The 114666-nt window shown below is 74.0% G+C and carries 103 protein-coding genes, 1 pseudogene and 1 riboswitch (2 of these 105 cut by a window edge); of the genes and pseudogenes, 72 read left to right on the plus strand and 32 right to left on the minus strand.

Features of this window, described 5'->3' with window-relative positions; all coding sequences use genetic code 11:
* From FHR36_RS10300 to FHR36_RS10365, 14 genes are all read left to right on the plus strand, one after another.
* Positions 1–235, plus strand: the end of a protein-coding gene (locus tag FHR36_RS10300) for a dihydroorotase (RefSeq protein ID WP_253795853.1). Its footprint begins 1058 nt before the window's first position; 235 of the gene's 1293 nt are visible here — the last part of the coding sequence; its start codon lies off the left edge, out of view; it ends in the stop codon at positions 233–235.
* The gene (locus tag FHR36_RS10305) at positions 235–795 is read left to right on the plus strand and encodes a PH-like domain-containing protein (RefSeq protein WP_253795854.1); all 561 of its coding nucleotides are present in this window, start codon (positions 235–237) and stop codon (positions 793–795) included. Before FHR36_RS10300 ends, FHR36_RS10305 begins: the two co-directional genes overlap by 1 nt.
* Positions 792–1949: a glutamine-hydrolyzing carbamoyl-phosphate synthase small subunit gene (gene carA / locus FHR36_RS10310; RefSeq protein ID WP_253795855.1), complete on the plus strand. Its 1158-nt coding sequence runs from the start codon at positions 792–794 to the stop codon at positions 1947–1949. The genes FHR36_RS10305 and carA overlap by 4 nt, the downstream gene beginning before the upstream one ends.
* Positions 1942–5250, plus strand: a complete 3309-nt coding sequence (carB, locus tag FHR36_RS10315) for a carbamoyl-phosphate synthase large subunit (RefSeq protein ID WP_253795857.1) — start codon at positions 1942–1944, stop codon at positions 5248–5250. The genes carA and carB overlap by 8 nt, the downstream gene beginning before the upstream one ends.
* 74 nt (positions 5251–5324) lie before the next feature.
* The gene (locus FHR36_RS10320; protein WP_253795858.1) at positions 5325–6425 is read left to right on the plus strand and encodes a quinone-dependent dihydroorotate dehydrogenase; all 1101 of its coding nucleotides are present in this window, start codon (positions 5325–5327) and stop codon (positions 6423–6425) included.
* A gap of 28 nt (positions 6426–6453) precedes the next feature.
* Positions 6454–7305: a dihydroorotate dehydrogenase electron transfer subunit gene (locus tag FHR36_RS10325; RefSeq protein ID WP_253795860.1), complete on the plus strand. Its 852-nt coding sequence runs from the start codon at positions 6454–6456 to the stop codon at positions 7303–7305.
* Positions 7305–8282 carry a dihydroorotate dehydrogenase gene (locus FHR36_RS10330; protein ID WP_253795862.1) on the plus strand — a complete coding sequence of 326 codons (978 nt, stop codon included), beginning with the start codon at positions 7305–7307 and terminating at the stop codon, positions 8280–8282. Before FHR36_RS10325 ends, FHR36_RS10330 begins: the two co-directional genes overlap by 1 nt.
* Entirely contained in the window at positions 8279–9118 is an 840-nt protein-coding gene (pyrF, locus tag FHR36_RS10335; RefSeq protein ID WP_253795863.1) for an orotidine-5'-phosphate decarboxylase, read from the plus strand. Before FHR36_RS10330 ends, pyrF begins: the two co-directional genes overlap by 4 nt.
* Before the next feature lie 228 nt (positions 9119–9346).
* Entirely contained in the window at positions 9347–9673 is a 327-nt protein-coding gene (gene mihF / locus FHR36_RS10340) for an integration host factor, actinobacterial type (protein ID WP_253795864.1), read from the plus strand.
* Between the two features lie 49 nt (positions 9674–9722).
* Entirely contained in the window at positions 9723–10280 is a 558-nt protein-coding gene (gene gmk, locus FHR36_RS10345) for a guanylate kinase (protein WP_253795865.1), read from the plus strand.
* Positions 10281–10337: 57 nt separating this feature from the next.
* Complete coding sequence (rpoZ, locus tag FHR36_RS10350; protein WP_253795866.1) at positions 10338–10604, plus strand: DNA-directed RNA polymerase subunit omega; 267 nt, start codon at positions 10338–10340, stop codon at positions 10602–10604.
* A 151-nt stretch (positions 10605–10755) separates the two neighbouring features.
* Positions 10756–11958 carry a bifunctional phosphopantothenoylcysteine decarboxylase/phosphopantothenate--cysteine ligase CoaBC gene (gene coaBC / locus FHR36_RS10355; protein WP_253795867.1) on the plus strand — a complete coding sequence of 401 codons (1203 nt, stop codon included), beginning with the start codon at positions 10756–10758 and terminating at the stop codon, positions 11956–11958.
* A gap of 189 nt (positions 11959–12147) precedes the next feature.
* Positions 12148–13359 carry a methionine adenosyltransferase gene (metK, locus tag FHR36_RS10360; RefSeq protein ID WP_253795868.1) on the plus strand — a complete coding sequence of 404 codons (1212 nt, stop codon included), beginning with the start codon at positions 12148–12150 and terminating at the stop codon, positions 13357–13359.
* Between the two features lie 134 nt (positions 13360–13493).
* Positions 13494–15569, plus strand: a complete 2076-nt coding sequence (locus tag FHR36_RS10365) for a primosomal protein N' (protein WP_253795870.1) — start codon at positions 13494–13496, stop codon at positions 15567–15569.
* Positions 15570–15917: 348 nt separating this feature from the next.
* On the opposite strand, the gene FHR36_RS10370 is transcribed toward FHR36_RS10365, so the two are convergent.
* Entirely contained in the window at positions 15918–16445 is a 528-nt protein-coding gene (locus tag FHR36_RS10370; RefSeq protein WP_253795871.1) for a hypothetical protein, read from the minus strand.
* Between the two features lie 200 nt (positions 16446–16645).
* Between FHR36_RS10370 and def the strand changes: the two genes are divergently transcribed.
* From def to FHR36_RS10405, 7 genes are all read left to right on the plus strand, one after another.
* On the plus strand, positions 16646–17191 hold the full coding sequence (def, locus tag FHR36_RS10375) for a peptide deformylase (RefSeq protein WP_253795873.1): 546 nt from the start codon (positions 16646–16648) through the stop codon (positions 17189–17191).
* A 26-nt stretch (positions 17192–17217) separates the two neighbouring features.
* The gene (fmt, locus tag FHR36_RS10380) at positions 17218–18153 is read left to right on the plus strand and encodes a methionyl-tRNA formyltransferase (RefSeq protein ID WP_253795875.1); all 936 of its coding nucleotides are present in this window, start codon (positions 17218–17220) and stop codon (positions 18151–18153) included.
* A 62-nt stretch (positions 18154–18215) separates the two neighbouring features.
* Positions 18216–19649: an RsmB/NOP family class I SAM-dependent RNA methyltransferase gene (locus tag FHR36_RS10385; RefSeq protein WP_253795877.1), complete on the plus strand. Its 1434-nt coding sequence runs from the start codon at positions 18216–18218 to the stop codon at positions 19647–19649.
* A 367-nt stretch (positions 19650–20016) separates the two neighbouring features.
* A complete protein-coding gene (locus FHR36_RS10390) occupies positions 20017–20988 on the plus strand; it encodes an aldo/keto reductase (protein ID WP_253796733.1) in 972 nt (323 codons plus the stop codon).
* Between the two features lie 53 nt (positions 20989–21041).
* Entirely contained in the window at positions 21042–21572 is a 531-nt protein-coding gene (locus FHR36_RS10395; RefSeq protein ID WP_253795879.1) for a hypothetical protein, read from the plus strand.
* 4 nt (positions 21573–21576) lie between these two features.
* The gene (locus FHR36_RS10400; RefSeq protein WP_253795880.1) at positions 21577–22218 is read left to right on the plus strand and encodes a C39 family peptidase; all 642 of its coding nucleotides are present in this window, start codon (positions 21577–21579) and stop codon (positions 22216–22218) included.
* A 105-nt stretch (positions 22219–22323) separates the two neighbouring features.
* Positions 22324–22914: an AMIN-like domain-containing (lipo)protein gene (locus FHR36_RS10405; RefSeq protein ID WP_253795881.1), complete on the plus strand. Its 591-nt coding sequence runs from the start codon at positions 22324–22326 to the stop codon at positions 22912–22914.
* Positions 22915–22947: 33 nt separating this feature from the next.
* On the opposite strand, the gene FHR36_RS10410 is transcribed toward FHR36_RS10405, so the two are convergent.
* The gene (locus FHR36_RS10410; RefSeq protein WP_253795882.1) at positions 22948–23802 is read right to left on the minus strand and encodes an SCO6745 family protein; all 855 of its coding nucleotides are present in this window, start codon (positions 23800–23802) and stop codon (positions 22948–22950) included.
* 187 nt (positions 23803–23989) lie between these two features.
* Here FHR36_RS10410 and rpe point away from each other — a divergent pair, with 187 nt between their 5' ends.
* From rpe to FHR36_RS10425, 3 genes are all read left to right on the plus strand, one after another.
* Entirely contained in the window at positions 23990–24673 is a 684-nt protein-coding gene (gene rpe / locus FHR36_RS10415; RefSeq protein ID WP_253795883.1) for a ribulose-phosphate 3-epimerase, read from the plus strand.
* Between the two features lie 101 nt (positions 24674–24774).
* Entirely contained in the window at positions 24775–25719 is a 945-nt protein-coding gene (locus FHR36_RS10420; protein WP_253795884.1) for an alpha/beta hydrolase, read from the plus strand.
* 115 nt (positions 25720–25834) lie between these two features.
* Positions 25835–26794, plus strand: a complete 960-nt coding sequence (locus FHR36_RS10425; protein ID WP_253795886.1) for a pirin family protein — start codon at positions 25835–25837, stop codon at positions 26792–26794.
* 8 nt (positions 26795–26802) lie between these two features.
* On the opposite strand, the gene FHR36_RS10430 is transcribed toward FHR36_RS10425, so the two are convergent.
* The 5 genes from FHR36_RS10430 to FHR36_RS10450 all read right to left on the minus strand — a co-directional run bounded on the left by FHR36_RS10430 (position 26803) and on the right by FHR36_RS10450 (position 33435).
* On the minus strand, positions 26803–27237 hold the full coding sequence (locus tag FHR36_RS10430) for a DUF7144 family membrane protein (RefSeq protein WP_253795888.1): 435 nt from the start codon (positions 27235–27237) through the stop codon (positions 26803–26805).
* 68 nt (positions 27238–27305) lie between these two features.
* Positions 27306–29081: a cation:proton antiporter gene (locus FHR36_RS10435; RefSeq protein ID WP_253795890.1), complete on the minus strand. Its 1776-nt coding sequence runs from the start codon at positions 29079–29081 to the stop codon at positions 27306–27308.
* A gap of 204 nt (positions 29082–29285) precedes the next feature.
* Complete coding sequence (locus FHR36_RS10440; RefSeq protein WP_253795892.1) at positions 29286–31475, minus strand: TerD family protein; 2190 nt, start codon at positions 31473–31475, stop codon at positions 29286–29288.
* 70 nt (positions 31476–31545) lie between these two features.
* Positions 31546–32037, minus strand: coding sequence for a TrmO family methyltransferase domain-containing protein (locus FHR36_RS10445; protein WP_253795894.1), 492 nt, complete (start codon positions 32035–32037; stop codon positions 31546–31548).
* 15 nt (positions 32038–32052) lie between these two features.
* Complete coding sequence (locus FHR36_RS10450; protein WP_253795896.1) at positions 32053–33435, minus strand: helix-turn-helix domain-containing protein; 1383 nt, start codon at positions 33433–33435, stop codon at positions 32053–32055.
* Positions 33436–33577: 142 nt separating this feature from the next.
* Between FHR36_RS10450 and FHR36_RS10455 the strand changes: the two genes are divergently transcribed.
* Positions 33578–34186, plus strand: a complete 609-nt coding sequence (locus FHR36_RS10455) for an ATP-binding protein (protein WP_253795897.1) — start codon at positions 33578–33580, stop codon at positions 34184–34186.
* A gap of 123 nt (positions 34187–34309) precedes the next feature.
* Positions 34310–34774, plus strand: coding sequence for a DUF8821 family protein (locus FHR36_RS10460; protein ID WP_253795898.1), 465 nt, complete (start codon positions 34310–34312; stop codon positions 34772–34774).
* 21 nt (positions 34775–34795) lie between these two features.
* Here the strand turns inward: FHR36_RS10460 and FHR36_RS10465 are convergent, their stop codons facing one another.
* Both FHR36_RS10465 and FHR36_RS10470 read right to left on the minus strand, forming a co-directional pair.
* On the minus strand, positions 34796–36058 hold the full coding sequence (locus FHR36_RS10465) for a YhgE/Pip domain-containing protein (protein WP_308199265.1): 1263 nt from the start codon (positions 36056–36058) through the stop codon (positions 34796–34798).
* Between the two features lie 260 nt (positions 36059–36318).
* On the minus strand, positions 36319–36693 hold the full coding sequence (locus FHR36_RS10470) for a VOC family protein (RefSeq protein ID WP_253795900.1): 375 nt from the start codon (positions 36691–36693) through the stop codon (positions 36319–36321).
* A 175-nt stretch (positions 36694–36868) separates the two neighbouring features.
* Here FHR36_RS10470 and FHR36_RS10475 point away from each other — a divergent pair, with 175 nt between their 5' ends.
* The gene (locus FHR36_RS10475; RefSeq protein ID WP_253795901.1) at positions 36869–37513 is read left to right on the plus strand and encodes a DedA family protein; all 645 of its coding nucleotides are present in this window, start codon (positions 36869–36871) and stop codon (positions 37511–37513) included.
* Between the two features lie 178 nt (positions 37514–37691).
* Entirely contained in the window at positions 37692–38576 is an 885-nt protein-coding gene (locus FHR36_RS10480) for a peptidoglycan-binding protein (RefSeq protein WP_253795903.1), read from the plus strand.
* 24 nt (positions 38577–38600) lie between these two features.
* Here FHR36_RS10480 and FHR36_RS10485 read toward each other — a convergent pair whose 3' ends face one another.
* Positions 38601–39545, minus strand: a complete 945-nt coding sequence (locus FHR36_RS10485) for a YhjD/YihY/BrkB family envelope integrity protein (protein WP_253795904.1) — start codon at positions 39543–39545, stop codon at positions 38601–38603.
* A 141-nt stretch (positions 39546–39686) separates the two neighbouring features.
* On the minus strand, positions 39687–40280 hold the full coding sequence (locus FHR36_RS10490; RefSeq protein WP_253795905.1) for an MBL fold metallo-hydrolase: 594 nt from the start codon (positions 40278–40280) through the stop codon (positions 39687–39689).
* 102 nt (positions 40281–40382) lie between these two features.
* Here FHR36_RS10490 and FHR36_RS10495 point away from each other — a divergent pair, with 102 nt between their 5' ends.
* Positions 40383–41339, plus strand: coding sequence for a GlxA family transcriptional regulator (locus FHR36_RS10495; protein WP_253795906.1), 957 nt, complete (start codon positions 40383–40385; stop codon positions 41337–41339).
* Between the two features lie 12 nt (positions 41340–41351).
* On the opposite strand, the gene FHR36_RS40270 is transcribed toward FHR36_RS10495, so the two are convergent.
* On the minus strand, positions 41352–42104 hold the full coding sequence (locus tag FHR36_RS40270; protein WP_407660812.1) for a helix-turn-helix domain-containing protein: 753 nt from the start codon (positions 42102–42104) through the stop codon (positions 41352–41354).
* Positions 42105–42333: 229 nt separating this feature from the next.
* Between FHR36_RS40270 and FHR36_RS10510 the strand changes: the two genes are divergently transcribed.
* From FHR36_RS10510 to FHR36_RS10525, 4 genes are all read left to right on the plus strand, one after another.
* Complete coding sequence (locus FHR36_RS10510; protein ID WP_253795907.1) at positions 42334–42999, plus strand: DUF4097 family beta strand repeat-containing protein; 666 nt, start codon at positions 42334–42336, stop codon at positions 42997–42999.
* A gap of 88 nt (positions 43000–43087) precedes the next feature.
* Positions 43088–43900: an alpha/beta fold hydrolase gene (locus tag FHR36_RS10515; protein WP_253795909.1), complete on the plus strand. Its 813-nt coding sequence runs from the start codon at positions 43088–43090 to the stop codon at positions 43898–43900.
* Positions 43901–44022: 122 nt separating this feature from the next.
* Complete coding sequence (locus FHR36_RS10520) at positions 44023–45246, plus strand: PP2C family protein-serine/threonine phosphatase (RefSeq protein WP_253796736.1); 1224 nt, start codon at positions 44023–44025, stop codon at positions 45244–45246.
* A gap of 161 nt (positions 45247–45407) precedes the next feature.
* Positions 45408–46121, plus strand: a complete 714-nt coding sequence (locus FHR36_RS10525) for a hypothetical protein (protein WP_253795911.1) — start codon at positions 45408–45410, stop codon at positions 46119–46121.
* 43 nt (positions 46122–46164) lie between these two features.
* Here the strand turns inward: FHR36_RS10525 and FHR36_RS10530 are convergent, their stop codons facing one another.
* Positions 46165–48864, minus strand: coding sequence for a SpoIIE family protein phosphatase (locus FHR36_RS10530; RefSeq protein ID WP_253795913.1), 2700 nt, complete (start codon positions 48862–48864; stop codon positions 46165–46167).
* A gap of 159 nt (positions 48865–49023) precedes the next feature.
* Here FHR36_RS10530 and FHR36_RS10535 point away from each other — a divergent pair, with 159 nt between their 5' ends.
* From FHR36_RS10535 to FHR36_RS10545, 3 genes are all read left to right on the plus strand, one after another.
* On the plus strand, positions 49024–51360 hold the full coding sequence (locus FHR36_RS10535) for an ATP-binding protein (RefSeq protein ID WP_253795915.1): 2337 nt from the start codon (positions 49024–49026) through the stop codon (positions 51358–51360).
* Positions 51361–51440: 80 nt separating this feature from the next.
* Positions 51441–51860 (plus strand): GntR family transcriptional regulator, encoded by a 420-nt coding sequence (locus FHR36_RS10540; protein ID WP_253795917.1) that lies wholly within the window; start codon positions 51441–51443, stop codon positions 51858–51860.
* 2 nt (positions 51861–51862) lie between these two features.
* Positions 51863–52996 (plus strand): DUF1648 domain-containing protein, encoded by a 1134-nt coding sequence (locus tag FHR36_RS10545; RefSeq protein WP_253795920.1) that lies wholly within the window; start codon positions 51863–51865, stop codon positions 52994–52996.
* A 13-nt stretch (positions 52997–53009) separates the two neighbouring features.
* On the opposite strand, the gene pstS is transcribed toward FHR36_RS10545, so the two are convergent.
* Positions 53010–54137 (minus strand): phosphate ABC transporter substrate-binding protein PstS, encoded by a 1128-nt coding sequence (gene pstS / locus FHR36_RS10550; protein WP_253795922.1) that lies wholly within the window; start codon positions 54135–54137, stop codon positions 53010–53012.
* 219 nt (positions 54138–54356) lie between these two features.
* Here pstS and FHR36_RS10555 point away from each other — a divergent pair, with 219 nt between their 5' ends.
* Entirely contained in the window at positions 54357–55613 is a 1257-nt protein-coding gene (locus FHR36_RS10555; protein ID WP_253796737.1) for an SLC13 family permease, read from the plus strand.
* 119 nt (positions 55614–55732) lie between these two features.
* Positions 55733–55957, plus strand: a complete 225-nt coding sequence (locus tag FHR36_RS10560; RefSeq protein ID WP_253795924.1) for a hypothetical protein — start codon at positions 55733–55735, stop codon at positions 55955–55957.
* Positions 55958–55959: 2 nt separating this feature from the next.
* On the opposite strand, the gene FHR36_RS10565 is transcribed toward FHR36_RS10560, so the two are convergent.
* Positions 55960–57141, minus strand: a complete 1182-nt coding sequence (locus tag FHR36_RS10565; RefSeq protein ID WP_253795926.1) for a permease — start codon at positions 57139–57141, stop codon at positions 55960–55962.
* Between the two features lie 114 nt (positions 57142–57255).
* On the opposite strand from FHR36_RS10565, the gene FHR36_RS10570 reads away from it, so the two are divergent.
* A complete protein-coding gene (locus FHR36_RS10570; protein WP_253795928.1) occupies positions 57256–57804 on the plus strand; it encodes a nucleotidyltransferase domain-containing protein in 549 nt (182 codons plus the stop codon).
* An 18-nt stretch (positions 57805–57822) separates the two neighbouring features.
* Here the strand turns inward: FHR36_RS10570 and FHR36_RS10575 are convergent, their stop codons facing one another.
* The 3 genes from FHR36_RS10575 to ligA all read right to left on the minus strand — a co-directional run bounded on the left by FHR36_RS10575 (position 57823) and on the right by ligA (position 62901).
* Positions 57823–58959 carry a PP2C family protein-serine/threonine phosphatase gene (locus FHR36_RS10575; protein ID WP_253795930.1) on the minus strand — a complete coding sequence of 379 codons (1137 nt, stop codon included), beginning with the start codon at positions 58957–58959 and terminating at the stop codon, positions 57823–57825.
* Positions 58960–59007: 48 nt separating this feature from the next.
* On the minus strand, positions 59008–60642 hold the full coding sequence (locus FHR36_RS10580; protein ID WP_253795931.1) for a serine/threonine-protein kinase: 1635 nt from the start codon (positions 60640–60642) through the stop codon (positions 59008–59010).
* A gap of 171 nt (positions 60643–60813) precedes the next feature.
* On the minus strand, positions 60814–62901 hold the full coding sequence (ligA, locus tag FHR36_RS10585; protein WP_253795932.1) for an NAD-dependent DNA ligase LigA: 2088 nt from the start codon (positions 62899–62901) through the stop codon (positions 60814–60816).
* A gap of 201 nt (positions 62902–63102) precedes the next feature.
* Between ligA and FHR36_RS10590 the strand changes: the two genes are divergently transcribed.
* Positions 63103–64770: an FAD-dependent monooxygenase gene (locus FHR36_RS10590; RefSeq protein ID WP_253795934.1), complete on the plus strand. Its 1668-nt coding sequence runs from the start codon at positions 63103–63105 to the stop codon at positions 64768–64770.
* A gap of 254 nt (positions 64771–65024) precedes the next feature.
* Positions 65025–65711: a Tat pathway signal sequence domain protein gene (locus FHR36_RS10595; protein ID WP_253795936.1), complete on the plus strand. Its 687-nt coding sequence runs from the start codon at positions 65025–65027 to the stop codon at positions 65709–65711.
* A 118-nt stretch (positions 65712–65829) separates the two neighbouring features.
* Here the strand turns inward: FHR36_RS10595 and FHR36_RS10600 are convergent, their stop codons facing one another.
* Positions 65830–66654 (minus strand): class I SAM-dependent methyltransferase, encoded by an 825-nt coding sequence (locus FHR36_RS10600; protein WP_253795937.1) that lies wholly within the window; start codon positions 66652–66654, stop codon positions 65830–65832.
* 72 nt (positions 66655–66726) lie between these two features.
* Between FHR36_RS10600 and FHR36_RS10605 the strand changes: the two genes are divergently transcribed.
* Positions 66727–67320: a TetR/AcrR family transcriptional regulator gene (locus FHR36_RS10605; protein ID WP_253795938.1), complete on the plus strand. Its 594-nt coding sequence runs from the start codon at positions 66727–66729 to the stop codon at positions 67318–67320.
* A 140-nt stretch (positions 67321–67460) separates the two neighbouring features.
* Positions 67461–68129, plus strand: coding sequence for a hypothetical protein (locus FHR36_RS10610; RefSeq protein WP_253795940.1), 669 nt, complete (start codon positions 67461–67463; stop codon positions 68127–68129).
* A gap of 100 nt (positions 68130–68229) precedes the next feature.
* Here the strand turns inward: FHR36_RS10610 and FHR36_RS10615 are convergent, their stop codons facing one another.
* A complete protein-coding gene (locus FHR36_RS10615) occupies positions 68230–69807 on the minus strand; it encodes a WXG100-like domain-containing protein (protein WP_253795942.1) in 1578 nt (525 codons plus the stop codon).
* 186 nt (positions 69808–69993) lie between these two features.
* Here FHR36_RS10615 and FHR36_RS10620 point away from each other — a divergent pair, with 186 nt between their 5' ends.
* Positions 69994–70767, plus strand: a complete 774-nt coding sequence (locus FHR36_RS10620; RefSeq protein ID WP_253795944.1) for a DUF6348 family protein — start codon at positions 69994–69996, stop codon at positions 70765–70767.
* Positions 70768–70796: 29 nt separating this feature from the next.
* Here FHR36_RS10620 and FHR36_RS10625 read toward each other — a convergent pair whose 3' ends face one another.
* A complete protein-coding gene (locus tag FHR36_RS10625; RefSeq protein WP_253795946.1) occupies positions 70797–71267 on the minus strand; it encodes an NUDIX domain-containing protein in 471 nt (156 codons plus the stop codon).
* Positions 71264–72730: an SDR family NAD(P)-dependent oxidoreductase gene (locus FHR36_RS10630; protein ID WP_253795948.1), complete on the minus strand. Its 1467-nt coding sequence runs from the start codon at positions 72728–72730 to the stop codon at positions 71264–71266. The genes FHR36_RS10625 and FHR36_RS10630 overlap by 4 nt, the downstream gene beginning before the upstream one ends.
* 165 nt (positions 72731–72895) lie before the next feature.
* Here FHR36_RS10630 and FHR36_RS10635 point away from each other — a divergent pair, with 165 nt between their 5' ends.
* Positions 72896–73639, plus strand: coding sequence for a class I SAM-dependent methyltransferase (locus FHR36_RS10635; protein ID WP_253796738.1), 744 nt, complete (start codon positions 72896–72898; stop codon positions 73637–73639).
* 24 nt (positions 73640–73663) lie between these two features.
* Here the strand turns inward: FHR36_RS10635 and FHR36_RS10640 are convergent, their stop codons facing one another.
* Positions 73664–74617 (minus strand): AEC family transporter, encoded by a 954-nt coding sequence (locus FHR36_RS10640; protein WP_253795949.1) that lies wholly within the window; start codon positions 74615–74617, stop codon positions 73664–73666.
* Positions 74618–74674: 57 nt separating this feature from the next.
* On the opposite strand from FHR36_RS10640, the gene FHR36_RS10645 reads away from it, so the two are divergent.
* From FHR36_RS10645 to FHR36_RS10685, 9 genes are all read left to right on the plus strand, one after another.
* Positions 74675–76132 (plus strand): MFS transporter, encoded by a 1458-nt coding sequence (locus FHR36_RS10645; RefSeq protein ID WP_253795950.1) that lies wholly within the window; start codon positions 74675–74677, stop codon positions 76130–76132.
* A 391-nt stretch (positions 76133–76523) separates the two neighbouring features.
* Positions 76524–77303 (plus strand): transglycosylase SLT domain-containing protein, encoded by a 780-nt coding sequence (locus tag FHR36_RS10650; protein ID WP_253795951.1) that lies wholly within the window; start codon positions 76524–76526, stop codon positions 77301–77303.
* A gap of 332 nt (positions 77304–77635) precedes the next feature.
* Positions 77636–79087 carry a nucleobase:cation symporter-2 family protein gene (locus FHR36_RS10655; RefSeq protein ID WP_253795952.1) on the plus strand — a complete coding sequence of 484 codons (1452 nt, stop codon included), beginning with the start codon at positions 77636–77638 and terminating at the stop codon, positions 79085–79087.
* Positions 79088–79204: 117 nt separating this feature from the next.
* Positions 79205–80350 (plus strand): AAA family ATPase, encoded by a 1146-nt coding sequence (locus FHR36_RS10660; RefSeq protein WP_253795953.1) that lies wholly within the window; start codon positions 79205–79207, stop codon positions 80348–80350.
* On the plus strand, positions 80347–80784 hold the full coding sequence (locus tag FHR36_RS10665; RefSeq protein ID WP_253795955.1) for a bpX5 domain-containing protein: 438 nt from the start codon (positions 80347–80349) through the stop codon (positions 80782–80784). The genes FHR36_RS10660 and FHR36_RS10665 overlap by 4 nt, the downstream gene beginning before the upstream one ends.
* On the plus strand, positions 80781–82472 hold the full coding sequence (locus FHR36_RS10670; protein ID WP_253795957.1) for a hypothetical protein: 1692 nt from the start codon (positions 80781–80783) through the stop codon (positions 82470–82472). Before FHR36_RS10665 ends, FHR36_RS10670 begins: the two co-directional genes overlap by 4 nt.
* The gene (locus FHR36_RS39245; RefSeq protein WP_301329977.1) at positions 82469–85297 is read left to right on the plus strand and encodes a bpX6 domain-containing protein; all 2829 of its coding nucleotides are present in this window, start codon (positions 82469–82471) and stop codon (positions 85295–85297) included. Before FHR36_RS10670 ends, FHR36_RS39245 begins: the two co-directional genes overlap by 4 nt.
* A gap of 37 nt (positions 85298–85334) precedes the next feature.
* Positions 85335–85982: a hypothetical protein gene (locus FHR36_RS10680; RefSeq protein WP_253795959.1), complete on the plus strand. Its 648-nt coding sequence runs from the start codon at positions 85335–85337 to the stop codon at positions 85980–85982.
* A gap of 172 nt (positions 85983–86154) precedes the next feature.
* On the plus strand, positions 86155–87594 hold the full coding sequence (locus FHR36_RS10685; RefSeq protein WP_253795961.1) for a GuaB1 family IMP dehydrogenase-related protein: 1440 nt from the start codon (positions 86155–86157) through the stop codon (positions 87592–87594).
* A gap of 30 nt (positions 87595–87624) precedes the next feature.
* On the opposite strand, the gene FHR36_RS10690 is transcribed toward FHR36_RS10685, so the two are convergent.
* Positions 87625–88326, minus strand: coding sequence for a DUF5995 family protein (locus tag FHR36_RS10690; protein WP_253795963.1), 702 nt, complete (start codon positions 88324–88326; stop codon positions 87625–87627).
* Positions 88327–88525: 199 nt separating this feature from the next.
* Between FHR36_RS10690 and FHR36_RS10695 the strand changes: the two genes are divergently transcribed.
* From FHR36_RS10695 to FHR36_RS10715, 5 genes and pseudogenes are all read left to right on the plus strand, one after another.
* The gene (locus FHR36_RS10695) at positions 88526–89359 is read left to right on the plus strand and encodes an SDR family NAD(P)-dependent oxidoreductase (RefSeq protein WP_301329978.1); all 834 of its coding nucleotides are present in this window, start codon (positions 88526–88528) and stop codon (positions 89357–89359) included.
* A 1-nt stretch (position 89360) separates the two neighbouring features.
* Positions 89361–90443: an S-adenosylmethionine:tRNA ribosyltransferase-isomerase gene (locus FHR36_RS10700; RefSeq protein ID WP_253795965.1), complete on the plus strand. Its 1083-nt coding sequence runs from the start codon at positions 89361–89363 to the stop codon at positions 90441–90443.
* A 123-nt stretch (positions 90444–90566) separates the two neighbouring features.
* On the plus strand, positions 90567–90833 hold the full coding sequence (locus FHR36_RS10705; protein ID WP_253795967.1) for a GlsB/YeaQ/YmgE family stress response membrane protein: 267 nt from the start codon (positions 90567–90569) through the stop codon (positions 90831–90833).
* Positions 90834–90837: 4 nt separating this feature from the next.
* Positions 90838–92225: pseudogene (locus tag FHR36_RS10710) on the plus strand (uracil-xanthine permease family protein).
* 110 nt (positions 92226–92335) lie between these two features.
* The gene (locus tag FHR36_RS10715) at positions 92336–93067 is read left to right on the plus strand and encodes a TetR family transcriptional regulator (protein WP_253795968.1); all 732 of its coding nucleotides are present in this window, start codon (positions 92336–92338) and stop codon (positions 93065–93067) included.
* A 110-nt stretch (positions 93068–93177) separates the two neighbouring features.
* Here the strand turns inward: FHR36_RS10715 and FHR36_RS10720 are convergent, their stop codons facing one another.
* The 4 genes from FHR36_RS10720 to FHR36_RS10735 form a co-directional block, all read right to left on the minus strand.
* On the minus strand, positions 93178–94131 hold the full coding sequence (locus FHR36_RS10720) for an electron transfer flavoprotein subunit alpha/FixB family protein (protein ID WP_253795969.1): 954 nt from the start codon (positions 94129–94131) through the stop codon (positions 93178–93180).
* 34 nt (positions 94132–94165) lie between these two features.
* Positions 94166–94951 carry an electron transfer flavoprotein subunit beta/FixA family protein gene (locus FHR36_RS10725; protein WP_253795970.1) on the minus strand — a complete coding sequence of 262 codons (786 nt, stop codon included), beginning with the start codon at positions 94949–94951 and terminating at the stop codon, positions 94166–94168.
* 32 nt (positions 94952–94983) lie between these two features.
* Positions 94984–96135, minus strand: coding sequence for an acyl-CoA dehydrogenase family protein (locus FHR36_RS10730; protein WP_253795971.1), 1152 nt, complete (start codon positions 96133–96135; stop codon positions 94984–94986).
* A 130-nt stretch (positions 96136–96265) separates the two neighbouring features.
* Positions 96266–97648 (minus strand): FAD-dependent oxidoreductase, encoded by a 1383-nt coding sequence (locus FHR36_RS10735; RefSeq protein ID WP_253795972.1) that lies wholly within the window; start codon positions 97646–97648, stop codon positions 96266–96268.
* 242 nt (positions 97649–97890) lie between these two features.
* Positions 97891–98018: riboswitch (FMN riboswitch) on the plus strand.
* Between the two features lie 164 nt (positions 98019–98182).
* Between FHR36_RS10735 and FHR36_RS10740 the strand changes: the two genes are divergently transcribed.
* The 9 genes from FHR36_RS10740 to FHR36_RS10780 all read left to right on the plus strand — a co-directional run bounded on the left by FHR36_RS10740 (position 98183) and on the right by FHR36_RS10780 (position 105483).
* Positions 98183–98845 carry a riboflavin synthase gene (locus FHR36_RS10740; protein WP_253795973.1) on the plus strand — a complete coding sequence of 221 codons (663 nt, stop codon included), beginning with the start codon at positions 98183–98185 and terminating at the stop codon, positions 98843–98845.
* Positions 98842–99474, plus strand: a complete 633-nt coding sequence (locus FHR36_RS10745) for a nicotinamide mononucleotide transporter family protein (protein WP_407660813.1) — start codon at positions 98842–98844, stop codon at positions 99472–99474. The genes FHR36_RS10740 and FHR36_RS10745 overlap by 4 nt, the downstream gene beginning before the upstream one ends.
* Positions 99471–100733: a bifunctional 3,4-dihydroxy-2-butanone-4-phosphate synthase/GTP cyclohydrolase II gene (locus tag FHR36_RS10750; RefSeq protein ID WP_253795974.1), complete on the plus strand. Its 1263-nt coding sequence runs from the start codon at positions 99471–99473 to the stop codon at positions 100731–100733. The genes FHR36_RS10745 and FHR36_RS10750 overlap by 4 nt, the downstream gene beginning before the upstream one ends.
* Positions 100734–100768: 35 nt before the next feature.
* Positions 100769–101242, plus strand: coding sequence for a 6,7-dimethyl-8-ribityllumazine synthase (ribH, locus tag FHR36_RS10755; RefSeq protein ID WP_253795975.1), 474 nt, complete (start codon positions 100769–100771; stop codon positions 101240–101242).
* A 102-nt stretch (positions 101243–101344) separates the two neighbouring features.
* Positions 101345–101617, plus strand: coding sequence for a phosphoribosyl-ATP diphosphatase (locus FHR36_RS10760; RefSeq protein WP_253795976.1), 273 nt, complete (start codon positions 101345–101347; stop codon positions 101615–101617).
* A 50-nt stretch (positions 101618–101667) separates the two neighbouring features.
* Entirely contained in the window at positions 101668–102516 is an 849-nt protein-coding gene (gene hisG, locus FHR36_RS10765; protein ID WP_253795977.1) for an ATP phosphoribosyltransferase, read from the plus strand.
* Between the two features lie 8 nt (positions 102517–102524).
* Positions 102525–102962, plus strand: a complete 438-nt coding sequence (locus FHR36_RS10770; RefSeq protein ID WP_253795978.1) for a PH domain-containing protein — start codon at positions 102525–102527, stop codon at positions 102960–102962.
* Positions 102963–103090: 128 nt separating this feature from the next.
* Positions 103091–104440, plus strand: coding sequence for a hemolysin family protein (locus FHR36_RS10775; RefSeq protein WP_253795979.1), 1350 nt, complete (start codon positions 103091–103093; stop codon positions 104438–104440).
* A complete protein-coding gene (locus FHR36_RS10780; protein ID WP_253795980.1) occupies positions 104437–105483 on the plus strand; it encodes a hemolysin family protein in 1047 nt (348 codons plus the stop codon). Before FHR36_RS10775 ends, FHR36_RS10780 begins: the two co-directional genes overlap by 4 nt.
* Positions 105484–105529: 46 nt before the next feature.
* On the opposite strand, the gene FHR36_RS10785 is transcribed toward FHR36_RS10780, so the two are convergent.
* The 3 genes from FHR36_RS10785 to FHR36_RS10795 form a co-directional block, all read right to left on the minus strand.
* Entirely contained in the window at positions 105530–106207 is a 678-nt protein-coding gene (locus FHR36_RS10785) for a DUF4230 domain-containing protein (RefSeq protein ID WP_253795981.1), read from the minus strand.
* Positions 106208–106339: 132 nt separating this feature from the next.
* A complete protein-coding gene (locus FHR36_RS10790; protein ID WP_425558113.1) occupies positions 106340–108220 on the minus strand; it encodes an AAA family ATPase in 1881 nt (626 codons plus the stop codon).
* Positions 108221–108476: 256 nt separating this feature from the next.
* Complete coding sequence (locus FHR36_RS10795) at positions 108477–109064, minus strand: uridine kinase family protein (protein WP_253795983.1); 588 nt, start codon at positions 109062–109064, stop codon at positions 108477–108479.
* 160 nt (positions 109065–109224) lie between these two features.
* On the opposite strand from FHR36_RS10795, the gene FHR36_RS10800 reads away from it, so the two are divergent.
* Complete coding sequence (locus FHR36_RS10800; RefSeq protein WP_253795984.1) at positions 109225–110385, plus strand: acyl-CoA dehydrogenase family protein; 1161 nt, start codon at positions 109225–109227, stop codon at positions 110383–110385.
* 30 nt (positions 110386–110415) lie between these two features.
* Here FHR36_RS10800 and FHR36_RS10805 read toward each other — a convergent pair whose 3' ends face one another.
* Entirely contained in the window at positions 110416–110823 is a 408-nt protein-coding gene (locus tag FHR36_RS10805; protein WP_253795985.1) for a hypothetical protein, read from the minus strand.
* Positions 110824–111028: 205 nt separating this feature from the next.
* Between FHR36_RS10805 and FHR36_RS10810 the strand changes: the two genes are divergently transcribed.
* The 3 genes from FHR36_RS10810 to lnt all read left to right on the plus strand — a co-directional run.
* On the plus strand, positions 111029–111469 hold the full coding sequence (locus tag FHR36_RS10810; RefSeq protein ID WP_253795987.1) for an Lrp/AsnC family transcriptional regulator: 441 nt from the start codon (positions 111029–111031) through the stop codon (positions 111467–111469).
* Positions 111470–111565: 96 nt separating this feature from the next.
* Positions 111566–113176, plus strand: coding sequence for an amidohydrolase (locus FHR36_RS10815; protein ID WP_253795989.1), 1611 nt, complete (start codon positions 111566–111568; stop codon positions 113174–113176).
* A gap of 391 nt (positions 113177–113567) precedes the next feature.
* A protein-coding gene (lnt, locus tag FHR36_RS10820) for an apolipoprotein N-acyltransferase (protein ID WP_407660825.1) crosses the window boundary here: on the plus strand, positions 113568–114666 show its 5' portion. It continues 515 nt past the right edge of the window; 1099 of the gene's 1614 nt are visible here — the first part of the coding sequence; it begins with the start codon at positions 113568–113570; its stop codon lies beyond the right edge, outside the window.

Consider the following 114666-nt stretch of genomic DNA (forward strand, 5'->3'; position numbering starts at 1 on the left):
CCGCCGCCCGGCCCGGATCGGCCGTCTCACCGGCCACGGCCGGCCGATCTCGGTGGGTGAGCCCGCCAACCTGGTGCTGTTCGATCCCGCGTACCGTGGTGCCGTGAACCCGGACGAATTCGCCACCCGCAGCCGCAACACCCCCTACAAGGGCATGGACCTGCCCGGACGGGTGCACGCCACCTTCCTGCGCGGCACGGCCACCGTGCTCGCCGGCGAGCTGGTCGAGCTCTGATGGGTCTGCTCGCACAGGAGCAGGCGAAGGTCACCGACTGGCCCGGGTACCTCGGCTGGACGATCGGTCTGGTGATCGTGATCGCGCTGGTCTACTGGCTGATGCGCCAGGGTTGGAACTGGCGCCGGACCCTGCAGTCCGACCTGCCGCTGCTGCCCGCCCTGCCCGACGACCCGGGCACCCCCCTGCTGGAGACGGCCGGCCGCTACCACGGCACCACCACCGCCGGGAACTGGCTCGACCGGGTCGTCGCGCACGGCCTGGGCACCCGGAGCCTGGCCGACCTGACCCTCACCGAGGCCGGGCTGCTGGTCCGCCGCCCGGGTGATGTCGACCTGTGGATCCCCGCCGAGTCGCTCACCGCCGCGCGCCTCGACTCGGGAATCGCCGGCAAGGTCGTACCGTCCGGACTGCTGGTCGTCACCTGGGACCACCAGGGGACCGCGCTGGACTCCGGTTTCCGGGCCGACCACGCCGCCGAGCACGCCGCCTGGGTCGCGGCCCTCGAAGCACTGGTTACACGTACGAAGACGAAGAAGACGGAAGAGGCCGCACCATGACCGCACCTGTCCCCACCACCCAGCGCTCACGGCGGGAGCGCGTGCCCGCCGTGCTCGTCCTGGAGGACGGCCGGACCTTCCGCGGCCAGGCGTACGGCGCGACCGGCGAGACCTTCGGCGAGGCGGTCTTCAACACCGGCATGTCCGGCTACCAGGAGACCCTCACCGACCCGTCGTACCACCGCCAGGTGGTCGTGATGACCGCCCCGCAGATCGGCAACACCGGCTGGAACGACGAGGACGACGAGTCGAAGCAGATCTGGGTCGCCGGGTACGTCGTCCGCGACCCCTCCCGGGTGTCCTCCAACTGGCGGGCCCGGCGCTCGCTGGACGAGGAGCTGGAGCGCCAGGGCGTCGTCGGCATCAGCGGCATCGACACCCGCGCGCTCACCCGCCACCTGCGCGAGCGCGGCGCGATGCGGGTCGGCATCTTCTCCGGTGCGGCGATCGCCGACCAGGCCGCCCTGCTGGCCAGGGTGCAGTCCGCGCCCGAGATGAAGGGCGCCGACCTGTGCGCCGAGGTGGCCACCACCGAGGCGTACGTCGTCCCGGCGATCGGTGAGAAGAAGTTCACCGTCGCCGCCCTGGACCTCGGCATCAAGGCGATGACCCCGCAGCGGATGGCCGAGCGCGGCATCGAGGTGCACGTGCTCCCCGCCAACTCCAGCATCGAGGACGTCTACGCGGTCGAGCCCGACGGCGTGTTCTTCTCCAACGGCCCGGGCGACCCGGCCACCGCCGACCACCAGGTCGAGGTGGCGAAGGGCGTGCTGGCGCGGAAGACCCCGTTCTTCGGCATCTGCTTCGGCAACCAGATCCTCGGCCGGGCGCTGGGCTTCGGCACCTACAAGCTCAAGTACGGCCACCGCGGCATCAACCAGCCGGTGCAGGACCGCACCACCGGCAAGGTCGAGGTCACCGCGCACAACCACGGCTTCGCCGTGAACGCACCGCTGGACAAGGTGAGTGACACCCCGTTCGGGCGCGTCGAGGTCTCCCACGTCTGTCTCAACGACGACGTGGTCGAGGGCCTGCAGGCGCTCGACGTCCCCGCCTTCAGCGTGCAGTACCACCCCGAAGCGGCAGCCGGCCCGCACGACGCCGCCTACCTCTTCGACCGCTTCGTGAGCCTTATGGAGGGCCAGCGTGCCTAAGCGCACCGACATCAAGTCCGTCCTGGTCATCGGCTCCGGCCCGATCGTCATCGGCCAGGCGGCGGAGTTCGACTACTCCGGCACCCAGGCCTGCCGCGTCCTCAAGGCCGAGGGCCTGCGGGTGATCCTGGTCAACTCCAACCCGGCGACCATCATGACCGACCCGGAGATCGCCGACGCCACCTACGTCGAGCCGATCACCCCGGAGTTCGTCGAGAAGATCATCGCCAAGGAGCGCCCCGACGCGCTGCTGCCGACCCTGGGCGGCCAGACCGCGCTCAACACCGCGATCTCGCTGCACCAGGCCGGGACGCTGGAGAAGTACAACGTCGAGCTGATCGGCGCCGACGTCGAGGCGATCAACAAGGGCGAGGACCGCGAGCTGTTCAAGGGCGTGGTCGAGGCGGTCAACGCCAAGATCGGCCACGGCGAGTCCGCCCGCTCGGTGATCTGCCACTCGATGGAGGACGTGCTGGCGGGCGTCGACACGCTCGGCGGCTACCCCGTCGTCGTCCGGCCGTCCTTCACCATGGGCGGCGCCGGCTCCGGCTTCGCCCACGACGAGGAGGACCTGCGCCGGATCGCCGGCCAGGGCCTGACCCTCTCGCCGACCACCGAGGTGCTCCTGGAGGAGTCCATCCTCGGCTGGAAGGAGTACGAGCTGGAGCTGATGCGCGACAAGCACGACAACGTCGTGGTCGTCTGCTCCATCGAGAACTTCGACCCGATGGGCGTGCACACCGGCGACTCGATCACCGTCGCCCCGGCGATGACCCTGACCGACCGCGAGTACCAGATCCTGCGCGACATCGGCATCGCGGTCATCCGCGAGGTCGGCGTGGACACCGGCGGCTGCAACATCCAGTTCGCGGTCAACCCGGAGGACGGCCGGGTCATCGTGATCGAGATGAACCCGCGCGTCTCCCGCTCCTCGGCGCTGGCCTCCAAGGCGACCGGCTTCCCGATCGCCAAGATCGCGGCCAAGCTGGCGGTCGGCTACACGCTGGACGAGATCCCGAACGACATCACCGAGCAGACCCCGGCCTCCTTCGAGCCGACCCTCGACTACGTCGTGGTCAAGGTCCCGCGGTTCGCGTTCGAGAAGTTCCCGAGCGCCGACGCCACCCTCACCACCACCATGAAGTCGGTCGGCGAGGCCATGGCCATGGGCCGCAACTTCCCCGAGGCGCTGCAGAAGGCGCTGCGCTCGCTGGAGAAGAAGGGCTCGCAGTTCTCCTGGACCGGCGAGACGGGCGACAAGGCCGCGCTGCTGGCGAAGGCGGTCGTCCCGACCGACGGCCGGATCAACACCGTGATGGACGCCATCCGGGCCGGCGCCACCCCCGAGGAGGTGTTCGACGCCACCAAGATCGACCCGTGGTTCGTCGACCAGCTCTTCCTGCTGGACGAGATCGCCGGCGAGCTGGCCGCCGCCGAGAAGCTCACCCCCGAGCTGCTCCGGGAGGCCAAGCGGCACGGCTTCTCCGACCAGCAGATCGGCGAGATCCGCGGCCTGAAGGCCGACGTGGTCCGCGAGGTGCGGCACGCGCTGGGCATCCGCCCGGTCTTCAAGACCGTCGACACCTGCGCCGCCGAGTTCGCCGCCAGGACCCCGTACTTCTACTCGTCCTACGACGAGGAGTCCGAGGTCGCGCCGCGCACCAAGCCCGCCGTGATCATCCTCGGCTCCGGCCCGAACCGCATCGGCCAGGGCATCGAGTTCGACTACTCCTGCGTCCACGCCTCCTTCGCGCTGGCCGACGCCGGGTACGAGACCGTGATGGTCAACTGCAACCCGGAGACCGTCTCCACCGACTACGACACCTCCGACCGGCTCTACTTCGAGCCGCTCACCCTGGAGGACGTGCTCGAGATCGTCCACGCCGAGCAGCAGGCCGGCCCGCTGGCCGGTGTGATCGTCCAGCTCGGCGGCCAGACCCCGCTGGGCCTGGCCCAGGCGCTCAAGGACAACGGCGTGCCGGTGGTCGGCACCTCGCCCGAGGCGATCCACCTCGCCGAGGAGCGCGGCGCCTTCGGCCGGGTGCTGCGCGACGCCGGCCTGCCGGCCCCCAAGCACGGCACCGCCTTCTCCTTCGAGGAGGCCAAGGCCATCGCCGACGAGATCGGCTACCCGGTGCTCGCCCGCCCGTCGTACGTGCTCGGCGGCCGCGGCATGGAGATCGTCTACGACGAGGCCTCGCTCGCCTCCTACCTGGAGCGGCACGCCGGTCTGATCTCCGAGCACCCGGTGCTGATCGACCGCTTCCTCGACGACGCGGTGGAGATCGACGTCGACGCCCTCTACGACGGCGAGGACCTGTACCTCGGCGGCGTGATGGAGCACATCGAGGAGGCCGGCATCCACTCCGGCGACTCCGCCTGCGCGCTGCCCCCGATCACCCTCGGCGGCTACGACATCAAGCGCCTGCGGACCGCCACCGAGGGCATCGCCAAGGGCGTCGGCGTGCGCGGCCTGATCAACATCCAGTTCGCGCTGGCCGGCGACATCCTGTACGTCCTGGAGGCCAACCCGCGCGCCTCCCGGACCGTGCCGTTCACCTCCAAGGCCACCGCCGTCCCGCTGGCCAAGGCGGCGGCCCGGATCTCGCTCGGCGCCACCATCGCCGAGCTGCGCCAGGAGGGCCTGCTCCCGGCCGAGGGCGACGGCGGCACCCTGCCGGCCGACGCGCCGATCTCGGTCAAGGAGGCCGTGATGCCGTGGTCGCGCTTCCGCGACGTGCACGGCCGCGGCGTGGACACCGTGCTCGGCCCCGAGATGCGCTCCACCGGCGAGGTCATGGGCATCGACCGGGTCTTCGGCACCGCGTACGCCAAGTCCCAGTCCGGCGCCTACGGCGCGCTGCCCACCAAGGGCAAGGTCTTCGTCTCGGTCGCCAACCGCGACAAGCGCAACCTGGTCTTCCCGGCCCGGGCGCTGGTCGAGCTCGGCTTCGAGCTGCTCGCCACCACCGGCACCGCCGAGGTGCTGCAGCGGGCCGGCATCCCGGCCACCGTGGTGCGCAAGCACTCCGAGGGCGAGGGGCCGAACGGCGAGAAGACCATCGTCCAGCTGATCCACGACGGTGCGATCGACCTGATCATCAACACCCCGTACGGCACCGGCGGCCGGATGGACGGCTACGAGATCCGCACCGCGGCCGTCTCGCGCGCCGTGCCCTGCCTGACCACCGTGCAGGCGATGGGCGCGGCCGTGCAGGGCATCGACGCGCTGCTGCGCGGCGAGGTCGGCGTGATGTCGCTCCAGGAGCACGCGGCGCTGATCAACGCGGGCCGCAAGTAAGTCGATCCTGTGGGGGGCACACCGGAAACCCCGGAGTGCCCCCCACACCCCTGTGCAACCTCAGGAAGGGCGCCGTGTACAAGCTCCTGTTCGACCTGGTCTTCAAGAAGATGGACCCGGAGAAGGCCCACCACCTCGCCTTCTTCTGGATCCGGCTGGCCGCCTCCGTCCCCGGGCTGCGCTCGCTGGTCAAGCTGGTGCTCGCGCCGCGCGACAAGAAGCTGCGCACCACCGCGCTGGGCCTCGACCTGCCCGGCCCGTTCGGCCTCGGCGCCGGCTTCGACAAGGACGGCATCGGCATCGACGGCCTGGCCATGCTCGGCTTCGACTTCGTCGAGATCGGGACGGTCACCGGTGAGCCGCAGCCCGGCAACCCGACCCCGCGGCTGTTCCGCCTGGTCGAGGACCGCGCGCTGATCAACCGGATGGGCTTCAACAACCAGGGCTCGGCCCGGGTCGCCAAGCGGCTGGCCGCCCGCCCGCACACCACCTCCACCCCGGTGATCGGCGTCAACATCGGCAAGACCAAGGTCGTCCCGGAGACCGAGGCCACCGCCGACTACCTGAAGAGCGCCAAGGCGCTCGCCCCGTACGCCGACTACCTGGTCGTCAACGTCTCCTCGCCGAACACCCCGGGCCTGCGCAACCTCCAGGCGGTGCAGGTGCTCGGCCCGCTGCTGTGGGACGTGCGCAAGGCCGCCGACGAGGTGACCAACCACCACGTGCCGCTGCTGGTCAAGATCGCCCCCGACCTGGCCGACGAGGACATCGACGAGATCGCCGACATGGCCATGCACCTCGGCCTGGACGGCATCATCGCCACCAACACCACGATCGGCCGCGAGGGCCTGGCCACCGACCCGGCGCGGATCGAGGAGATCGGCATGGGCGGCCTGTCCGGCGCCCCGCTGAAGGCCCGCTCGCTGGAGGTGCTGCAGCGGCTGCGCGCCCGTACCGAGGGCCGGCTGACCATCGTCTCGGTCGGCGGCATCGAGACCGCCGAGGACGCCTGGCAGCGCATCATCCACGGCGCCGACCTGGTCCAGGGCTACAGCGCCTTCATCTACGAGGGCCCGTTCTGGATGCGCCGGGTCCACAAGGGCCTCTCCGCCCGCCTGCGGGCCGGCGGCCACGCGAGCATCGCCGACGCCGTCGGCACGGCCAAGGCCGCGTAGCGGCGGACCGCGAGGAGGGCGAGCTCGGATGGCGAATCCCGTGGTGACCCGGGCCGAGGTGCTGGAGGTCGCGCCCGAAGGGGCGTACCACCGGCTGGTGCTGCGGGCGCCGGAGGCGGCGCCGCGGGTGCGGCCGGGGCACTTCGCGACCCTGGCGCTGGGCGAGACCTCGGCGCTGCTGCTGCGGCGGGCGTTCGCCGTCCTGCGGGCCGACCCGGCGGCCGGGACGCTGGAGCTGGTGGTCGCCGAACGCGGCGCCGGCACCCGCGAGCTGGTCCGCACCCCGGTCGGGGCGACGCTGAGCCTGATCGCCCCGCTCGGCACGCCCTTCCCACTGCCGGACGGGCCGGTGACCGCCCTGCTGGTCGCCGACGGCCACGGCAGCGCACCGCTGTTCGCCCTCGCCGAGCGGATCCTCGAACGCGGCGGCCAGGTCGGCTTCCTGCTCGGCGCCGCCGACGCGCCCGGCCTGTACGGCGTCGACCGGGCCCGGGCCCTCACCCGGGACGTCCTGGTGGTCACCGAGGACGGCTCGGCCGGCCTGGCCGGCCACGTCACCGGACCGCTGGCCCAGGCCATCGAGGCGATCGACGCCGACGTCGTCCACGCCTGCGGGCCCGAGCCGATGCTCGCCGCGGTCACCGCGGCGGCCGCCGGGCACGGGCTGCGCTGCTGGACCGCGGTGCAGACGCCGATGGCCTGCGGCACCGGCATCTGCATGACCTGCGTCCTGCCGGTGGTCGGCGCCGACGGCGTCAGCCGCTTCGTCCGGACCTGCACCGAGGGCCCGGTGTTCGACGGCGGCCGGGTCCGCTGGGCCGACATCGGCACCGTCCCGGACGACCTGGCGGGCGCCGCCGGAATGGGGGGGCAGCTCTGATGGATCCCCAGGACGTCGACCTCAGCGTCCCGTTCGGGCCGCTCACCCTCCCCAACCCGCTCACCACCGCCGCCGGCTGCGCCGGCTACGGGCGTGAACTCGCCCGCTTCGTCCCGCTGGACGAGCTCGGCTCGGTCACCACCAAGACCATCATGCTCGGGCCCCGCTCCGGCCTGCCCGCGCCGCGGATGGCCGAGACCCCGTCCGGCATGCTCAACGCGGTCGGCCTGCAGGGCTCCGGCGTCGACCACCTGATCGGCTCCGAGCTGCCCTGGCTGGCCGAGCGCGGCGCCCGGGTGCTGGTCTCGATCGCCGGGGAGCGGGTGGAGGACTTCGCCGAACTCGCCCGGCGGCTGGCCGGGCAGCCCGCGGTGATCGGCCTGGAGCTCAACATCTGCGGCCCCACCTCGGCCGGCCGCGGCCTGCTGTTCGCCGGGAACCCGGCCACCTCGTACGACGTGGTCCGGGCCGTCCGCAAGGCGGTCGGCGCCGCCCTGCCGGTCTACGCCAAGCTCTCCCCGGACGTCACCTCGATCACCGAGATCGCCGCCGCCTGCGTCAAGGCCGGCGCCGACGGCCTCTCGATGATCAACACCACCCTCGGCGCGGCGATCGACCTGGACACCCTGCGCCCGGCCCTGGCCGGCGGCACCGGCGGCCTGTCCGGACCGGCGATCCGGCCGATCGCGGTCCGCTGCGTCTACCAGGTGCACGCCGCGATGCTCGCCGGACGCATCCCCGCCGCGCCGATCCTCGGCATGGGCGGCATCGCCTCCGGCCGCGACGCCCTCGAGTTCGCCCTCGCCGGAGCGAGCGGCCTGGCCGTCGGCACCGCCCTCTTCCACGACCCCACGGCCCCGCTGCGCATCCTCGACGAGCTGCGCACCGAGCTGGCCGCCCGGGGCTTCTCCTCGTACGCCGACGTGGTGGGCCTCGCCCACAGCCGCGGCCGAACCCGACCCGAAAGGACCCCATGACCACCCTCGCCCCCTTCGGCGCCCGGCTGCGCCAGGCCCTCGACACCCGCGGCCAGCTGTGCGTGGGCATCGACCCGCACGCCTCGCTGCTCACCGCCTGGGGCCTGAACGACGACGTGGCCGGCCTGGAGACCTTCTCCCGGACCGTGGTCGAGGCACTCGCCGACCGGGTCGCCGTGCTCAAGCCGCAGGCCGCCTTCTTCGAGCGCTTCGGCTCCCGGGGCATCGCGGTGCTGGAGCGCAGCGTCGCCGAGGCCCGGGCGGCCGGCGCGCTGGTGCTGATGGACGCCAAGCGCGGCGACATCGGCTCCACCATGGCCGCATACGCGGAGACCTTCCTGGCCGAGGGCAGCCCGCTGTTCTCGGACGCGCTGACCGTCAGCCCGTACCTGGGCTTCGGCTCGCTGCAGCCGGCGCTCGACCTCGCCCGCGCCCAGGGGTGCGGCATCTTCGCGCTGGCGCTCACCTCCAACCCGGAGGGCCACGAGGTGCAGCGCGCGGTCGGCGCGGACGGCCAGAGCGTGGCGCAGGCGGTGCTGCGCCGGCTCGCGGCGGAGAACGCCGGCGCCGAGCCGCTCGGCTCCTTCGGCGCGGTGGTCGGTGCGACCCTCGCCGAGGCCGGGGTGGACCTGGCGATCAACGGTCCGCTGCTGGCCCCCGGCGTGGGCGCGCAGGGCGCGACCGCGAAGGACCTGCCGCGGGTGTTCGGCGCCTCGGTGCGCAACGTGGTGCCCTCGGTCAGCCGTGACGTGCTGAAGCACGGGCCGTCGGTCGCGGCGCTGCGCGAGGCCGCGCAGGTGTTCATCGACGATGTGAGCGCCGTCACAAACGCGTGAGAATACCGGCCGCAGAGCGGCCGATTTGCCCGGAAAGTCCTGGGTCGGCCCCGGCTGACCAGGACTTTTCGTGTTCTTTTCCTGACGTGGCGGCTCAAGTTGGGTAGTGTCCGGCGGTAGGTCGCCGAATGGCGGCGGTTTCGGCCGCTGCCGCAGGTCAGAGCCTGTTGGCGTCCGGGCACCACCAGTCATGGCTCATCCCTTCCATCCACACCTGAGGTGAACGGCGTGGCTCTTCCGCCCCTTACTCCTGAACAGCGCGCCGCTGCGCTCGCCAAGGCCGCCGAGGCTCGTCGGAAGCGTGCCGACGTCAAGAACCGGCTCAAGCACTCCGGCGCTTCGCTGCACGACGTGATCAAGGCCGGCAAGGCCGATGACGAGGTCATCGGCAAGATGAAGGTCTCCGCTCTGCTCGAGTCCCTGCCGGGCGTCGGCAAGGTCCGCGCCAAGCAGATCATGGAGCGTCTCGGCATCTCCGAGAGCCGCCGCGTGCGCGGCCTCGGTACGAACCAGATCGCTTCCCTGGAGCGCGAGTTCGGCGGCGCTGCCGGCTGAGACCGGCCCCGAGGTCTCCGGAACGTCCGCGATCCGGGATAATCGGTGCATGAGTGAGCGTCCGCGGCTGACCGTGCTCTCCGGCCCCTCCGGTGTCGGCAAGAGCACGGTCGTCGCTCATATGAGGAAGCAGTACCCCGAGGTCTGGCTCTCGGTGTCGGCGACGACCCGCCACCCGAGGCCCGGTGAGAAGGACGGGGTCCAGTACCACTTCGTCGACAACGACCAGTTCGACAAGCTGGTGGCCAACGGCGAGCTGCTGGAGTGGGCCGTGTTCGCCGGCAACCGGTACGGCACGCCGCGGCAGGCCGTCCTGGACAAGCTCGAGCGCGGCGAGCCGGTGCTGCTGGAGATCGACCTGCAGGGCGCCCGCCAGGTGCGCGAGTCGATGCCCGAGGCGCAGCTGGTCTTCCTGGCCCCGCCGAGCTGGGAGGAGCTGGTCCGTCGGCTCACCGGCCGGGGCACCGAACCGCAGCACGTGATCGACGAGCGGCTCGAGGCGGCCAAGGTGGAGCTGGCGGCCGAGTCGGAGTTCGACACGACGCTTGTCAACACCTCGGTCGAGCAGGTAGCGGCCGAACTGCTAGCCTTGCTCGGTGTAGCCTGACCGGATCGGCTCTGTGAGCAGATCCTCAGATTTTCTCTCCACTCGGAAGGTTTTCGCGTGTCCTCTTCGATGACTGCGCCCGAGGGCATCATCAACCCGCCGATCGATGAGCTGCTCGAGGCCACCGACTCCAAGTACAGCCTGGTGATCTACGCGGCCAAGCGTGCGCGCCAGATCAACGCGTACTACTCGCAGCTCGGCGAGGGCCTGCTCGAGTACGTCGGCCCGCTGGTCGACACCCACGTGCACGAGAAGCCGCTGTCGATCGCGCTGCGCGAGATCAACGCCGGCCTGCTGACCGCGGAGGCCGTCGAGGCCGCCTGAGCCCCGCACCTCGGAAGGGCCCCCGGAGCACTGCTCCGGGGGCCCTTCCTTGCTGTCCGCCCCCGTACCCGCTGTGCTCCCCGCCACGTCGCCGGGGGAGTCTGAAGGGTCGTAAGGTGGCCTCGAACCCACCCGGAGGAGAACCGCCCCCATGACCGCGCCCCGTGTCGTCCTCGGTGTCAGCGGCGGCATCGCCGCGTACAAGGCCTGCGAGCTGCTGCGACGGCTCACCGAGTCCGGCCACCAGGTGACGGTGGTGCCGACCGCCGCCGCGCTGCACTTCGTCGGCGAGGCGACCTGGGCGGCGCTGTCGGGCCGCCCGGCGGCGACCGAGACGTGGGAGAGCGTCCACGAGGTCCCGCACGTGCGGATCGGGCAGAACGCCGACCTGGTGGTGGTCGCCCCGGCCACCGCCGACCTGATGGCCAAGGCCGCCCACGGCCTCGCCGACGACCTGCTGACCAACACCCTGCTGACCGCGCGCTGTCCGGTGGTCTTCGCCCCCGCGATGCACACCGAGATGTGGGAGCACCCAGCCACCCAGGAGAACGTCGCCACCCTGCGCCGGCGCGGCGCGATCGTGCTGGACCCGGCGGAGGGCCGGCTGACCGGCAAGGACACCGGCAAGGGCCGGCTGCCCGAGCCGTCCGAGATCTTCGAGGCGTGCCGGCGGGTGCTGGCCCGCGGCGACCTCGCGCAGGACCTGGCCGGACGCCACGTGGTGGTCTCGGCCGGCGGCACCCGCGAGCCGCTCGACCCGGTGCGGTTCCTCGGCAACCGCTCCTCCGGCAAGCAGGGCTACGCGCTGGCCGCCACCGCCGCCGCCCGCGGCGCCCGGGTGACGCTGCTGTCCGCCAACGCCGAACTGCCCGACCCGGCCGGGGTGGACGTGGTGCGGGTCTCCACCGCGCTGCAGCTGCGCGACGCCGCGCTCAAGGCCGTGGTCGACGCCGACGTCGTGGTGATGGCCGCCGCGGTGGCCGACTTCCGGCCGGCCGAGTACGTCACCGGCAAGATCAAGAAGGTGGACGGGGTGGACCCCGCCCCGGTCGCCCTGGTGCGCAACCCCGACATCCTCGCCGAGATCTCCGCGCACCGGGCCCGCCCCGGCCAGCTGGTGGTCGGCTTCGCCGCCGAGACCGACGACGTGCTCGCCAACGGCCGGGCCAAGCTCGCCCGCAAGGGCTGCGACCTGCTGGTGGTCAACGAGGTGGGCGACTCCAAGGCCTTCGGCCTGGACACCAACGCGGCCGTGGTGCTCGCCGCCGACGGCGCGGAAGTCCACATTCCGGACGGTCCCAAGGAGAACCTGGCGGACGCCGTCTGGGACCAGGTGGCCGCCCGACTCCGGTGATGCCGGGGAATCGCAAGGGGCTTGGCACTGGGCCCCCCGTGTGATCCTTGCCGCTGTGACAAGCCGGGCCGACCAGGGAGTCCCCGCGGAAGGTACCCGACCGTTACACTCCAGGAATCAAGTCTTTCCGGATGCCTCGGGAGCCCCGGGCGCATTCAGTCAGCAGCCGCTGCAACCCCAGGGAGCGCTGTGTCTCGCCGCCTGTTCACGTCGGAGTCCGTCACCGAGGGACACCCCGACAAGATCGCTGACCAGATCAGCGACACCATCCTGGACGCCCTCCTCAAGGAGGACCCGAGCTCCCGCGTCGCCGTGGAGACCCTGATCACCACGGGCCTGGTGCACGTGGCCGGCGAGGTCACCACCAAGGCGTACGCGCCGATCGCCCAGCTCGTTCGGGACAAGATCCTCGAGATCGGCTACGACAGCTCCAAGAAGGGCTTCGACGGCGCCTCCTGCGGCGTGTCGGTGTCCATCGGATCGCAGTCGCCCGACATCGCGCAGGGCGTCGACACCGCCCACGAGCACCGCGTCGAGGGCGAGGACGACGAGCTGGACCGCCAGGGCGCCGGCGACCAGGGCCTGATGTTCGGCTACGCGTGCGACGACACGCCCGAGCTGATGCCGCTGCCGATCACCCTCGCGCACCGCCTCTCGCGCCGGCTGACCGAGGTCCGCAAGAACGGGACCATCCCGTACCTGCGCCCCGACGGCAAGACCCAGGTCACCATCGAGTACGACGGCGACAAGGCCGTCCGCCTCGACACCGTGGTGGTCTCCTCGCAGCACGCCTCGGACATCGACCTGGAGTCGCTGCTGACCCCGGACATTCGCGAGTTCGTCGTGGAGCCGGAGCTCAAGCGCCTGGAGCAGGACGGCATCAAGCTCGTCACCGAGGGCTACCGCCTGCTGGTCAACCCGACCGGCCGCTTCGAGATCGGCGGCCCGATGGGCGACGCCGGCCTCACCGGTCGCAAGATCATCATCGACACCTACGGCGGCATGGCCCGCCACGGCGGCGGCGCCTTCTCCGGCAAGGACCCGTCCAAGGTCGACCGCTCCGCCGCGTACGCGATGCGCTGGGTCGCCAAGAACATCGTCGCCGCGGGCCTCGCCAAGCGGGCCGAGGTGCAGGTCGCGTACGCGATCGGCAAGGCCGAGCCGGTGGGTCTGTTCGTCGAGACCTTCGGCACCGAGACCGTGCCGGTCCTGGACATCCAGGCCGCCGTCGCCAAGGTCTTCGACCTGCGTCCGGCCGCGATCATCCGCGACCTGGACCTGCTGCGCCCGATCTACGCCCAGACCGCGGCGTACGGCCACTTCGGCCGTGAGCTGCCGGACTTCACCTGGGAGCGGACCGACCGGGTCGACGAGCTGAAGGCGGCTGTCGCCGCGAGCTGACGCTGTTGAGTCAGTAGGGGCGCGAGGAACTGCGCGGCCGGCCACGCTCTACGTGAGTGCATGGCTGGTCGCGCAGTTTCTCGCGCCCCTTACGTATGCCCTGTTCTGTCCGAGGGCTGCGCTATGTTGGCCGGATGAGCAGCACGGACGGGGCCGGGGAGCAGCTGGCGTTCATCCGCGAGACGGTGCGGAAGGCGAAGCCGCGGGCGGCCCGGGGCGTGGAGCTGGCGGACCGGTTGCCGGTGGCCCGGGTGCTGGTGGACAAGGGCGTGCTCAGCCTCGACCAGTTCTTCGACTACGCGGTGCCCGCGGCGATGGCGGACGAGGCCAGGCCCGGGGTGCGGGTGCGGGTGCGGTTCGGCGGGCGGGTGGGGGCGTCCGGCCGGCGTGAGGGCGGGGCGCTGCACGACGGGTTCGTGGTCGAGCGCCGGGAGACGTCCGACTACGCCGGGCCGCTGGCGCCGCTGGCGCGGGTGCTGTCGTCCGAGCAGGTGCTGACGCCGGAGCTGCTGCGGCTGTGCCGGGCGGTGGCGGACCGGTACGCGGGCAGCCTGGCGGACGTGCTGCAGCTGGCGATCCCGCCGCGCCACGCGGGCGCCGAGGGCGAGCCGTCGCCGCGTCCGCTGCCGCCGCCGTCCGTGCCGGAGCCGGGCGGGTGGGCGCGGTACCCGCACGGTCCGGCGTTCCTGTCGTCGCTGGCGGCGGGCCATGCGCCGCGCGCGGTGTGGACGGCGCTGCCGGGGCCCGGCTGGCCGGAGGAGATCGCCCGGGCGGTGGCCGCCACCCTCGCCTCGGGGCGGGGCGCGCTGGTGGTGCTGCCGGACGGGCGGAGCGTCGCACGGGTGGACGAGGCGCTGACCGCGCTGCTCGGGAGCGGCCGGCACGCGGTGCTGGCGGCAGACGCGGGCCCGCAGGAGCGGTACCGGCGCTGGTTGGCGGTCAGCCGCGGTTCGGTGCAGGCCGCGATCGGGACCCGGGCGGCGATGTTCGCGCCGGTCCGGCGGCTCGGTCTGGTGGTGGTGTGGTCGGACGGCGACTCCAGCCACAGCGACCTCAACGCGCCGTACCCGCACGTCCGTGAGGTGGCGCTGCTGCGCGCCGCGGAGGAGGGGGCGGGGGCGCTGATCGGCGGGGTGGCGACCACGGTGGAGGCGGCCCAGCTGGTGCGCAGCGGGTGGGCCCGGCCGCTGGCGGCGGAGCGGGAGACCGTCCGGGCGCTGGCCCCGCGGGTGCGGACGGTCACCGACCTGGACCAGGCGCGGGACGCGGCCGCGCAGGCGGCCCGGTTGCCGTCGGTGGCGTGGGAGACCGCCCGGGAGGCGCTGACCCGCGGGCCGGTGCTGATCCAGGTGCCGCGGCGCGGCTACGTGCCGAGCCTGGCGTGCGGGCGGTGCCGGACCCCGGCCCGCTGCCGGGCGTGCGGCGGGCCGCTGCAGGCGGGCGGTGCGGACGCGCCGCTGGAGTGCGCCTGGTGCGGCACGGCGGAGACCGACTGGCATTGCGTGGAGTGCGGCTCGTTCAAACTGCGGGCCCAGGTGGTCGGCGCCCGCCGGACGGCGGAGGAGCTCGGCCGGGCGTTCCCGCGGGTGCCGGTGCGCACCTCGGGGCGCGAGTCGGTGCTGGCGTCGGTGCCGGACGCCCCGGCGCTGGTCATCTCCACTCCGGGAGCGGAGCCGGTGGCGGAGGGCGCCGGGTACGCGGCGGCGTTGCTGCTGGACGGGTGGGCGTTGCTCGGTCGGCCCGATCTGCGGGCCGGCGAGGAGGCGCTGCGGCGCTGGCTGACCGCGGCGGCGCTGGTCCGGCCGGTGGGGGAGGGTGGAGCGGTGGTGGTGGTCGCCGAGCCGACCGCCCGGGCGGTGCAGGCGCTGGTGCGGTGGGATCCGGCCGGCCACGCGGGCGTGGAGCTGGACGAGCGGGAGCAGTTGCGCTTCCCGCCGGTCTCGCGGATGGCGTCGGTGACCGGGTCGGCGGCGGCGGTGGCCGACCTGCTGGGACTGCTGCGGCTGCCCGAGGGCGCGGACGTGCTCGGTCCGGTGCCGGTCCCGGCGGTCGGGGGGAAGGGCGAGGAGACGGAGCGGGCGCTGATCCGGGTCGCCCCCGGGCAGGGCGCGGCCCTGGCGGCCGCGCTGAAGGCCGGGCAGATCGCGCGGATGGCGCTGCGGACGGGGGATCCGGTGCGGATCCGGATCGACCCGGTCGACATCGGCTGAGTACGGCCCGGCCGGCCGGTCCCATGGGCGGCGCGACCTCCCGTACGGGCACACGTTCTTCGAGTGGGCGTACGTCGTCCGGGGCCGCGGCGTCCGGACCGTCGACCTGGTCGGGCACCCGCTGGAGCCGCCCGAGCTGTCCGTGCTCGCGTCCGGGGCGCGGCGGGGCCCGTCGCCCCGGGCCCGTCCGGCTCGGCCGCCGCCGATCGGGCAGCGGGCCGCGCCGGGTTCCGGTGGACGGGCCCGGTCGGGGTCGGACGGGAGCGGACGGAAGCGGACGGAAGCGGTGGTGGTGCGGTCGGGGTTCGGGCCGCTGCCCGGTGGGGGCCGGGCTCGGACCGGTGTCGGTCAGCGGCCGAGGCGGGCGGCCTGCGGGGCGGGGAGGCCGCCCTGGCGGGCCTGCGGGACGGCGCGGACGAGCGACGTGGCGGCCTCCTCGCGCTGGGTGGGCAGGGCGGGTTCGGGGACGCGCTCGTCGCGCGGGGCGGCGGGGGTCGGGACCGCGGCGGCGGCCAGCAGGTCGCCGGCGGTCCGGCGCATGCCGTAGCGGCGGTGGACGGCCTGCTTGGTGACGCCGAGCGCCGAGCCGACCGAGTCCCAGGAGAAGCCCAGGGCCCGGTCGAACTCGACGGCGGCGGCCACCAGCGTCTCCACGCTCTCGCGCAGTTCCTGGGCGAGGCGGACGGTCGGGGCGGGCGCCCGGCCGTACACCACGAACCCGGCGGAGGTGCTGGGTCGCCTCGGGCGGTACACGTTGCCCAGCTGCGCGGTGAGCGTGCGCAGGGCGTCGACCTGGCGCCGGACCCGCTCGATGTCCCGCACCAGCAGGTGCAGGCTCGCCCGGGCCCGGGCGTCGTGGTTGATCTGCTCGGCCATGGCCTGGATGCCACCTCTCCATCGGATCGGGTCAATTCCACTTGACCAACGTCCGAGGGCCCGGCTGGTCACGCGCGAGATGAGAGTCGGGGTATGCCGGAAGCCGGGCCGAAGGGCCTGCCGGGATTGCATAGACTTCCCGGTGATCGTCCCTCTGCGCGCCGCCAGGGGGTGCCCGCGGCGAACAGGAGACCTCGGCCATGGCCGTCCAGCCGATCCGGATCTTCGGCGACCCCGTCCTGCGGGCCACCGCGAAGCCGGTGACCGCCTTCGACAAGGAGCTGCGCCGGCTCGTCAAGGACCTCACGGACACCATGCTGGAGGCCCCCGGCGCCGGCCTGGCCGCACCCCAACTCGGGATATCCCTGCGGGTGTTCACCTACAACGTGGACGGCGTGGTCGGCCACCTGGTCAACCCCGACCTGGCGCTGACCGACGAGGAGCAGGACGGTCCCGAGGGCTGCCTGTCGCTGCCCGGCCTGACCTTCGACACCAAGCGCGCCTACGGCGTGGTGGCGAAGGGCTTCAACATGTACGGCGACCCGGTGACGGTCGAGGGGACGCAGCTGCTGTCGCGCTGCATCCAGCACGAGACCGACCACCTGGACGGGATCGTCTTCATCGACCGGCTCGACCGCGAGCAGCGCAAGGCCGCGCTGAAGGCGATCCGGGAGGCGGACTGGGGCAACGGCCCCGCGCCGACCGTGAAGATCTCGCCGCACTCCACCTTCGGCACCGCCCGCTGACCGCACCCGCTACGAAAGGCTCCGACTTGCGCCTCGTCTTCGCCGGCACCCCCGAGGTCGCCGTACCCGCCCTGGACGCCCTGCTGGCCTCGGACCGGCACGAGGTGGTCGCGGTGGTCACCCGCCCCGACGCCCCGGCCGGCCGCGGCCGCCGGCTGGTCGCCAGCCCGGTCGCCCAGCGCGCCGAGGAGGCCGGGATCGAGGTGCTGAAGCCGGCGAAGCCGAGCGACCCGGAGTTCCTCGCCCGGCTCACCGAGATCGCCCCGGACTGCTGCCCGGTGGTCGCCTACGGCGCCCTGCTGCGGCCCGGCGCGCTGGAGATCCCCGCGCACGGCTGGGTCAACCTGCACTTCTCACTGCTGCCCGCCTGGCGCGGCGCGGCCCCGGTGCAGCACGCCGTGCTGGCCGGCGACGAGGTGACCGGCGCGTCCACCTTCCGGATCGAGGAGGGCCTGGACTCCGGCCCGGTGTTCGGCGTGATCACCGAGGAGATCCGGGCCACCGACACCAGCGGCGAGCTGCTGACCCGCCTGTCGCACTCCGGTGCCCGGCTGCTGGCCGCCACCATGGACGGCATCGCCGACGGCTCGCTCAACGCCGTGCCGCAGCCGGCCGACGGCATCACCCTGGCGCCGAAGATCAACCCCGAGGACGCCCGGATCGAGTGGACCCACCCCGCGCTGCGGGTCGACCGGCTGGTGCGCGGCTGCGCCCCCGCCCCGGGCGCCTGGACCACCTTCCGCGGCGAGCGACTGAAGCTCTCCGGCCCGGTCACCCTGCTGCCCGGCTCGGCGCTGCTCGCCCCCGGCGAGCTGGCCGTGGCCAAGAACAGCGTCCGGGTCGGCACCGGCAGCCACGAGCTGGAGCTGGGCGAGGTGCAGCCGCAGGGCAAGAAGCCGATGCGGGCGGCAGACTGGGCGCGAGGGGTCCGGATCGAGTCCGGCGAACGGCTCGGCGACTGACCCACCTTCCACCAGCCGATCTTTCCACCCACTGATTCCGCAGCACCTTCCCGAGGCATCCCGTGAGCACCCCGCCCGGCGCCAAGCGCGCCCCCCGTCCGCACCGTCGTCCCAAGAAGGACCCGGCCCGCATCGTCGCCTTCCGCGCGCTGCGCGCCGTCGACGAGCGCGACGCGTACGCCAACCTGATCCTGCCCTCCCTGCTGCGCGAGGCCGAGCAGAAGGGCATGGAGCGGCGCGACGCCGCCCTCGCCACCGAGCTGGTCTACGGCACCCTGCGCATGCAGGGCACCTACGACGCGGTCATCGCCGCCTGCATCGACCGGCCGCTGCGCGAGGTCGACCCGCCGGTGCTGGACGTGCTCTCGCTCGGCGCGCACCAGCTGCTGGCCACCCGCATCCCCACCCACGCAGCTGTCTCGGCCACCGTCGAGCTGGCCCGGGCGGTGCTCGGCGACGGCAAGGCCAAGTTCGTCAACGCGGTGCTGCGGCGGATCAGTTCGCAGGACCTGGCGGCGTGGGTCGAGCAGGTCGCCCCGCCGTACGACGAGGACGCCGAGGACCACCTGGCCGTGGTCCACTCCCACCCGCGCTGGGTGGTCTCCTCGCTGTGGGACTCGCTCGGCCGCTGGCAGCCCGAGGCCTCCGGCCGCACCGCCATGGAGGAGCTGTTGCAGGCCGACAACGAGCGGCCCGAGGTGACCCTGGTCGCCCGCCCCGGCCGCTCCACCGTCGAGGAGCTGCGCGAGGCCCTGCCCGAGGTCGAGGCCGGCCGCTGGTCCCCGTACGCGCTGCGGCTCGCCGAGGGCGGCGACCCGGCCGGGCTGGAGGCCGTCCGCGAGAACCGGGCCGGAGTCCAGGACGAGGGCAGCCAGCTGGTCGCGCTGGCGCTCGCGGCCGCGCCGCTGGACGGGCCGGACCGGGTCTGGCTGGACGGCTGCGCCGGCCCCGGAGGCAAGGCCGCGCTGCTCGGCGCGCTCGCCGCCGAGCGGGGCGCCGCGCTGGTCGCCTCCGAGAAGCAGCCGCACCGCGCCCGCCTGGTCGCCCGCGCACTGGCCGGCAACCCCGGTCCGTACACGGTGATCGCCGCCGACGGGACGAAGCGGGCGTGGCGCGAGGGCGCCTTCGACCGGGTGCTGGTGGACGTGCCCTGCTCCGGGCTCGGCGCGCTGCGCCGCCGCCCCGAGGCGCGCTGGCGCCGCCGCCCCGAGGACATCGCCGGCTTCGGGCCGCTCCAGCGCGACCTGCTGCGCGGGGCGATCGCGGCTACTCGGGTCGGTGGCGTGGTCGGCTACGCCACCTGCTCCCCGCACCTGGCGGAGACCCGCGCCGTCGTCGACGACGTGCTGCGCGGCCGCGAGGACCTGGAGTGGATCGACGCCCGTCCGCTGCTGCCGGGCCTGCCCGGTCTCGGCGACGGCCCCGACGTCCAGCTGTGGCCGCACCTGCACGGCACCGACGCGATGTACCTGGCGCTGCTGCGCCGCACCGCCTGATCCCGTCCGACTGCCCCGGTCAGCCGGCCGGGGCGGGCGGGACCAGGGCGGTGCGGCCCGGGACGCCGGCCGCGGCGTCACCGACCGGCTGCGCACCATGGCGGTCTCCCGCCTCGGCCTGGCCGCGAGCCGGCGGATCCGCCACGGACTCGGGCCGGCCGTCGGCAAGGAGGAGGTGGCCGGTCAACTGGCCGTGCGGGTCCTCCCGTTCGCAATGCTCACCAACGCCTTCGTACCCACCGGCGGGATGCCGGGCCGGCTCGCCGCGACCGCCGACCGGAATCCGGTGACCGCGGCCGGTGACCGTACCCGGCGGCCGGGCGTGCATGCTGGACAACGTGGCCGGTGCAGGGCGAGGGTGGTGGCCATGGAGTACACCCACCTCGGCCGCACCGGCCTGACCGTCTCCCGCCTGTGCCTGGGCACCATGAACTTCGGTCCGCACACCGACGAGCCCAACGCGCACGCCATCATGGACGCCGCGCACGAGCACGGCATCAACTTCTTCGACACCGCCAACGTCTACGGCTGGGGCGCGAACAAGGGCCTCACCGAGACCATCATCGGCAACTGGTTCGCCAAGGGCGGCGGCCGCCGCGAGAAGACCGTGATCGCCACCAAGCTGTACGGCGACATGGGGGAGTGGCCCAACGAGGGGCGGCTGTCGGCGCTGAACATCCGCCGCGCGGTCGACGCCAGCCTGCGGCGGCTGCAGACCGACCACATCGACCTCTACCAGATGCACCACATCGACCGGGCCACTCCCTGGGAGGAGATCTGGCAGGCGATGGAGGTGCTGACCGCCCAGGGCAAGATCATCTACGTCGGCTCCAGCAACTTCGCCGGCTGGCACATCGCGCAGGCCCAGGAGGCCGCCCGGGCCCGCAACTTCCTCGGCCTGACCAGCGAGCAGTCGCTGTACAACCTGCTGGAGCGCAGCATCGAACGGGAGGTCGTCCCCGCCGCCCAGCACTACGGCCTCGGCCTGATCCCGTGGTCCCCGCTGCACGGCGGACTGCTCGGCGGGGTGCTGCGCAAGGAGCGGGAGGGCGTCCGCCGGACGATGGGCCGCTCCGCCGAGACCCTGGAGGCCAAGCGCGAACAGCTCCAGGCGTACGAGGACCTGGCCGCCGAAGTCGGCCACGAGCCTGGCGACATCGCGCTCGCCTGGCTGCTCTCCCGACCCGCCGTCACCGCGCCGATCGTCGGCCCCCGTACGGCCGAGCAACTGCACGCCGCCGTCCGCGCGCTGTCGCTGCACCTGGACCAGAAGACCCTCGACCGGCTCGACGAGATCTTCCCCGGCCACCGCACCGCCCCGGAGGACTACGCCTGGTAGAACTGGTGTCCTGCCCGGCGTCGCCCGCCGGGCAGGACACCGAGGGGGATCGGATGCGACGGCGGACCGTGATCGGGCTCGGCGCGGGAGCGGGAATCGGGTTCGGACTGCTGGGGCTCGGCCGACTGCTCTCCCCGGCGGCCGACGCGGCCTCGCCGAAGCCGCCTCTGCGCACCGAGACCGCCCCGCTGGAGCGGCGGTTCCCGCAACTCGGCCCGCTCTCCGACGCGAAGTGGCTGATCGACTCCGACGCGGACGACGCACGATCGCTTCCCTCGCCCGACCACGAGCTCGCCGGCTTCGTCCGTGCCCGCCCCGGCCTGCTGGCCGAGCTCCGGGCGGCCTTCGCCTTCGCGCCCGAGCAGCCGCCGACGTTCTCCTCCTGGTGGGAGGGCCCGCTGGCGGAGGCCGTCCCCAAGGACGTGCGGTGGGTGCGCAGCGAGGCCTTCGACGCCTCCGGGACGAACCACGGGTGGTTCCTCTTCGACCCCGGCAGTGACCTCGTATTCTTCCGCGCCGTCAACCCGCAGGTGGTCGTCGGGCCGTCGGTTGCGCCGCAGTCGGGCGGAAGTGCGTCAGGATGATGGGGTGAAGCCGATCATCCATCAGGTGCCGTACTACTCCCAGTGGGAGTCGCCCGAACTCGTGCCCGACATCCTGGACGGCACCGTCCAGGCCGCGGACGATCCGCTGTGGGAGCGCTCGGGCGCGGCGAGCGAGGAGGAGTACGAGTACTGGTCCTGGCGGCTGTGCGGTATGGCCTGCCTGCGGATGGCGCTCGACTTCTGGTGGGGCGTGGCACCCGCGGCCGTCCGGCTGGCGGAGGAGTGCCTGGAGGCCGGCGCGTACGTCCGGCACCCGGACGGCCGACTGGACGGGCTGACCCACGTGCCGTTCGCCGCCTACGTCCGCGAGCGCTGGGGCCTGGACGCCCAGGCGCACGCGCCGCTGCCGCCCGACCTCGTCCGCCGGGAGCTCGCCGAGGGACGGCTGGTGATGCTCTCCGTCCACCCCAGCATCCGCACCCTGGAGCCCCAGCCGCCCCGGCAGGGCGGACACCTGGTGCTGGCGGTCGGCGCGGACGAGCGGGAACTGCTGATCCACAACCCGTCCGGCTTCCCCGACGGCTCGCAGCAGTACGCCAAGGTGCCGTGGGGCGACCTCGAACGCTTCTACGCCGGACGCGGCATCGTGCTCGGGCCGCCCAGCCGGCCGCGCGCCGAGGACTGAGCCCTGCTGCTGCGCCCTGCCGCGGGCCGGGCGGCGGAAACCGGAGCGAGTGGTTCCGTCGTCTCTCCCGGTGAGGGATCCGGACGCTGCCGAAGGAGGCAGACGATGAGACGGTTGACGGCGATTCCGATGGCGCTCGTCCTCGCGGGCACCGGTACGGCGGTGGCCCCCACCGCCCTCGCGGCGGCGCCGCCGCCCCCGGCGGTCGTCCAGTGCCCCACCGGCTGGGGCAGCCTGCCCAGGGACCTGGCCGCCGACAATCTCCGGCCCCTGACCGACGTCCGCACCGGACAGCACGCCTGCTACGACCGGATCGTCCTCGACGTCCCCGGCACCTCGCCCGCCCACCCGGCCGGCTACCACCTCCGCTACGTCACGTCGGTCGTCCAGGAGGGCTCCGGCGAGCCCGTACCGGTCGGTGGTGGCGCGATCCTCGACATCGTCGTGGTCGCACCGGCGTACGACCCCGCCACCGGCGCCACCACCTACCCGGCCCACCCCGGCGCACCCCTGCCCGGTGTCGACCTCACCGGCTACCGCACCCTCCGGGACGCCCGCTACGCCGGCAGCTTCGAAGGCCGTACCCAACTCGCCCTCGGCCTCCGCGCCCGCCTCCCGTACCGCGTCTTCCAGCTCGACGACCGGCTCGTCATCGACATCGCCCACACCTGGCAGGCCGCCCTCACCGTCCGGTAGCGCCGCCCCGGTGGCCGGTCAGGGGGTGGCCGGTCAGGCGGTGGCGGGGAGGCCGATGGGGTTGACCTGGGGGAGGGCGGCGCGGCAGGCGGCGGAGATGGGGCGGAGGGCGGCGGCGAGTTCGTCGAGCTCGGTGCGGTGGAAGTCGGACCAGACGCGGGAGGCAGCGAGGTCCGTGGCGGCCTCCAGGGCGCCGTGGCGGAAGCGGCCGTCGGTGCTGACCGCGCCGGACGCGGTGAGCCAGCCGCGGTCGGTGAGCCGGGCGGTGGCGGCGTCCCACTCCTCGTCGGACCAGCCGCGGTTGGGCTGCAGGGTGTCGCGGCGCCCGTCCAGCGCACATCGCACGACCAGCGCCTCGCAGCCGTCCAGCCCCTCGGCGACCAGCGCCGCGACGTGCCCGTCGCCGCGGTGCTCGCGCAGCACGGTGGTGGCGTGCCAGAGCTTGGCCAGCCGCTCGGCGGGGCGGGGCAGCACCGCGTTGGCGGCGGCGAGCGTCCGTCCGCCGCAGTCCAGGCCGTCCACGGCCCGTTCCAGCAGCTCGACGGCGCGGTCGATCAGCACCGGCTCGACCGGTTCCAGCAGCCGGCCGAGCGCCGCGGCCCCGCCCTCGACCCGGGCCGCGAGCGCCTCCTTTGGCGAGGCCAGGGACCAGATGGCGGGCAGCGCCCGTTCCACCATGGGCGGCGCGAAGTTGAAGAACGCCGCGACCACCGGCGCCGCCTCGACCGCGCCGAGCGGCGCCGCCCGTCCGCCGAAATACCCGCGCCAGTAGCCGCGCAGACCGGCCGCCTCGTACGCGGCCCGGCCCTCGGGCGTGAAGTAGGTGACGGCGTGCACCGGCTCGAAGAGCCACCACAGGGCACGGGCGGGGTGGACCGGCTCGACCATCGGACACCTTTCTGGCGGTTCTGCTGCGATTGTGCCGTGATCCCCGGACGCTCCCGGGGCCGCGCGTCGGGCGCTGTGACGCGGGTCACGGGGGTCGCCGCCGCGTACCCGGGCCCGTCCCCACGGGGGATGATGGACCGGGGTGGCAGCACGGGCCGCCCGCACCGAGTCGTGAAGGTACCCGCACATGGCGCAGATCAACCCCAGCATCCTGTCCGCCGACTTCGCCCGCCTGGCGCAGGAGGCGGAGGCGGTCCGCGGCGCGGACTGGCTCCACGTGGACGTGATGGACAACCACTTCGTCCCCAACCTCACGCTGGGCGTTCCGATCGTCGAGTCGCTGGCCCGCGCCACCGACATCCCGCTCGACTGCCACCTGATGATCGAGCAGCCCGACCGCTGGGCCCCGCAGTACGTCGAGGCGGGCGCCGGCTCGGTCACCTTCCACGTCGAGGCCGCCGCCGCGCCGGTCCGGCTCGCCCGGGAGATCCGCGCCAAGGGCGCCCGCGCCTCGATGGCGCTCAAGCCCGCCACTCCGATCGAGCCGTACGAGGACCTGCTCCCCGAGCTCGACATGGTCCTGATCATGACGGTCGAGCCGGGCTTCGGCGGCCAGGCGTTCCTCGACATCATGCTGCCGAAGATCCGGCGCACCCGGGAGCTGATCGACAAGCACGGCCTGTCGCTGTGGCTGCAGGTCGACGGCGGTGTCGCACCCTCCACCATCGAGCGCTGCGCCGAGGCCGGCGCGGACGTCTTCGTGGCCGGCTCCGCCGTGTACGGCGCCGGCGACCCGGCCGAGGCGGTACGGGCGCTGCGCGCGCAGGCGGAGACCGCGGCGGCCGGCGCGCCCTGGGCGTGCAAGCACTGACGTCGTACGGCCGGCCCGCGGGAGCCGGCAACCGGAGGCCGGTCGGACGCGTCTGACGGCTCGTGGCATTCGGTGATCGAGAACCTGACGGGGGAACACACGTGGACGGGGTGACGCAGCAGCAGCGCGGGACAGACGAGCCGGCTCCGGACGACGGAAACGGCTCGGAGGGGACGAAGGCGCCGCGCCAGTCGGTCGGGCGGCGCCGGTTCCTCGGCGCGCTGGCCGTGGCCGGGGTCGGCGCACTGGCGGTCGGCGGGGCCGTGGTGGAGGACGTCCTGCCCGGCGGACCCCGGCTGCGCCGGGCGATCGGGATGACCGGCCCGGACGGCACCCTCCCGGCCGTCACCCCCGGCCAGGTCCGCACCCTCACCGTCGCCTCCGCGGCGCGCGGCCGCGACGTGAAGCTGATCGTCATGGACCCGCCGGGCACCCCGGCGGCCGGCCTGCCCGTCTGTCTCGCGCTGCACGGCCGCGGCGGCACCGCGCAGACCATGGTGGACGTCGGCCTGCCGCAGTTCCTCGCCGCGGGCGTCGCCGCCGGGGTGGCGCCCTTCCGGATCGTCGCCGTGGACGGCGGCGACGCCAGCTACTGGCACCGCCGTACCGCGGGCGACGACCCGATGGCCATGCTGACCGGCGAACTGCCCGGGTGGCTGCGCAAGCAGGGCCTGCCCGAGCCGTCGCTCGCGCTCGGCATCTCGATGGGCGGCTCCGGCGCGCTCCAGTACGCCCGCGCCCGGCAGGGCGGGCTGGGACGGGTCGCCCTGCTCAGCCCGGCCCTGTTCCGGGCCTGGGGCGACGCCCGGCCGCTGGACGCGTACCAGGACGAGGCGGACTGGCGCGAGCACGAGCCGCTGCTCCACCTCGACCGGCCGACGGCCGGCCGGATCGGCGTGTGGTGCGGCACCGAGGACCCGTTCTGCCCCGCCGCCCGCACCCTCACCGACCGCGCGGCCGTCGCCCGCTTCCCGCGCGGCGCGCACACCGACGGGTTCTGGAAGCGCGTGCTGCCGGAGGCGGTCGACTTCCTCGGCCGCGCCTGAACCCCCGCGCCTGAACCCCCGCGCCTGAACCCCTGCGCCTGAACCCCTGCGTCCGGTGGCCGGAGTCGCGCGGGTCTGCCGTCCGGCCCGGCCGTTCGCCGCGATACTGGGGCGCATGAGCAACCTCGACGTCAGGCCGACCCCCGACCGGTGCGGGCGGGAGGCGGCGAGCGGGCCGGTCAAGGACCTGCTGACCGGCCGCACCGTCCAGCTCGGCGAGTCCACGCAGGTACGGCGGCTGCTCCCCAACCTGGGGCGGCGGATGGTCGGCGCGTGGTGCTTCGTCGACCACTACGGCCCCGACGACATCGCGGACGAGCCCGGGATGCAGGTCCCGCCGCACCCGCACATGGGCCTGCAGACGGTGAGCTGGCTGCACGAGGGCTCCGTCCTGCACCGGGACAGCCTCGGCAGCCTGCAGACCGTCCGCCCGTACGAGCTCGGGCTGATGACGTCCGGCCGGGCCATCGCGCACTCCGAGGAGTCGCCCCGCGAGCACGCCCGCCTGCTGCACGGCGCCCAGCTCTGGGTGGCGCTGCCGGACGCCCACCGGCACACCGCCCCCGCGTTCGAGCACCACGCGGAGCTGCCCCGGGTCGGCGCGGACGGCCTCGACGCGAAGCTGATCCTCGGCACCGTGGACGGCGCCGCCTCGCCCGGCACCACCTACTCCGCCCTGGTCGGCGCCGACCTGACACTTCGGGAGGATGCCGAGCACCGGCTGCCGCTGGACCCGGGGTTCGAGTACGCGGTGCTCTCCATGACCGGCAGCGTCGACGTGGACGGCGTCCGGGTCGAGCCCGGCTCGATCCTCTACCTCGGTTGCGGCCGCCGCGAACTCCCCCTGCGGGCCCGCACCGACGCCTCGCTCCTGCTGCTCGGCGGCGAGCCGTTCGAGGAGGAGCTGGTCATGTGGTGGAACTTCGTCGGCCGCACCCACGAGGAGATCGCCCGCGCCCGCGAGGAGTGGAACGCCGGCACCCGCTTCGGCGAGGTCCACGGCTACGCGGGCGCCCGCCTGATGGCTCCCGACCTGCCGCCCGGCCCGCTGAAGCCTCGGGGCCGGGCGCGCTGAGCGGAGGGTCAGACCCGCATGCCCTGGACGTGGCGGGGTTCGACGACCAGGCCGTAGATCACCAGGATGTTGACGGCCATGATGAAGAGCGACCAGTACGGGAAGGTCGACATGAAGATCAGCTGGCAGATCAGCGCGATGCCGGCCAGCGCGATGCCGGTGAGCCGCGCCGCCCGTACGCCGAGGAGCACGCCGAGGCTGGCCAGGACCTGGACGATCCCCAGCACGACGAAGATCCAGCCCCAGGCGGTGTAGTTGAAGATCAGCAGGCGGTTGCCGTGGTTGGCGGTCGTCTCGTAGTAGCCGTGGTCGAGTACGGCGACGAAACCGTCGATGATGTTGAACAGGCCGCTCAGCATCAGCAGGATCCCGGCGAAGGCCACCCAGTGCGAGCGTTCCATCGGCGGCACGTTGCGGGGCGTGGTCGGGGGCTGTGACTCCATGCGTCCATCAGAACCAGCCGGGTGGGGCGCCGCAACGAGGGGTGAGCCGTTGGGGGTCGTCCGGGTGTTCAGCCCGCTGCCGCGGGCGGGCTGGGCGCGGGCCCGAGCAGGACCTCCACGTCGCCCTCCTCGTACGGGGGGACCGCCGATTCGGTGACGGGGGCCAGGGCGCCGTTGGCGCGGATGCGGAAGAGGATGTCGTGGCCCGCGGGGACGTCCGCCGCGGCGGGGCGGGTGACGATCGGGGCGCCGTCCCGGTGGCGCCGGTCGATCTCGATCCGGGTGAGCGCGGTCGCGAAGAGGATCCGGCCGCCGGTGTAGGGGGCGACCAGGCCGTGGCGGCGGTCCGGCGGTCCGAGGCGGTAGACCGGGCTCTCGCCGTTGCCGTGCAGGACGGTCGAGGCGAGGGCGTTGAAGTCGTCCTCGGCGGTGAGCAGCAGGACCGCGGTGATTCCTTCGAGTTCGGCGCCCGCGCCGGTGGCGGCCGCGAGCAGTTCGCCGGGGGCGAGTTCCAGCCCGGCCTGTCGGATCTGCTCCCGCTGGTGTTCGACGCCCGCCCACATCAGGACGTCGATGCCGACGGTGCGGAAGGCGCGGGCCACGTCGATGACCCAGGCGTCGCCGCCGACCAGCAGCGGCCTGGACCAGGCGTGGCGGCGCACCTTGAGCCGGGCGGCGAGCGGCGCCGCGGTGAAGGCGTACAGCGTCACCGTGCCGACGATGACCAGGAAGGTGATGGGCAGGATCTCGGCGGCCTTCGGCACGCCTGCGGCGGCCAGCGACGCGGAGAAGGTAGAGGCGGTGGAGGCGGCGACGATGCCGCGGGGCGCCATCCAGCCGACGAAGGCGCGCTCGCCGCTGCTGAGGTCGGTGCCGAGGGTGGAGACCAGGGCGACCAGCGGGCGGACCAGCAGGACCAGGACGGCCAGCAGGCCGAGGGCGGGCACGATCAGATCCTTCAGGGAGGACGGGGTGATGGTGGCCGGGATCGCGATGAACAGCACGCCGAGGATCTGCTGCACCAGGGTCTCGAGGAACGGGTTGCCGGCGGGCGCGTCCAGGCCGGGCAGGTTGGCCACCGCCACGCCGATCGCCACGGCGGCGATCAGTCCGGAGTCGTCGCGGAGCACGTCGCACACCGCCGCGACGCCGACCACCACCGCCAGCTGAGCGCTGGTCGCGAGCGTCTCGGCGAGACGCATCCGGCCCAGCAGCAGCCACAGCACGGCGGTGCCGACCGCGCCGCCGGCCAGCCCGACCGAGACGCTGGCCAGGAACCCGAGGATGCGGCCGAGGGGTGAGCCGTGCGGGCCGGTGAGGACCGCGTGGAAGACCAGCGCGCCGAGGATGCCACCGACCGGGTCGATCAGCGAGCCCTCCCAGGCGAGGATGTGCTGGAGGCGCTCGACCGGGCGGACGAAGCCCAGCAGCGGCCCCACCACGGTCGGCCCGGAGACGACCAGGATGGTGCCGAGCATCACCGCCGCGCCGCGCGACAGACCGAACAGCAGCTCGCCGAACGCCGTGGCGAACGCCCAGGTGACCCCCACCCCGAGCCAGAGCAGCCGGACCACCACCCGGCCGGTGTGCCCGCGCAGCCGCTTCAGGTCGAGGGCGAGGCCGGCGTCGTAGAGGATCAGCGCGACCGCGAGCGAGACCAGCGGGGTGAAGGCGGGGCCGAGCACGCGGACGGGGTTGATGTCGTCGGTCAGCGCGCCGGCCACGAACCCCACGGGCAGCAGGACCACGATGGCGGGGAAGCGGAAGCGGGCGGCGACGATCTGGCAGCCCACCGCGAGGACCAGGGTCAGGCCGACGCCCAGCAGGATCTGGTCTGCCGTCACCCCGTGATGCTAGGTCCTCGTCTTCGGGTCAGGTCGGATCGGCGCGCGCGGCGTTGATCGGTACGGGTGGTGGAAACGACGACGCCGGGGTGCGGTGGGCACCCCGGCGTGGAGTCGGTGGCGAGGAAAGCGGAGGGGCTAAATTCTTTGGAGGAAGGTGAGAAGGAAGCCCGTCCATGGCCTCGCCGGGAGCAACGGTAGCAGTCAGGCGGGGATCAGGGCGCGCAGGTTTCCGGGGGTGACGACCACCGAGTCGGGGTGCAGGCCGTCGGGCCGGTCCAGGCCGATCCAGGTGACCGGGCCCTCCGGGACGGTGGCGCCGTCCCAGAGGGTGGTGGCGGTGGCCCGGTCGGCGAGCAGGTCGACCAGGTGGCGGACGGTCAGGTACTCGTGCTCGACCACGCCGCGCACCAGGGCGGCCACCGAGACCCGGTTGCCCTCGACCCGGTTGGCTGCCGGGTTGCCCTTCAGGTACAGGTGCAGCCACCTGGCGTGCCAGCGCCCGTCGTCGCCGCGGACGAAGACGAGCGGCAGCGCGACCCGGCCCGGGCCGCGCAGGTCCGACTTCATCCGCACCGTGCGCGGCTCGAACGGCCGGCCCTGCTGCTCGGCCTCGCGCAGCATGAAGCCGAAGAACGACTCCTCGACCTCCTCGAAGCCCTCGCCGGAGTAGATGTTCACCTGCGGGACGATGAACGCGCCGGGCACGGCGCCCAGCCGCAGGTTGATGAACTCCGAGGCGCCGTCGGGGGCTTCGGTGATGTCGCCGGAGTGCTCGCCGCCGACGCCGGTGAGCGCGGTGTACGACAGCCAGCCAAGGGTGTCGTACGCCTCGTCCAGCATCAGCGCCGACAGGTCGAAGTCGGTGGTGTGCCGGGCCTGCTTCCAGTACACGAAGAAGCGCAGCAGCTCGCCGTCGACGGCGGAGCGCGAGCCGCGTGGGAGCACGCCGAGGCCGGCGGTGGTCGCCCTTCCGCTGAGCGGCAGGGCGACGTCGAGGACGTCCGGGTCGATCAGCAGGTGCCCCGGATCGGGCAGGCGGCGCCGCGTCTCGGCGTCCAGCAGGTCGGCGAGGCGCTTGCGCTCCGGCTCCAGGACGGGCCGGCGGTCGTCGGCGGCGACCCAGGCGCGGCCGGTGCGGTTGACGAAGACGCGGCTGCCGCCGTCCTCCGCGCCCTCGCCGGCGCGGTTGTGGAGGTGCTCGCGCAGGGAGAGCAGGACCCGGCCGGAGACGCGGGCCGCGACCTGTTCGGCGGCGGCCGTCACCGCGTCGCGCTCGTCCTGGGTGCGGCCGGTGCGCAGCAGCCGGTCCAGGGCGCGGAACAGCCGGCCCGGGGCGGCGGTCAGCAGCTGCGCGGCGCCCACGACGTCGCCGGCGGCCAGCAGCTCCTCCAGCCGGCTGTCCAGGGTGCGGGCCCGCTGCTCGCCCCGGGCCACGGCGAAGACCTGGGCGGCGTGCGGCCGGCGCGGGTACTCGTGCGGGTGGAGTCGCTCGCCGAGCCGCTTGAACGCCTCGCGGTGCGCGGTGACGTCGGACAGTTTGGCCGGGGTCTGCGCAACGACCGCGTCCAGGGCGGCGAGCAGGGCGCGGCGGACGGCACGCGGCATCGAACGGAACCGGGTCGGCGCCGCGAGGCTCACGTCGCCGTCACAGAGCGCGCAGGCCAGGCGCAGGACGTCGGTGACGGTGTCCACGAGGAGGTCGGCGCCCGCGTCGAGGCGGGCCAGGTTGACCACGGCCCGGTTCTCCCGGACCGGGATCGCCGCCGGCTGCTCGCCGGCCACGCAGTGCTCGGCGAGCAGGCGCAGGTCCGCCAGGCCCTCCTCGCCCAGCGGCGTGCTGCTGCCGGCCAGGGCCAGGTAGAGGGCGCGGACCTCGTCCTCCGGCGTGCCGCCGGGGTGCAGCACGGTCAGCCGGTCGCCCGCGGCGGTGATCAACTCGTCGTGCACGGCGAGCATGTCGGCGTACGTGTGCCGGTACCTGCCGTACGTCGGCAGCGTCAGCAGGTCGACCGTGCCGGTGCCCAGCTGCGCGAGGGTGGTCTCGCGGGTGGTGTCGTCGGCGACCGCCTCGGCGATGCAGCGCACCCAGAAGTCCAGCGTGTCGGGCACGTTGAGGGGGAAGTCGATGAAGTAGACGTTGTGCCCGACATGGTCGCCGGTCATCGCCCGGACCGTCGCGAGGGTACGGGCGGCGGTTTCGGCGACCACCTCCCCGGGCAGCCGGGACAGCCGGTCCAGCAGGCCCGCGGAGAGCTTGAACCCGACCGACATCAGCGCAGCGTCGAACTGCCGCGCGGCGGCCTCGCCCTGCCCGGCGGGGTCGAACACCGCATCAGCGACCGGGAGACGGAGGGTGTGCCGGACGACCAGGGACTCGAGAGGGTGGGCCATGGTCGGATGATCGCAGAACTGTGCGATCCGCCGCACGCCGTTTCGAGGGGCCCGAGGTCCGGGGCGGGCCCTACCGTTCGCGGGTGGGCGCGAAGTAGTCGGCGAGCATGGTGGTGGTCCAGCCGGCCTGGCGCTGTTCGCCGCGCGGGCCCATCTCGGCGAACCACGGCTTCACGTCGAGGACCGGGGTGCCGTGCACCGCGTCGAGGTCCTCGACGTGCAGGTCGAGGCCGTCGACCTCGAGCAGCCGGCAGCGCGAGACGCCGAGCCAGTTGAGGCGGCGCATGTTGCGGTGTCCGAAGATGCCGACCTCGGGCCAGTCCGGGTTGTCCCGGGGGCGCCGGGCGCCGAGGTTGAGGTCGGTGGGGTCGGTGAGGTGGAACCGGAAGACGATCTCCAGATGGGAGAAGTCGTCGAGCCCCTTGGTCGCGTCCGGGGTGAACCGGGTCCCGTCCAGGCGGATGACGGCGCGGGTGCCGCCCCAGTGGTCGTCGGTGGGTTCGGTCCGGCCGCCTATGACGTGGCCGAGCGCCTCGACCTCGAATCTCTCACGGTCTGTCATGCGACTGCTCCCTCGTCAGGTGGTGGCGGAAAGGTAGGCGGCGGCCCGTGCGTCGACCTCGCCGGTGGCCCGGGTGCCGCGGCGCCGGTACGGGGACAGCAGGCTGCGCATCTCGGCGGCGGCCTGCCGGGTGCGGCCGGACCGTACGCCTTCCATGGCGTCCAAGGCCTTCGACCAGGTGGCGCAGGCCTCGTCGATGTTCTTCATGCGCGCATGGACGGCGCCGAGATACCCGAGGGTGACCGCGTGGGTGCGGGTGAAGGTGGCGGACCTTCGGGTGCGGACGCTGCGGCGGAACTCCCGTACGGAGGCGTCCAGGTCGCCCATGTCCCGTAGCGCGCAGGCCGTTTCGTGGGCGAGACTGGCCTCGCCGAAGAAGAACACGCGGTCGGGCTCGCCGATGTCCGGGTGGGCGGAGGCCAGGTCGTCCTCGGCGCGCAGCAGGGCCTTTCCGGCCGCGTGTCGGCGACCGGCGGCGGCGAGGCTGCGGGCGTGGACGACGCCGAGCAGGGCCCGTTCGCGGGGGGTGGCGAGCCGGTACCGGTCGCCCGCGACGGAGGCCGCGGCGAGGCCGAGGGCCTCGTCCGGGTGGCCGAGGTCGATGGCCTGATGGGCCATCGCCCGCAGCACGTGGGCGGCCATCGGGGCGTCGCCGGCTTCGGCGGCGAGCTTCACCGCCTGGGTGAAGTAGTGCTGCGCGACTGCGTGCCGGCCGGAGTCGAAGGCCATCCAGCCTGCCAGGTAGGCGAGTTCGGCGGCGGTGGTGAACAGGCCGCGGCGGACCCGGTCGTCGGTGAAGCCGCCGTGCAGGTAGGCAGTCACGTCGGTGGTCAGGTACTGCACCACGGCGGTCCAGGCGTGCGCCCCGCCGCGGCGTTGGTCCACGGTCGAGAACATCGCGGTCATGTCGCGGACGGCGTCGAGGTCCCCCGGCCCGACCCGTCGGGTGGAGCGGTCGCGCCGGGCGCTCGCGCTGTCGGCCATCCGGTCCCACCACTGCTGGTCGGGCAGGCCGAGCGCGGCCACGGAGTAGACCGTCATCCCCAATGCCCGTCTTCGTTCCATGTGCACGTCGGCTCTCCCGAGTTCGGCCAGCGCGGTCAGCGTATCGGTGTGCCAGTCCGGGGTCGGGGCCGCGTGCTCGGGCAACCCGATCTCGGTGGGTGTGACCACGCGCCCGCGCAGGGCGCGGCTGAGCGCCTCGGCCAGGTAGGCGGCAGTGTTCCCGGACGGCTGCCGGCCGCTGATCCACTGCGAGACGGTCGACTTGTTGGTCTGCAGGCGCTCGCCGCGTTCGGCCGCGACCCGTTTGACCAGGCGGGCCAGGGCGTCGCCGGACAGCCCGGTCTCCGAAATGAGGGCCCGTAATCGTTCGTTCGGTTCGCGCGGTGATGCCACAGTGCCACCCTCTGTCGGAGCGTTAAACCGGTTAAACCGCGTAGCGCGCCCAACACCGTACTCCTGGTCAGGGATCGGCGGTTCACTGAATTCACACCACCCGCCCGAACATCTCACCGCGCCCTCGTGCAGGAGACCGTCCATGGCAGTCCGCTTCAGTCCGCCCACCGAGCTCGCCCGGGTGCGTACGCGCCGGCTGGCCGTCGACGCCTCCGGCAGCAGGGAGCGGCGGGCCCGGGTCGCGCAGCGCGCGCGGCGGCGGGTGGCCGGGATCGCCACCCGCTGGGGGCTGCCGGAGGCGGTGCTGGACTCGTTCGAAGTGGTCGCGGCCGAACTCATCAGCAACGCCGCGCTGCACGTGGGCGGCCGCATCCTGATCGGCCTGCGGCTCTCCCCGGACGGGGACGCCGTCGTGATCGAGGTGCGGGACCACAGCCGGGCCACCCCCGACGGGAGCCGGGCCGACCCGTTCGACGAGCACGGCCGCGGCATGCTGCTGGTCGAGGCCCTCGCCGACCGCTGGGGCCTCACCGCGCTGCCGGACGGCAAGCGGGTCTGGGCCCGGCTCCCGGTCGAGCCGCCGGTGCGGATGCCCCCGCCGTCGCGGACCGCCCGCCGAGCGGCGCTGCTCGCCGACGCGCTGGCGTGCGGGCGGCACGGCGCGCTCGGTCCGCTGCGTGCTCCGGCCGCCGCCGGGTGTTCGCCGCGGTCCGCCCCGATCGGCGACTGCCGGGCGGAACTCGCCCGCTGAAGCCTTTGGGGCGCCGATGTGCTCCGCGCGGCCCAGCCGGTCTCGCACCGGCTCCCGGGCCCGGAGCACGCTGGAGGTCCGGTGGACCGACCGTCCACCGCCGCCGACGGGAGAGCAGCAGCCATGACCTACACCGTGGATTTCGTCGACGTCTCGACCGTCGGCCTGGAGTCGTCGCCCGTCGCGGAGGCGCTCGCGGGCCTGCGGGCGAACGAGGCCCGCTACTTCAGGAACAAGTACGACCACGTCTTCACCGTGGAGCCGGCGGACGACGCCCGGGAGGCCGTGGAGTGGGTGCACCGCATCCTCGCGGAGGAACGCGAGATCGTGATCGCGTCCCGGCCGCTGGAGGCCACCGCCTTCCAGGTCGAGAACATCCGGATGGCCTACGTGTTCTACGAGAGCGGGCTGTCGATCAACGTGATGTACACCGTCGACGACCCCAAGAAGCGCGCGGTCGGGTTCAAGCTCTCCGAGGGGATGGAGGTGCCCGAGGAGCTCGCCTCCCGGTTCAAGTTCGCCCGGCAGAAGTCGAAGCTCGCCGGGACGATCCGCGGTTCGTACTTCGTCGTCAAGAACGAGTACTGAACCGAGGGCGGCCGGTGCCCGTCAGGCGGAGGAGGACGCGGCGAGCCGGTAGAGGCCCTTGCGGTCGTAGTAGCTGGTCATCGCCCAGCCGAGCAGCAGCGCGAGCACCGTCCCGACCGCGATCATGATCCAGGCGCGGCCGAGTCCGGCGTCGGCCCGGGCGTCGAAGTAGAGGATCGCCCGGACCCCGTCGCTGAGCTGCCGCATCGGCTCGAACCTGGCCAGGAAGCGGTAGAAGTCGGGGAGTGCCTGCAGCGGGATGGTGGCCCCGGACGACGGCAGCGCCAGCACGATGAACACGAACATGCTGACCAGCTGCCCGATCCCGCCGAAGGTCGCGTTGATCGCCTGCACGCCGAGGCCGACGGCGGCGCTGGCGCAGAACGAGAACAGGAAGAGCATCGGCAGGTGCGAGGCGTCCATACCGAGGATGCCGATGGTGGCCAGCATGACGACGGCCGAGGTGAGCAGCGCGATGCCGACGCTCATCACCGACTTGACCAGCCACGTCCGGCGGCGGGTGATCGGCACCGTCCGCCGGCGGGTGTGCCACGGGCCGAGCTCGTTGTCGGTGTAGCCGAGCGCGACGTCCACGCCGTTGCCGATGACGTTGCCGCCGAGGAAGCCGGCGAGCACCAGCAGCAGGGTGTAGTAGAAGGCGCTCAGGCCGAGGCCGCTGTGCGAGCCGATCGGGTGGCCCACCTGGGTGGTGACGGTGATCGGGTCGGCCAGCAGCAGGGCGGACGGGTTGGAGACCTGGGTGCCCTGCTGGGCGGCGCGCTGCGCGGCGGTGGCGGTCAGCTGCTTGCCCAGGTCGAGCGAGGCGCGGTGGGCGGCATCGGTGGCGATCGAACTCGCGAAGGACGAGGCGAGGCTGCCCGAGCCGGGGTTGGTGAGCACGACGGCGGTGGGCCGGGCGGGCGCACCGGTCGGCGGCCGGCCGAGGCCGGCGACGGCCGCCGTGAAGTCCTCCGGGATCAGCAGCGCGCCGTACAGCTGGTTGGAGGCGAGCTTCTGCTGCGCCTCGGCGGGGCTGAGGACCTGCCAGGCGACCCGGTCGTCCGGGTCGGGGGCGGCGGCGACGGCGGCGGTGATGCTCGCGCCGAGGTTCTGCTGCTTCCCGTCGACGGTGGCGCCCCGGTCGGCGCTGACCAGGCCGACCGGCACCCGGTGCAGGTCGATCCGGGGGTTGAGGATGCCGCCCATGTAGAGCAGCGAGAGGAGCAGCGCGACGATGCCGGTCAGCGCGGTCGGCAGGATCCAGATCCGGGGGTTGCGCAGCACCTGCGCCACGGTCGCACCGCCCCCCGGCGGGGGAGGCGGGGGCGGTGGGGTCGGTTCGGCCGGCGGCTCGGCCGCGCCGGGCGGGGCGGGCGGTGTCACTCGTACCTCCTGCGCTCGTCCCGCCGGTACCGTCCTGGCCGGCGCCCTTCCGGACCGACCGTACGCGGCCGGGGAGCCGTTGCCCCCGACCGCCGGTCGGCGTCCGGACGGATGTCACCCGACCGGACGCCGACCCCCGGTCGGGGGCGGGCACGGCGGGCTCAGTGGAGGCAGAGGCAGAACGGGTGGCCGGCCGGGTCCGCGTAGACCCGCCAGTTGGCGTCCGGGCGGAGCTCGTCCGTCCGCTCCAGCACGGTCGCGCCGAGGGCGAGCGCCCGCTTCTCCTCCCCATCGAGGTCGTCCACGTCGAAGTCCAGGTGGACCTGCTGCGGGTGCTGCTGGCCGGGCCAGGCGGGCGGCCGGTAGCCGTCCACCCGCTGGAAGGCCAGCGGGGTTCCCTCGAACCCGTGCACCTCCAGCCAGCCCGGGTCCTGCGGGTCCTCGACCACCCGGCCGCCGAGCAGCTCGGCATAGAACTGCGCGAGCCGCACCGGATCGGCGCAGTCCAGCGCGACCGCCTGCAGTTTCCGAATCACGTCCGACACCCTTCGTCCGGCGGCGCTTGTGCGACCGACCCCGTTTCCGGGGACTCGTACCCGCCGCGGGGACGGGGATGCGCGGGGACGGCCGCGGGGGGTGAGCTGCGGTCTCCCTCGGCACCGGCCGTTACGGTGGGAAGGACGGGGGCGTCGATCCCGGACGAGGTGGCTGATGCACGCGATCACCGACTGGCTGTCCGGCCTGTCCGGCCCGGTCGTCTACGCGGTCGTCGCCGCCCTGGTCTTCGTCGAGGACGCGCTGTTCCTCGGCTTCGTCGTCCCCGGTGAGACGGCCGTCGTCCTCGGCGGTTTCCTCGCCCACCAGGGCAGGGTCTCGCTCGGCCTGATGCTGCTGGTCGTGGTCCTGGCGGCGGTCCTGGGGGACTCCGTCGGCTACGAGGTCGGCCACCGCGCCGGCCCGGCGATCCTGGACAGCCGACCGATGCGCCGGCACCGGGAGCGCATCGCCGGCGCCCAGGACCTGATCCGCCGCCGCGGTCCGGCCGCCGTCTTCTTCGGCCGGTTCGTCGCCTTCTTCCGCGCCATGATGCCGGCCCTGGCCGGCATGTCCCACATGCCGTACCGCCGCTTCCTCCTCTTCAACGCGCTCGGTGGGCTGGTCTGGGGCGTGGGCTTCACGCTCCTCGGCTACTTCGCCGGCGCCGCCTACAGCCGGGTCGAGGGCCTCGTCGGCAGGGCGCTCGCCATCGCGCTGGCCGTCCTGGTGGTCGCCGCCCTCGTGGTCTGGCACGTGCGCCGGCGGCGCAGCAGGTCCGACCCGCCGCCGGACAGCGGCGGCGACGACGACCGGTCCTGAGCCCGTCCGCACGCGTCCGATTGTCACCAACAGGAGCCGTGAGGCGCTAATCTGTCGGACCGTCAGTGTGTTCGGAGATCGCACGCACTGCCGCGTTCACCGCTTCCGCGCCTTCCCCGCTCCGGGGGCACCCGTGCGCCGGGGAGCCTTCGCCACAGTGATCGAGGAGGACGGGCCGATGCCGCGGGAGCGTACCGACCAGGAGGCGTTTTCGCTGGTCAGACCGTACGTGGCGGATGTCGTCGTGTACGACGGGACCCTTGCCGACCCGGAGCCGGCCGCCGACGGCGAGCGCCAGGCCATCTTCCCGCCGCTGCCGCCGGCCGGCGGGAACGACATCGGCCTCTACACGTTCGAAACGTTCGAAGCCGTCCCGGCGCCGTCGACCGCCGGGACCGACCGTCCGACCGGACAGGCCCGGCGCGCCGCCGACCGGCGCCGCATCCTGCTCACCTCCGGGCTCGGGCTGGCCGGCTGCCTCATGGCGGTGGTCGCACCGCTCGCCGTCGTCTCCCGGGAGAACCGGCTGTCCGCGGCCCTGACGGAGGTCCTGGAGGTCCCGCCGGAGCCCGCCCTGCCGGACTCCAGCGCGCTCCCCGCCCTGCGGACGCCGACCCCCGGCCGGACGACGGTGCCCAGCGGGCGCCCGAGCAGCGGCCGCGCCGCGACCGGCGCCCCGTCCGAGTCCCCGGCCCGCACCGCGGCCGCCGCGGGCGGCGACTCCGCGCAGTCGGCGCCGCTCCCGCCCACCGGGGAGCCCGGTACGGCCGGCCCCGTCGCGCAGAGCCCGACACCGCAGCCCACCGACAGCGGCTCCGCTCCGGCGCGGGCGCTCAAGCAGGGGGACTCCGGCCCCGAGGTCAGGGCCCTCCAGGAGCAGCTCACCAGGGCGGGCTGCGGCAAGGGCCGGTGGACCCCGACGGGCACCTTCGACGACACCACCCTGCGGATGCTGCGCCAGTTCCAGGGGACCTCGCCCGACCTGCGCTCCGAGGCCCAGGCGGGCGAGTACGGCCCGAGGACCCGGGCGCGGCTGGAGAAGCGGGCTGCCCGGACCTGCTGATCACCGGCCGTCGCCGGCGGTGGGTCACCGCTCGTCCGCTGTGCCTTGGGCGTCCGTCGGGCCTTGCTCGTCCGTCGGCCCGCGGCCGGTCCCGCGGGAGCGGCCGCGGGCGGAGGTCCGCCACCGGGAGCGGACCTCGTCGACGAGTTCCTGCCACTCCCGGCGGACCTCGTCGTCGGGAGGCCGTTCACCGCGGCGGATCCGGCCGAGTTCGTCGCCCACCTCCCGTCCGACCGCCGCCGCGCCGACGATGACGACCATGGCGCCGAACAGGGTCGACAGGGTCGCGAAGACCGCGCCCACCGAGCCGTACCGGTTCGCGTAGGAGCTGAGCGCGCGCGGGAGGTACACGGCCACGCCGACCGAGTAGGCCGCGGTCAGCACGGCCGCGATGGCGCCGAAGGGGACCAGGTCGGCCGGGGCGATCCGCCGGGCGGACAGCACCCATCCGCCCCAGACCAGGAAGGCCGTGGTCAGCGGCGCCACCGCCGCCACCGCCACCAGGTCGTAGCGTCCGCTGTCGAGGGCGGTGTGCAGCCAGGCGGTGGCGATCAGGTAGGCCGCCAGGCCGAGGATCCACCGCAGGCCGTTCAGGGTGTTGCGCACGCTGAGCGGTCGGAGCTCCCAGGTCTGCTCGAACATGCGCTGCACCGCCCGGCTGAAGCTCAGCAGCGAGATCGCCAGGAACACCGCCCCGAGGACGTCCACCCCCACGTCCGTGCCCGTGGGCGGCGCCAGGACCTCCTTCACCGAGTCGGCCCCGCCGCCGGTCAGGCCGTAGCGCTCGACCACGTGGTCCGCGACGTCGCCCCGGCCGAGTCCGGACAGGACCGACCCGCACAGGATCGCCAGCGGCAGCAGCGCCGCCAGCGCTCCGGAGGCGAGTGCCATGGCACGGTCGAACCCGACGATCTGCTGGAACCGCTTGGCCACGCGCAGCGTGAACGCGGGACGCAGCCAGAACGTCATGGACCCGATGACGACCTCGCGCCTGACCCGAACCGTCCCGTCCTCCCGTGCTCCCGTGCTCGCGTGCTCCCGGCGATGGCGACCGGTCACGAGCCTAGGTCCTCTCGCCCGGATCACGTCGGATCAGCGCGCGCAGAGGGGCTACCGCGGGGTGGTGTCGTCGGGGCGGAAGGGGGCGCCGTGGCCGGGGACGACCAGGTCGGCCGCGGCCAGCACCCGCAGCCGGGAGCTGCGCAGCAGGTCGCGGTCGGGTGCGACCGGGTCGTCCGCCGGACCGTTCGCGTGCCACCACAGGTCGCCGGCGAAGGCGACCACGCCGGTGTCGGTGCCGGCCAGCAGGGTGATGTCCTCGGGGCTGTGACCGGGGGTGCGGATCAGGCGCAGCGAGGGGGTGAGGTGGTGGCCCTCCGCGTCGCGGTTGGTCCACTGGTCGCCCCGGTACTCGACCTTGTGGTCGTGCACCCGGGCGCGGGGGAAGAGGCCGACGTTCATGGTGTTGTCCGGGTGGTGGTGGCTGAGCACAACGTCGGTGATGTCCTCGGCGGTGAGGCCGAGTTCGGCGAGCGGGGCGAGGATGTCGTCGGGGCTCGCGACCATGCCCGGGTCGAAGATCACGTGCCGGCCGGCGTCGGACACGTAGGAGACGGTGGCGGCGACCCCGGGGCCGGTGGAGCCCACGTAGCCGGTGGTCAGGACCTGGTACACGGCGCTGCGGCCGAGCGGTGCGTCTGTCATGGCTTCGATCCTTCCGGGCGGGGGAGCGGCGGACGAGTGGCACGGATGCCGTTGATCGCAGGATTTGTGCCACGGCGTCATCTGCTGTGCCAGACTGCCGCCGTGCCGCCCTTCACGACCGTCGCCGCGTACGCCCCTCCCGGTGTCGGGCTGCTCGCCGCCGGGATCGTCGCCGAGGTGTTCGGCCCGCACGGGGCGGAGCTGCCGGGCTTCGACTTCGCGCTGTGCGCCGACCGCCCCGGACCGGTGCCCTCGGACTGCGGTGTGCCGCTGTCGATCGCGTACGGGCTGGACCGGCTGGCCGGGGCCGACCTGGTGATCGCCCTGCCCGGGGCCGGGTTCCGCACCCCGCCCTCGCCCGCCGTGCTGGCGGCCCTACGGGCGGCGCACGAGCGCGGCGCGGTGGTCGCGGCGCACTGCGTGGGCACGTTCGCGCTCGCCGCCGCGGGTCTGCTGGACGGGCGGCGGGCGACCACCCACTGGCGGTTCGCCGCCCTGCTCGCCGAACGCCACCCTGAGGTGGCCGTGGACGCGGACGCGCTCTACGTCGACGAGGGGAGTGTGGTGACCGGCGCCGGTGCGGCCGCCGGCTTCGACCTGTGCCTGCACCTGCTGCGGCGCGAGTACGGTGCCGCGTTCGCCAACGCCGTCGCGCGGGACGTGGTGCTGCCCTCCCACCGGGACGGCGGGCAGGCCCAGTACCTGGCCGCGCCCGTTCCCGAGGACGGCCGGGACGAGCGCCTCGCCGAGGTGCTCGGCTGGGCCCGCGAGAACCTCCACCAACCGCTGCCGGTCACCGAACTGGCCCGCCGGGCCGTGATGAGCCGGCGGTCCTTCGCCCGCCGCTTCACCGCCGCGACCGGCACCACCCCGCACGCCTGGCTGCGGGAGCTGCGGCTGAGCAGGGCGGAAGAGCTGCTGGAGACCACCGACCTGCCGGTCGAGGAGATCGCCTGCCGGGTCGGGTACGGGAGCGCGGCGGTGCTGCGGGAGCACTTCGTGCGGCGCCGGGGGGTGCCTCCCCGCTCCTACCGGCGGGCCTTCGCCGCAGCGCAGTAGAAGTCCGTCCGCCTATCGGTGGTCCGGGTCGGGTCCGGTGGTGCCGGAGGCCGCTTCCGGCCTGGAGTACAGGATCTCGCGGGCCTGTTCGGCGGCGCGGGTGATGCTCTCGGTGACGAAGTCGAGGAAGCGGGCGACGTTCTCCAGGCGGGTGGCGGCCGGGGTGCCGGCCCCGAGGACGCCGACGCCCTGGCGGGCGGCCTCGACGAACGTGGCGTTGTCCCGGGCGCTGCGGATCATCGACTGGTACCAGAGGTCGTCGTCGACGATGTAGCGCTCGCGGCGGCGTTCGTCGCGCTCCCGGCGGATCAGTGCCAGTCCGTCGAGGAAGGCGATCGCCTTGGAGACGGACGCCGGGCTGACCGCGAGGCGCCGGGCCAGCTCGGCCGCGGTGAGGCTGCCCGCGTCGGTGGTGTAGAGGCAGGCCATGACCCGGGCCGGCATCCTCGGCACGCCCGAGACCATGAGGACGGTGGTGAGCGTCTCCTGGTACGCGGCCACCGCCTCGGCATCCCGGCCGTGGGGCTGCGGGGCCGGCTGCGGACCCCGGGCGGTGGAGGCCTGGCGCCGGTGGGCACGCTGCTCGGTGGCGCGGTGGGCCAGGTCGGCGCGGTAGGCGGTGGGGCCGCCGTTGCGCATCACCTCGCGCGTGATCGTCGAGGTCGGGCGTTCGAGCCGGCGGGCGATCTCGGCGTAGGGGAGGCTGTCGGCCAGCCCCAGCGCGATCTGGCGGCGTTCCTGCTGGGTGAGCCTGCCTCCCGGCATCGCGGTCTCCTCCTGGGTCGGTGCGTGGCGCCCCCACCATAGCGTTCACTCACAGTCCATTGCAATGGTGTCGGCGACTGACGTTGCGTTATCTGACAGGGCGTTGCAACGAAATCCCCTCATTGACCTGCATTTTCAATGTTCTTCGGCAACAGGCATGTTGTCGAGTTGTGGAAAGCAACGTAGCGTTTCACTCATCGGAAAACGCCAGCGAGCACCGGAGAACACCATGCAGAAGTTCCTCACCACCGCCCCGATCACCGCCGTCCTGGACATCCCCGCCGGCCGCGTCCAGCTCATCGCCGCCGACCGCGCCGACACCACGGTCGAGGTGCGGCCGGCCGACCCCGGGAAGAACCGCGACGTCCGCACCGCCGAGCAGACCACCGTCGAGCTGACGGACGGCGTCCTGCAGATCCGGACCGCCGGGGCCGAGAACCGGCTCCTCGGCCCCTCCGGATCCGTCGAGGTCACCGTCAAGCTGCCCGCCGGCTCGCACGTCGAGGCCACGACCGGGAGCTGCGAGCTGCGCGGCGTCGGCCGCCTCGGCGACGTGGCCTTCGACGGCGCCTACCGCCAGACCAAGATCGACGAGGCGGCGAGCGTCCGCCTCACCGCCGTCGACGGCGACGTCGAGATCGGCCGACTGGGCGGCCCGGCCGAGATCAGCACCACCCGGGGCGACATCCGGATCACCGAGGCCCTCGGTGGCACCGTCCACCTCACCACCCAGTCCGGCGACATCACCGTCGGCGCCGCCGCGGGCGTCTCGGCCAAGCTCGACGCCCACACCGGTTACGGCCGGATCGGCAACGCCCTGCGCAACGACGGCACCGTCACCCTCGACATCCGCGCCACCACCACCCACGGCGACATCACCGCCCGCAGCCTCTGACCCGGCAGCGAACCCGCGCGGCCGGGCCGCCCACGAGCACGCGGCCCGGCCGGCCGCCCGCACACCCGACACCATCACGGAGAACGCCATGACGAAGAACCCCACAGCCTCGACCACCTCGGCGTGGACCGGCATGGTGCCGGTCGACGACACCGCCCTGGCCGTCACCGACACCGGCGGCCCCGGCATCCCGGTGGTCTACCTCAACGGCCAGTTCGCCACCCAGGGTTACTGGCAACGGGTCATCACCGACCTGGGCACCACCGACTGGCGACACATCACCTACGACGAGCGGGCCCGCGGCCGGAAGTCGAAGACCTCTGCCGACTACTCCTTCGAGGCCGCCGTCCGTGACGTCGACGCCGTCCTCGCCGCCCGGGGCGTGGACCGGGCCCTCGTGGTGGGCTGGTCCTACGGCGCGTTCGTCGCCGCCCACTGGGCGAGCCGCAACCCCGACCGCGCCCTCGGTGCCGTCCTGGTCGAGGGCGCACAACCGCACGACTGGCTCGACGACGCCATGGAACAGCGGATCCGCAAGCAGTTCCGCCAGTGGAGCTGGCTGCTGCCCCTGCTGCGCCCGACCGGCCTGACCCCGCGGATGAACGCCGAGCAGATGGCCGAGTGCAACATCGAACTCGGCAAGGTCGCCCGCGAGCGGGCACTCGGCCCCGTACTGGACGCCATCACCGTCCCGACGCGGTACGTGGTCGCGTCAGGGGCGTCCCTGGGCAGCCGCGGCGACGAACAGGAGGTGATCCGGGCGAGCCTCGGCGCGGTGGCCGCCCGCAACCCGCACATCGAGATCAGCGCGAAGGTCGCCAGCAACCACGACGCGATCCTCAAGAAGGACTTCCGCGCCGTCGCCGACGCCGTGCGCGACGCCGCAGCCGTGGCCGGCTGACCACGCGACGCCGTCCGCCGGCCGCCGATGGGCCGGGAGCGTGACAGCGGGCCATCGGTTCCGCGCTGCGCGGCCCGCCGCTCGTATGGTGAGCGCAGGCGGCAGAGGACGAGGACGTGAGCGTGAGCGAAGCGGCGATCGACTACCGGGCGGTCTTCCACGCGCTGCCGGGCATGGTGGCGCTGCTGACGCCGGAGCTGGTGTACACGGACGCGAACGCGGACTTCCTGCGCCAGTCCGGGCGCAGGCGCGAGGAGTTGATCGGCCGCTACCTCTTCGACGTCTTCCCGGACAACCCCAACGATCCCACCGCCACCGGGTCCAGGAACCTGGAGGCCTCCCTGCGCCGGGTGCTGGCGAGCGGCGAGCGGGACACCATGGCGCTGCAGCGCTACGACGTGGAGTCCCCCGAACGGCCCGGCGAGTGGGAGGAACGGTACTGGAGCCCGATCAACGCCCCGGTCCTGGACGTCGACGGCCGGGTCGTCCTGATGGTGCACCGGGTCGAGGAGGTCACCGAGCTGATCCGCGCCCGCCGCCGGGCGGCCGGGACCAGGTCCCGCGTCCTGGAGGCGGAGCTCTACACCCGCTCCCGGGAACTCCAGGAGGTCAACGAGCGGCTGCGCGAGGCCCACGCCCGGGAACGCGAGGTCGCCCTCGCACTCCAGGACGCCATGCTGCCGGCGCCGAACCTGCTCCACCACCAGGCCGCGGTCCGCTACCAGCCCGCGGTCGGCGCGCTGAACGTCTGCGGCGACTGGTACGACCTCGTCGAACTCCCCGGCGAGCGCATGGCGGTGGCCGTCGGCGACGTGGTCGGGCACGGACTGGCCGCCGCCGGGGTGATGGGCCAGCTGCGCAGCGCGCTCAGCGCCGCCTCCCGGGTCTCGGCCGGACCCGCCCAGGCCCTGGAGGTGGTCGGCCTCTACTCCCGCTCCGTCGAGGGCGCCGAGTCGACCACCGCGGTCTCCGTGCACATCGACTGGACCACCCACACGCTGACGTACAGCAGCGCCGGCCACCTGCCGCCCGCCGTGGTGCGCGCCGGGGGCGAGGTGGTGTTCCTCGACGGCGCCACCGACCCGCCGCTGGGCGCCCGCCCCGAGCACGTGGCCCGCCCGCAGGACCGGCAGACCTTCGCGAGCGGGGACACCCTCGTGCTCTACACCGACGGGCTGATCGAACGCCGCCACGAGGACATCGACGTCGGCCTCGCCCGCCTCGCCCGCTCCCTCGCCGCCCACCGCCGCCTCGCACCGGAGCCGCTGGCCGACGCCCTCCTGCTCGACCTGCTGCCCGCCGCCGGCGCCACCGACGACGCCGCCCTGGTCGTGCTCCGCTTGTAGACCGTCCCGTTCGGACCAGGCCGGGGTGCGGCGCGGTCGGCCCTGGGGGTGATCGCTCGGCGAGCCGATCGGCAGGGGCTCTGCCAGGCTGGGAGCTGTGGCGCAGGCGACGCCGGGCTGCGCCGACGCCGTCCCGCCGGATCGTCGAGGAGGCGGAAGCGATGCCAGCCGAGAAGCCGAAGCCGGGGAATCGCCGGGCCCACTCCGCCGCACTCCGTGCGGAGGAGGCTCGCCGCGAGAAGCGCCGGAAGCTGCTGACCCGCGGGGCGATCGGCCTCGTGATCCTGGCGGCGATCGGCGGGATCGCGACCGTGATCGTGAACAACCAGGGGTCGTCCGGCACGGCGAGCGGGATCCCGTCCCAGCCGCGCCTCACGGCCGAGGGCCGCACCACGCCGCCGCCGTGGCCGGTGCCGAGCGATCCGACGGCCGCGGTGAAGGCTGCCGGGCTGCCGATGCTCGGCGCGGAGGGCACCGCCCTGCACATCCACGCCCACCTGGACGTCATCGCGGACGGCAAGCCGGTGACGGTGCCGGCGCTGATCGGCATCGACGAGGTCCAGCAGCTGGTCAGCCCGCTGCACACCCACGACGAGACCGGCATCATCCACATCGAGTCGCCCAAGCAGGCCGACTTCAGCATGGGCCAGTTCCTGACCCAGTGGCAGGTCTCCGCCTCCGCCGACCACCTGGGCGGACTGAAGACGGACGACACCCACACGCTGACGGCGTACGTCAACGGCAAGGCGGTCAGCGGCAACCCGGCGGCGATCCTCCTCAACGCGCACGACGAGATCGCCCTGGTGTACGGCACGGCGGCCGAGAACGCCTCCGTCACGGTGCCGTCGAGCTACAACTTCCCGAGCGGGCTCTGACCGGACGCCCGGCCGCGAGTCACGCACCGAGGGGGGTGGCGGCTCAGTCGGGTCGGTCGGGAAGGGGCTGCTCGCACCAGATGACCTTGCCGGCGGCGGTGTAGCGGGTACCCCAGCGGTGGGCGAGTTGGGCGACGAGGAAGAGGCCGCGGCCGCCCTCGTCGGTGGTGGCGGCCCAGCGCAGGTGGGGTGCGGTGCTGCTGCCGTCGGAGACCTCGCAGACCAGGCCGGTGTCGCGGATGAGGCGGACCTTGACGGGGGCGGTGCCGTAGCGGATGGCGTTGGTGACGAGTTCGCTGAGGATCAGTTCGGTGGCGAAGCCGAGTTCGTCGAGGCCCCATTCGGCGAGGCGCCGGGCGCAGGCGGTGCGCACGGGTGAGACGGCGGACGGGTCCGCCGGGACGTCCCACTCGGCGACCTGCTCGGGAGCCAGCCGGCCGGTGCGGGCGACCAGCAGCGCCGCGTCGTCGGTGGGATTCGGCGCGCGCATGGCCGAGGTGGCGGCCTCGCAGGTCGCGTCCGGGGTGCGGGTCCCGTCGTCGGCCAGGGCGGCGCGCAGGCGCTCCAGACCGTGGTCGATGTCGTGGTCGCGGGTCTCGACCAGGCCGTCGGTGAACAGCACCAGGCGGGAGCCCTCGGCGAGTTTCAGGTCGGTGGTCTCGTACGGGTGGCCGCCGCCGGTCCCGAGCGGCGGTGCGAGGGCGGCGTCCGGGTACTCGGCGGTGCCGTCGGGGTGGACCAGGGCGGGGCCGAGGTGGCCGGCGCGGGCGATGCTGCAGATTCCGGTGACCGGGTCGTAGACGGCGTAGGCGCAGGTGGATCCGGTGATCTCGAGGGCGCCGCACTCCTCGTCGGCCTGGGCGACGAGTTCGTCGAGGCGTCCGAGGACCTCGTCCGGCGGCAGGTCGAGGGCGGAGAAGGTGCGGATGGCGGTGCGCAGCCGGCCCATGGCGACGGCGGCGTTGATGCCGTGGCCGACGACGTCGCCGACCACCAGGGCGGTGCGGAATCCGGGCAGCGGGACGACGTCGAACCAGTCGCCGCCGACCCCGGCGCCGGCCGGCAGGTAGCGGTGGGCCACCTCGAGGGCGGTGCGCCGGGGCACGGTGCGCGGGAGCAGGCTGTGCTGGAGGGCGGCGGCGGCCTGGTGTTCGCGGGTGTAGCGGCGGGCGTTGTCGACGGACACGGCGGCCCGGGCGGCGAGCTCCTCGGCGAGCAGCAGGTCGTCGGCGTCGAACGGGGTGGTGCCCGGCCTGCGGCGGAACTCGACCAGGCCGAGCACCCCGCCGCCGGCCCGCAGCGGGGCCACGATCACCGTGTACGGGCCGGCGTCCGCCGGGTCCGGCCCGGCGGGGGCTGGCCCGGTGCTGCGGACGAGCACGGCGCGGCCGCTGTCGAGGCTGCGCGCCTGCGGGGAGTGCTCGGCGAGCGTGACCGCCGTGCTCGGCTCCGCGCGTCCTCCAGGTGCTCCAGGTGCTCCAGGTGCTTCGCGCAGGGCGGTGCGGCGCAGCTGCCGTCCGCCCGTCGCGGGTTCCTCGCCGCGGGCGACGGACTCGAGCAGGTCGACGGTGACGGTGTCGGCGAAGCGGCCCTCGACGGCGACGTCGGCCAGCTCCTCGCAGGTACGGGTCACCTCCAGGGTGCCGCCGATCCGCAGACCCGCCTGGTACAGCAGCTGCCGGCGCCGTCCGGCGGCCTCGACCCGGCTGGTCAGCTCGTGCAGCTCGGTGGAGTCGCGCAGGGTCACCACGCTGCCGGGCGGCCCGCCGAACGGAGCGGTGGGACGCTTGTTCACCGCCAGCAGCCGGTCGCCCGCCGGATGGATCCCGTCCGTCACCTCCTCCGGCGAGGACAGCAAATCCGCGGTCCCGGCGTCCAGCCCCAGCTCGGCCACCTGCCGTCGTTCGGCGTCCGCCGGCAGGTCGAGCAGCCGCCGCGCCTCGTCGTTGGCGAGCGTCACCCGCCCGTCACCCCCGACGATCACCACCCCCTCCCGCACCGCGTGCAGCACCGCGTCGTGGTGCTCGTACATCCGGCCAAGCTCGCTCGGGCCCAGCCCCCGGGTCTGCCGCCGCAGCCGCCGCCCGGCCAGCCCGGTCGCCACCGCGGCCAGTGCCACCGCGCCCGCCGCGCCGCCGAGCAGCACCGGCAGTTGCGCGCCGACCACCGAGTTGACCCGGCCGACCGTGATGTTCACCGCGACGACGGCCCTGGGCACGCCGTCCGGGCCGAACACCGGCACCGCGGTCGCGATCGAGTGGTAGTGCGGCCTGGGTTCCTGGAGGTCGAAGGTGACGGTGCGGCCCGCGTACAGCTGCGGCACCACGTCCCGCACCACGTTCGGCGGCGCCTGGTAGGGCCGGCCGACGTAGTCGGGGTGCGGTGAGGTGAGCTGGACGAACGCCGGGGTGATCACCACGACGGAGTCGACGCCGGTGGCCCGGCGCACCGCCTCCGCGCGCGGCTGCAGGACGGCCGACGGGCTCGGGCCGTCCAGCGCCTCGACCAGCCCCGGCGCGTGGGCGAACGACTCGGCGACGCCCCGGGTCACCCGCCGGGCGTCGTTCACCGTGCTGGAGCGGGCCTGCAGCACCATCGCGGTCAACGCCGCGCCCACCAGCAGCACCACGATCGCCAACTCGACCAGCAGCACCCGCCCCGCCAGGCTCCGGACGCCGAGCAGCGCGCGGGAGTCGCCCCCGACGCGGCTCGCGAGCCGGCGCACCCGGTAGAGCACGAACATGGCAGGTCCCCGATCTTGACGACTCTGCTGAAGCAGCCGATGACTCCACCCTGTGAGCGGCGGCGCGGGATCGGGACGGAGAAAATACGTATTCGACTACGTATTCTCGGAATGTCGGGATTGGGTCGTTCACGCAGACCACGGAGGGTGTGACCCTGGGTGACGGCAAGGAGCGGTGGGGGAAGGGTCGGCAACCTGCCGACCGATGTCACCAGCTTCGTCGGACGGCGGCGCGAGATCACCGAGGCGAGGCGGCTGCTGGCGTCCTCCCGCCTGCTGACGCTCACCGGCCCCGGCGGCGTCGGCAAGACCCGGCTGGCCCTGCGGGTGGCCGAGGCCGCGCGCCGGAGCTTCCCGGACGGCGTGTGGCTGATCGAACTCGCGGACCTGAGCGACCCGTCGCTGCTCGCCCACACCACCGCGGAGGCGCTGGGCCTGCACGTCGAGACCTCCGGCGACCCGGTCGACCTGGTCATCGACCACCTGGCTGCCCGTACCTCGCTGCTCGTGCTCGACAACTGCGAGCACCTGGTCGAGCCGTGCGCGCTGTTCGTCGCCGACCTGCTGCGCTCCTGCCCCCGGCTGACCGTGCTGGCGACCGGCCGGCAGTCGCTCGGCGTCTACGGGGAGAGCATCCAGCTGGTGCCCCCGCTGCCGGTGCCCGATCCGGACGGCGAACTCTCCACGGAGGTGCTGGCCCGGTACGACTCGGTGGTGCTGTTCGCCGAGCGGGCCCGCGCGGTGCTGCCCGGCTTCGACCCGGGCGCCGCCGACCCGCAGGTGCTGGCCCGGCTGTGCCGCGAACTCGACGGCATCCCGCTGGCGATCGAGCTGGCGGCGGTCTGGCTGCGGGCGCTGTCGCTCGGCCAGCTGGAGGAGCGGGTCGCCGAGCGCTACCGTCTGCTCACCACCGGCCCGCGCAGCGCGCCGACCCGGCAGCGGACCCTGCGGGCGCTGATCGACTGGAGCCACGACCTGTGCTCCCGGCCCGAGCAACTGCTCTGGGCTCGGGCCTCGGTGTTCTCCGGCGGGTTCGACCTGGAGGCCGTCGAGGCGGTCGGCGGCGGTGAGGGGGTGGCGGCCGAGGAGATCCCGGACCTGGTCCGCTCCCTGGTCGACAAGTCGATCCTGATCCGGGAGGAGCAGGGCGGCGCCGTCCGCTACCGGATGCTGGAGACGGTCCGCGAGTACGGCCAGGAGCGGCTGGCCGCGGCCGGTGAGGACCCGGCGGTCCGGCGCCGCCACCGCGACTGGTACGCGGACCTGATCGCCCGGTTCGAGGCGGAGTGGATCGGCTCGGAGCAGGAGGCCTGGCTGGCGCGCCTGCAGCACGAGCACGCCAACCTCCGGGAGGCGCTGCGCTTCTGCCTCGACCGGCCGGAGGAGGCCGTGGTCGCCCTGCGGATGGCCACCGAGATCGACGAGTACTGGAGCATCCGCGGCATCAACACCGAGGCGCGCTACTGGCTCGACCGGGCCCTGGCCGCCTCCCCGGAGCCCAGCCGGGAACGCGTCTCGGCCCTGTGCCTGAACGCCTGGTACGCCCTGCTCCAGGGCGACACCAAGGCCGCGCTGCCGCTGCTGGCCGAGGCGGAGGAGCTGATCGACGCGGTCGGCGGCGGGGGCCGGGCCGCCTTCGTCGCCCAGGTGCGGGGGATGGCCGCACTGTTCTCCGGCGACCTGGACCGGGCGGCGGTCCTGCTCGGCGAGGCGCTGGACACGTTCCGGGAGGGCCGCCCGCGCGGCGAGCTGTTCGCACTCTCGATGCTCGGCCTGGCCGAGGGGCTCCGAGGCGAACGGGCGCGCGGCCTCGCCCACTTGGAGGAGTGCCTGACCCTGGCGGGCCGGCGGGGCGAGGTGTACTGGCGCTCCTGGGCCCTGTGGGCGCTCGCCTTCCTGGAGCTCGGCCACGACCTGGACCGGGCGGAGGCCGCCGCCAAGGAGGCCCTGGCGGTGCACGGCCGGATGCAGAGCAAGCTCGGGGCCGGGTTCACCCTGGAGACCCTCGCCTGGGTGAGCGCCCGGCAGGGGCGCGGAGCGCGGGCCGCCACGCTGTTCGGGGCGGTCGCCGCGGCGTGGCGCCAGATGGGCGCCACGCCGGACGGCTTCCTCCCGGTCGCGGCCGCCCACCGGCACCACGTGGCGCTGGTCCGCGAGGCGCTCGGTGGGGAGCGCTTCGAAACCGCCTTCCGGCAGGGCGAGCGGATGACCGCGCCGCGCGCGCTCGACTACGCCCTGGAGACGCCGGGAGCGGCGAAGCCGGAACCGCGGGCGTCCGGCCCCCGGTCGCCGCTGACGCCCCGGGAGCGGCAGGTCGCCGAGCTGCTCGCCGAGGGGCTCTCCAACAAGGAGATCGCCGCCCGGCTGGTGGTCTCGACCCGGACCGCCGAGACCCATGTCGACCACATCCTGAGCAAGCTCGGCCTCACCTCGCGCGCCCAGGTCGCCGCCTGGTCCGCCGCGCACGACCCGGCGCCGAGTCCGGCGGCCGACTGACACCGGGTGCCACCGGCCTTGCCGTCCGCCCGCTATCTGTTCTATAAGTACTAGAGCAGATAGCGATGGGCGGAGTCGGTGTGATCCTGAACCTTGATCTGAGCAGCGAGACCCCGATCTACCAGCAGATCCGGGACCAGGTGGTGACGGCCGTCGCCGCCGGGGAGCTCGCCGAGGGCAGCCCGCTGCCCTCGACCCGCCAGCTGGCGGGCGACCTCGGCATCAACTTCCACACCGTCAACAAGGCCTACGACCTGCTGCGTCGCGAAGGACTGCTGCTGCTCAACCGCAAGAGCGGGGCGGTGGTCCGGCGCGACGCCCGAACCGGTCCGCCCGAGCCCGGCTTCGCCGAGGAGTGGGGAGCGCGGCTGCGCACCCTGCTCGCCGAGGCGGTGGCCCAGGGCCTGGACGGCCCCGCCGTCCTCGCGGCCTGCGGGGCGACGCTGGACGGGTTCGGGGACGAGCGGGCGCACACATCTACCGAGGGGGAACCGCAGTGAACGTGGCGGTGGTGGTTTCCGGGGCACTCGTCCCCGGGTTCGTGCTGGTGCTGTCCTGGCTGATGCCGTCGTTGACCCCGCCGGACCTGCAGTTCGGCGTCCGGATCCCGGCGGCGCGGCGACAGGAGGCGGTGATCGCCGACCAGCTGCGGTCCTACCGGCGGTGGCTGGCCGCCTGGGGCGCCGCCGTCCTGGTGGCCGGCTGCGCCCTGGCCCTCGCGGTCGGCGACCGCAACGGGGGAGCGGCCGTCGCGGCCGCCCTCCTCCCGGCGCTCGCCGCCCTCGCCGTCACCCTGGCCGGCTACGTCCGGGCCCGCCGGGTGATCCTCGCGGCCAAGCGGGCCGGCGGCTGGTACGACGGACTGCGCCAGGGCGTGGCGGCCGACACCTCGCTGCGGACCGGACCGCGGCCCTTCCCGTGGCTGTGGGCGCTGCCGCCGGTCCTGCTGACCGCGGCGACGGCGGTGATCGGCGCGGTCCGCTACGACGCCATGCCGCAGCGCCTGCCGATGCACTTCGGCGGGGACGGCACGGTCGACCGGTTCGCGGAGAAGTCCTTCGCCGCCGCCTTCACGCCCGTCCTCAGCCAACTCGGCCTGACCGTCCTGATCCTGGCCGTGGTGTGGGCCGTCCAGCGCGGGCGGGCCGACCTCGACCCGGCCCGCCCGACGACCAGCGCGGCGCGCCACCGCCGGTACGTCGCCCGGCTCGGCGCAGCCCTGCTGGTGATGGCCGCCTCCGTCGACCTGTCGATGCTGCTGGCCGCGCTCAAGATCTGGAGCGGCGCCCGGACCGTCCCGCCCGTGCCGCTGCTGGCGCCGGTGGTGTTCGGGCTCGCGGTGGTCACCGTGGTCGCCGTCCGCACCGGGCAGGGCGGCACCCGGCTGCGGGGCGGCGCGGCCGACGGGACGGACGGGCCGGACGAGGCCGCCGAGCCGGACACCGGCCTGGTCCACGCCGACGACGACCGTCACTGGCGGGCCGGCGGCACCGTCTACGTCAACCGGCAGGACCCGGCCATGCTCGTCCCCAAGCGCTTCGGCATCGGCTGGACGGTCAACCTCGGCAATCCGCGGGCGGTGCTGCTGCTCGCCCTGGTCGCCGCCCTGGTCGTGGTGCTCTCGCTGGCCGGCTGACGGCGCCGAGGCGTCAGGACAGGGTGGGGATCACGTTCTTCACCTGGGAGGTGATCGCCGAGGGGAGCGGGACGTACCCCTGCGAGCCGATGGCCTGCTGGGCGGAGTCGCTGCTGGTGTACGCGAGGAAGGACTTGAGCGCGTCCAGGGTGGCGGCCTTGTTGCCCTTGTCGCAGACGATCTCGTAGGTGACCAGCACCAGCGGGTACGCGCCCTCGTCCTGGGTGGCGTAGTTGAGGTTGAGGGCCAGGTCGTTGCCCGTCCCGGCGGGCTGGGCCTTGGCGATGGTGGTGGCCGCGTTGGCGGCGGTGGCGTCGACCGGCTTGGACGCGCCGGTGGCGATCGCGGCGCTCTTCAGGCCGTTGGTCTGCGCGAAGGACAGCTCGACGTAGCCGATCGAGTTCTTCACCTGCTTGACCTGGGCGGCCACGCCGGCCGAGCCGTTGGCGGACTGCCCGCCCTTGCCCGCCCAGGTCTTGGACGCCGGGTACGGCCAGGTGCCGTTGGAGGCCACCGCCAGGTAGCCGGTCAGGTTGGCGGTGGTGCCCGAGTCGTCGGAGCGGTGGACGGACTGGATGTCGGCGTCCGGCAGCGCGACTCCGGGGTTGAGCGCGGTGATCGCCGGGTCGTTCCACTTGGTGATCTCGGAGTTGAAGATCTTGGCGATGGTCTGGCCGTTCAGCACCAGGTGGTCCACCCCGTCGATGTTGTACACGACCGAGATCAGGCCGCCGACCATCGGGAGGTCGATGCCCTGGCCGCCCGTGCAGACCTGCTTGGACGCGTCGATCTCGCTCTGCTTGAGCGCGGCGTCCGATCCGGCGAAGGCGACCTTGCCCTGGTTGAACTGCTGGATGCCCGCACCCGAGCCGCCACCGCCGTAGGTGACCGTGATGCTCGGGCAGCCCGAGCTGAACGCGGCCTTCCAGACGTCCATCGCGTTCGCCTGCGCGGTCGAACCCGCGCCCAGCAGCTGACCGGAGCCGTGGCAGGCGACGAAGGCGGCGGTCACCTCGCCGGACGGCGAGGACGTACCGGAGGTGCCGGACTCCGAGCCGCAGCCGGTGGCGGACGCCAGCACGGCGAGCACGGCGGCGCCGCCGGAGAGGGTACGGAGGAGGGGGGAGGGCCGACGGGACATCAGGGGACTCCTGCGGGAAGGGGGGCCACGGCCGACGCGGTCATCATGGCCGAGGCCCTCGCGGCCGGTGCCGACGACATGCCGCCGCCGCCCGGTCGGAGTACCGCCTCGGTCACGGCACGGCACGGTTCGGGGCAGGCCGTGGGGCGGCGCGACGGCCGGGCGGCACGTCTGGTTCGATCAAGGGGCGCCATCGCCATCGCACCTCTGGAGCAGGTCCTGAACACGATCCAAGCCGAGACCCTGTCGGCCGTCCTGCTGCTCGTGGTGCTGGTCTGCGCCGTGGTCCGGCCTTGGGGGTGGCCCGAGGCGGTGGCCGCGGTGCCGGCCGCGGGGATCGTGATCGCCACCGGTGCCATCACCCCGGCGCACGCCGCCGAGGAGGCCCAGCGGCTCGGACCGGTGATCGGCTTCCTCGCCGCGGTGCTGGTCCTCGCCAAACTGTGCGACGACGAGGGACTGTTCCACGCCTGCGGAGCCTGGATGGCCCGCACCTCGGCCGGCCGGCCCCGCCGCCTGCTGGCGCAGGTGTTCGTCGTGGCCTCGGTGGTCACCGCGGTGCTCAGCCTGGACGCCACCGTGGTGCTGCTCACCCCGGTGGTGTTCGCCACCGCCGCCCGGCTCGGCGCCCGCCCGAAACCCCACCTGTACGCCTGCGCCCACCTGTCGAACACCGCCTCACTGCTGCTGCCGGTCTCCAACCTGACCAACCTGCTGGCGTTCGAGGCCAGCGGCCTGGCCTTCACCCGGTTCGCCGCGCTGATGACCCTGCCCTGGCTCGCCGCGATCGGCGTCGAGTACCTGGTGCTGCGCCGCTTCTTCGCCGCCGACCTGGACGCGGACGCCCCGGCGCCGGACGGCGACGTCCCGCCGGAGATGCCGCTGTTCGCCCTGGTGACGGTGGCGGCGACGCTGGCCGGGTTCGTCCTCACCTCGGCGCTCGGCATCTCCCCGGCCTGGGCGGCGCTGGCCGGCGCCCTGGTGCTCGCCGTCCGGGCGCTCGTCGACCGGCGGACCACCCCGACCGCCATCGTGCGGTCCGCCGCCCTGCCGTTCCTCGCCTTCGTGCTCGGGCTCGGCATCGTGGTCCGGGCCGTGGTCGACAACGGGCTCGCCGCCGGCCTCGCCCACCTCGTCCCGCACGGCACCTCGCTGCCCGCCCTGCTCGGCCTGGCCGCGCTCGCCGCCGTCCTCGCCAACGTCATCAACAACCTGCCCGCGACGCTCGTCCTGGTCCCGCTCGCCGCCCCCGCCGGAGCCGGCGCGGTGCTGGCGGTGCTGATCGGCGTCAACATCGGCCCCAACCTCACGTACGCCGGGTCGCTCGCCACCCTGCTGTGGCGCCGGATCGTCCGGGAGGAGGGCACCGAGGTGCGACTCGGCGAGTTCACCCGGCTCGGCCTGCTCACGGTGCCCGGGACCCTGGTGGTCGCCGTGCTCGGCCTGTGGGTGTCGCTGCAGGTCATCGGCGTCTGAGCGGCCGGCTCCCGTACGGTGTCGGGCGGGTCGGGCGGGTCGGGTGGCCGTGGTCAAAGCCCTGGCAAAGATCCGCGAGCCGCGGGTCACCGCTTCGGACCGGCGTCGTTAGACCGCCCGTGATCGACACCGACGTACTCGCAACAGTGCAGCTCGCCGCCATGGTCTGCGTCTGCGGCGCCGCCAGGACCAGCTGTCCCGACTGCACCGGCACGGGGTACCAGCCGCACACCCGGCCCCGCACCGACTGCCCGACCTGCCTCGGGATCGGCGCCAGCCGCTCCCACGACTGGGAGTGCCCCGGCCTGCACGTCACCCTCGGCGCGGGCGGTCCCCACGGGTAGCGCTACGGGTGGTGGGCGGCGTGGTCCGCGGTCGGAGCGGCCGGGGGCGGGGCGCCGCCCATCATCCGGAGCATCCCGCGGCCGCCCGTGCGCAGGAAGCGGACCACCAGGGCGGCCGCCACCAGCAGGAAGAGGATGTTGAGCCAGGCGGTGTAGTCCCAGGACACGCCCTCGGTGGGCACCTCGGCGTCGGCCTGGTCCGGGATCAGACCGAGCGCGCCGAACAGGATCTCCACCACGTACCCCGCCGCGACCACCGCCGTGTAGAAGGTCGCGAGGATGAAGAGCATCATCCGGCGGCCGTAGTAGTTCCGGTAGATGTGCAGGATCGGCAGGATCAGCAGGTCGGCGAAGATGAACGAGATCACGCCGCCGAAGCTGATGCCGCCCTTCCAGAGCACCACCGCCAGCGGCACGTTGCCGATCGAGCAGACGAACGAGGCGATCGCGACCAGCGGGCCGATCAGCGGTCCCCAGATCTTCGAGGCGAGCGGGTGGCCCTCCAGGAAGAGCGCCTGCCAGAACGAGTCCGGTACCCAGGCGGCGATGGCGCCGGCGATCAGCAGACCGGCCACCAGGTCCTTCCAGATCGCCGCCCACTCCATCACGAAGACGTGCGAGGTCGACGTCAGACCGGCCGGCGAGAACAGGCGGCGCCGGAAGCCGCCCTCGCCCGCCACCGACATGTCCATCGCGGCGTGCCCCTCCATCGACCCGGCCACCCCGCGTTCCGCCTGCGCGCGGGCCCGCTCCAGCAGCCGGGCACGCAGGAAGAGGCGGAACAGCACCGCCAGGACGACGATCATGACCGGCCCGCCGACGAACTCCGCGACGGTGAACTGCCAGCCCATCAACAGCGCCAGGATCACGCCGAGTTCGACCACCAGATTGGTCGAGGCGATCTCGAACGCCATCGCGGCGGTGAAGTCCGCGCCCTTGCGGAACAGCGAACGGGCCAGCGCCACGGCCGCGTACGAGCACGAGGACGACGCCGCGCCGAGCAGCGCCGCGACGCCCAGCGTGCGCGGCCGGTCGTCCCCCAGCAGCCCGGCGACGGTCGACTTGCGCACCACCGCCTGGACGATCGCCGACAGCAGGAACCCCAGGATCAGCGCCCAGGTGATCTCCCAGGTCATCGACCCGGTGATGGACAGGGCGTGCAGGACCGCGTCGACGGCGGACATGGTCTCAGGCTCCCTTGCGCTGGACGTCACCGACTGCATCATCGTGCCCACCCGACCCGAATCCACGCAGGCACGAACGGAGGACCCCGGCCCACGAGCCTCGCGGCCGACACCGTGCACAGCGTCCACCTCTGCGGCTCGACCGCGCTCGGCGACTACCGGCACGGCAGCAGTGACGTCGACCTGCTGACTCTGACGACCCGTCCGCTGACCGACGACGAGCTGACGTCCCTGGAACGGATGCACCGGGAGATCCGGCGCGACGCGCAGCCGCACACCGACGCCGTGTACATCCCGCTCCCGACGGGGGCGCCGCACCCGGACGACCGGTGGGAGGGCCAGGCCTACGTCGTCAGCGATGAGTTCCACCGCGGACACGACCGGCAGGAGCCGGTGATCCGGGCAACGCTCGCCCAGTACGGGAGGACCCTGCGCGGGCCCGCGGCCCGGTCGCTGGGCGCCACGCCGGACGCCGCCGCCCTTCGGGCGTGGAACCGGGCGAACCTCGAGGAGTACTGGCGGGTCCAGGCCGGCCGGCTGCGGGCCGCGCTCACCGGGCCGGAGGCGGACCGCACGGTCGGTGCGTACGGGAACGCCGACCTGCTCGCGTTGTGCGACCTGGTCGACGAGGTCTGCGACGCCGCGCTGGGGCCGGACGTCTGAGCGGGCCGGCCCGGCGGCTCAGTGGGGGGTCGGGTCGGGGAGCGGAGGGGTCTCGGTGCGGCGGATGGCGATGACGGCGGCGTCGTCGCCGAGGCGGTGGCCGACGTGGGCGAGCAGGTCGCGGTGGAGGTGGTGGACCAGGCTCTCGGGGGTGCAGCGGGTCCAGCGGGCGGCGCGCTCGGCGAGGGGGTAGAAGTTGCCCGCGCGGTCGCGGGCCTCGGTCACCCCGTCGGTGTAGAGCAGCAGCGTCGCGCCCTCCTCGAACGGGAAGGTGTCGCACGGGTAGTGGCCGTCGCCGAGGCCGTGCACGCCGAGCGGCGGCGCGCTCGGTCCGAGGTCGACCGGTACCGCCTGCCCGTCCAGGAGCAGGAGCGGCGGGGGGTGGCCGCAGTTGGTCAGGTGGGCGAGGCCCTCGCCGTCGGGGAGGTCGAGCAGCAGCGCGGTGATGAAGTGCTCGGGGGTGTCGCCCCCCACCTCGGCGAAGTCGACCAGGTAGCGGCCCACGTTGCGGTCCAGGGTGGCGGCGAGGTCGGGCAGCTGCCGGTACTGCGGGGCGATCAGCCGGAAGGCGCTGACCAGCAGCGCCGACTCGCCGACCGCCGCCAGTCCCTTGCCCCGGACGTCGCCGATGATCATGCGGGTGGAGCTGCCCGCCCGGGTGGCGGTGTACAGGTCGCCGCCGATCTGCGTCTCGTCGTCGGCGGCGAGGTAGAGGGTGGCGATCTGCAGCGGGCCGATCTGTTCGGGCAGCGGGCGCAGCAGGGCTCGCTGGGCGGCCTCGGCGACCGACTGGGCGCGGGCCAGCTGCTTGGCGCGGTGCTCGCGGACCGCGGTGAAGGCGACGATCAGCGCCGAGAGCACGGTCAGGGCGGCGATCTGGGCGAGGTGGTTGCTGGTGGTGAGGCCGCCGTGCAGTCCGGCGATCAGCACTTGGGCGAGGACGGCCAGGGCGCCGATCAGGCCGGCCAGCAGCGGGCCGCCGAAGGAGGCGGTGAGGGCGGGCGCGATCACCAGCAGCGGTCCGAGGTGGATCGAGGTGGGCGAGCGCAGGTCGATCACCACGATCACGACGATCAGGGCGAGCGGGATCAGCACCAGCGCCGTCTTCCGCCGCCAGGGCTCCTCGTTGTGGAGTGCGGGAGCGCGGAAACCCATGTCCCTACTGTGCGCCAGTGGGGGCGGGGGCGCATGGGTGGAGGGCGGTCATTTCCTCGCCAGATCGCCGGAGTAGCCGCCCACGGTCAGGTGGAGGCTGCCGTCGGCGTTGCGGGAGTAGACCTGTTCGTGCGGGTCGGCGACGCAGCCGGTGAGCACGCTCATCGGGCGGGTCTTGAGGATCATGCGGTCGGTGCCGGCGGAGACCAGGTTGGCCAGCGAGTCGCAGAAGCGGGTGCCGGCGCCGGTGTTGTTGTGGATGGAGCCGACCGCCTCGCCCTTCTGACCCTGGGTGACGGTGATGGTGAAGTCCGCGTCGACGGTCGACTGCTGGTTGGAGAGGCGGCCCTGCCAGGTGCCGATGAACGTGGCGGGCACCGTACCGCCGAGTGTCTGCGGGATGGGGGAGGCGGAGGCGGAGTCCTGTTCGGGTGTCGCCGAGGCCGGGTCGGTGGCGGCGGTGGTGCGGTTGTGGTTGGCCGGCTTCCCCTTGTTGGCGTTGGTGCTGTGGTCGGTCGACAGGTACACGCTTGCACCGGCCACCACGGCGGCCAGCACGACGGCGGCGACCAGGGTGACCCGCAGGGTGCCGGGCCGCAGCGGGGCGGGGGCGGTGGTGACCGCGCTCGCGCCGGTGGGCTGCGGGTCGGGCGGGGGCAGAGGCAGCGGCTGGGGCTGAGGCGGGGCGTGCGGCGTCGGGGTGGCCGTGACGGTGGGTTGGTGGCCCGGCGCCGGCGGGACGGCCTTGCCATCGGTGGGTGCTTCGTTAGCGAACGGCCCGGTGGTGGTGGGAGGAACGGCGGAGGCCTCGGTGTCAAGGTCGAGCAGTTCGACCGCCAGGCGGGCCAGCGAGCCGGCGATCCCGGCGGGCAGCCAGTCACGCTCGGTCAGCCGCCCGGCCGCCGCCGGGTCGTCGGCCGCCAGCTGCTCGCGGATCCGCTCCGGGGTGGGGCGCTGCGCCGGGTCCTTGGCGAGGCAGGCGGTGACGAGGGCACGCAGCCCGTCGTCGAGCCCGCCGAGGTCCGGCTCCTCGTGCAGGACCCGGTACAGCAGGACGGGCGTGGACACGCCTGCGCCGTAGGGCGCGACGCCGGTGGCGGCGTACGCGAGCACCGCGCCGAGCGAGAACACGTCCGAGGCGGGGCCGGCGCTCTGCCCCTCGGCCTGCTCGGGGGAGAGGTAGCCGGGCGAGCCGACCACGTAGCCGGAGCGGGTGAGCGAGGTGGCGGCGTCCAGGGCCCGGCTGATGCCGAAGTCGATGAGCCGCGGGCCGTCCAGGGCCAGCAGGACGTTCGACGGTTTGACGTCGCGGTGGACCAGGCCGAGGCCGTGGACCGCCGCCAGCGCCTCGGCCAGGCCGATTCCGAGCGAGCGGACGGTGGCGGCCGGCAGCGGCCCGAACTCGCGGACCGCCGCGCCGAGCGCGGGCCCGGCGACGTAGCCGGTGGCCACCCAGGGCTGCTCGCCGTCGGTGTCCGCGTCCAGCACCGGGGCGGTCCAGCGGCCGCCGACCCGGCGGGCGGCCGCGACCTCCTGGCGGAAGCGCAGCCGGAACTCCGGGTCGGCGGCGAAGTGCGGGTGGACCGTCTTCACCGCCACCGTGCGCCCGCCGGTGGTCCGGCCCAGGAAGACCTGGCCCATCCCGCCCGCGCCGAGCCTGCGGAGCAGGCGGTACTCGCCCACCTGCCGAGGGTCCGCGGACCCGAGTGCCTCCACGCTGCCGTTCCTCTCGCCTGCCCGAAGCGGTGCCCGAAGCCGGGCCGAGGCCGTGCCGAAGCCGTGCCGTCTCCACGGCAGACGGTAGCGGCCGCCGGGGCGGTTCCGGTCCGAAGATCGGTAATCCCGATCGGGACCTCAGACGAGCAGCTCGCCGACCAGGGCGGAGAACTCCTCCGGCGAGAGGATCCGGATGCCCAGCTCCTCCGCCTTGGCCCGCTTGGAGCCGGCCTTCTCGCCGGCCACCAGCAGGGTGGTCCGCTTGGAGACCGAGGAGGACGCCTTGCCGCCGGCGCGCTCGATCAGCTCGTTCATCTCGTTGCGGGAGAGCGCCGCGAGCGGGCCGGTCATGCTGCCGGTGACCACCACGGCCTCGCCCGTGAGCGGCCCGCCCGCGCGCTCCCCGGCCTCGGCGGCGGACGCATCGTCGGTTCCTGCGGTTCCGGCGGTTCCGGCGGGACCAGCGGTTCCGGAGACGGGGGCGGCCGGCTCGGTCTCGGCGGTGCCGACGTTCTGGGCGATCAGCTTCTCCAGCACCGGGGCGAGTTCGGCGAGCTCCGCCACGACGACCCGGGCCTTCTCGGTGCCGATGCCGTCGACCTCGGCGAGCCGCTCGGCGTCGGCGGCCCGGATCGCGGCCATCGACCCGAAGTGCGCGGCGATCCGCCGCGACATCGTCCGGCCGGTGCCGCGGACGCCCAGCGCGCAGAAGACCCGGTTGAGCGGACGGCTGCGGGCCGTCTCGATCGCGGCGAGGAGCTTGTCGGTGCTGGTCTCGCCCATCCGCTCCAGCCCGAGCAACTGCTCGCGGGTGAGCGTGAACAGGTCGGCGACGTCGGTCACCAGACCGGCCTCCACCAGCTGCACCGCCCGGGTGCCGCCGAGGCCCTCGATGTCGAGTTGGTCGCGGCCGACCGCGTACCGGATGCTGGCCACCGCCTGGCAGTTGCGGCCGCGGACGCAGCGCCAGCGCTGCTCGCTGGCATCGATCGCGTCCCCGCAGCGCGGGCACGCCTCGGGGAAGACGATCGGCCGCTCCTCGCCGGTGCGCTGGTCGGCCAGCGGCGCCTCGACGCGCGGGATCACGTCGCCGGCGCGGTAGACGAACACCTGGTCGCCGAGCATCAGGCCGCGGCGGGTGATGTCGGCCGGGTTGTGCAGGGTCGCGTAGGTGACCGTGACGCCGTCGATGACGACCGGCTCCAGGACGGCGCGCGGGGCGATGATGCCCGTCCGGCCGACGTTCCACTCGACGTCGAGCAGCCGGGTGACCTTGTGCTCGGCGGCGAGCTTGCGGGCGACCGCCCAGCGCGGGGCGCGCGAACCGGAACCGGCCTGGTCCTGGTCGGCCGCCGAGTCCGCCTTGATCACCACACCGTCGATGCCGAACGGCAGCTCGCTGCGCAGCCCCGCGATGGCGTCCACCCGCTGCTGCACCTCCTCGACGGTGGCGCAGCGGGCCGGGTGGGCCGCGGTGGTGGCGGCGGTGTTGGCGCCGAGAGCGGCGATCCGCTCCAGCAGTGCGGTGTGGCCGAGCGCGGCGTCCAGGCCGATGGCGTCGTACGCGAAGAAGGTCAGCTCGATCCGGTACGGCCGGTCCTTGGCGCGCAGGGTGCCGGCGGCGCCGCTGCGCGGGTGGGCGAACGGGGTGTGCTCGTGCGCGATCCGGACCTGGTTGGCGTGGTCGAACTGCTCCTGGGTGAGCAGCACCTCGCCGCGCAGCTCGACATCCAGCGGCTCGGCGAGCCGCTCGGGCATGCCGAGGACGGCGTCGACCGCGTGCGTGATGTCCTCGCCGGCCAGGCCGTCACCGCGGGTGATCAGCTGCTGCAGCCGACCGGCCCGGTACCGGGCGGCGACCGCCAGACCGTCCAGCTTGGGCTCCACGCACCACGCCTCGATCGGGCGGCCCAGCCGGCGCTCCAGGCCCTCGGCCCAGGACGCCAGCTCCTCGGCGGAGAAGACGTTGTCCAGCGAGAGCATCGGCACGCTGTGCGGGACGTCGCCGGTCACGGCGCCGCCGGCCACCTTGCCGGTGGGCGAGTCGGGCAGCACCTCCTGCGGGTGCTCCCGCTCGTACGCCTCGATGGCGCGCAGCAGGGCGTCGTACTCGTCGTCGCCGAGCGGCGTACTGCCGTCGGCGTAGTAGGCGGCGGACGCCTGCACGGCGGTCGCGACGGCGTCGGCGTAGGCGGCGGGGGAGACCAGGGCGGCTTCGTCCTTCATGCCTCCATCATCCCGACCTGCACTGACAATCCGCTCGCACGGGTGAGCGACGCGCGTGGGCGGTGGCGCCGCAGGCGCACTTGTCGGTTCGGCCGGGGCGCTGACCGTGCGTCACCGGCCCGCCCGGACCGCGAGTGGCGGGCCCGCGCCGGGGTGCGCAGGCTGGACGGGCGGGGACGGCCCCGCCCGAAGGAGGCTGCCGTGGTCGACGTGGACGTCCTGGTCGTGGGTGCGGGCCCGGTCGGCCTCACCGCGGCCGCCGAGCTGCGCCGGCACGGCGCCGACTGCCGGATCGTCGACCGGCTGGCGGCCCCGCAGCACTACGCGAAGGCCGTCGGCGTCCAGCCCCGCACCCTGGAGGTGTGGGACACCATGGGCCTGGCCCGGCAGGCGCTGGCCGAGGCGCTTCCGCTGCGCGGCCAGCTGACCTGGATCGACGGCCGGGAGCAGCCGCGGGTCGAGCTGAAACTGCCGCCCGAGGTGCCGTACGGCTTCGCCGCGCTGCCGCAGTACGCCACCGAGGAGCTGCTCGCCGGGCACCTCGCGACGTACGGCACCCGGGTGGAGCGCGGCCTCGAACTGGTCTCCTTCGCCCAGGACCCGGACGGCGTCGATGTCGAGCTGCGCACGCCGGGCGGCGTCGAGCGGCTGCGCTGCCGGTACCTGGTCGGCTGCGACGGCGCGCACAGCGCGGTGCGCAAGGGGCTGGGGCTGGACTTCGGCGGCGGCGCGTTCGCCGACTCGTACATGCTCGGCGACGTGGAGGTCGACTGGGACCTGCCGGCCGGGTACGCGCTGCGCGTGGTCCGGCACGCCGCGGACAGCGGGCCGGACGACCTGCTGGTGGCCGTCCCACTGCCCGGCCGCGGCCGCTACCGGCTGTCCGCGATCGCCGCCCCGGACCTGGTCCGCGAGCCGGGCGGGCCGGGCGGGCCGGGCGGGGTGGCGCACGGGCTGGACGCCGGCGGCCGGCCGGAGCTCGCCCACCTCCAGGCGGTGGTCGACCGGCTCGCGCCGCGGCCGGCGAGCCTCTCCGCGCTGCGCTGGTCCTCGGTCTTCCGGATCAGCCACCGGATCGTGAACCGCTACGGCGAGGGGCGGGTGTTCATCGCCGGGGACGCCGCCCACATCCACCCGCCGACCGGCGGCCAGGGCCTGAACACCGGCGTCCAGGACGCGTACAACCTCGCCTGGAAGCTCGCGCTGGTGCTGCGCGGTGCCGCCGGCCCGGCCCTGCTCGACAGCTACGACGCCGAGCGCCGGCCGGTCGGGGAGGAGGTGGTCGGGCGGACCGTCCGGCACGCGCGGACGGACACCGGCCGGGACGAGGACGGCGCGGGCGCCGGGGACGGCGTCGAGCGGGCGCTGATCCGGGAGGCGCAGCTGCTGATCGGCTACCCGGACAGCCCGCTGGTCTCGCAGGACGATGTGGGTGGCTCGGACGGGCTGCCGGTGCGGCCCGGCGACCGGGCCCCCGACTGCGCCGGGCTGGCCCAGCCGCTGGCGGCCTTCCCGCAGCGGCTGTTCGACCTGCTCCGCAGCCCCCGCCACACCCTGCTGCTGTACGCCGGCCGGGCGGCGGCGGACGGGCTGCTGGAGCGGTGCGCCGCGGCTGCCCGGGAGGCGGCGCACGGCGCGCTGGACGTGTACGTGGTGCTGGCGCCCGGGCGGGCGGGGGACGAGCCGGCGGGGGACGGGCCGGCGCTGCCGGTGGTCCACGACGAGCGGGAGGCGTTCCGGACGGGATACGGCGCCCGCGACCCCGAGGCTTTCGTGATCCGGCCGGACGGTTACCTCGCCGGGCGGGTCCACCCGCTCGACCCGGAGCCGCTCGCCGCGGTGCTGCGGCGGACCTTCGGACCGGCCTGAGCGGCGACGGCGGTCTATGGCGGTCTCCCGCCCCTCCGTCGCAGGTCGGCCCCGTGCGGGCCGGCCTGCGGCGTGCCCGGCCGCAGCCCACGACCGCCCCACGGTGTGAGACTTTCTGTCAGCAAAGCCCGCGCAGGTTCTTGACGCGGACACACATTCCGCCTACAACCCATTACGGGTACCTGCACAGCCAACTCCGGCCGGAGTCAACGTACTTGACCTCCTCACCCCCACCTGATGAAACGAGGAGCCCCATGCGTACCCGTACCTGGCTCGCCACCTCCGCCGCCCTCGCGGCGGTCGCCCTGGCCGCCGTCCCCGCCCTGCCGGCAGCCGCCGCGCAGCCGCTGGCCGACCCGGCGGTGCTGACCGCCGGCAGCGCCGGCGGCAGCGCGGTGGCGGTGGGCGACTCGCTGGCCGCGCCGCTCGTCTCGGGCACCAAGGCCACGTTCTACTCCACCGCGACCGGCAGCACCGGCGTCACCTGCGCCGCCTCGCAGTTCACCGCCACCGTGACGGCCAACCCGGCCGCGCCCGGCACGGCGAGCGAGTCGCTGACCGGCCAGACCTTCAGCTCGTGCACCAGCAACGTCACCGGGGTGATCTCGGTGAAGAGCCTCACCGTCGGCAACCTGCCCTACCAGGTCGCCGTCGCGGACTCGGCCGGCAACCCGGTGGCGATCACCGCCGGTTCGGCCGGCGCGATCCAGGCCACCGCGGTGCTCAACAGCTGGTTCGGCACGCTCACCTGCTCGTACCAGCTCAGCGGCGCGTTCAGCGGCAGCGCCGACAACGCCGCGCACAGCCTGACCTTCGTCAACGAGCACTTCGTCAAGAGCGGCGGTTCCGGACTCTGCCCGGGCGACGGCTACTTCACGGCCCACTACGGCCCGGTCGCCGACACCAGCCAGGCCGGCAGCCCGCTGGTGTACGTCAACTGACGGCGCCCCGGTGCCGGTCCGAAGACCCGGACCGGCCCCGGCTGCGCCGCTGCGGTCCGCCCCCGGCCCGGGGTGGGGCCGCGCCCACCCGGTGCGCCCGACCCCGGGCCGGGGGCATTCAGGGGCCCGCGGTGCGGGCCGCGGTGACCGCGAGGGTGGTGTAGCGCATCCGGAACCCGCCGCCGGCCGCGTCGAGGGAGGCTCCGACCGCCGCCAGTACGCGGGCCAGCACCTCCGCGGGCAGGCGGGTGTGGGCGCCGGTGGTGGGCAGTTGGTCGAGCCATTCCTCCCGGGTGTAGTCCCGCTCCCAGGCGTACCGCGACAGTTCCGGCTCGTCGAAGCCGCCGGTCGCCCGGATCCCCTCGGCCGCCCGCTCCGCGAGTGCCTCGTACCCGCCGGAGGTGGCCTGCCAGCGGCGGGCGCCGAGGGAGTCCGGCAGGACCTCGCGGTACACCTCGGCGAAGGCCGCCGCCAGCTCGGGTGGCGGCTGGTCCACGTTCCAGAACACGGTGAGGCGGCCGCCCGGGCGCAGCACCTCGGCGGCCTTCGCCGCGCCTGCGGCCGGGTCCACCCAGTGCCAGGTCTGTGCCGAGACCACCGCATCGAAGGTGCGTCCGGCCGGATCCCAGTCCTCGAACGGCGCGACCTCGACCCGGTGGCCGCGCTGTCGGGCCCAGGCCGCCATCCGGGGGTCGATCTCGACGCCGAGGACCCGGCAGCCCGCTGCCTCGAACTGCCGGGCGGCGATGCCGGTGCCGATGCCGACGTCGAGCAGGTCGGGTCCGGGGGCGGCGGCCGTGACCGCCTCGATCAGTGCTCGGGGATAGTCGGGCCTGGCCCGGTCGTAGCGCTCCGGATCGATGCCGAACGACTCGGCCAGCTCGCGGAGTTGACGAGACGCGCGAGGGGAGGGCGAGGTGCCCTCCGGAGGTAGAGTGGGCATGCGCCCACTATGAGTGGGCAAGCGCCCACTCGTCAATCGGGCGCCACCGGACCGAGAAGAAGGGGCCCGCCCGTGCCGACCGGAGTGGCCATCCGCGACGCCCGCGAGCAGCTGTTCGCCGCCGCCGAACGCATCCTGCTGCGGGACGGTCCCGGCGCCCTCACCAGCCGCGCCGTCACCACCGAGGCCGGCTGCGCCAAGGGCGTCCTGCACCGGCACTTCGCCGACTTCGACGCTTTCCTGGCCGACCTGGTCCAGGACCGCATCGGCCGGATCGGGCAGCAGGCGCAGGCCCTGCGCGCCGCCGTCGGGACGGCCACCGTCACCGGCAACCTCGTCGGCGCCCTCACCGAGCTGTTCGGCTCGGTCGCGGTCGCCGTCGTCGGCCTGGTCATCACCCGCGACGCCCTCCGGGCCCGCCTGCGCGAAGCCGGGTCCACCGGCATCCCGCTGCTGGCCGAAGCCACCGCGATGATCGCCGGCTACCTCGCCGCCGAACGCGAGCTCGGCCGTCTCGTCCCCGACGCCGAACCCGACACCCTCGCCCCCACCCTGATCGGCGCCGGCCACCTGCTCTTCGCCGATCGCGACGCCGGCCCGCCCACCGGGCCGGCACTCGAACGCACCGTCGCCGCCGTCCTCGCCGCCGCCCTTCCGGCCGGGTGAGGCCGAAGCGTCGGAGCGCGGGAGCGGCCGGGATGACGGCCGTGTGCCCGCCGGTCGGCGCGACCGGGTGGCCCGCCGGGTGTGTGCGGGGGCGGGGTGACCGGCTTCATGCCGCCTGGGCTGCCTGCGACGCCGCGTGGGTGTTCAACGCGATGGACGAGCGCGAGCGCGGCCCCGGCGAGGTGTCGCACCACGAGCACCGCGTCGCGCGGATCGCGGACGGGAGCGTCCGGCCGCGGGTCGTGGCTGGGATCGACCTCGACGCGGTGGGTGTCGCGACCGGCGGCGGCCTGGGCCGCGCCGAGCACCCCGGCCCCGCCTGGCGGCGGCTGCGCTGGGCGGAACTCGCCCGCCGGACCGGTGACCCGCTGGTGCCCGACGGCTCGCTGCCGTCCCACCGCTGCTTCCCGTTGGCCAGGAAGGCGGGCAGCTGGCCGCTCGGCATCGTGCCGCCCACCGAGGGGAGCCTGGACCGGGCGACCTGGAACCGCCTGATCGCCGTCCTCACCGAGCACAGCCCGGACGGCCCGGCGACGCCCTGCCTCGCCTACTGGACCCCACTGATGTTCGCGACCGTCGACGTCGACGACCACCGGGTGCGGGCGGGGCGCCTCGGCGATGCCGGGCTGCTGTACGACGATCCCGAGGTCTCCTTCAGCCCGTCCAACCTCTGGGCCGCGGACGGCTCATGGGTCCTGTGCACCGACTACGACCTGTGGGCGACCAAGGTCGCCGGCCCGGCACCGCTCGTCGAGGCGCTGCTGGGCGACGAGGAGATCGAGGCCGTGCGGCTGCCGTGGGCGGGCTGACGGGGCGCACGGGCCGTGCCGGAAGCGGCCGTCCCGGAAGCGGCCGTGCCGGAGAACGGGCCGGCCGCCCCCGTGGTGGGGGCGGCCGGGGGAGGGCGGGTCAGTCCGCCAGATACTCCTCGGTGTGGGGCGGCTGGAAGTGCCCGAGGTTGCGGAGGTGGTCTCCGGGGTCGCCGTCCTGGTCCTCGGGGTTCTCGCCGACGGGGGCGTCGGAGCGCTTCTCCTCGTCGTCCTCGTCGCGGCGGCGGCCGCGCTGGGCGCCCGCGGCCGCGCGGACCTGACCGCCGCCGGAGCCGCCGCCGTGGCCGCCCCCGCCGTAGTGGGCACCGCCCATCATGCCGCCCATCATGCCGGGCGGCGGCGCGCTGGCCTGGCGGGTGCCGCTGCCGGTCGCGCCGACGACGCCGTTGCTGCCGGCGGTGCTGCCGGAGTGGCTGCCGCCTCCGGCCTCGGACAGGTCGGTCTGGGCCGGGATCCGGTTGCCGCGGCTGCCGCCGCCGCTGCCACCGGCGAAGCTGCCGGGGGTGACGCCGAGTCGGAGCTGCTGGCCGGAGGCGGCGGTGTGGTCGCCGCCGGAGCCGAGGTCCGGGCCGCCCCCGTGGCCGCCCGCACCGGCCTGGCCGGCGTGCACGCCGCCGAGGACACCGAGCTTGCTGCCGAACCCGGCGCCGTCGAGGCCGCCGTGGCCGCCCGTACCGCCGATGCCGCCTCCGCCGGGCAGGTGCGGACGGAGGCTGTCGAAGGCGGACAGGCCGGGGTCGCCGTGGCCGGCCGCGGCCGTGGCGGCGACGCCGCCGGCGAGCTTCAGCGGGCTGAGCGGCGAGGCGGTGTGGGAGCCGATCGCGTTCATCTCCCGAAGGTGCGAGTCCTCCTGGTCGCCGAGCCGGTGCAGCACGGTGTCCATCTTGTCGGCGGTCCCGCGGTAGTTGCCGAGCAGGCGGTTGAGGATCTCCTGGCCGACGGCCTGGGCGATCTGCTTGGCCGCTTCGACCGCGATCTTGCCGAACATGTCGCTGGGGTTGCCGACATCCAGGCTGTCGACGATCCGGCGGAAGGAATTGCCGTGGGCGTCGATGTCGTCGCCGTGGCGGCGCAGTTCGGCCGCGCAGGCGGCCATCGCGGCCATGTCGAGGCCGAAGCCCTGGCCGCTGGAACTCGCCGGGGCGGTGCCGGTGACCTGCTTGACCGCGCTGTCCACCAGGTCGGCGATCGGCCGGGCGATCATCTGGCCGAGCTGGCCGACGGCCGCGTCCAGGATCTTGGAGATGATCTCGCGGCCCATCGCGATGACGGCCGCGGTGCTGATCCCGAACGTCGCCGACGATGCCGCCAACTGTGCCTGGATGTTGACCAGTTGAACGATCGTCTGGCCCTTGCAGACCTCGATCACCACGGCAGCCGCGTTGAGCACCTTGGCCGCGGTCTCGCAGGCCTCGACAACGATGCCCGAGTACTTGGCGTAGCCGGACCACATCTCGGCGAGCTTGTCGGCGGCGTCGCCGTGGTAGACCTCGCCGAGCGTTTTGAGCGCCTTGTCGCCGGCCATCTGCGTGGAATCGATCGCTGACGCCAGTTTCTTCAACTGGTCAGCGAGCTTGTTCAGTTCGTCCTCGTTGGCCTGGGGCCAGTGGATCCCCAGCAGATTGAGTACGAACTGCAGCTCCGATGGTAACTCCACCGCCATTGCCGCCCCCAGGTTGCCCGCGTAGTGTTCACTGATCGCGCACTGCGACGATACACATCGAAGCCGACAACGACTACCGGCTCATCGGCCGCCCCCGGGATCGGGGCAACACTGTGACATGGCGGGATCGCCGCGGTGGGCGGTTTGTCGGCCCGGCGGCCCACCACTACGGTGTGCGGGATGGGATGGGGATCACGTTTGCGGGACGCGGTGGGCGTTGCCCGCCGGTCGGAGCGTCGGGCCGAGCGGCTGCCCGAACAGGTCGTACTCACCCTGGTGGCCGAGCAGTTGGCGGCGCTGAGCAGCCAGGACTGGACGGTGGCCGACGGGCTGGCCAGGGGGCCGCAGTCGATCGCGGTACGGCTCGGGGCCCCGCACCCGGACGGTCCGTACCCGGACGGGCCGCACTCGGACGATCCGCTCCGCCTGGACCTGGTGCTCCTCCCGGACGCCGACCGCCCGGACGGCCCCGCGGTGCCGGACTGCCTGGTCGGTTTCGGCGGCGACGAGGCCGCGGTCCGCCGCGGGATCGAGGTCTGGGCCGCCACCGCGGCCGTCACCGTGCTCGAACTCCACGCCCACAGCGGGCGGTTCGCCGGTCATGTCGATCCGCGCGACCAGGACGGCTTCCCGGGCCGGCACGCCATCCACGGCGGCATCGTGGCGTGGGGCACCGGCGAGCGGCAGAACGCCGTGCAGGACTGGATGCTCGCCAACCCTCTGCTCCCCAGGCTCGCCCCGGCGCTGGACGGCGCCGTCGAGCGGGACGAACTCATCGGCCTGGCCGTGCACTTCGGCAGCGGTGAGGGCGTGGACACCGCCGAGGTCCGGGTGGACGGACGCCACCACCAGGCGGCCTCCCGGGTGCTGGCCGGCCTGGACTGGCCCCGGGTCGACCGCGGCAGCTCGTACGCCAGGACCTTCGCCCTGCTGACCGGCCGGGCGGCGCGCTGACTGCACGCCGGAGCCGGGCTGACGCCCGGTCAGGCGATGGGTCGGGCGATGGGTCGGGCGATCGGGTAGCGGTGGGTGCCGTCCGGGGCCGGGTGGCCGGGCAGCCAGCTGGCGAGGACCTGCGCGGACGGGTAGAAGATCGGCTCGGGCAGCGCGTCCACCGGGAGGCGCTCCCAGCCGGCGCAGGCGTGTGGCTCGGTGACCTCCGCGGGGGCGTCGCTGGGCGGGGCCAGGACGGCGGCGGTCAGCCGGGTCCGGCCGAGTTCGTGGTCGAGCAGGACGGCGAGCACCTGCATCCCCGAGGCGGGCAGCACGATGCCGGTCTCCTCGGCGAGTTCGCGGGCGGCCGCCTCCTCGAACGACTCGCCCGGGTGGTCGACCTTGCCGCCGGGCAGGCTCCAAGTGGGCGGTTCGCCCGCGGTGGTGCGGCGGCCGATCAGGACCGACCGCCCGTCCGTGCTGGGGACGATGACGCCGGCCCCGACCAGCGCACCGATCACCAGGCCGCCTTGCTGTAGTCCTTGAGGAAGCAGCCGTACAGGTCCTCGCCGGCCTCGCCGCGGACGATCGGGTCGTAGACCCGGGCGGCGCCGTCGACCAGGTCGAGCGGGGCGTGGAAGCCCTCCTCGTGCAGCCGCATCTTCTCCGGGTGGGGCCGCTCGTCGGTGATCCAGCCGGTGTCGACGGCGGTCATCAGGATGCCGTCGCTCTGGAACATCTCCTGCGCGCTGGTGCGGGTGAGCATGTTGAGCGCGGCCTTGGCCATGTTGGTGTGCGGGTGGCCGGCGCCCTTGTAGCCGCGGCTGAACACGCCCTCCATGGCGGAGACGTTGACGACGTACTTGCGCCGGGCCGGGGAGGCGGCCATCGCCGGGCGGAGCCGGCTGATCAGGATGAACGGCGCGGTGGAGTTGCAGAGTTGGACCTCGAGCAGCTCGATCGGGCTGACCTGCTCGACCGTCTCCACCCAGCTGTTGCTGGGGGCGAGGTCGGGCACCAGGCCGCCGGCGTCGATTGCGGTGCCGGCCGCGATCCGGGCCGGCGAGGCGGACCCGGTGACCAGGGCGAGCGAGGTGACCTCGTCGGCGGTGAGCCGCTCGTCGGTGCGGGCGGCCTGGCCGGGCAGCGCGGGGACGTCCACCGCGCCGCTGCCGAAGCGGCCGATCACCGTGGAGGCGGGCAGCTCGCCGGCCGGCAGCGGGGCGGACTCGGCGGCGATCAGCTCGCTGTACGCCGCGGGGGAGCGGCGGACGGTCTGGGCGGCGTTGTTGATCAGGATGTCCAGCGGGCCGTCGGCGGCGACCTCGTCGGCCAGCGCCAGCACCTGGGCGGGGTCGCGCAGGTCGATGCCGATGACCTTCAACCGGTGGATCCACTCGGCGCTGTCCGGCATCGCGGTGAAGCGGCGGATGGCGTCGCCCGGGAACCGGGTGGTGATGGTGGTGTGGGCGCCGTCGCGCAGCAGGCAGAGCGCGATGTACATGCCGATCTTGGCCCGGCCGCCGGTCAGCAGCGCGCGCTTGCCGGTGAGGTCGGCGCGGGCGTGCCGGCGGGACCTGTTGAGGGCGGCGCAGTTGCGGCAGAGCTGGTGGTAGAACGCGTCGACCTCGACGTAGCGCTGCTTGCAGGTGTAGCAGGACCGGGGCCGCTCGAGTATCCCGGCGAGTTCGGCGGTGGTCTCGGTGGTGAGCCCGAAGGCGCCGGCGGTCTCGTCGTCGATCCGGCCCGGCGCGCCGGTGGCGGTCCGGGAGGTGACGGCGCGGTCGTTGGCGGTCTTGCGGGCCCGGGTCTCCTGGCGGCGGCGCTGCTTGAGGGTGCGGAAGAGGCCGCCCACGGCCAGCCGGACGGTGATCGCGTCGGGGTGGTCGACGTGCAGTTGGTCCAGCTCGGCGAGCACGCTGAGGCAGAGCTCAAGGCGATCCGGGTCGATGCCCTTGCCGTAGTCGATCTCTTCAGCGTTCATGCCCGCGGATGTCCTCGCTCGCTCCGTCTGTACCGGCGAACTCTACGGGAGCGGCGCGGCGGCCCGCGAAGTAATGGTCTCCAGGCACTTGCGAGCATTACGGCCGGATGGCTAGATTGGTAACCATCGAAAGGCGTGATCGCCTATTACGAGACGGGGTGCGGGATGACCGACTGGAACGCCTGGCAGCGCAGCTGGGACCGCCAGCAACAGTGGTACCTGCCCGACCGCGAGGAGCGGTTCAGGGTGATGCTCGACACCGTCGAGGCGCTGGCCGGCCCGGCGCCCCGCGTCCTCGACCTGGCCTGCGGCACCGGCTCGATCTCCGAGCGGCTGCTCGCCCGCTTCCCCGGGGCGGTGAGCGTCGGCGTCGACCAGGACCCGGCGCTGCTCGCCATCGCCCGCGGCCACTTCGCCGCCGAACCGCGGCTCACCCTGGTCACCGCCGACCTGACCGACCCGGCCTGGGCCGACCGCCTGCCGCCCGGCCCGTACGACGCCGTGGTCACCGCCACCGCGCTGCACTGGCTGCGCACCGACGATCTGGTCCGGCTGTACGGCGACCTCGCCGCACTGCTCGCCCCCGGCGCCGTCTTCCTCAACGCGGACCACGCCCCGCAGGCCGGGATCGAGCTGCTGGCGGCTGTGGACCGGGTGTTCCAGGAGCGGCGGCAGGCCCGGGAGCGGGCCGAGGGCGTCCTCGACTGGAAGGAGTGGTGGGCCGCCGCCGCGGCCGAGCCGGCGCTCGCCGAGCACGTCGAGGCCCGCTTCGCGCTCTACGGCTCGCACGCCGACGGGGAGTCCCACCCGGCCGAGTGGCACACCGCCCAGCTGGTGGAGGCGGGCTTCCGGGAGGCCGGCATCCTCTGGCGCTCGGTGGACGACGCGCTGGTGGCGGCCGTCCGCTGATACCCCGAGCCGGGGGCGGGTGTGTCAGTGGGCGGTCGGGCCGAGCAGCCAGGTGATCCCGGACAGCGTCGCCATCGAGAGCAGCGTCGAGCCGAGCACCGACTCCCGGGCCAGGGCGGTCCCGACGCCGTACTCGCGCGCGTAGGTGAAGACGTTCTGCGCGGTCGGCAGCGCGGAGAGCAGCACCACGGCGAGCAGCTGGTGGGTCGGCAGGTGCAGCACCAGAGCCCCGACCGCCAGCGCGGTCAGCGGCTGGACCACCGTCTTGATGGCGACCGCGACCCCGGCCTCGGCCCGCGGACCCGCCGCCCCGGCCGTCGATCGGCCGTGCAGCGACATGCCCAGGGTGACCAGCGCGGTCGGCACCGCCGCACCGCCCAGCAGCTCGAAGGGGTGGGCGATCGGCTGCGGCACGTGGAAGCCGGTGGCGGAGACCACCGCGCCGAGCCCGGCGCCCAGGATGATCGGATTACGCAGCGGCAGCATCAGCGCCCGCCGGATCCAGGCCCGCGGTCGCCGCTCGCCGCCGGTCCCGGCGTCCAGGGCGGCGAGCACCAGCGGGGTGACCACCAGCACCTGGAAGAGCAGCACCGGGGCGACGAAGGAGGCGTCCCCGAGCACTTGGACCGACACCGGGATGCCCAGGTTGCCGGAGTTGACGTACCCGGCCGCCATTCCGCTGATCGCCTGGTCGGCGCTCTCCCGGCCGAACACCCAGCGGGCGGCGGCCAGGCCCAGCCCGGAGGCCAGCAGGGTGCCGGCGGCGAAGGCCAGCATCGAGGTGTTGGCGAACGCGCCCAGCGGCGTGCGCCCCACCATGGTGAACAGGGCGGCCGGCATCGCCACCAGGAAGACGAACCGGCCCAGGACGTGCTCGGCGCTCTCGCCGAGCAGTCCGGTACGGCTGACCAGGTAGCCGACCGCGGTGAGCACCCAGATCGGGGCGAACGCGGCCAGCAGGGGCTGCAGGGTGGGCATCGGACCTCGGTCGGTCGGTGGGTTCACGGTCGATCGGACGCGGATAGTCTCCCGGATGTGCCGATACCCTCCTCCGCCCCCTCGGGCCGGCGGGTGCTGGCCGTCTGCATGGCAGCCGGCTTCACCACCCTGCTCGACCAGTCCGTCCTCAACATCGCCATCTCCGACGTGCGGGACGCCCTGCACGCCGACTCGGGGCAGATCGCCTGGATCGTGGCCGGCTACTCGCTGGCCTTCGGCCTGGCGCTGGTCCCCGGCGGGCGGCTCGGCGACGTCCGCGGCCGCAAGTGGCTGTTCGTGACCGGCCTGGCCGTGTTCACCGCGGTCGGCACGCTGGCCGGCACCGCCCAGAGCGCCTGGATGCTGGTCGCCGCCCGGCTGCTCCAGGGCGCCGGTGCGGGCCTGGTCAACGCCCAGATGATCGGCACCCTCCAGGACGTCTTCACCGGCACCCGGCGGGCCCGCGCCCTCGGCCTGTACGTCCTCACCGGCGGCCTGTCCGCCGCGCTGGGCCCGCCGCTCGGCGGCCTGATCCTGGCCGCGGCCGGGCCGGAGCTCGGCTGGCGGCTCACCCTGCTGCTCAGCGCGCCGTTCGGCCTGATCACCCTGGTGCTGGCGGTGCGCTGGCTGCCGCCGCCGCGCCCGAGCGCCCGCCACTCCGAGCTGGACGGGGTCGGCCTGGTCCTGGTCGGCGTGCTCACCCTGCTGGTGATGCTCCCCTTCATCCGGCCGCCGGGCATGCTCGGCGGCGCCGCCTTCGCGGCCGGGGCGCTCACCGTCGCCCTGCTGTTCGCCGGCTGGCAGCGGCGGTACGCCCGCTCCGGCCGGCATCCGCTGGTCCACCCGGCGCTGGCCAGGTCCCGCCCGTACGCGCTCGGCACCACGGTGGCGATGGCCCAGTTCGGCACCTCGATCGCCTGGTCGCTGGTGCAGACCATGTTCCTGCGCGACGGGCTCGGCCTGTCCGCGCTGGCCGCCAGTGCCGTCGCGCTGCCCGCGGCGCTCGCCATGGCCGCCACCTCCTCGCAGGCCGGCCGGGTGGTCCAGCGGTACGGGCAGCGCGCCGTCACGGCCGGGCTCGCCCTGTCCTGCACCGCGCTGCTCGCCGGGGGACTGGCCGCGCTGTGGGTGCCCGCCGGTCCGCTGCCCTTCGTGCTGGCCGGCACCCAGCTGCTGCAGGGCGTCTCCACCGGTCTGATCGTCGCGCCCAACCAGGCCTTCGTGCTGCGCCACGCCCCCGCGGAGGCGGCCGGGGTGGCGGGCGGCATCCTGCAGATGTCCCAGCGGATCGCGGCGGCGGTCGGGGTGTCCGCGGTGTCCGGCATCTATCTGCGCGGTTCCACCGCCGGGGTGGCCGGGCACCGCACGGCGTACTGGCACGCGACCGCGGCCTGCGTGGTCGTGGCGTCGCTGGCCGTGCTGATCTCACTGGTCGCGGCCGCGCGGGCACGGACCGTCGACGTGGCAGCGGTCACCCCGGCGCCGGGAAGTGCGGTCGAAAAACCCCGAGTTTGAGCCTCCGACGGCTGTTTGAGACCCAGCCCACACCCTGTGAGCTTCTTCATAGCGGGGGGCTCCGGCCCGGTCCGACGGTCCGTCAATTCATGTTCCGTGTACCGACGTTCGCCCTGAATGAGGCGTTTTGTCCGGGTTTGGAGGGGTGGTTGCCCCGCCCCGGGGCCTCACGCACCATCTGTTGAGGCGCCCCGAGCTGCAGGCATGAGCTCTCCGATCGGGTGCCACGGCGCAGCCGACCGCGTGATGACGCGGCCTGCGCGCCCGGTGAGCAGGGTTGCCGCCGGGCCCGGCCGTCCCGGACCGAGGACTCCCGCACAGTGCGCGGGGCCTTCGCATGTGTCCATCCGGGCGGTCTGTGACCTGGACGACATCTCGGAGGTATTCGGACATGCGACGGATCAAGCACGGGCTCCAGCGAGTGCCCATGCCGCGACTGAGCCACCACAAGATGCCCGACTACGTGCTGGGCGCGGGTGTGGCCGGCGCGGTGCTGATGGGCACGCTGCTGCCGGTCAGCCAGGCGTTCGCCGACCCGACGCCGGCTCCCGCCGCGTCGGCCCCGGCGGCCGCCGCCCCGGCGGACCAGCAGGCCCCGGCCGTCGCGCCGGCCGCGGAGGATGTCGCCAGCCGTGGCGAGGCCCGCCCGGAGGCGCCCCAGCCGCAGCAGCAGGCCCCGCAGCCGCAGGCCCAGCCCGACCAGGCCCAGCAGCAGGCTCCGCAGCAGCAGGCGCAGCCGCAGCCCGCGCAGCCGAAGCCGGAGCAGCCGAAGCCCCAGCCGCAGCCCGCACAGCCGAAGCCGCAGCCGCAGAAGCCCTCGTACTCCAACAACCTGGACGGCTGGATCCGCGAGGCCCGCGACATCCTGGCCGCCAACGGCAAGCCGGTCCCGTCCTACAAGGCGATGTACGCCACCGCCATGGCCGAGTCCACCGGCAACCCGCGCGCGGTGAACGGCTGGGACTCCAACGCCAAGTCGGGCACCCCGTCGATCGGGCTGACCCAGATGATCCAGCCCACCTTCCGGGTCTACGCGCTGCCGGGCCACACCGACATCCGCAACCCCGTGGACAACCTCATCGCCAGCTCGCGCTACTGCGACGCGACCTACGGCGGCATGGACAAGATGGCCGCCGCCCGGGGCTACGGCTCCCACTGGCGCGGCTACTGAGCGGTTTCGATTCCACTAGGTGGAACTTCCGTTTCGCACAGCTGAAAAGTAGGCCATCCCGCCGATGGCGCGTCACCTGTCGGATCCTCCGAACAGGACGCCCGAAGGCTTGCGCCGCACCTGGAGATCCCGCCAATGGCGGGGTTCCGGGTGCGGCGCTCTAATGTCTGCTCACCGGATGCCGGCACCCGACCTGGAAACGCCCCCCGGTGACGTCCCTCACTCCCCGCCCCATCCACCCCTGAACTCCTCCGCAGCACCGTCCTCTCCGCCCGGGCATGCCTCGCCGTCGTGCCTCGGCACGGCTCTCCCACGCCCATCCGGAGGTTGCGTTGCAGTCACAGTCCGCACCCGACAGCGACAGACCCGTCGCGGCGGTCCACCCGGTCGACGAGGTCCTGCCCCCGTCCAGGCTGGCGGTCCTCGGTCTCCAGCACGTCTTCATCATGTACGCCGGCGCGGTCGCCGTACCGTTCATCGTCGGCAACGCGCTCAAGCTGGACGCCGCCACCATCGCGCTGCTGGTCAACGCCGATCTGCTGGTGGCCGGCATCGCGACGATCATTCAGGCGGTCGGCATCTCCACGCTGTTCGGCGTCCGCCTGCCCGTGGTCGCCGGCGCCACCTTCACCGTGGTCAGCCCGATGATCACGATCGCCGCCAAGCACGGCCTGCCGACCGTCTACGGCGCGATGCTGGTTTCCGGCGTCTTCGGCCTGCTGATCGCCAAACCCTTCTCCAAACTGATCAGATTCTTCCCGCCGGTGGTGGCCGGCACGGTCATCATGATCATCGGATTGTCGCTGATCGGCCCCGGCGCCGGCATGATCGCCGGACACGACACCCAGGCCGCCGACTACGCCCAGGTCTCGCACATCGCGCTCGCCTTCGGCGTGGTCGCGCTGCTCGTGCTGGCCACCCGCTTCCTGCACGGCTTCCTCGGCCAGATCGCCCCGCTGCTCGCCCTGGTGGCCGGCACCCTGGCGTCGATTCCCATGGGACTGCTGCACCTTGACGGGGTGAAGGCCGCCAGCTGGTTCGGCGTGGCCAGCCCGTTCCACTTCGGCGCCCCGCGGTTCGACGCGGCCGCGATCATCTCGATGTGCATCGTGCTGCTGGTGACGTACACCGAGTCGACCGCGGACATGCTCGCCGTCGCCGAGATGACGGACCGTCGGCTCTCCGACGCCGACATCGCCCGGGGCCTGGCCACCGACGGCCTGTCGGCGGTGCTCGGCGGCTTCATGAACTCCTTCCCCGACACCGCGTACGCGGAGAACGTCGGCCTGGTCCAGATGACCCGGGTCCGCAGCCGGTGGGTGGTCGCGGTGGCCGGTGCGATGCTGCTGGTGATGGGCCTGGTCCCGAAGGTCGGCGCGTTCGTCGCCGCGGTGCCCGAACCCGTGGTCGGCGGCGCCGCCCTGGTGATGTTCGCGATGGTCACCGCGGTCGGCGTGCAGACCCTGCGCAAGGTCGACTTCTCCGGCAACCACAACCTGCTGGTGGTCGCCGTCTCGCTCGGCGTCGGCCTGCTGCCCGCGGTGGCCACCGACCGGTTCGGCAACGAGATCTTCTTCCGGAACTTCCCCGACTGGGCGCAGACCGTGTTCGGCAGCCCGATCACCCTGACGGTCATTCTGGCCTTCGCCCTCAACCTGCTCTTCAACCACATCGGACCCGCCACCCCGCCCGCCGCCATCGCCGCCCAGCGGACCGCCGCCGACGGCGAGTCCGCGGTCGGCCCCGACCCCGACCCCGACGGCACCGGCGTCACCGCCGCCTGACCCGACCCCGTCCGAGCCTGTCCGACCCGTCCGACCCGGATCCCGCGTCGCACCGGAGTCCGCGAGGCCGAAACCCGCTGGTGACCGCGGTGATCGCGCTCGTAGACTCCGGTGCTTGTGGACGAGTCGAACATCCGTACCCTGACCGCCGATGCCAAGACGATCGGCGAGGCCGTCGCGCTCGCGGGCGAGGGCCTGGTGGCCCGCGAAGTGCTCACCGAGGTGATCGCGCTGTGCGCGGTGGCCGGCGAGCACCTGCTGGTCGTCGGCGCGCCCGGTACCGCCAAGTCCGAGGCGGTCCGGCGGGTCGCCGGACAGCTCGGCGGACGCTACTTCGAGTACCTGCTCGGCCGGTTCACCGAGCCCAACGAGCTGTTCGGCCCGGTGGACCTGCGCCGGCTGCGCGAGGGCACGGTCGAGTTCGAGACCGCCGGCATGCTGCCGGAAGCCGAGATCGCCTTCCTGGACGAGGTCTTCCTCGGCTCCACCGCCGTCCTCAACACCCTGCTCGGACTGCTCAACGAGCGCGTCTTCCGGCGCGGCCGCACGGTGCTCGCCAGCCCGCTGCGGGTCTGCGTCGCCGCCGCCAACCACCTCCCCGAGGACCCGGCGCTGGCCGCCTTCGCCGACCGCTTCCTGGCCCGGCTGTTCGTCGAACCCGTCCCCGACGCGCGGCTCGAGGAACTCCTCGCCGGCGGCCGCCGCACCACCCCCGCCGGTACGCTCGGCGGACCCGGCGTCCTGGACGCCCTCGACCGGCTCTCGACGGCGGCCCGCCACTGCGACCTGACCGCGGTCACCCCGCTGGTCGCCGCCGCCCTGCGCCGACTGCGCGAGGCCGGCGTACCGATCAGCGACCGCCGCGCCGTCCGCTCGCAGCGGCTGGTCGCGGCCGCCGCCGTCCTCGACGGCCGCACCACCGCCTCCGCCGCCGACCTGTGGGTGCTGCCGCTGATCGCCCCCGACGCCGACACCCAGGCGCTCGCCCGCGACAGCCTCACCGACCTGCTCGAACACTCCGCCAACGCGGGCCTGCTGCACGCCGCCGAGGAGCTCTCCCGCGGCGCCCGCGCCCGCGCCGAACGGCTCGCCCGCGCCGGTACGGACCTGATCGCCCGGTACGGCGCCGCGCCGACCGACCGCGACGCGCGGCTCGCGATCGAGGCCACCCTGCGAGAGATCGACGCCGGCTTCGACCCGGCCGACCTGCCCGAACCGCTGGCCGCCGTCCGGGCGCAGCTCGCTGCCGCGGTACGGCCGTGACCGCGGTCCCCGCGCGGCCGCTGCGCTGGGAGCGCCGCGAGCCCCCGCTGCCCGCGGCCGCGGTCGCCGCCACCGACCCCGCTGCCATCGCCGCCCTCGCGGCGGCCACCCTGGCCCGTCTCGCCGACGGCATCACCCTCCGGGCGGCGGCCGACGCCGCCACCCTGCTGGTCCTCGGCGAGCCCGAGGACCTGCCCTGGGCGGACGGTGCCCGCTACCTCGCCTGGGAGGCCGGGGCCCTGGTCCCCACCACCGCCCGCCCCCGCCCGGCCACCGCCCTGTGGCGGGACGCCCTCGCCCCCGACCCCACCACCCGCCTCGCCCTGCTCCCCGACGCCGCGCTCGTGTTCACCCCGCCGACGGCCGCGCCGGACCGCGCCGCGCTGGCCCGCCTGGCGGCGCCGACCGGTACCGCATCAGGTGGGCTCGGATGAGCGTAGCGCTGCCCCCCGGGCTGGCCGGTTGGGCCGAGCAACTGGGCGCACTGTCTCCGCAGTTGGGGATCGCGCTCGGTCCGCTGGTGCGCCGGATCGAGGCGCTGGTCGCCGACCGGGAGCCGCAGACCGCTCCCGAGGGCGAGCTGGACGGCTTCGGCGGCCTGACCCGGGCCGGCTCGCCCGAGCGCCTGCCGGCCTCCGAGTGGCTGCTGGCGCAGGAGTTCCCGGACGAGTTCGTCCGGCGCGCCGCCGACCGTGAACTGCTGCAGTTCGCACCGGAGTTCCGGGCGACCCGTCCTCGCGGCCGGGTCGTGGTCCTGGTCGACGCCGGCCCCGCGCAGGCCGGCGCGGCCCGGCTGGTCCAGCTCGCCGCCCTGGTCGTGCTGCACCGCCGTGCCGCCGCCCGCGGCACCGACCTGGCGGTCGGCGTGCTCGGCGACCCGCCGGGGGAGTACTTGGACGGCGACCTGCCGCGGCTGCTGCCCGGCTGGCTGCGCGCCCGCCGCCACCGGGACGCGGAGGTCGCCGACGTCCAGGAGGCCGAGGCCGCGCTGGACGCACCCGACGAGGCCTGGCTGCTGACCTCCCCGGCGCTGGCCGAGCAACTGCCGACCCGCCGCCGGGTGCTGGCCGCCGCGCCGTCCCGCTGGGCGGCCGACGGGGTGACCCACGTCCGGCTCGCCCTCTCCGGCGGCACGGCCGAACTCCCGCTGCCGGAGCGGAGGATCGCCGTCCGCGCGCTGCGCGGCGAGGAGTTCCGCACCGGCCGTCGGCCGCCCGCCCCGCTGCCGGAGCTCCCGGCCGGTCGGCTGATGCCCACGTTCACCGGCCCGGCCGCCGTCCTGCTCGCCCGGCCGCCCGGGTCGGACAAGCTGCTGGTGTCCAAGCTGCCCACGGCGGCCCATCCGCGGCAGCTGCTCCGGCCGACCAAGCACGGCTTCCCGGGGCCGGTGGTCGCGGCGGCCAGGATCGGCCGCCGGCTGATCGTGCTGACCGCCGAGAAGGGCTGCCTGACCACCCGGGTCGTCGGCCGTCCGCTCGGCGGTGTCGGCCTGCGCCGACCGGTTCCGTTCGCCGAGCTCGGAGTGGACCGCGAGCTCCTCGCCGACCTGCTCGAACGTCCTGTGCTGCCGGTCGAGTTGGACGTCAACGATGTGCTGGTCCCGCTGGCCGGACGTTGGTGGGCGCTCACGCCCAATGGCGGTTTCAAGGCGCTGGGCGAGCTCGGCCCGCGGGGTTCGACGCTGCTCGGCGGCCCGCCGTTCCGGTGGGCTTGGGAGGGCTACGTCCGGTCGGGATTCCTGCCGCCGGATGCCGACGAGTACGTGATGAGCCGGGCGGCGGTGGCCTGGCGGGCCGGCGCGGACCACTGGTGCGTGCGCCTGCGCGAGGCGCCGCCCGGCACACCGCCGCAGGTGATCCCGGTACCCCAGGGTGTGGAGGTGGTCGGTGTGGCCGGCGAGGGACAGCTGTCGGTGCTGGTCACCGTGGAACCGGGAGAGCGCGTGGTGCGGAGCGTGTGGTCGAGCGGGAGCCGGACCCTGGACCGGTTCTCCGGCGGCGCCCTGGCGCCGTTCGTGCACTGGGAGCAGCCGTTGATCGTGGCGGAACCGCAGCCCGGCAGGTTGGTGGTCGGCAACCCGGTGACCGGCTGGATCAGGGCGACGACAGGAGACCCGCGATGAGCGTCACCGCGACCGGACCGGCCCGCGGGCTGCTCGCCGCGTCGGGCTTCGTCCTCGACGTGCCCGCGATCGGCGCCGCCGAGGCGGCCGAGCGGGTCCTCGCGCTCTGGGCCGACGGCGCCGAACTACGAGAACTGCCCCACGGCGCCTGGCTGTTGCGCTTGCCGAAGCCGGTGCAGGTGTACGCGGACCGGGCCCCGGGCGAACCACTGGCGGAACGCTCGGGCGCGCTGGTCACCCACCGCGCCGACCCGGCCGCACCGGCGCCGGACGACGAGGGCCGGCTGCTGCTGCCCCGCGGCGGAGCGGTCGAACGCCACCGGGTCGCCGAACTCCCGCTGCTGCGGCCCGCCGAGTGGCTCGATCGCGCGTCGATCCCGCTGCGCCGACTGGCGCCGCTCGACCTGCCGCCCGAGCCGGACCCGGTGGACGAGGCACTGCCGGCCCGCCCGCAGCCCGACCTGCGGGCCGCCGCCCGGCTGGCCCCGCGCTCCGAGCGCGCCCGCCGACAGCTCGCGGACGACCCCGGCCCGGACCGCACCCGGGCCCTGCGGCCGCTGCGCGCGCTCGACCCGCGCACCCGGCGGATGCTGGGCTCGACCGCCGTCCTGCTGCCGCTGCTCGCGCTCTGCCTGCTGCTGCCCGAGAACGTGGTACCGCACCGGCTCCTGCTGGCCCTGCTGGCCGGCGTGGCGATCGCCCCGGTGGCCGAACTCCTCATCCGCGGCGGTCGCCCCTCTTCGCCCCGGGGTGCGGCGGCGCGCCGGGCGGCCGGGCCCGCGCCCGCGGCCGCGAAGGCCGGCGGCGCCCGACGGCGCCCGCCGTCCGCCCTGCTCGCCCGGCTGCTGATGCGCACCCCGGCCGCCCGCCTGGTGCAGAGCCGGCACGACCGCTACCTGGACGAGCTGACCAGGGCGTTCCGCCAGCGCCGCTGGGAGGACGCGCTGCGCGACGCCGTCGCGGTGTCCGCCGGCGGCGCCGCCGCCCTCGGTTGGCTCACCCTCGCGCTGCCCGGGCGCCGGACCGGTCCGCTGCGCCCGAGCCCCGCACCGAACGCCCCCGGCGGTGTCATGCCCGGCCGGGCCACCGTCCGGGATCACCTTGCCGCGCTGTACCGCGAGGCGGCCGCGGCGCTGGAGCGCGAGGGCCGGATCGAGGAGGCGGCATTCACCCTCGCCGACCTGCTCGGCGCAGCGGCCGAGGCGGTCATTGTGCTGGAGCGGCACGGCCGCCTCGCCCTCGCCGCCGAGCTGGCCGAGGGCCGGAATCTCACCCCCGACCTGGTGGTCCGGCTCTGGTGGCTGGCCGGCGACCGCGACCGGGCGGTACGGGTCGCCCGCGAGCGCGGTGCCTTCGCCGCCGCCGTCGAGCGGCTGGGCCGGACCGACCCGCAGGCGGCCGGCGAACTGCGCGCCGCCTGGGTACGGTCCTGCCGGCAGAGCGGCGACCATCTCGGGGCGGTCCGCGCGGCCTGGCCCGAGGAGTCGCTGCGCCCGACCGTGGTCGGCGACCTGCGGCGCCTGGTGGCGCTCGGCGGCCCGACCCAGGCGGTGGCGCTCGCCCACCTGCTGGCGCTCGGCGCGGGCGAGGCGGTCCGCGACCACGCCCGCGCCCTGCTCGACACCACCGGCCCCGAACACCGCACTCACCGGCGGCGGTTGGCCGCCACGCTGGGCGAGCTGCGGTGCGCCGACCCGGTGGCCGACCGGGAGCTTGCCACCGCCGCGCTGCGCGCCCTGGTCCGCGACGGCGGCCTCGGCGAGGAGCTGAGCAGCACCGAGCGCGGACGGCTGCGGTGGTCCCTGCTCGACCGGGCCGACCCGCTCGCCGCCGCCGACCTGCCCGCCCCGGACCCGGGCGGCGCCGCCGACGTGGCCGACGCGACCGAGGCGGCCGTCCCCGTGGTCACCGCGCCCACGCTGCCCGGCGATCTGCCGCTGCACGACGCCGCGGCCCTCGCCTCCGGCGCCGTCCTGGTCGCCTGCGGCCACGCCGGGACCAGGCTGCTGGCCCCGGACGGCCGGACCACGGCCCGGTGGGACGTCCCCGCCGAGCGGATCGTGCTCAACGACCACGGCACCACCGCGCTGCTGGCCGCCCGCTACGGCGCGACCTGGGAGGTGGTCCGGCTCGACCTGGCCACCCGCGAGGTCGCCCGCTGGGCCGCCGTCCGGGCCGACCACCTGGCCGGCTCGTACGACGGCCGGACGCTGCTCACCGTCGACGGCCCGCGCCTGGTCGTCCTGGACACCCTGGCCGCACGCCCGGCCGTGATCCGGTACGAACTCGGCGACGAGTCCCGCCCGGCGGGCCCGCCCGCCCGGACGGCGGACGGCTGCAGCGCCCTGGTCCACAGCAACGGCCGCACCGAGCGCTGGCGCTGGGACCTGCCCGGCTGGGACCTGCGCTCCCGCCACCGGCTCACCGGCGCGGACGAGGCGGACGCCGTGCTCGCCGACGGCCTGATCGTCCAGGTGCCCGCCGAACAGGCGCCCGCCGAACCGGCCCGCGGCACCGCCCGGGTGCGGTTGTACGGCGAGCGGGCCGACGACGGGATCACCCTGCCGCTCGCGCCGGGCACCGCCGTACCCGCCGACGGCGACCGCTTCGCCCTCGCCGTCCCGCAGGCCGACGGCTCCGTCCGCGCGGCGGTCTGCGCCGGGACGGAGCGCCTGTTCACCGCGGTCTTCCCGCAGGCCCGACCGGAGGCGGTGCGCCTGCGCCGGCACACCGGCACGGTCACCGTGTGGGACGCCGCCGGTCGGGTGCTCGCCGTCGCCGACGACGGCAGCGTGCTCGCCAGGCTGCGCACCTCAGCAATCTGACGGGCCGCGGCGCGCCGGGCGCGGCAGGATGCCGTCCATGGACATCGACTCCGACATCCTCACCCGCACCCGGCGCTCGCTGCACGCGGTCGCCGAGCATCTGCTCGCCGGCCCGCAGTACCGCACCAGCGGCACCATCCGGCTGCGCCCCTGCCCCGGCGGCTTCGCCACCCGGCTGGAGCCGGCCCTCCAGGTGGTCGGCACCGACCTGGTCACGCCGGCCGGCCCGCTGCCGCTGTCCGGCACCGACTGCGCCACGCTGGCCGCGGCCGCCGGCCTCGTCCCCGGCGGCACGGCGGAGCTCTACTCCGACGGCTCCGGCGTCCCGGCCGACCAGCGCCTGGAGGTCGACCCGGCCGCCGCCCGGCGGATCGCCGACGCCTTCGCGCTCGGCGACGCCGCGCTGCGCGCGCTCTTCCCCGGCGCTGACCCGGTGCTCTGGCCGGAGCACTTCGACCTCGGCGTCACCGCCGAGGCGGTCAACTACGGCGTCTCCCCGGGTGACACGTACCTGGCGGAGCCGTACGCCTATGTCGGCCCGCACATCCCGCGCACCGGCGCGTTCTGGAACGCCCCCTTCGGCGCCGCCCGTCCAATGGCCGACCTGCCCGACGAACCCGCGCTGCTCGCCTTCTTCACCGAGGGCCGCCACCTGGCCGCACTTGGAGGATCGTCCAAGCCGTAGCCCGCCGAACCGCCCACCGCTTGTGTCGATCTTCAGAATCCGTGCGTGGACTGGCATCGGGGGTGGGTATCACGGAGTATTGAACGTTGGGTGCGGGGCGCCCGAGTGCGCCCTGCGGCAACGCCGTAACCGCGCCCGAGGTGTACGTTTCCCCAGCCAGAGAGCCCCCTTCATGCGCTTCCTGAACGACCTCAAGCCCGCGTACGACTTGACGTACGACGACGTCTTCATGGTCCCCAGCCGTTCCGCCGTGGGCTCCCGGCAGGGTGTCGACCTCTCCTCGAACGACGGCACCGGCACCACCATCCCGCTGGTCGTCGCCAACATGACCGCGATCGCCGGCCGCCGGATGGCCGAGACCGTGGCCCGCCGCGGCGGCCTGGTGGCCATCCCGCAGGACATCCCGATCGAGGTCGTCTCCGAGGTCATCGGCTGGGTCAAGCAGCGCCACCTGGTGCACGACACCGCGCTCACCCTCAGCCCCGGCGACACCGTCGCCGACGCGCTGTCGCTGCTGCCCAAGCGCGCCCACGGCGCGCTGGTGGTGGTGGAGGACGGCAAGCCGATCGGCGTCGTCACCGAGGGCGACTGCCACGGCGTGGACCGCTTCACCAGCCTCGCCGAGGTGATGTCCCGCGACCTGCTCCTCCTGGAGGAGGGCATCGACCCGCGCGCCGCCTTCGACCGGCTCAACGAGCACCACCGCAAGCTCGCCCCGGTGGTCGCCGCCGACGGCTCCCTGGTCGGCCTTCTGACCCGCAAGAACGCGCTGCGCGCCACCCTCTACGCCCCGGCCGTGGACGCCGCCGGCAGGCTGCGGATCGCCGCCACCGTCGGCATCAACGGGGATGTGGCCGGCCGCGCCAAGGCGCTGGTCGAGGCCGGCGCCGACGTGCTGGTGGTGGACACCGCCCACGGTCACCAGGAGTCGATGGTCAGCGCGCTGCGCGCGGTCCGCGGCCTGGACCCGCAGGTCCCGATCGTGGCCGGCAACGTGGTCTCCGCCGCCGGCGTCCGCGACCTGGTCGAGGCCGGCGCGGACATCCTCAAGGTCGGTGTCGGCCCCGGCGCCATGTGCACCACCCGGATGATGACCGGTGTCGGCCGCCCGCAGTTCTCCGCCGTGCTGGAGTGCGCCGCCGAGGCCCGCCGCCTGGGCAAGCACGTCTGGGCCGACGGCGGTGTCCGCCACCCGCGCGACGTCGCCATGGCGCTGGCCGCCGGCGCGTCCAACGTGATGATCGGCTCCTGGTTCGCCGGCACCTACGAGTCGCCCGGCGACCTGCAGACCACCGCCGATGGCCGCCAGTACAAGGAGAGCTTCGGCATGGCCTCGGCCCGCGCCGTGCGCAACCGCACCGCGGAGGAGTCGGCGTACGACCGGGCCCGCAAGGCGCTGTTCGAGGAGGGCATCTCCACCTCGCGGATGTTCGTCGACCCGGCCCGGCCGGGCGTCGAGGACCTGATCGACTCGATCGTCGCGGGCGTGCGCAGCTCCTGCACCTACGCGGGCGCCTCCAGCCTGGAGGAGTTCCACGAGAAGGCGATCGTCGGCGTCCAGAGCGCCGCCGGCTACGCCGAGGGCAAGCCGCTGCACTCCAGCTGGGCCTGACCGCTCCGCCGTCCTCCCCTGGCCCTGCGGTCAGGACCCGGGGAGGGCGGTGGCGCCGTCGAGGGGGGTCAGCAGGGCCCGGCTGACCATGCCGACCGAGCGGGCCAGGGCGTCCACCGCCAGCTGGTAGGCGGGGCGGACGCGGCGCAGCTCCCAGAGCGCCAGCACGCTCGCCCACGCCGCCTCGCGGGCCCGGTCGATCGACCAGACGCCGACCACGTGCATCAGCGGGGCGGCGACCGGCAGGTCGTCCGGGCCGGGGAGCAGCTCGTCCCGTACCTGGTCCTCGACCTGGGCGAGCAGGTCGTTGATCCGGTGGTAGTCGGTGGCCAGCTGCTCGGGGTGGCGGCCGAGGCTGCGGCAGGTGTCCAGGACGGCGAGCGGCAGGTCGTGCTCGATGTGGGCGTTCATGCCCGCCAGGGCGTACTGCAGCGGGTGGATCCCGGGGGTGGCGCGCAGGTCGAACAGCGGGCGCCAGCAGGGGTTCGGTCGGCGGCCGGCGCGGTCGTCGTCGACGGCGGCCAGGTAGCGGCCGGCGAAGAGCCCGTCCAGCTCGGCCATCGCCGCCGGGTCGTCGAAGTACGCCTGGTCCAGCCGTTCGCGGACCAGCCGGGTCACGGTCAGGTACATCCCGTTGAAGACGGCGACGCCGTCGGACGGTGGGAGGGCGGCGCGCAACTCGTCCATCCGGGCGATCACTTGGTCGACCGTCAGGGCGTCACTGATCGTCATGGCGGGCGCGGCCTCTCGCGAGCAGTCGATCGGATTGTCCGATGGTAGGGCGGGGGAGGAGCGAAGCCGAGACCCCACGCGGACCGCGTCGGCGCCCGCTACTTTCGTCCTAGACCCGCCGCCGTAGGGCGAAGAGCCCAGGGGCTACCCGGCCCGACGGCCGATCCGGGACCCGGGTGGCCGGAGCGACGCTCGTCCCATGAACAGCGCACACGCCAACAGCGCACAGCCGAACAGCGCACCCGTCGACCACGCACAGGCGAAGCCCGCCGCCGTGGTGACCGGCGCCTCGCGGGGCCTCGGCCTCGAACTGGTCCGGATGCTCGCCCGCGCCGGCCACCCGCTGGTGATCACCGCCCGCACCCCCGCCGACCTGGCCGCCGCCGCACGCGAGCTGGCCCCGCTCACCGAGGTCGTCGCCCTGCCCGGCTCGGTCGTCGACGACGACCACCGCGAACGGCTCGCCGAGGCCGCCGCCGGCCTCGGCGGCGCCGGACTGCTGATCAACAACGCCTCCACCCTCACCGGCTACGACCTGGCCGGCGCCCCGCTGCCCGCCCTCGCCGACTTCCCGCTGCCCGGGCTGCTGGAGACCTTCGAGGTCGGCGTCCTCGGCCCGATCGCACTCACCCAGCTGCTGCTGCCCCAGCTGCGCGCCCACCGCGGCGCGGTGGTCAACCTCAGTTCGGACGCCGCGGTCGAGGCGTACGCCGGGTGGGGCGGCTACGGCGCGGCGAAGGCCGCCCTGGACCACGCGTCGGCGGTCCTCGCGGTCGAGGAGCCGGAGCTGCGGGTGTGGGCGGTGGACCCCGGCGACATGCGCACCCGGATGCACCAGGAGGCGTTCCCGGGCGAGGACATCTCCGACCGTCCGCTGCCGGAGAGCGTCGTGCCCGCCTTCCGGGTGCTGCTCCGCGACCGTCCGCCGTCCGGCCGCTACCGCGCCGCCGACCTGCTCACCGTCGCCTCCGTCCTCGCTCCGGAGGCCACCGCCCTCGCCCCGGACGTCGCCCGCATCCCGACGGGGGCGTGAGGTGGCCACCGCCGTGGACCAGGCCCTCGACCCGTTCGACGTCACCGTGCCGCCCGAGCTCTCCGCCCGGGAGCCCGCCGAGGCGCGCGGCCCCGGCCGCGACGCGGTCCGGATGCTGGTGGGCCGACGGGCCCCGCTCACCACCGCGCACCACGACTTCGCCGACCTGCCGGACCTGCTGCGCCCGGGCGACCTGCTGGTGGTGAACAACTCGGCCACCCTGCCCGCCGCCCTCCCCGGACGGCTGCCCGACGGCACTCCCGTGGTCCTCCACCTCTCCTCCGCCCGGCCCGATCCGAACGGCCGTCACCTGGTCGAGCTGCGTCGACCGACGGCCGGCGCCGCCGCGTACTACCCGCAGGCCCGGTCCCCGGCCGCCCCCGGCCTGCGGATCGCGCTGCCCGGCGGCGCGGGCGCGGTGCTCACCGCCCCCTTCACCCCGCGCCTGTGGCACGCGCACCTCGACCTCCCCGACCCGGTTGGTGGGACGATCGGCTACCTGGCCCGCCACGGCCGGGCGATCCGCTACGGCTACGTGGACCGGGACTGGCCGATCGAGGCGTACCAGACGGTGTTCGCCGAGGTCCCGGGCAGCAGCGAGATGCCGAGCGCGGCCCGGCCGTTCACCACCCGGACGGTCGCCCGGCTGGCCGCCCGCGGCGTGCTGGTCGCGCCGATCACGCTGCACACCGGTGTCGCCTCGCCCGAGGCGCACGAGCCGCCGTACCCGGAGTGGTTCCGGGTGGGGGGGAGCACGGCCCGGCTGGTCGGGCACGTCCGGGCAGGCGGCGGCCGGGTGGTGGCGGTCGGCACCACGGCGGTCCGGGCGCTGGAGTCGGCCACCGGCCCGGACGGCCGGGTGCGCGCGGCGGAGGGCTGGACCGACCTGGTGGTCACCCCGGAGCGCGGCGTCCGCAGCGTGGACGGCCTGCTCACCGGCTGGCACGAGCCGCGCGCCTCGCACCTGCTGATGCTCCGGGCGGTGGCCGGCCGCGAGCTGCTGCTCCGCTGCTACGCCGAGGCGGTGGCGCACCGCTATCTGTGGCACGAGTTCGGCGACGTCAACCTGCTGCTGCCGGAGTGACCCGGAGTGACGGAGGGCAGAAGGCACGGTCGACCGGCGTGATCGAGATGCCCGATCGGCGGCCCGGCGTGATCATGGGATCGCCCGCCGTCGCCGGGACGGCCGATCCGAAGGGCGGACCCGATGTTCCAACTGCTGTGGATCCTGATGATCGGCTTCGTGCTCGGCGTGCTGGCGAAGCTGATCCTCCGCGGCCCCCAGTCCATCCCCTGGTGGCTGACCATGCTGCTGGGCGCGGCCGGGGCCCTGCTCGGCAACCTGGTGTCCGGCTGGATCGGGGTGCGGCACACCAGCGGCATCGACTGGACCAGGCACCTGCTGCAGATCGCCTTCGCCGTGGCCCTGGTCGCCCTGGTGGCACCGGCCTGGTCGAAGTCGCGCACCAGGTAGCCGCGTGCGGACGAGGGGCTTCGGCTGGACCCTGCACGGCGACGGCCGGAGCCCGGCGCCCGGTGCGGTGGTACGGCCGGGCGAGCGGCTCTCCTGGGGACGGACGGCGGGCCTCGGCGCCCAGCATGTGGTGGCGATGTTCGGCGCCACCTTCGTCGCACCGGTGCTGATGGGGCTCGACCCCAACCTGGCCGTCATGCTCTCCGGCGTGGCCACCATCCTGTTCCTGCTGATGACCGGCGGCCGGATCCCCAGCTACCTGGGCAGCAGCCTCTCCTTCGTCGGGGTGGCCGCGGTGATCCGCTCCCAGGGCGGGGACTCGGCCACCCTGACCGGGGCGCTGCTGGTGGTCGGCGCGGTCCTGGCGGCCTGCGGGGCCGTGGTGCAGGCGGTCGGCGCCCGGATGCTGCACGCCGTGCTGCCGCCGGTGGTCACCGGCGCCGTGGTGATGCTGATCGGCTTCAACCTGGCACCCGTGACGGCCGGCACCTACTGGCCGCAGGACCAGTGGACGGCCCTGCTCACCATGCTGTTCACCGGTCTGGCCCTGGTGGTGCTGCGCGGCTTCTGGGCCCGGATCGCGATCTTCCTCGGCCTGATCTTCGGGTACGTGGTCTCCTGGCTGTCCGACCGGATCTTCGGCCGGATCCACGCGCCGAACGGCAGCGGCGCGGTGACCGACCACTGGCGGCTCGACCTGTCGGGCGTCGCCCACGCCGACTGGATCGGCCTGCCCACCCCGCACGCACCGAGCTTCTCGCTCTCTGCCGTGCTGGTCGCCCTGCCGGTGGTCGTCGCGCTGATCGCCGAGAACGCCGGCCACGTCAAGGCGGTCGCCGAGATGACCGGCGACCCGCTGGACGACCGGATGGGCACCGCGATCACCGCCGACGGCGCAGCGACGGTCGTCTCCACCGCCTTCGGCGGCCCCGCCACCACCACGTACGCCGAGAACATCGGCGTGATGGCCGCGACCCGGGTCTACTCCACCGCCGCCTACTGGTGCGCGGCCGGCTTCGCGATCCTCTTCGGCCTCTGCCCGAAGTTCGGCGCGGTCGTGGCCGCCATCCCCGGCGGGGTGCTCGGCGGGATCACCGTGGTGCTGTACGGCATGATCGGCCTGCTCGGCGCCCAGATCTGGATCCACAACCGGGTCGACCTCACCAACCCGCTCAACCTGGTCCCGGTCGCGGCCGGGGTGATCGTCGGCATCGGCAATGTGCGCTGAAGTTCACCGACAACTTCGAGCTCAGCGGCATCGCCCTCGGCACCGTGCTCACCCTTGCCGGCTACCACCTGCTGCGCGCCCTCGCCCCGCCCCACCTGCGCGCCGCCGCCGCGACCCCGATGCCCGACCCCGCCCTGCCCGGCTACGGGGACCGGGCGTCCTAGGGCACCAGCGACACCCCGACCGTCCAGTTCTGAGGACCGCCTGGGAACGCGGTGCCGTCGGCTGGGCGCACCGAGTGCCGTGAAGGCGCTCGCGGTGCTAAGTTCGCAGCATGACCGACGCGCAGACCGCAGACCAGAAGGCCGCCCCCGGCGCGCCCGCGAAGCCCGCCATGCGCGACTCCCTCGTGGCGGCGGCCTTCCGGCTGTTCCTGGAGCACGGCTACGAGCAGACCACCGTCGACGACATCGTCAAGGCGGCCGGGGTGGGCCGGCGGTCGTTCTTCCGGTACTTCCCGTCCAAGGAGGACGTGGTCTTCCCCGACCACGAGAAGTGCCTGGCGGACATGACCGCCTTCCTGCGGGACAGCGCCGACACCGACGACCCGGTGGTCCGGGTCTGCGACGCCGCCCGCCTGGTGCTGCGGATGTACGCGGAGAACCCGACCTTCTCGGTCCAGCGCTACCGGCTCACCCGCCAGGTCCCGGGCCTGCGCACCTACGAGCTGTCGGTGGTGTGGCGGTACGAGCGCACCCTCGCCGACTACCTGCGCGCCCGCTTCTCCGCCCGCCGGGACGGCACGCTGCGCGCCGACGTGATCGCGGCCGCCGTGGTGGCCGCCCACAACAACGCGCTGCGCGCCTGGCTGCGGGCCGACGGCCAGGGGGACGCCACGGCCGAGGTCGACCACGCGCTGGCGTACGTGACCGAGGCGTGGTCCTCGGAGCGTCCCGCGGCGGCGGGCGGCGAGGAGGAGGACGACGTGGTCATCGTCATCACCCGGCGCTCCACCCCGATGTGGCGGGTCGTCCGGGACATCGAGTCGGGCCTGAACCAGGGCTGACCGGGCCCCCGCGCGGACGCAGGGACAGCGGAACAGCGGGACAGCAGAACGGCGGAAGCCGGCCGGCGAGTTCGCCGGCCGGCTTCCGCCGTGTTCGGGTGTCGTCCCGATCAGCCCTTCGCCTGCGCGGTGAGCTGCGGCAGGACGGTGAAGAGGTCGCCGACGATGCCGTAGTCGACGAGTTCGAAGATCGGGGCCTCGGGGTCCTTGTTGACCGCGACGATGGTCTTCGAGGTCTGCATGCCGGCCCGGTGCTGGATCGCGCCGGAGATGCCGGCGGCGATGTAGAGCTGCGGGGAGACCTGCTTGCCGGTCTGGCCGACCTGGTTGGTGTGCGGGTACCAGCCGGCGTCGACCGCGGCGCGGGAGGCGCCGACGGCGGCGCCGAGCGCGTCGGCGAGGTCCTCGACCACGCCGAAGCCCTCGGCGGCGCCGACGCCGCGGCCGCCGGAGACCACGATCGCGGCCTCGGTCAGCTCGGGGCGGCCGGAGGACACCCGCGGGGTGCGGGCGGTGACGGTGGCGGCGTTGCCGGTGAACGCGACCTCGACCGCCTGGACGGTGCCGGCGGCCGGGGCCGGCTCCGGGGCGACCGCGTTCGGCTTGACGGTGATGACCGGCGCGCCGTGGGTGACGGTGGACTTCACCTGGAAGGAGGCGGCGAACACCGACTGGGTGGCGACCGGGCCGCTCGCGCCGGCCTCCAGGTCGACCGCGTCGGTGATCAGGCCGGAGCCCAGCCGCAGGGCGACCCGGGCGGCGATCTCCTTGCCCTCGCCGGAGGAGGTCACCAGCACCGCGCCGGCTTCGGTGGCCTGCGCGATCTGGGTGAGCGCGTCGACCTTGGGGACGACGAGCTGCGCGGTGAACTCGGGGGCGTCGGCGGTGTGGACGGTGGCGGCGCCGTACTCGGCGGCCTTGGCGGCGATCGCGGCCGCGTTGTCGCCGGCGCCGAGGACGACGGCGGCGGGGGTGCCCAGGCGGCGGGCGAGGGTGAGCAGCTCGAGGGCGGGCTTGCGCACCTGGCCGTCGGCGTGGTCGACCAGGACGAGGATCTCGGTCATGTCGTGGCTCTCTTCTTCTTGTCCAGGGTCCCGGTCAGATGAACTTCTGCTCGGCGAGGAACGCGGCGAGCTGCTTGCCGCCCTCGCCCTCGTCGGTGACGATCGTGCCCTTGGAGCGCGGCGGGCGGGCGGTGACGGTCTCCACCTTCGTCCAGGCGCCGGCCAGGCCCACCGCGTCGGCGTCGATGCCCAGGTCGTCCAGGTCCAGCGACTGCACCGGCTTCTTCTTCGCCGCCATGATGCCCTTGAAGGAGGGGTAGCGGGCCTCGCCGGACTGGTCGGTGACCGAGACGACGGCGGGCAGCTGGGCCTCGACCTGCTCGGAGGCGGCGTCGCCGTCGCGGCGGCCCTTGACGGTGGTGCCCTCGACGCCGACCTCGGACAGCAGGGTGGCCTGCGGCACCCCGAGGCGCTCGGCCAGCAGCGCGGGCAGCACGCCCATGGTGCCGTCGGTGGAGGCCATGCCGCACACGACCAGGTCGAAGCCGACCTGCTCCAGGGCCTTCGCCACGATCGCGGAGGTCGCGATCACGTCCGAGCCGTGGATGTCGTCGTCGTTCACGTGGACGGCCTTGTCCGCGCCCATCGACAGCGCCTTGCGCAGCGCGTCCTTCGCGTCGTCCGGACCGACCGTGAGCACGGTCACCTCGGCGTCCCCGGACGCCTCCGCGATCCGCAGCGCCTGCTCGACGCCGTACTCGTCCAGCTCCGACAGGAGGCCGTCCACGCCCTCCCGGTCGGTGGTGGTGTCGTCCGCGAAGCGACGGTCACCGGTCGCGTCGGGCACGTACTTCACACAGACAGCGATGCGCAGGGTCACGATGTCTGCTCCTTTCCGATGGAGAGTCAGGGTTACGGGAGGTTGCGGGCCATGACGATGCGCTGGACCTGGTTGGTGCCCTCGTAGATCTGGGTGATCTTGGCGTCGCGCATCATCCGCTCGACCGGGTAGTCGCGGGTGTAGCCGTAGCCGCCGAGCAGCTGGACGGCGTCGGTGGTGATCTCCATCGCCACGTCCGAGGCGAAGCACTTGGCCGCGGCGCCGAAGAAGGTCAGGTCGCCGTCGGTGCGCTGGGACTTGGCGGCGGCGGCGTAGGTGAGCTGGCGGGCGGCCTCCAGCTTCATGGCCATGTCGGCGAGCATGAACTGGACGCCCTGGAACTCGGCGATGGCCTTGCCGAACTGCTTGCGCTCCTTGACGTAGCCCTTGGCGTAGTCGAGGGCGCCCTGGGCGATGCCGATGGCCTGGGCGGCGATGGTGACGCGGGTGTGGTCGAGGGTCTTCATCGCGGTGGCGAAGCCGGTGCCCTCGGCGCCGATCATGCGGTCGGCGGGGATCCGGACGTTGTCGAAGTAGACCTCGCGGGTCGGCGAGCCCTTGATGCCGAGCTTCTTCTCCGGGGCGCCGAAGGACACGCCCTCGTCGGCCTTCTCGACCACGAACGCGGAGATGCCGCGCGAGCGCAGCTCGGGGTCGGTGACGGCCATGACGGTGTAGTACTCGGAGACGCCGGCGTTGGTGATCCACCGCTTGACGCCGTTGAGGACCCAGAAGTCGCCGTCGCGCACCGCGCGGGTCTTCATCCCGGCGGCGTCGGAGCCGGCCTCGGGCTCGGACAGGCAGTAGGAGAACATGCCCTCGCCGCGGGCGAGCGCGCCCAGGTACTTGGCCTTCAGCTCCTCCGAGCCGGACAGCTGGACCGGCAGCGAGCCGAGCTTGTTGACCGCCGGGATCAGCGAGGACGAGGCGCACACCCGGGCGACCTCCTCGATCACCAGCACGGTGGCCAGCGCGTCCGCGCCCGCGCCGCCGTACTCCTCCGGCACGTGCACCGCGTGCAGGTCGTTGCCCTGCAGCGCGTCCAGCGCCTCCTGCGGGAAGCGGCCCTGCTCGTCCACCTCCGCGGCGAACGGCGCGATCTTCGCCTCCGCCAGCGAACGCACCGACTCCCGGAGCATCTCGTGCTCCTCGGAGAGACGGAAGAGGTCGAAGTCCTGGGTCATGGGCAGCCGTCCGCGGAAGCTTGTAGGGAACTCAGTTCCCCAAATACACCACACTCCGTGCCAATAAGCCAGCCCCCGCGCCGCCGCGCGGCGACCGCGCGGCAGGGCGGGGGCTGGAGGAGTGTGCCGATCAGTCCGGGGTGTTGCTCAGGTCACCGGCCGAGGCGGCCAGCATGGTTGCGCGGTCCACCACCTTGACCCGCTCGCGGCCCTCGCGCTCGCCGAGGGCGCGCTCGTGGGCGTCCAGCAGCTGCCAGCCCTCCCAGGTGGTGAAGTCCACGCCGCGGGAGCGCAGCAGCGTCTCCACGGCGGCCTCGGCGGGTTCGGGCGCGAGCCGCAGCCGCCCGGCGGCCTGGTCCTCGACCAGGCAGGCGACGGTCTCGTTGGCGTCGCCCTTGGTGTGCCCGATCAGGCCGACCGGGCCGCGCTTGATCCAGCCGGTGACGTACGTGGAGGGCAGCGGCCGCTCGTTCTCCAGCACCCGCCCGGCCCGGTTGGGGACGGTTGCGGACAGCGGGTCGAAGGGCAGCTTGGGCAGTTCGTCCGAGCGGTAGCCGACCGCCCGGTAGACCGCCTGCACCGGCCACTCGCGGAACTCGCCGGTGCCGACCGTGTTGCCGTGGCCGTCCAGGCGCATCCGCTCGGTGCGTAGCGCCACGACGCTGCCGTCCGCGCCGAGCAGCTCGACCGGGTTCTCGAAGAAGTGCAGGTGCAGCCGGTGCGGGCGGTCGCCGACGTCGCGGATCGCCCAGTTCTCCAGCGTCGCGGCGACCATGTCGGCCTGCTTGTTGCCGCGGCGGGTGGCGATCGAGCCCTCGTCGTAGTCGATGTCCTCCGGGTCGACGGCCACCTCGATGGTGGGGGAGTGGTCCAGCTCGCGCAGCTCCATCGGGCTGAACTTGGCCTGCGCGGGCCCGCGTCGGCCGAAGACGTGGACCTCGACGGCGCGGTTGGCGGCCAGGCCGGCGTGGACGTTGGGCGGGATCTCGGTGGGCAGCAGCTCCTCGGCGGTCTTGGCGAGGATGCGGGCCACGTCGAGCGCCACGTTGCCGACGCCGAGCACCGCGACCTGCTCGGCCTCCAGCGGCCAGTCGCGCGGGACGTCCGGGTGGCCGTCGTACCAGGAGGCGAAGTCGGCGGCGCCGTACGAGCCGTCGAGGTCGATGCCGGGGATCGCCAGGTCGCGGTCGGCGTCGGCGCCGGTGGCGAACACCAGCGCGTCGTAGTGGCGGTGGAGGTCATCGAGGGAGAGGTCGCCGGGGTAGGCGACATTGCCGAACAGGCGCACCTGCGGCTTGTCGAGCACCTGGTGCAGGGCGGTGACGATGCCCTTGATCCGCGGGTGGTCGGGCGCGACGCCGTAGCGGATCAGGCCGAAGGGCGCGGGCAGCCGCTCCAGCAGGTCGATGGAGACGCCGGGTTCGGTGGCGATCTCGGACTTGAGCAGCGCGTCGGCGGCGTAGATCCCGGCGGGGCCGGCGCCGACGATCGCCACCCGGACAGGGCGTGACATGGGCAGGGTTCCTTCGGCTGAGGACTGTTCCGCCGCTCAGCCTTCCGCCGCCGCGGGGTGCGCGGTACGCGGGTCCGGCTTATGGGATCATAAGTCGGACCTATGGCATGCCAAAGAAACGCTACTCGCACCACTATTCCCTGTGACCGCGTGGTTGCCGAGTGAAGCAGCACACATGACGTACCCCTGCTCTTCTCGGGCCGGGCGTGGCAGAATGCGAGTCAGCAGTAGCAGTGACGTTCAGCGCACTCCGGGGTCGGTGAAACTCCGAACCGGCGGTTACAGTCCGCGACCCGTCCGCAGCCAGCGGCCGGTTGACCAGGTGAAATTCCTGGACCGACGGTTAAAGTCCGGATGGGAGGCGTGCGCGGCGGACAGGTACGACCACAGCCCACCCGAGGGCCGTGGGCACCAGGGAGAGCCCTCTTCCGCGGCGACGACGCCCGGAGGCCGGGATCGCCCCCGTACCCCTGTCCGCGTCATCTCCCAGAGCCGCCCCGGAGTCCGCGCCCTAGCAGCGCGAGGAGAACCCGGGTGTTCACCGGCATCATCGAAGAGCTCGGCGAGGTCGTCTCCATCGAGGAGATCGGCGAATCCTCGCGAATCCGCCTGCGCGGTCCGGTCGTGGTGGCCGACGCCCGGCACGGCGACTCCATCGCGGTCAACGGTGTCTGCCTGACCGTGCTCGACGACAACGAGCAACTCGCCAAGGAAACCGGCGAGTTCAGTGCCGACGTGATGGCCGAGACGCTCCGCCGCTCCAGCCTCGGCGCGCTGCGGCCCGGCTCGAAGGTCAACCTGGAACGAGCCATGGCGCTCGGCGCCCGGCTCGGCGGCCACCTGGTCCAGGGCCACGTCGACGCCACCGGCCGCCTGCTCTCCCGCGAGCCCGGCGACCTGGCCGCCGACGGCACCCCGCGCTGGGAGGTGCTGCGCTTCTCCCTCCCGCAGTCCATCACCCGCTACCTGGTGGAGAAGGGCTCGATCACCGTCGACGGCGTCAGCCTGACCGTGGTCGAGGCCGCGATCGACTCCTTCACCGTCTCGCTGATCCCGGCCACCCTGGAGCTGACCACGCTCGGCGCCAAGGCCGTCGGCGACCCGGTCAACCTCGAGGTGGACGTCCTCGCCAAGTACGTCGAGCGGCTGCTGGACACCCGCACGCTGCCTGACACCGTTGCCGGGGAGCAGCAGTGAACTCGCTGAGCGGGATAGCCTTCACCGCCTTCGGCGAGCAGGTGAAGTGGGCCGACATGATCGGCAACCTGCTCGGTCTGATCGCCCTCGCCCTCGGCTGGCGCCGCTCGGTGTGGACCTGGCCGCTGCAGCTGGCGGCCGGCGCGGTGCTGATCGCCGCCTATCTCGGCGGCCACGTACCGGGTCTGATCGGCAAGCAGCTGATCGTGATCGTCACCGCGGTCTGGGGCTGGGCCCAGTGGCGGCGCGGCCGCCGGGACAGCGGCGAGATCGCGGTCCGCTTCGCCTCCGCCCGCGAGCGCGCGGTGCTGGTGGCCGGCGCGGCACTCGGCACCGCGGCGGTGGCCGGACTGTTCCTGGCCGTCCCCTCGCTCTCCTGGAGCCCCTGGCTGGACGCCTACATCTTCGTCGGCACCCTGGTCGCGATGGTGGCGCAGGCCCGTGGCTGGGTCGAGTTCTGGCTCGCCTGGATCGCCGTCGACCTGGTCGGCGTCCCGTTCTCGTACACGCACGGCTACGTCTTCTCCGCACTGACTTTCACCATCTACTTCGTCCTGGTCCTGCTCGGCCTGGCCGGCTGGTGGATGAAGGCCCGCACCCACACCGTTCCGAAGGGAGTCACGGCATGACCAACGACCAGACCGGTGACGAGCTCGCCCTCGACCCCGTCGAGCGCGCCATCGCCGACATCGCGCTGGGCCGCCCGGTGATCGTGGTGGACGACGAGGACCGCGAGAACGAGGGCGACATCGTCTTCGCCGCCTCCGCGGCCACCCCCGAGCTGATGGCCTTCACCATCCGCTACAGCTCCGGCGTCATCTGCGTCCCGATGACCGGCGCCGAGCTGGACCGGCTCAAGCTGCCCCCGATGACCCAGGTCAACGAGGACCGCAAGGGCACCGCCTACAGCGTCTCGGTGGACGCCCGCGACGGGGTCGACACCGGCATCTCCGCCGCCGACCGGGCCCGCACCGTCCGGCTGCTGGCCTCCGAGGGCACCGAGGCGGGCGACCTGACCCGGCCCGGCCACGTCTTCCCGCTGCGCGCGATGGAGGGCGGCGTGCTGGTCCGCCCCGGCCACACCGAGGCCGCGGTCGACCTCGCCCGGCTGGCCGGCCTGCCGCCGGCCGGCGCGATCTGCGAGGTGGTCAACGACGACGGCACCATGGCCCGGCTGCCCGAGCTGGTCGCCTTCGCCCGCGAGCACGGCCTGGCGATCATCTCGATCGAGGACCTGATCGCCTACCGCCGCCGCACCGAGCTGCACGTGGACCGCGCCGCGGTCACCACCCTGCCCACCGCGTACGGCGACTTCACCGCGGTCGGCTACCGCGGCACCATCGACGGCGTCGAGCACCTCGCGCTGGTGGCCGGCGGCCTGGCCGAGGACGGCCGGCTGCCCGAGGCCGAGGACGTGCTGGTCCGGCTGCACTCCGAGTGCCTCACCGGCGACGTGTTCGGCTCGCTGCGCTGCGACTGCGGCCCGCAGCTGCAGGCCTCGCTGCAGCAGGTCGCCGAGGCCGGCCGCGGCGTGGTGCTCTACCTGCGCGGCCACGAGGGCCGCGGCATCGGCCTCACCCACAAGCTGCGCGCGTACGAGCTGCAGGAGCAGGGCCGGGACACCGTCGACGCCAACCTGGACCTCGGCCTGCCCGCCGACGCCCGGGACTACTCCATCGGGGCGCAGATGCTCGGCGACCTCGGCGTCCGCTCGCTGACCCTGCTCACCAACAACCCGAACAAGCTCGCCGCGCTCACCGACCACGGCCTCAAGGTGAAGGGCCGCCTGCCGGTCGCCACCGAGGCCGGCGAGCACAACCTGCGGTACCTGCGCACCAAGCGCGACCGGATGGGCCACGAGCTGCCCTGGCTCGACGACCAGCACTGACCCCACCTCCACCCACCTCCCGATAGGAAGCAGACATGGCCGGCCACGGAGCCCCCGTCCTCACCCCCCAGAACCACGCCGACCTGCGGGTCGCGGTGGTCGCCGCGCAGTGGCACGAGCAGGTGATGAACGGCCTGCTCGACGGTGCGCACCGCGCCCTCAAGGAGTTCGGCATCGAGGAGGCGACGGTCGTCCGCGTCCCCGGCACCTTCGAGCTGCCGGTGGCGGCCAAGGCGCTGGCCGAGCGCGGGTACGACGCGGTCGTCGCGCTCGGCGTGGTGATCCGCGGCGGCACCCCGCACTTCGACTACGTCTGCGAGGCCGCCACCATGGGCCTCACCGACGTGGCCGTCCGCACCGGCGTCCCGGTCGGCTTCGGCGTGCTCACCTGCGACAACGAGCAGCAGGCGCTGGACCGCGCCGGCCTGCCGGACTCGGCGGAGGACAAGGGCCACGAGGCGGTCACCGCCGCCGTCGCCACCGCCGCCACGCTCCGCGCGCTCGCTTAGTCCGGTCGGGTGGCGTGCGGGGCGGGCGGTTGTCCACCGGACTGTCCACGGTCCGGAATCGTTTACCGCCGCCTCGCCCGCAACCCGTATGGTGACCTCATCATGGCTTCGAAGACATTCGAGGAGCTCTTCACCGAGCTCCAGCAGAAGGCCGCCACCGGCGACCCCGCGACCTCCCGTACCGCGCAGCTCGTCCAGCAGGGCGTGCATGCGATCGGCAAGAAGGTGGTCGAGGAGGCCGCCGAGGTCTGGATGGCCGCCGAGTACCAGTCGGGGGAGGAGACCGCCGAGGAGATCTCGCAGCTCCTGTACCACCTTCAGGTGATGATGGTCGCTCGCGGGCTGACGCTCGACGACGTCTACAAGTACCTCTGACCCGCACCACCGACCGTCCACTCGTAACCGCAGCGAAGGGTTCCTCACTCATGCTCCGCATCGCCGTCCCCAACAAGGGTTCTCTCTCGGGTCCCGCGGCGGAGATGCTGCATGAGGCCGGCTACCGCCAGCGCAAGGACGCCAAGGAACTGGTGCTGGTCGACCCGGACAACCAGGTCGAGTTCTTCTTCCTGCGGCCGCGCGACATCGCCGTCTACGTCGGCTCCGGCCGCCTGGACGTCGGCCTCACCGGCCGCGACCTGCTGCTGGACTCCGCCTCGGACGCCGAGGAGGTGCTGGCGCTCGGCTTCGCCGGGTCGACCTTCCGCTTCGCCAAGCCGGTCGGCGTGGACGTGCACGACGTCCAGGGCCTGGACGGCCTGCGGATCGCGACCTCCTACACCGGCCTGGTCGAGCAGCACCTGGCCGAGCACGGCGTGAAGGCCACCGTCACCAAGCTGGACGGCGCGGTCGAGACCGCGGTGCAGCTGGGCGTCGCCGACGTGATCGCGGACGTGGTGGAGACCGGCACCAGCCTGCGCAACGCCGGCCTGGAGGTCTTCGGCGAGCCGATCCTGATCTCCGACGCGGTGGTCATCCGGCCCAAGGGCGCGGGCGAGGACCCGGCGGTGGAGCAGTTCCTGCGCCGCCTGCAGGGCGTGCTGGTGGCCCGCCGCTACGTGCTGATGGACTACGACATCCGGGCCGAGAAGGTGGGCGACGCGGTCGCCCTCACCCCGGGCCTGGAGTCGCCGACCGTCTCCCCGCTGCACACCGAGGGCTGGGTGGCGGTCCGTTCGATGGTGCTCCGCAAGGAGGCCCAGCGGATCATGGACGACCTGTGGGCGATCGGCGCCCGCGCCATCCTGGTCACCAACATCCACGCCTGCCGTCTCTGAGAAGCTCCGTGAACACCGAACTCCCGCAGACCTGGGTCCCGCGTCGCAACCGGGTCGTCCTGCTGCCGATGTGCGTCCTGATCGTGGCGCTCTTCAGCGTGATCGCCGTCGCGCTGCCCGCCAACTGGCACCTCAACGACCGGGTCGCGATGGTGGTCAGCGGACTGCTGTTCGCCGCGGTCGGGCTGATGCTGGCCCGGCCGCGGGTGAGCGCCGACGCCGAGGGCGTCACCGTGGTCAACTTCGTCCGCAGCCGGCGGCTGGCCTGGGCCGAGATCGTCCGGGTCAACCTGCGGGCCGGCGACCCCTGGGTGATCCTCGACCTCGCCGACGGCACCGCGCTGGCCGCCGTCGGCATCCAGCCCGCCGCCGGGCGCGAGCAGGCGATCACCGCCGCCCGCACCCTGCGCGACCTGGTCGAGGAGCGGGCCACCGCCCGGCGCTGATCGTCCGCGCTGGTAAACTCGGGGCAAAACCACCCGTGACCAGAGGAGTGACACCTCCCCTCGATGGACGATCCGTCCGGTAGTACCCGCGCCGTCTCCCTTGTCGACACCGGAAGGCAGGCGGCTCCGTGACCACCGCCTGGCTCCTGCTCGCCGCGGCCATCGTGCTGATCCTCGCCAACGGCCTGTTCGTCGCCGCCGAGTTCGCCTTCGTGACCGTCGACCGCGGCGCCGTCGAGCGCGCCGCCGCCGCCGGCGACCGCCGCGCGGTCGGCCTGCGCAGGGCCCTGCGCCGTCTCTCCTTCCAGCTCTCCGGCGCCCAACTCGGCATCACCATCACCTCCCTGGTGGTCGGCATGCTCGCCGAGCCGGCCCTCTCGGTGCTGCTCTCCCCGGTGATGACCGCGCTCGGCGTGCCCGAGTCGGCCGCCCGCGGCATCGCCGTGATCGTCGGCATGGTGCTCGCCACCGTGGTGCAGATGGTGATCGGCGAGCTGGTCCCGAAGAACTGGGCCATCTCCAGCCCGCTCCAGGTCGCCTACGCGGTGGCCGGCCCGCAGCGGGCCTTCTCCCGCGCCTGCGGCCCGCTGATCACCTTCCTCAACGGCAGCGCCGACCGGCTGGTCCGGGCGCTCGGCATCGAGCCCCAGGAGGAGCTCGGCCACGCCCGCACCCCCGACGAACTGGTCTCGCTGGCCCGCCACTCGGCCCGCGCCGGGGTGATGGACGAGGACTCGGCGACCCTGTTCGTGAAGACCCTGGGCCTGCGCGACCTGACCGCCGAGAGCGTGATGACCCCGCGCGTCGACGTGGTCGCCCTGCAGCAGGACGCCAGCGCCGCCGACGTGCTCAACCTGACCCGCGCCACCGGCCTCAGCCGCTTCCCGGTCTACGGCCACAGCCTGGACGAGGTCACCGGCACCGTCACCCTCAAGGACGCCCTCGCCGTCCCCGACGAGCGCCGTGCCCACACCCGGGTCCGCCACCTGTGCTCGGCCCCGCTGCTGGTCCCCGAGACGCTGCCCGCCGAGCGGCTGCTCGACCTGCTGCGCCGCCGCGAGCCGATGGCCGTCGTGGTCGACGAGTACGGCGGCACCGCCGGCGTCGCCACCATCGAGGACGTGGTCGAGGAACTGGTCGGCGAGGTCCAGGACGAGCACGACCCCGCCGACACCCCCGAACTGCGCCCGCTGCCGGCCGAGCACGGCCTGCCGGTCTGGGAGGCCGACGGCCGGGTCCGGGTCGACCAGCTGGCGGCCATCGGCCTGCACTGCCCCGACGGCCCGTACGAGACCCTCGGCGGACTCCTCGCCGACCTGCTCGGCAAGCTCCCCGCGGTCGGCGAGCGGGCCGAACTGCCCGGCTGGGAGTTCACCGTGCTGGCCGTGGACCGCCACCGCACCGGCCGGGTCAAGATCCGGCGCACCGACGACCGCCGGCCGTACGGCCCCGACTTCACCGAGGACGAGACCCGATGACCGCGCTGCTGCAACTGGCCGCCGCGCTCCTGCTGCTGCTCGGCAACGCCTTCTTCGTCGGCGCCGAGTTCGCGGTCATCTCGGTCCGGCGCAGCCAGATCGAACCGCTGGCCGAGGCCGGCAACCGGCGGGCCCGGACCGTGCTGCACGCCCTGTCCAACGTCTCCGCGATGCTGGCCGCCGCGCAGCTCGGCATCACCGTCTGCTCGCTGGGCCTCGGCGCGCTCGCCGAACCCACCATCGCCCACCTGCTGGAGGGCCCCTTCCACGCGCTCGGTGTGCCCGAGTCGGCGATGCACCTGCTCAGCTACGCCATCGCGCTGGCCCTGGTGGTCTACCTGCACATGGTGATCGGCGAGATGGTGCCGAAGAACATCGCGCTGGCCGGCCCCGAACGGGCCGCGCTGTGGCTCGGCCCGCCGCTGGACCGGCTGGCCCGCTGGCTGACGCCGGTGATCCGCTTCCTGAACGCCTGCGCCAACGCGGTGCTGCGCCTGTTCGGCGTCGCCACCAAGGACGAGGTGGAGTCGGTCTTCACCAGCTCGCAGCTGCTCCACCTGCTGGCCGACTCCGACGCCGCCGGACTGCTGGACGAGAGCCGCCGCGAACGGCTGGAGGACGCCCTCGAACTCGGCGAACGGCCGGTCACCGAGGTGCTGCTCGCCGCCGACGAGCTGGTGACCGTCGGCACCTCGGTGACCGGCCGGGAGATCGAACGGCTCGCCGTGCGCACCGGCTTCTCCCGCTTCCCGGTGGTCGACGAGGACGGCACCGTCCTCGGCTACCTGCACGTCAAGGACACCCTGGAGGTGGACGACACGGACGCGCCCGTGCCGTCCCGCCTCTGGCGGCCGATCACCGTGCTGCGCGGCACCCTGCCGCTGGACGACGCGCTCGCCGCGATGCGCCGGGCCGCCGCCCACCTGGCGGCCGTGGTCGACGCGGAGGGCCGCCAGCTGGGCCTGGTCACCCTGGAGGACGTGCTGGAGGAGCTGGTGGGCGAGGTCCACGACCCCGACCACCGGCCCGCCACCGCCGGCTGACCTGCCGGCTGACCCGCCGGCTGACCCGCCGGGGAGGGGCGGCCGGTCAGCCGCCGACGGTCACCGTGACGTCGGTGAAGCCGAGCGAGCGCAGCAGGCCCTGCAGCATGGCGACGGTGTTGGTCTCCGCGGTGGAGGTCAGCGCGGTGTCCTTGGCCGCGGCCTGGATCTTGTCGACGGCCAGCAGCTCGACCTTGTGCTGGTCGTCGGCGGACCCGTCGGAGGAGAAGAAGTCGCCGATCCGGTCGAACAGGCCGCGCTGCTGGGAGAACATGTAGGAGCGCTTGACGTCCAGGGCGGCGTCGGCGAGCTGGGCGTGCGGGACGACGATGGTGGCGGTGCGCCGGTCCTCGGAGACCTTCACCGCGTCCGCACCCAGCTTGCCCAGGTCCACGTACGCGCCGACGCTGCCCGCGCCGACGTACAGGCTGCGGGTGCCCAGCAGCGCCGAGGGCAGGAACTTCGCCTCCTGGTCGAGGTCGATGACCACCTGGAAGTTGCCGGTGGCGGCGGTGTAGCGGCTCATGTTCTGGATGGACTTGAGGACCACCGGCTGGCTGCGGTCCACGTCCTTGGTGGCGAACGGGTTGGGCAGGCCCGGCAGCAGGTCGAAGCGGGCGGCGGCCAGGAAGAGCGCGAGGATCGCCGCGAAGGTGATCGGTATGCTCAGGTACCAGGGGAGTCTGCGCCCCCGGGTGGTCGCCGCGGCGGTCGCGCCGTCCATGTCCGCTCCTCGGAAAGGTCGTCGGGGCCGGAGCCGGTGCTCCACCCTCGCGAGCGGCACCCTACTGGCCCGCACCGACGGGGCGCACCGGCAGGTCGACTGCCGGACCGTCAGCCGGCCGTCAGCCGACCGTCAGCCGCGGCCGTCGATCAGTTCGCCGTACGCCTGGAGCAGGTCGGGCAGGCGCAGGGTGGCCAGGTCGTCGCGGGTGGGGAGATCGCGCTGGGCGGACAGGCGCAGATCGCGGTAGGCGCAGGACTTCTCGTACAGGGTGCGGATGAAGCGGGCGTTGCCGAGCTGGTCGATCCAGCCCTCGCCGACCACGTGGGCGCAGATGGAGGTGAGCTCCTCGGCGGCGTCCTCGTCCCACAGGTCGCCGTCCAGGGCGGCCAGCGAGCGGCCGATCTCGGTGAGCTCGACCGGGCGGTAGCTGGGGAAGTCGACCCGGGTGGTGAAGCGGGAGTTGAGGCCGGGGTTGGCGGCGAGCAGGCGGTTCATTCCCTCCGGGTAGCCGGCCAGGATCACCACCAGCCGGTCGCGGTTGTCCTCGGCCCGCTTGAGCAGCACCTGCAGCGCCTCGTCGCCGTACGCGTCGCCTTTGCTGTAACCGGAGTTGGAGAGGCTGTACGCCTCGTCGATGAAGAGCACGCCGTCCAGCGCGGAGTCGATCAGCTCGTTCGCCTTGACCGCGGTCTGGCCGAGGAACTCGCCGACCAGGTCGGCCCGTTGGGCCTCGACCAGGTGGTCGCCGGAGAGCAGTCCGAGGGCGTGGAAAACCCGGCCCAGTATCCGGGCGACGGTGGTCTTGCCGGTGCCGGAGGGGCCGGAAAAGACGAAGTGCCGTTTCGGCGGCTGGACCGGCAGGCCGCGGGCGGTGCGCAGCCGGGCCATCCGCAGCTGCGCGGACAGGGCCCGGACCTGGCGCTTGACCGGGTCGAGCCCGACCATCCGCTCCAACTGGTCGAGGGCGGCGGCCAGGTCGTCCTCGCCGGTGCGGCGGGCGGTGGCGGCCGCCGAGGCGGTGGCGGGCGCTGCCGGGGCCTGGTCCCACTCGGCGGCCCGGGGCGGTGGCGGGGCGGCCGGCTCGCCGGTCGGCGGCGCCGGGCGCTCGGCGCTCCCGATCGCGGTCGCGCCCTCGCTCTGGCCGCGTTCGGCGATCTGCTCCTCGGGCAGATCGTCCGCCTCGAACTCCGGTTCCGCCAGCGGGTGGTCGTCGTCCAGCAGGCCGTCCTCGGTGGCGATCGCGGCGAGCCGGGCGGCGGTGTCCATGAACGCCGGATCGGCCCGGTGCACGGCCCGGTAGAGCGGGAGGGCGGCAGCGCTGCGCCCGGCGCCCTCGTACGCGCGGGCCAGCCAGTAGCGCAGCTCCTTGCGCTGCGGCTGCTCGGAGCGGCAGCGGGCCAGGGAGGCGGCCAGCGGGGTCTGGGCCTGGGCGCACATGTCGAGCCGGACCCGGGCCATGCCGGCGAACAGTCCGGCCTCGATGCCGAGCACCGGGTCGTCCAGCAGCCGGTCGGTGTCGCGGATCAGCTGCTCCCAGTCCTTCAGCAGGTACGAGCGGCAGGCGTGCAGGAAGCGAACCGAGGCGTCCAGCTCCGGGGGTGGGCAGTCGGCCAGGGCCTGGTCGAGTTCGGCGAGGTGGCGGCCGTCCAGCCAGTGCGAGGCGTGCGCGAGGGCCAGGTCGCGGTCGGTCTCCAGCACCGGCTGCACCCACCAGCCCAGCCAGTACCAGGAACTGAGCGGGCGCCGGTGGCGGGCGCGCTGCTCGCCGAACCGCACGCGGTGGCGGTGCATCGCGAGCAGGGCGCCGGAGGTGTCGCTGCGCAGGGCGTGCAGGCCGAGCCAGGCGTCCGCCATGCCGGGGTCGAGTTGGACGGCGCTGCGGAACTCCTCCTCGGCGCGGGCGTAGGAGCCTGCGGCGTACGCGTCGACGGCGCGCAGCCAGGCGCGGTCGGCCTCGCGGTCCGGCCCCGCGCCGGCGGGCCTCCTGCCGCCGGAACTCTCCACCGTCACTGACGCCCCCCGTGTGCGCAGCCGGGGCGCAATCGCGCCTTCGAGGAATCGTACCGGCGCACAGCTGATCCGGAAGGGTGCCGCACCAAGTCACCGCGCAGTCGTCCGACACCGAACGGCCGGACGGGACACGGGTGGTGACGGGGGAACGGCATCTCCGGCTCACGGGGGAACAAGCCGGAGATGCCGAGTCAGATGTTGCGAGTTCAACTGAATCTCGCGACGTGGAGAACCTAAATCCTGGCGACGTCCCAGGTCAAGAGGGGAATGACGACTCACTGACGGTGTTTCGGAGGATTCGGCCCGTGATCCCGTCGACCCGGACGTCCGCGTACGGGCGGCTCGGGTCGGCGGCGAAGTGGGCCTGCTCGGCGGCGGCCCAGCCGACCCAGAAGTCGGCCAGTTCCGGACCGTCGCGCCGTTCGCCGCGGGCCCGGGCCGCGTCGGCGTCCAGCTCCATCCACAGCAGCGCGGCCAGGTGCGGCCGCACCGCACGCCGGCCCGCGCCGACGCCCTCCACGAGCACCACCGGCGCCGCCGGTACCGGGCGGACGGTGGCGAAGCGGCGCAGCGTCCAGTCGTAGACCCGGTGCTCGGCGTCCTCGCCGCGGGCCAGCGGATCCAGCACCTGCTCGGCCAGCCGGCCGCACCAGCCGAACGGCTCGCGATGGGTGGCCAGGTCGTCCAGGTGCACCACCGGCGCGTCACCGAGCGCCGCGGCCAGCCGGGCCGCGAAGGTGGTCTTGCCCGAACCGGCGTGGCCGTCGACCGCGACCAGCCGCACCGGCCCCAGGGACGGGGGCAGGGCGCGCAGGTCCCCGGCCAGGGAGGTCAGCTCGGTCATGCCGCCAGCGTACGGTGACGAGCCGCCCCGTTTCGGGCATACTCACTGCGCCACTCATGTGAACGGGCGTTCACCGCGACCCGGTGCCGACCGCTCCGACCAGCAGATTCACGCCGATCCCGGCCACCCCGGGGGCGGCGCCCGACCGAGGAGGCCTGCCTTGAGTGCCGCCGTCAAGCCCGTGGACCGCCGGCTGCCCAGCGACGAGGCTCGCGAGCTGCTGGCCCTCACCCGTGACCTGGTGCAGCGCGAGGTGTGGCCCCGCGCCGCCGAGGACGAGGCCGCCGGCCGCTTCCCGCGGGAGGTCTTTCGCACCCTCGGCCGGGCCGGCCTGCTCTCGCTGCCCTACGACGAGCGCCACGGCGGCGGGGAGCAGCCGTACGAGGTCTACCTCCAGGTGCTCGAGGAGCTCGCGGCCGGCTGGCTGGCGATCGGCCTCGGCGTCAGCGTCCACACCCTGTCCTGCTACGCCCTCGCCACCTTCGGCACCGAGGAGCAGCGCCGGCGCTGGCTGCCCGGCATGCTCGGCGGCGAGCAGCTCGGCGCCTACTGCCTCTCCGAGCCGCAGTCCGGCTCCGACGCGGCCTCGCTGCGCACCCGGGCCGAGGTGGACGGTGAGCAGTACGTGATCAGCGGCACCAAGGCGTGGATCACCCACGGCGGCCGGGCCGACTTCTACTCGACCATGGTCCGCACCGGCGACACCGGCCCGCACGGCATCTCCTGCCTGCTGGTCCCGGGCGGCAGCGAGGGCCTGTCCGCCGCCCCGCCGGAGCGCAAGATGGGCATGCGCTCCTCGCCGACCGCGCAGATGCACTTCGACGGCGTCCGGGTCGACCACGACCGGCTGGTCGGCAGCGAGGGCCAGGGCTTCCAGATCGCGCTCTCCGCGCTGGACTCCGGCCGCCTCGGCATCGCCGCCTGCGCGATCGGCGTCGCCCAGGCGGCCCTGGACCTGGCGGTGGAGTACGCGGGCACCCGGCAGCAGTTCGGCCGGCCGATCGCCGACTTCCAGGGCCTGTCCTTCCTGCTCGCGGACATGGCCACCCAGATCGAGGCCGGGCGCTCGCTCTACCTGGCCGCCGCCCGCCGTCGTGACGACGGTCTGGCCTTCTCCAAGGAGGCGGCGATGGCCAAACTCTTCTGCACCGACGCCGCGATGCGGGTCGCCACCGATGCGGTGCAGGTGCTCGGCGGGTACGGGTACACCCAGGACTACCCGGCCGAGCGGTTCATGCGTGAGGCGAAGGTCCTGCAGATCGTCGAGGGCACCAACCAGATCCAGCGCCTGGTGATCGGCCGCCACCTGACCGGCCGGTGACCCCTCGCGTCCGCTCCGGCGTGCCGCGGGTCAGCGGCCGACCGGGGCGGTGCGCTGTGCGGGCACGTGCGGCGCGCGCACCGGGCGGTGCGTCGCGGCGTGCGAGAACGGCTGGGTGCGCCAGTCGAGGGCGCGGGGGCGGGTGAGCAGGGCCGCCAGGCCGGTGCCCTCCTCGGCGTGCTCCTCGCACTCGGGCAGCTCGTCGGTGGGCGCCCCCGAGCCCGGGCACAGCTTGGGGGAGAAGGGGTGCCAGGCGGAGGGCAGCACGGCGTGCTGCGGGAGCCGCTCCTCGTCGCCGATCAGCGCGATCGGCCGGTCGCAGGCGGGGCAGTGCACCCGCACGATCTCCCACGTGTCGGCGTCGCCCGGGTCCACCCCGAGGGTGTGCGCGGGCTCGGTACGTTCGTCCTCGCTGGAACGCTGGTCAACGGCAGGCATGTGATCCCCCTCGGATCGGGCCGGACCCCCTTCGGACCGGGCCACCACCAGCATTTCCCGCCGACGCGGCGTCATAACCCTGCAGCCCGGCGCACGGTGATGCATGATGTGTGTCCTTCGCCACATCCGTCTGGCATGTGCCCCCCGAATGCGCCCCCGTGGGATGGTGCCGGGGCCCGCGCCGGATCGAGTAGGTTTGCGCCTTGTGGAGGATCTCGACCAGCGCATCGTCCAGCTGCTGCTCCAAGACGGCCGGATGAGCTACACCGACCTGGGCAAGGCCACCGGCCTGTCCACCTCGGCCGTGCACCAGCGGGTGCGCCGCCTCGAACAGCGCGGCGTCATCCGCGGCTACACCGCGATCGTCGACCCGGAGGCCGTCAACCTGGCGCTGACCGCGTTCATCTCGGTCAAGCCGTTCGACCCCAGCGCCCCCGACGACACCCCGGAGCGGCTGGTCGGCCTGCCCGAGATCGAGGCCTGCCACAGCGTCGCCGGCGACGAGAACTACATCCTCAAGGTCCGGGTGGCCGGCCCCGGCGACCTGGAGGACCTGCTCGCCCGGATCCGCTCCGCCGCCGGCGTCTCCACCCGCACCACCGTGGTGCTCTCCACCCCGTACGAGGCGCGGCCGCCCAAGCTCTGACCCGCCGCCGACCGGGCTCCGGGCCACGACGCCGCCGCTATGGGCCACCACCCCCACGGCGCGGACGCCCGGCGCCCGGGTGCGAGACTGGGCGCCATGACCGAACGCACCGCCCGGACCGTGCTGCTGCGCGGCGGCAACGTCTACAGCCCCGCCGACCCGTTCGCCACTGCCATGCTGGTCGAGGGCGAACACATCGCCTGGGTCGGCAGCGACGGCGCCGCCGAGGCGTACGCCGACGTCGCCGACGAGATCGTCGAGCTGAACGGTGCGCTGGTCACCCCCGCCTTCGTCGACGCCCACGTGCACGCCACCTCGACCGGCCTCGCGCTCACCGGCCTCGACCTCACGGGCTGCCCCTCGATGGCCGCCGCCCTCGAGCGGATCGCCGCCTTCGCCGCCGACCTCGCCGACGGCGTCCTGATCGGCCACGGCTGGGACGAGACCAAGTGGCCCGAGGGCCGCGCCCCCTCGCTCGCCGAGCTGGACGGCGCCGCCGGCGGCGCCGCCGTCTACCTCTCGCGCACCGACGTGCACTCCGCGCTCGCCTCCACCGCGCTGCGCGCCGTCACCCCCGACCTCGCCGCGCAGCCCGGCCACTCGGCCGACGGCCCGCTCAGCCGCGACGCCCACCACGCCGTCCGCCGCGCCGCCCTCGCCCACCTGACGGCCGAGCAGCGCCGCGCCGCCCAGCTCGCCACCCTGCGCCGGGCCGCCGAACTCGGCATCGGCGCCCTGCACGAGTGCGCCGGCCCCGACATCTCCTCCGAGCAGGACCTCGCTGCCCTGCTCGCCCTCGCCGCCGAGACCGACGGCCCCGACGTCTTCGGGTACTGGGGCGAACTCGGCGAGGCCGGCGTCGCCACCGCGCGCCGCCTCGGCGCCGTCGGCGCCGGCGGCGACCTGTTCGCCGACGGCGCGCTCGGCTCGCACACCGCCTGCCTGCACACCCCCTACGCCGACGCCGACCACACCGGCACCGCCTACCTCACCGCCGAGCAGATCGCCGACCACGTCGCCGCCTGCACCGAGGCCGGCCTGCAGGCCGGCTTCCACGCCATCGGGGACGCGGCGATCGCCGCCGTGCTCGACGGCGTCCGCGCCGCCGGCGAGCGGGTCGGCGCCGCCCGGGTCAGGGCCCTGCGCCACCGGGTCGAGCACGCCGAGGCCCTCGACGACAAGGCCGTCGCCGCGTTCGCCGAACTCGGCCTCACCGCGTCCGTCCAGCCCGCCTTCGACGCCGCCTGGGGCGGCCCGGACGGCATGTACGTCCAGCGGCTCGGCGCGGAGCGCGCCGCCGGGCTCAACCCCTTCGCCGCCATGCTGCGCGCCGGCGTCCCGCTCGCGTTCGGCTCCGACGCCCCCGTCACCCCGCTCGACCCCTGGGGCACCGTCCGGGCCGCCGCCTTCCACCTCACCCCCGAGCACCGGATCTCCGCCCGCGCCGCGTTCACCGCGCACACCCGCGGCGGGTGGCGCGCGCTCGGGCGGGACCAGGACGGCGTCCTGGTGCCCGGCGCCGTCGCCAGCTACGCCGTGTGGGACGTCGCCGACCTGGTCGTCCAGGCCCCCGACGACCGCGTCGCCGGCTGGTCCACCGACCCCCGCTCCGGCACCCCGGGCCTCCCCGACCTCACCCCGGGCGTCGCCCTCCCCACCTGCAACCGCACCGCCGTCCGCGGCCGCACCGTCTACCTCGCGAGCTGACGCGAACCCGTAGGGGCGCGGGGAACGGCGCGCGGCGGGAGGCGTCTGCCCGCAGGCCGGCCGGGCGAGCAACCGGCTGTCCCGGACCGGGTGACAGGTCGGGGCCTGCCGCCCCGCGCAGTTCCTCGCGTCCCTGTGGTTGCCCGGTTGCCCCTTCTTGCGGGCCGACACGAACCAGCAGGGGCTTCGGAGAGGTCGGGCGAGCCAACAAGGGCGCGGGGAACTGCGCGCGGCGGCAGGGCCGGACCCGTCAGCCGGTCACCGGCGGTCGGTTGCTCGCCCGGTCGGTCCGCGGGCAGTCGGTGGTTGCTCCTCCTTCGCCCATCCGGGGTACCTTGGGCGCACGATTCACCGAGACGTCACAGCTCAGGGAGATGGTGGCCACGTGGCCCTGCAGGTAGACCAGGAGCGTCCGGCGGCGGAGCCGGCCACTCGGCCGGGCCGGCTGGCCCGGGTGCGGGCGGGGCTGCCGCGGACCGCGCTGGCGGCGCTCGCGGGCCTGGTGATGGTCGCGGCCTTCCCGCCGTACGACGTGTGGCCGCTGTCGGTCCTCGCGGTGGCGGCGCTGTCGCTGCTGACCCGGGGGCGGACGGCGCGGCAGGGCGCGTGGACGGGCTTCGCGTTCGGTCTGCCGTTCTTCCTCGGGCTGCTGTCCTGGCTGCGGGTGATCGGCTGGGACGCCACCGTGGGCCTCTCGGTCGCCGAGGCGCTGTTCGTCGCGCTGATGGGCGCGGGTCTGGCGAAGACGTCGCGGCTGCCGGGCTGGCCGGTGTGGGCGGCGTGCCTGTGGGTGGCGCAGGAGTGGGCCCGCGACCGGCTGCCGCTGGGCGGCTTCCCGTGGGGGCGGCTGGCGTTCGCGAACACGGCGAGCCCGTTCACGCCGCTGGCGGCGCTGGGCGGGGCTCCGCTGGTGACGTTCGCGGTGGCGCTGGCGGGCACGCTGCTGGCGTGGACGGCGCTGCGCCTGCGCGCGCCGGAGCGCCGTCCCCGGGCGGTGGCGGTGGGTGCCGTCGGCACCCTGGCGACGATCTTCGCGGGCTACCTGGTGCCGGTGCCGACGTCCGGCTCGGACTCGGTGAGCGTGGCGATCGTGCAGGGCAACGTGGAGAAGCCCGGCATGGACTTCCTGGGCCGCCCGATGATGGTGCTGAACAACCACGCCAACGCGACCGAGAAGTTCGCGGCGGAAGTGGCGGCCGGACGGGCGCCCAAGCCGGACGTGGTGATCTGGCCGGAGAACTCCTCGGACCTGGACCCGTTCAGCGACCCGCAGGCGTACGCCCGGATCGACGAGGCGGTGCGGGCGGTCGGCGTGCCGACCCTGGTGGGCGCGCTGGTGGACGGCCCGGACGCGCAGCACGTGCAGAACGAGGGCATCGTCTGGGACCCGATGTCCGGCCCCGGCGCCTCGTACACCAAGCAGCACCCGGTGCCGTTCGGCGAGTACGTGCCGTTCCGGGCCGAGCTGTCGAAGGTGATCACCCGGCTGC

Source organism: Kitasatospora cinereorecta (assembly GCF_024172095.1).
Classification (GTDB): Bacteria; Actinomycetota; Actinomycetes; order Streptomycetales; family Streptomycetaceae; genus Kitasatospora; species Kitasatospora cinereorecta.

Coding starts and splice junctions, on each gene's coding strand:
- FHR36_RS10305 (WP_253795854.1), top strand. CDS start 235: ATGGGTCTGCTCGCACAGGAGCAGGCGAAGGTCACCGACTGGCCCGGG.
- carA (WP_253795855.1), top strand. CDS start 792: ATGACCGCACCTGTCCCCACCACCCAGCGCTCACGGCGGGAGCGCGTG.
- FHR36_RS10325 (WP_253795860.1), top strand. CDS start 6,454: ATGGCGAATCCCGTGGTGACCCGGGCCGAGGTGCTGGAGGTCGCGCCC.
- FHR36_RS10330 (WP_253795862.1), top strand. CDS start 7,305: ATGGATCCCCAGGACGTCGACCTCAGCGTCCCGTTCGGGCCGCTCACC.
- pyrF (WP_253795863.1), top strand. CDS start 8,279: ATGACCACCCTCGCCCCCTTCGGCGCCCGGCTGCGCCAGGCCCTCGAC.
- gmk (WP_253795865.1), top strand. CDS start 9,723: ATGAGTGAGCGTCCGCGGCTGACCGTGCTCTCCGGCCCCTCCGGTGTC.
- coaBC (WP_253795867.1), top strand. CDS start 10,756: ATGACCGCGCCCCGTGTCGTCCTCGGTGTCAGCGGCGGCATCGCCGCG.
- FHR36_RS10365 (WP_253795870.1), top strand. CDS start 13,494: ATGAGCAGCACGGACGGGGCCGGGGAGCAGCTGGCGTTCATCCGCGAG.
- FHR36_RS10370 (WP_253795871.1), bottom strand. CDS start 16,445: ATGGCCGAGCAGATCAACCACGACGCCCGGGCCCGGGCGAGCCTGCAC.
- def (WP_253795873.1), top strand. CDS start 16,646: ATGGCCGTCCAGCCGATCCGGATCTTCGGCGACCCCGTCCTGCGGGCC.
- FHR36_RS10390 (WP_253796733.1), top strand. CDS start 20,017: ATGGAGTACACCCACCTCGGCCGCACCGGCCTGACCGTCTCCCGCCTG.
- FHR36_RS10395 (WP_253795879.1), top strand. CDS start 21,042: ATGCGACGGCGGACCGTGATCGGGCTCGGCGCGGGAGCGGGAATCGGG.
- FHR36_RS10405 (WP_253795881.1), top strand. CDS start 22,324: ATGAGACGGTTGACGGCGATTCCGATGGCGCTCGTCCTCGCGGGCACC.
- FHR36_RS10410 (WP_253795882.1), bottom strand. CDS start 23,802: ATGGTCGAGCCGGTCCACCCCGCCCGTGCCCTGTGGTGGCTCTTCGAG.
- rpe (WP_253795883.1), top strand. CDS start 23,990: ATGGCGCAGATCAACCCCAGCATCCTGTCCGCCGACTTCGCCCGCCTG.
- FHR36_RS10425 (WP_253795886.1), top strand. CDS start 25,835: ATGAGCAACCTCGACGTCAGGCCGACCCCCGACCGGTGCGGGCGGGAG.
- FHR36_RS10430 (WP_253795888.1), bottom strand. CDS start 27,237: ATGGAGTCACAGCCCCCGACCACGCCCCGCAACGTGCCGCCGATGGAA.
- FHR36_RS10440 (WP_253795892.1), bottom strand. CDS start 31,475: ATGGCCCACCCTCTCGAGTCCCTGGTCGTCCGGCACACCCTCCGTCTC.
- FHR36_RS10445 (WP_253795894.1), bottom strand. CDS start 32,037: ATGACAGACCGTGAGAGATTCGAGGTCGAGGCGCTCGGCCACGTCATA.
- FHR36_RS10455 (WP_253795897.1), top strand. CDS start 33,578: ATGGCAGTCCGCTTCAGTCCGCCCACCGAGCTCGCCCGGGTGCGTACG.
- FHR36_RS10460 (WP_253795898.1), top strand. CDS start 34,310: ATGACCTACACCGTGGATTTCGTCGACGTCTCGACCGTCGGCCTGGAG.
- FHR36_RS10475 (WP_253795901.1), top strand. CDS start 36,869: ATGCACGCGATCACCGACTGGCTGTCCGGCCTGTCCGGCCCGGTCGTC.
- FHR36_RS10480 (WP_253795903.1), top strand. CDS start 37,692: ATGCCGCGGGAGCGTACCGACCAGGAGGCGTTTTCGCTGGTCAGACCG.
- FHR36_RS10485 (WP_253795904.1), bottom strand. CDS start 39,545: ATGACGTTCTGGCTGCGTCCCGCGTTCACGCTGCGCGTGGCCAAGCGG.
- FHR36_RS10490 (WP_253795905.1), bottom strand. CDS start 40,280: ATGACAGACGCACCGCTCGGCCGCAGCGCCGTGTACCAGGTCCTGACC.
- FHR36_RS40270 (WP_407660812.1), bottom strand. CDS start 42,104: ATGCCGGGAGGCAGGCTCACCCAGCAGGAACGCCGCCAGATCGCGCTG.
- FHR36_RS10510 (WP_253795907.1), top strand. CDS start 42,334: ATGCAGAAGTTCCTCACCACCGCCCCGATCACCGCCGTCCTGGACATC.
- FHR36_RS10515 (WP_253795909.1), top strand. CDS start 43,088: ATGACGAAGAACCCCACAGCCTCGACCACCTCGGCGTGGACCGGCATG.
- FHR36_RS10525 (WP_253795911.1), top strand. CDS start 45,408: ATGCCAGCCGAGAAGCCGAAGCCGGGGAATCGCCGGGCCCACTCCGCC.
- FHR36_RS10530 (WP_253795913.1), bottom strand. CDS start 48,864: ATGTTCGTGCTCTACCGGGTGCGCCGGCTCGCGAGCCGCGTCGGGGGC.
- pstS (WP_253795922.1), bottom strand. CDS start 54,137: ATGTCCCGTCGGCCCTCCCCCCTCCTCCGTACCCTCTCCGGCGGCGCC.
- FHR36_RS10565 (WP_253795926.1), bottom strand. CDS start 57,141: ATGTCCGCCGTCGACGCGGTCCTGCACGCCCTGTCCATCACCGGGTCG.
- FHR36_RS10575 (WP_253795930.1), bottom strand. CDS start 58,959: ATGGGTTTCCGCGCTCCCGCACTCCACAACGAGGAGCCCTGGCGGCGG.
- ligA (WP_253795932.1), bottom strand. CDS start 62,901: ATGAAGGACGAAGCCGCCCTGGTCTCCCCCGCCGCCTACGCCGACGCC.
- FHR36_RS10595 (WP_253795936.1), top strand. CDS start 65,025: ATGCGTACCCGTACCTGGCTCGCCACCTCCGCCGCCCTCGCGGCGGTC.
- FHR36_RS10600 (WP_253795937.1), bottom strand. CDS start 66,654: ATGCCCACTCTACCTCCGGAGGGCACCTCGCCCTCCCCTCGCGCGTCT.
- FHR36_RS10620 (WP_253795944.1), top strand. CDS start 69,994: ATGGGATGGGGATCACGTTTGCGGGACGCGGTGGGCGTTGCCCGCCGG.
- FHR36_RS10630 (WP_253795948.1), bottom strand. CDS start 72,730: ATGAACGCTGAAGAGATCGACTACGGCAAGGGCATCGACCCGGATCGC.
- FHR36_RS10635 (WP_253796738.1), top strand. CDS start 72,896: ATGACCGACTGGAACGCCTGGCAGCGCAGCTGGGACCGCCAGCAACAG.
- FHR36_RS10640 (WP_253795949.1), bottom strand. CDS start 74,617: ATGCCCACCCTGCAGCCCCTGCTGGCCGCGTTCGCCCCGATCTGGGTG.
- FHR36_RS10650 (WP_253795951.1), top strand. CDS start 76,524: ATGCGACGGATCAAGCACGGGCTCCAGCGAGTGCCCATGCCGCGACTG.
- FHR36_RS10670 (WP_253795957.1), top strand. CDS start 80,781: ATGAGCGTAGCGCTGCCCCCCGGGCTGGCCGGTTGGGCCGAGCAACTG.
- FHR36_RS39245 (WP_301329977.1), top strand. CDS start 82,469: ATGAGCGTCACCGCGACCGGACCGGCCCGCGGGCTGCTCGCCGCGTCG.
- FHR36_RS10680 (WP_253795959.1), top strand. CDS start 85,335: ATGGACATCGACTCCGACATCCTCACCCGCACCCGGCGCTCGCTGCAC.
- FHR36_RS10685 (WP_253795961.1), top strand. CDS start 86,155: ATGCGCTTCCTGAACGACCTCAAGCCCGCGTACGACTTGACGTACGAC.
- FHR36_RS10690 (WP_253795963.1), bottom strand. CDS start 88,326: ATGACGATCAGTGACGCCCTGACGGTCGACCAAGTGATCGCCCGGATG.
- FHR36_RS10695 (WP_301329978.1), top strand. CDS start 88,526: ATGAACAGCGCACACGCCAACAGCGCACAGCCGAACAGCGCACCCGTC.
- FHR36_RS10705 (WP_253795967.1), top strand. CDS start 90,567: ATGTTCCAACTGCTGTGGATCCTGATGATCGGCTTCGTGCTCGGCGTG.
- FHR36_RS10715 (WP_253795968.1), top strand. CDS start 92,336: ATGACCGACGCGCAGACCGCAGACCAGAAGGCCGCCCCCGGCGCGCCC.
- FHR36_RS10720 (WP_253795969.1), bottom strand. CDS start 94,131: ATGACCGAGATCCTCGTCCTGGTCGACCACGCCGACGGCCAGGTGCGC.
- FHR36_RS10730 (WP_253795971.1), bottom strand. CDS start 96,135: ATGACCCAGGACTTCGACCTCTTCCGTCTCTCCGAGGAGCACGAGATG.
- FHR36_RS10735 (WP_253795972.1), bottom strand. CDS start 97,648: ATGTCACGCCCTGTCCGGGTGGCGATCGTCGGCGCCGGCCCCGCCGGG.
- FHR36_RS10750 (WP_253795974.1), top strand. CDS start 99,471: ATGACCAACGACCAGACCGGTGACGAGCTCGCCCTCGACCCCGTCGAG.
- ribH (WP_253795975.1), top strand. CDS start 100,769: ATGGCCGGCCACGGAGCCCCCGTCCTCACCCCCCAGAACCACGCCGAC.
- FHR36_RS10760 (WP_253795976.1), top strand. CDS start 101,345: ATGGCTTCGAAGACATTCGAGGAGCTCTTCACCGAGCTCCAGCAGAAG.
- hisG (WP_253795977.1), top strand. CDS start 101,668: ATGCTCCGCATCGCCGTCCCCAACAAGGGTTCTCTCTCGGGTCCCGCG.
- FHR36_RS10780 (WP_253795980.1), top strand. CDS start 104,437: ATGACCGCGCTGCTGCAACTGGCCGCCGCGCTCCTGCTGCTGCTCGGC.
- FHR36_RS10785 (WP_253795981.1), bottom strand. CDS start 106,207: ATGGACGGCGCGACCGCCGCGGCGACCACCCGGGGGCGCAGACTCCCC.
- FHR36_RS10795 (WP_253795983.1), bottom strand. CDS start 109,064: ATGACCGAGCTGACCTCCCTGGCCGGGGACCTGCGCGCCCTGCCCCCG.
- FHR36_RS10805 (WP_253795985.1), bottom strand. CDS start 110,823: ATGCCTGCCGTTGACCAGCGTTCCAGCGAGGACGAACGTACCGAGCCC.
- FHR36_RS10815 (WP_253795989.1), top strand. CDS start 111,566: ATGACCGAACGCACCGCCCGGACCGTGCTGCTGCGCGGCGGCAACGTC.